The sequence below is a fragment of the Roseofilum sp. Guam genome (assembly GCF_017746735.1).
Taxonomy (GTDB): Bacteria; Cyanobacteriota; Cyanobacteriia; order Cyanobacteriales; family Desertifilaceae; genus Roseofilum; species Roseofilum reptotaenium.
This window is the reverse complement of record NZ_JAGHZN010000004.1, coordinates 57,672-153,130: the sequence shown is the minus strand read 5'-3', so window position 1 is coordinate 153,130 and position 95,459 is coordinate 57,672. Positions and strand designations below refer to the sequence as shown.

At 44.7% G+C, this 95,459-nt stretch carries 80 protein-coding genes, 2 tRNA genes and 1 pseudogene (1 of these 83 only partly in view); 44 read left to right on the top strand and 39 right to left on the bottom strand.

The genetic code is table 11. The annotated features are described in order from the left end of the window. Positions 1-512: 512 nt before the first annotated feature. The 3 genes from J7529_RS02350 to J7529_RS02340 all read left to right on the top strand — a co-directional run bounded on the left by J7529_RS02350 (position 513) and on the right by J7529_RS02340 (position 3,088). Positions 513-1,130 (top strand): GUN4 domain-containing protein, encoded by a 618-nt coding sequence (locus J7529_RS02350; protein ID WP_271943062.1) that lies wholly within the window; start codon positions 513-515, stop codon positions 1,128-1,130. 117 nt (positions 1,131-1,247) lie between these two features. Next, the gene (locus J7529_RS02345) at positions 1,248-1,499 is read left to right on the top strand and encodes a hypothetical protein (protein ID WP_318727661.1); all 252 of its coding nucleotides are present in this window, start codon (positions 1,248-1,250) and stop codon (positions 1,497-1,499) included. 59 nt (positions 1,500-1,558) lie between these two features. Then, on the top strand, positions 1,559-3,088 hold the full coding sequence (locus J7529_RS02340; protein ID WP_318727660.1) for a YifB family Mg chelatase-like AAA ATPase: 1,530 nt from the start codon (positions 1,559-1,561) through the stop codon (positions 3,086-3,088). A 12-nt stretch (positions 3,089-3,100) separates the two neighbouring features. On the opposite strand, the gene J7529_RS02335 is transcribed toward J7529_RS02340, so the two are convergent. Beyond that, a complete protein-coding gene (locus J7529_RS02335; protein ID WP_318727659.1) occupies positions 3,101-5,656 on the bottom strand; it encodes an ATP-binding protein in 2,556 nt (851 codons plus the stop codon). 106 nt (positions 5,657-5,762) lie between these two features. Further along, entirely contained in the window at positions 5,763-6,296 is a 534-nt protein-coding gene (locus J7529_RS02330; RefSeq protein WP_271943075.1) for a YHS domain-containing (seleno)protein, read from the bottom strand. A gap of 141 nt (positions 6,297-6,437) precedes the next feature. On the opposite strand from J7529_RS02330, the gene J7529_RS02325 reads away from it, so the two are divergent. Further along, on the top strand, positions 6,438-9,326 hold the full coding sequence (locus J7529_RS02325) for a glycerol-3-phosphate acyltransferase (RefSeq protein WP_318727658.1): 2,889 nt from the start codon (positions 6,438-6,440) through the stop codon (positions 9,324-9,326). A 179-nt stretch (positions 9,327-9,505) separates the two neighbouring features. Further along, positions 9,506-10,468, top strand: a complete 963-nt coding sequence (locus J7529_RS02320) for an Rpn family recombination-promoting nuclease/putative transposase (RefSeq protein ID WP_318727657.1) — start codon at positions 9,506-9,508, stop codon at positions 10,466-10,468. A gap of 90 nt (positions 10,469-10,558) precedes the next feature. Here the strand turns inward: J7529_RS02320 and J7529_RS02315 are convergent, their stop codons facing one another. The 5 genes from J7529_RS02315 to J7529_RS02295 all read right to left on the bottom strand — a co-directional run bounded on the left by J7529_RS02315 (position 10,559) and on the right by J7529_RS02295 (position 13,259). Next, positions 10,559-10,828 (bottom strand): hypothetical protein, encoded by a 270-nt coding sequence (locus tag J7529_RS02315; RefSeq protein ID WP_318727656.1) that lies wholly within the window; start codon positions 10,826-10,828, stop codon positions 10,559-10,561. A gap of 140 nt (positions 10,829-10,968) precedes the next feature. After that, positions 10,969-11,358 (bottom strand): hypothetical protein, encoded by a 390-nt coding sequence (locus J7529_RS02310; RefSeq protein ID WP_318727655.1) that lies wholly within the window; start codon positions 11,356-11,358, stop codon positions 10,969-10,971. 73 nt (positions 11,359-11,431) lie between these two features. After that, positions 11,432-12,043 (bottom strand): hypothetical protein, encoded by a 612-nt coding sequence (locus J7529_RS02305; RefSeq protein WP_318727654.1) that lies wholly within the window; start codon positions 12,041-12,043, stop codon positions 11,432-11,434. Between the two features lie 158 nt (positions 12,044-12,201). Beyond that, positions 12,202-12,777, bottom strand: coding sequence for a YkvA family protein (locus J7529_RS02300; RefSeq protein ID WP_318727653.1), 576 nt, complete (start codon positions 12,775-12,777; stop codon positions 12,202-12,204). A gap of 152 nt (positions 12,778-12,929) precedes the next feature. After that, positions 12,930-13,259, bottom strand: coding sequence for a hypothetical protein (locus J7529_RS02295; protein ID WP_318727652.1), 330 nt, complete (start codon positions 13,257-13,259; stop codon positions 12,930-12,932). Positions 13,260-13,666: 407 nt separating this feature from the next. Here J7529_RS02295 and J7529_RS02290 point away from each other — a divergent pair, with 407 nt between their 5' ends. Then, positions 13,667-14,425, top strand: a complete 759-nt coding sequence (locus tag J7529_RS02290; RefSeq protein ID WP_318727651.1) for a DUF1822 family protein — start codon at positions 13,667-13,669, stop codon at positions 14,423-14,425. A 114-nt stretch (positions 14,426-14,539) separates the two neighbouring features. Continuing rightward, entirely contained in the window at positions 14,540-18,271 is a 3,732-nt protein-coding gene (locus J7529_RS02285) for a CHAT domain-containing protein (protein WP_318727650.1), read from the top strand. A 65-nt stretch (positions 18,272-18,336) separates the two neighbouring features. On the opposite strand, the gene J7529_RS02280 is transcribed toward J7529_RS02285, so the two are convergent. The 9 genes from J7529_RS02280 to J7529_RS02240 all read right to left on the bottom strand — a co-directional run bounded on the left by J7529_RS02280 (position 18,337) and on the right by J7529_RS02240 (position 27,919). Next, positions 18,337-19,083 carry a hypothetical protein gene (locus J7529_RS02280; RefSeq protein WP_318727649.1) on the bottom strand — a complete coding sequence of 249 codons (747 nt, stop codon included), beginning with the start codon at positions 19,081-19,083 and terminating at the stop codon, positions 18,337-18,339. A 66-nt stretch (positions 19,084-19,149) separates the two neighbouring features. Beyond that, positions 19,150-19,689 carry a hypothetical protein gene (locus J7529_RS02275; RefSeq protein WP_318727648.1) on the bottom strand — a complete coding sequence of 180 codons (540 nt, stop codon included), beginning with the start codon at positions 19,687-19,689 and terminating at the stop codon, positions 19,150-19,152. Positions 19,690-19,973: 284 nt separating this feature from the next. Next, positions 19,974-20,546 carry a bifunctional adenosylcobinamide kinase/adenosylcobinamide-phosphate guanylyltransferase gene (gene cobU / locus J7529_RS02270; RefSeq protein ID WP_271943104.1) on the bottom strand — a complete coding sequence of 191 codons (573 nt, stop codon included), beginning with the start codon at positions 20,544-20,546 and terminating at the stop codon, positions 19,974-19,976. Positions 20,547-20,623: 77 nt separating this feature from the next. Beyond that, on the bottom strand, positions 20,624-21,226 hold the full coding sequence (locus J7529_RS02265; RefSeq protein WP_271943105.1) for a peroxiredoxin: 603 nt from the start codon (positions 21,224-21,226) through the stop codon (positions 20,624-20,626). 159 nt (positions 21,227-21,385) lie between these two features. Continuing rightward, positions 21,386-21,459: transfer RNA gene (locus tag J7529_RS02260), tRNA-Met, on the bottom strand. A gap of 95 nt (positions 21,460-21,554) precedes the next feature. Next, complete coding sequence (locus tag J7529_RS02255) at positions 21,555-24,083, bottom strand: peptidoglycan DD-metalloendopeptidase family protein (protein ID WP_318727647.1); 2,529 nt, start codon at positions 24,081-24,083, stop codon at positions 21,555-21,557. A 309-nt stretch (positions 24,084-24,392) separates the two neighbouring features. Then, positions 24,393-24,860, bottom strand: coding sequence for a tRNA (cytidine(34)-2'-O)-methyltransferase (locus J7529_RS02250; RefSeq protein ID WP_318727646.1), 468 nt, complete (start codon positions 24,858-24,860; stop codon positions 24,393-24,395). Between the two features lie 81 nt (positions 24,861-24,941). After that, positions 24,942-26,081, bottom strand: a complete 1,140-nt coding sequence (gene gshA / locus J7529_RS02245) for a glutamate--cysteine ligase (protein ID WP_318727645.1) — start codon at positions 26,079-26,081, stop codon at positions 24,942-24,944. Between the two features lie 125 nt (positions 26,082-26,206). Next, complete coding sequence (locus tag J7529_RS02240; RefSeq protein WP_271943114.1) at positions 26,207-27,919, bottom strand: potassium channel family protein; 1,713 nt, start codon at positions 27,917-27,919, stop codon at positions 26,207-26,209. 203 nt (positions 27,920-28,122) lie between these two features. On the opposite strand from J7529_RS02240, the gene mtnA reads away from it, so the two are divergent. Both mtnA and J7529_RS02230 read left to right on the top strand, forming a co-directional pair. Then, positions 28,123-29,181, top strand: a complete 1,059-nt coding sequence (gene mtnA / locus J7529_RS02235) for an S-methyl-5-thioribose-1-phosphate isomerase (RefSeq protein ID WP_318727644.1) — start codon at positions 28,123-28,125, stop codon at positions 29,179-29,181. 134 nt (positions 29,182-29,315) lie between these two features. Further along, positions 29,316-29,855: a hypothetical protein gene (locus J7529_RS02230; RefSeq protein ID WP_318727643.1), complete on the top strand. Its 540-nt coding sequence runs from the start codon at positions 29,316-29,318 to the stop codon at positions 29,853-29,855. A 105-nt stretch (positions 29,856-29,960) separates the two neighbouring features. Here the strand turns inward: J7529_RS02230 and J7529_RS02225 are convergent, their stop codons facing one another. Next, a complete protein-coding gene (locus J7529_RS02225; RefSeq protein ID WP_318727642.1) occupies positions 29,961-30,788 on the bottom strand; it encodes a class I SAM-dependent methyltransferase in 828 nt (275 codons plus the stop codon). Positions 30,789-30,873: 85 nt separating this feature from the next. Then, positions 30,874-32,025 (bottom strand): pyridoxal-phosphate-dependent aminotransferase family protein, encoded by a 1,152-nt coding sequence (locus J7529_RS02220; protein ID WP_271943124.1) that lies wholly within the window; start codon positions 32,023-32,025, stop codon positions 30,874-30,876. A 201-nt stretch (positions 32,026-32,226) separates the two neighbouring features. Between J7529_RS02220 and J7529_RS02215 the strand changes: the two genes are divergently transcribed. Both J7529_RS02215 and J7529_RS02210 read left to right on the top strand, forming a co-directional pair. After that, on the top strand, positions 32,227-33,387 hold the full coding sequence (locus tag J7529_RS02215; RefSeq protein WP_318727641.1) for a histidine kinase: 1,161 nt from the start codon (positions 32,227-32,229) through the stop codon (positions 33,385-33,387). An 86-nt stretch (positions 33,388-33,473) separates the two neighbouring features. Further along, positions 33,474-33,545 (top strand) — tRNA-Lys (locus J7529_RS02210). A gap of 118 nt (positions 33,546-33,663) precedes the next feature. Here J7529_RS02210 and J7529_RS02205 read toward each other — a convergent pair. After that, positions 33,664-36,204, bottom strand: coding sequence for a type II CAAX prenyl endopeptidase Rce1 family protein (locus J7529_RS02205; RefSeq protein ID WP_318727640.1), 2,541 nt, complete (start codon positions 36,202-36,204; stop codon positions 33,664-33,666). A gap of 49 nt (positions 36,205-36,253) precedes the next feature. Between J7529_RS02205 and J7529_RS02200 the strand changes: the two genes are divergently transcribed. Both J7529_RS02200 and J7529_RS02195 read left to right on the top strand, forming a co-directional pair. Continuing rightward, positions 36,254-36,520, top strand: a complete 267-nt coding sequence (locus tag J7529_RS02200) for an AbrB/MazE/SpoVT family DNA-binding domain-containing protein (RefSeq protein WP_271943133.1) — start codon at positions 36,254-36,256, stop codon at positions 36,518-36,520. Beyond that, positions 36,517-36,900 (top strand): PIN domain-containing protein, encoded by a 384-nt coding sequence (locus J7529_RS02195; RefSeq protein ID WP_271943136.1) that lies wholly within the window; start codon positions 36,517-36,519, stop codon positions 36,898-36,900. Before J7529_RS02200 ends, J7529_RS02195 begins: the two co-directional genes overlap by 4 nt. 152 nt (positions 36,901-37,052) lie before the next feature. On the opposite strand, the gene J7529_RS02190 is transcribed toward J7529_RS02195, so the two are convergent. The 4 genes from J7529_RS02190 to purL all read right to left on the bottom strand — a co-directional run bounded on the left by J7529_RS02190 (position 37,053) and on the right by purL (position 46,983). After that, positions 37,053-38,837, bottom strand: a complete 1,785-nt coding sequence (locus tag J7529_RS02190) for a glycosyltransferase family 39 protein (protein WP_318727639.1) — start codon at positions 38,835-38,837, stop codon at positions 37,053-37,055. Between the two features lie 63 nt (positions 38,838-38,900). Next, positions 38,901-42,695 carry an ATP-binding protein gene (locus J7529_RS02185; RefSeq protein WP_318727638.1) on the bottom strand — a complete coding sequence of 1,265 codons (3,795 nt, stop codon included), beginning with the start codon at positions 42,693-42,695 and terminating at the stop codon, positions 38,901-38,903. Positions 42,696-42,877: 182 nt separating this feature from the next. Beyond that, a complete protein-coding gene (gene purF, locus J7529_RS02180; protein WP_318727637.1) occupies positions 42,878-44,329 on the bottom strand; it encodes an amidophosphoribosyltransferase in 1,452 nt (483 codons plus the stop codon). A gap of 338 nt (positions 44,330-44,667) precedes the next feature. Then, positions 44,668-46,983, bottom strand: coding sequence for a phosphoribosylformylglycinamidine synthase subunit PurL (gene purL, locus J7529_RS02175; protein WP_318727636.1), 2,316 nt, complete (start codon positions 46,981-46,983; stop codon positions 44,668-44,670). 130 nt (positions 46,984-47,113) lie between these two features. Here purL and J7529_RS02170 point away from each other — a divergent pair, with 130 nt between their 5' ends. Together J7529_RS02170 and J7529_RS02165 are read left to right on the top strand one after the other, a co-directional pair. Next, positions 47,114-47,527, top strand: coding sequence for a DUF4279 domain-containing protein (locus J7529_RS02170; protein ID WP_318727635.1), 414 nt, complete (start codon positions 47,114-47,116; stop codon positions 47,525-47,527). A gap of 96 nt (positions 47,528-47,623) precedes the next feature. Beyond that, positions 47,624-47,779 (top strand): hypothetical protein, encoded by a 156-nt coding sequence (locus tag J7529_RS02165; protein WP_318727634.1) that lies wholly within the window; start codon positions 47,624-47,626, stop codon positions 47,777-47,779. Here J7529_RS02165 and pgsA read toward each other — a convergent pair. Then, positions 47,761-48,273 (bottom strand): CDP-diacylglycerol--glycerol-3-phosphate 3-phosphatidyltransferase, encoded by a 513-nt coding sequence (pgsA, locus tag J7529_RS02160; RefSeq protein ID WP_318727633.1) that lies wholly within the window; start codon positions 48,271-48,273, stop codon positions 47,761-47,763. The two genes, J7529_RS02165 and pgsA, sit on opposite strands and share 19 nt — an antisense overlap. Before the next feature lie 66 nt (positions 48,274-48,339). After that, positions 48,340-49,551, bottom strand: coding sequence for an RNA-guided endonuclease TnpB family protein (locus J7529_RS02155; protein WP_318727632.1), 1,212 nt, complete (start codon positions 49,549-49,551; stop codon positions 48,340-48,342). Positions 49,552-49,689: 138 nt separating this feature from the next. Here J7529_RS02155 and miaB point away from each other — a divergent pair, with 138 nt between their 5' ends. Next, entirely contained in the window at positions 49,690-51,057 is a 1,368-nt protein-coding gene (gene miaB, locus J7529_RS02150; RefSeq protein ID WP_318727631.1) for a tRNA (N6-isopentenyl adenosine(37)-C2)-methylthiotransferase MiaB, read from the top strand. Positions 51,058-51,136: 79 nt separating this feature from the next. Here miaB and bchB read toward each other — a convergent pair whose 3' ends face one another. From bchB to J7529_RS02135, 3 genes are all read right to left on the bottom strand, one after another. Beyond that, positions 51,137-52,663 (bottom strand): ferredoxin:protochlorophyllide reductase (ATP-dependent) subunit B, encoded by a 1,527-nt coding sequence (bchB, locus tag J7529_RS02145; protein ID WP_271943157.1) that lies wholly within the window; start codon positions 52,661-52,663, stop codon positions 51,137-51,139. A 396-nt stretch (positions 52,664-53,059) separates the two neighbouring features. Then, complete coding sequence (locus J7529_RS02140) at positions 53,060-54,031, bottom strand: Uma2 family endonuclease (RefSeq protein ID WP_318727630.1); 972 nt, start codon at positions 54,029-54,031, stop codon at positions 53,060-53,062. Positions 54,032-54,208: 177 nt separating this feature from the next. Next, positions 54,209-54,691, bottom strand: coding sequence for a hypothetical protein (locus J7529_RS02135; protein ID WP_318727629.1), 483 nt, complete (start codon positions 54,689-54,691; stop codon positions 54,209-54,211). Positions 54,692-55,003: 312 nt separating this feature from the next. Here J7529_RS02135 and J7529_RS02130 point away from each other — a divergent pair, with 312 nt between their 5' ends. The 3 genes from J7529_RS02130 to J7529_RS02120 are packed head-to-tail and all read left to right on the top strand — an operon-like array spanning position 55,004 to position 58,473. Beyond that, a complete protein-coding gene (locus J7529_RS02130) occupies positions 55,004-56,506 on the top strand; it encodes an efflux RND transporter periplasmic adaptor subunit (protein ID WP_318727628.1) in 1,503 nt (500 codons plus the stop codon). Between the two features lie 5 nt (positions 56,507-56,511). Beyond that, positions 56,512-57,729: an ABC transporter permease gene (locus J7529_RS02125; protein WP_271943169.1), complete on the top strand. Its 1,218-nt coding sequence runs from the start codon at positions 56,512-56,514 to the stop codon at positions 57,727-57,729. An 18-nt stretch (positions 57,730-57,747) separates the two neighbouring features. Continuing rightward, positions 57,748-58,473 (top strand): ABC transporter ATP-binding protein, encoded by a 726-nt coding sequence (locus tag J7529_RS02120; RefSeq protein WP_271943172.1) that lies wholly within the window; start codon positions 57,748-57,750, stop codon positions 58,471-58,473. Between the two features lie 171 nt (positions 58,474-58,644). On the opposite strand, the gene J7529_RS02115 is transcribed toward J7529_RS02120, so the two are convergent. After that, positions 58,645-58,785, bottom strand: coding sequence for a hypothetical protein (locus J7529_RS02115; protein WP_271943175.1), 141 nt, complete (start codon positions 58,783-58,785; stop codon positions 58,645-58,647). Positions 58,786-58,931: 146 nt separating this feature from the next. Between J7529_RS02115 and J7529_RS02110 the strand changes: the two genes are divergently transcribed. Both J7529_RS02110 and J7529_RS02105 read left to right on the top strand, forming a co-directional pair. After that, a complete protein-coding gene (locus J7529_RS02110; RefSeq protein ID WP_318727627.1) occupies positions 58,932-59,897 on the top strand; it encodes an SGNH/GDSL hydrolase family protein in 966 nt (321 codons plus the stop codon). Positions 59,898-60,175: 278 nt separating this feature from the next. Next, the gene (locus tag J7529_RS02105) at positions 60,176-63,952 is read left to right on the top strand and encodes an AAA family ATPase (RefSeq protein WP_318727626.1); all 3,777 of its coding nucleotides are present in this window, start codon (positions 60,176-60,178) and stop codon (positions 63,950-63,952) included. Between the two features lie 540 nt (positions 63,953-64,492). On the opposite strand, the gene J7529_RS02100 is transcribed toward J7529_RS02105, so the two are convergent. Then, positions 64,493-65,575: a Gfo/Idh/MocA family oxidoreductase gene (locus tag J7529_RS02100; RefSeq protein WP_318727625.1), complete on the bottom strand. Its 1,083-nt coding sequence runs from the start codon at positions 65,573-65,575 to the stop codon at positions 64,493-64,495. A gap of 157 nt (positions 65,576-65,732) precedes the next feature. After that, positions 65,733-66,035 carry a Mo-dependent nitrogenase C-terminal domain-containing protein gene (locus J7529_RS02095; protein ID WP_318727624.1) on the bottom strand — a complete coding sequence of 101 codons (303 nt, stop codon included), beginning with the start codon at positions 66,033-66,035 and terminating at the stop codon, positions 65,733-65,735. Positions 66,036-66,679: 644 nt separating this feature from the next. Between J7529_RS02095 and J7529_RS02090 the strand changes: the two genes are divergently transcribed. From J7529_RS02090 to rpe, 5 genes are all read left to right on the top strand, one after another. Further along, complete coding sequence (locus J7529_RS02090) at positions 66,680-68,959, top strand: putative PEP-binding protein (protein ID WP_318727623.1); 2,280 nt, start codon at positions 66,680-66,682, stop codon at positions 68,957-68,959. Between the two features lie 72 nt (positions 68,960-69,031). Continuing rightward, positions 69,032-70,147, top strand: a complete 1,116-nt coding sequence (gene hypD, locus J7529_RS02085) for a hydrogenase formation protein HypD (RefSeq protein WP_318727622.1) — start codon at positions 69,032-69,034, stop codon at positions 70,145-70,147. A 226-nt stretch (positions 70,148-70,373) separates the two neighbouring features. Continuing rightward, positions 70,374-70,922: a peptide deformylase gene (def, locus tag J7529_RS02080; protein ID WP_318727621.1), complete on the top strand. Its 549-nt coding sequence runs from the start codon at positions 70,374-70,376 to the stop codon at positions 70,920-70,922. Positions 70,923-70,939: 17 nt separating this feature from the next. Beyond that, complete coding sequence (locus J7529_RS02075; protein ID WP_271939128.1) at positions 70,940-71,476, top strand: SRPBCC family protein; 537 nt, start codon at positions 70,940-70,942, stop codon at positions 71,474-71,476. Between the two features lie 185 nt (positions 71,477-71,661). After that, positions 71,662-72,363 (top strand): ribulose-phosphate 3-epimerase, encoded by a 702-nt coding sequence (gene rpe, locus J7529_RS02070; protein WP_271939130.1) that lies wholly within the window; start codon positions 71,662-71,664, stop codon positions 72,361-72,363. Between the two features lie 448 nt (positions 72,364-72,811). Here rpe and J7529_RS02065 read toward each other — a convergent pair whose 3' ends face one another. Together J7529_RS02065 and J7529_RS02060 are read right to left on the bottom strand one after the other, a co-directional pair. After that, positions 72,812-73,744 (bottom strand): NAD-dependent epimerase/dehydratase family protein, encoded by a 933-nt coding sequence (locus J7529_RS02065; RefSeq protein WP_318727620.1) that lies wholly within the window; start codon positions 73,742-73,744, stop codon positions 72,812-72,814. Between the two features lie 85 nt (positions 73,745-73,829). Next, positions 73,830-74,720: an MBL fold metallo-hydrolase gene (locus J7529_RS02060; RefSeq protein ID WP_318727619.1), complete on the bottom strand. Its 891-nt coding sequence runs from the start codon at positions 74,718-74,720 to the stop codon at positions 73,830-73,832. Positions 74,721-75,055: 335 nt separating this feature from the next. Here J7529_RS02060 and J7529_RS02055 point away from each other — a divergent pair, with 335 nt between their 5' ends. Beyond that, positions 75,056-75,901: a thiazole synthase gene (locus tag J7529_RS02055; protein WP_271939196.1), complete on the top strand. Its 846-nt coding sequence runs from the start codon at positions 75,056-75,058 to the stop codon at positions 75,899-75,901. Positions 75,902-76,075: 174 nt separating this feature from the next. Here J7529_RS02055 and J7529_RS02050 read toward each other — a convergent pair whose 3' ends face one another. Both J7529_RS02050 and J7529_RS02045 read right to left on the bottom strand, forming a co-directional pair. Beyond that, positions 76,076-76,504, bottom strand: a complete 429-nt coding sequence (locus J7529_RS02050) for a hypothetical protein (protein ID WP_318727618.1) — start codon at positions 76,502-76,504, stop codon at positions 76,076-76,078. 79 nt (positions 76,505-76,583) lie between these two features. Further along, on the bottom strand, positions 76,584-78,014 hold the full coding sequence (locus J7529_RS02045; protein WP_318727617.1) for a pentapeptide repeat-containing protein: 1,431 nt from the start codon (positions 78,012-78,014) through the stop codon (positions 76,584-76,586). Between the two features lie 343 nt (positions 78,015-78,357). Between J7529_RS02045 and J7529_RS02040 the strand changes: the two genes are divergently transcribed. Further along, entirely contained in the window at positions 78,358-78,738 is a 381-nt protein-coding gene (locus J7529_RS02040) for a DUF6896 domain-containing protein (protein WP_318727616.1), read from the top strand. A 14-nt stretch (positions 78,739-78,752) separates the two neighbouring features. Here the strand turns inward: J7529_RS02040 and secF are convergent, their stop codons facing one another. From secF to J7529_RS02025, 3 genes are all read right to left on the bottom strand, one after another. After that, positions 78,753-79,739 carry a protein translocase subunit SecF gene (gene secF / locus J7529_RS02035; RefSeq protein WP_318727615.1) on the bottom strand — a complete coding sequence of 329 codons (987 nt, stop codon included), beginning with the start codon at positions 79,737-79,739 and terminating at the stop codon, positions 78,753-78,755. A gap of 4 nt (positions 79,740-79,743) precedes the next feature. Then, positions 79,744-81,150 (bottom strand): protein translocase subunit SecD, encoded by a 1,407-nt coding sequence (gene secD, locus J7529_RS02030; RefSeq protein WP_318727614.1) that lies wholly within the window; start codon positions 81,148-81,150, stop codon positions 79,744-79,746. 106 nt (positions 81,151-81,256) lie between these two features. Next, on the bottom strand, positions 81,257-82,240 hold the full coding sequence (locus J7529_RS02025) for an alpha-ketoacid dehydrogenase subunit beta (protein ID WP_318727613.1): 984 nt from the start codon (positions 82,238-82,240) through the stop codon (positions 81,257-81,259). Positions 82,241-82,540: 300 nt separating this feature from the next. On the opposite strand from J7529_RS02025, the gene J7529_RS02020 reads away from it, so the two are divergent. Then, positions 82,541-83,278: a hypothetical protein gene (locus tag J7529_RS02020; RefSeq protein ID WP_318727612.1), complete on the top strand. Its 738-nt coding sequence runs from the start codon at positions 82,541-82,543 to the stop codon at positions 83,276-83,278. A gap of 13 nt (positions 83,279-83,291) precedes the next feature. After that, positions 83,292-83,663, top strand: a complete 372-nt coding sequence (locus J7529_RS02015) for an SET domain-containing protein-lysine N-methyltransferase (protein WP_318727611.1) — start codon at positions 83,292-83,294, stop codon at positions 83,661-83,663. Between the two features lie 77 nt (positions 83,664-83,740). Here the strand turns inward: J7529_RS02015 and J7529_RS02010 are convergent, their stop codons facing one another. After that, positions 83,741-84,595 carry a tetratricopeptide repeat protein gene (locus J7529_RS02010; RefSeq protein WP_318727610.1) on the bottom strand — a complete coding sequence of 285 codons (855 nt, stop codon included), beginning with the start codon at positions 84,593-84,595 and terminating at the stop codon, positions 83,741-83,743. A 168-nt stretch (positions 84,596-84,763) separates the two neighbouring features. On the opposite strand from J7529_RS02010, the gene J7529_RS02005 reads away from it, so the two are divergent. From J7529_RS02005 to J7529_RS01945, 14 genes and pseudogenes are all read left to right on the top strand, one after another. Next, positions 84,764-86,080 carry a hypothetical protein gene (locus tag J7529_RS02005; protein ID WP_318727609.1) on the top strand — a complete coding sequence of 439 codons (1,317 nt, stop codon included), beginning with the start codon at positions 84,764-84,766 and terminating at the stop codon, positions 86,078-86,080. A gap of 2 nt (positions 86,081-86,082) precedes the next feature. Further along, positions 86,083-86,652, top strand: a complete 570-nt coding sequence (locus tag J7529_RS02000; RefSeq protein ID WP_271939157.1) for an HD domain-containing protein — start codon at positions 86,083-86,085, stop codon at positions 86,650-86,652. A gap of 18 nt (positions 86,653-86,670) precedes the next feature. Then, positions 86,671-87,942 (top strand): ATP-grasp domain-containing protein, encoded by a 1,272-nt coding sequence (locus J7529_RS01995; protein WP_318727608.1) that lies wholly within the window; start codon positions 86,671-86,673, stop codon positions 87,940-87,942. A 31-nt stretch (positions 87,943-87,973) separates the two neighbouring features. Beyond that, positions 87,974-89,062 carry a TauD/TfdA family dioxygenase gene (locus J7529_RS01990; RefSeq protein WP_318727607.1) on the top strand — a complete coding sequence of 363 codons (1,089 nt, stop codon included), beginning with the start codon at positions 87,974-87,976 and terminating at the stop codon, positions 89,060-89,062. Positions 89,063-89,079: 17 nt separating this feature from the next. Then, positions 89,080-90,021: a hypothetical protein gene (locus J7529_RS01985; protein WP_318727606.1), complete on the top strand. Its 942-nt coding sequence runs from the start codon at positions 89,080-89,082 to the stop codon at positions 90,019-90,021. Positions 90,022-90,048: 27 nt separating this feature from the next. Beyond that, on the top strand, positions 90,049-90,807 hold the full coding sequence (locus J7529_RS01980; RefSeq protein WP_318727605.1) for a class I SAM-dependent DNA methyltransferase: 759 nt from the start codon (positions 90,049-90,051) through the stop codon (positions 90,805-90,807). Between the two features lie 8 nt (positions 90,808-90,815). Beyond that, a complete protein-coding gene (locus J7529_RS01975) occupies positions 90,816-91,748 on the top strand; it encodes a DUF2785 domain-containing protein (RefSeq protein ID WP_318727604.1) in 933 nt (310 codons plus the stop codon). Between the two features lie 12 nt (positions 91,749-91,760). Continuing rightward, positions 91,761-92,450 carry an SDR family oxidoreductase gene (locus J7529_RS01970; protein WP_271939175.1) on the top strand — a complete coding sequence of 230 codons (690 nt, stop codon included), beginning with the start codon at positions 91,761-91,763 and terminating at the stop codon, positions 92,448-92,450. A 102-nt stretch (positions 92,451-92,552) separates the two neighbouring features. Further along, positions 92,553-92,714, top strand: a pseudogene (locus tag J7529_RS24610) (element excision factor XisH family protein); the annotation flags it as partial. After that, a complete protein-coding gene (locus J7529_RS01965; RefSeq protein ID WP_318727603.1) occupies positions 92,702-93,037 on the top strand; it encodes a XisI protein in 336 nt (111 codons plus the stop codon). The pseudogene J7529_RS24610 and the gene J7529_RS01965, both read left to right, overlap by 13 nt. A 32-nt stretch (positions 93,038-93,069) precedes the next feature. Continuing rightward, positions 93,070-93,489: an element excision factor XisH family protein gene (locus tag J7529_RS01960; protein ID WP_318727602.1), complete on the top strand. Its 420-nt coding sequence runs from the start codon at positions 93,070-93,072 to the stop codon at positions 93,487-93,489. Beyond that, positions 93,477-93,812: a XisI protein gene (locus J7529_RS01955; protein WP_318727601.1), complete on the top strand. Its 336-nt coding sequence runs from the start codon at positions 93,477-93,479 to the stop codon at positions 93,810-93,812. The genes J7529_RS01960 and J7529_RS01955 overlap by 13 nt, the downstream gene beginning before the upstream one ends. Positions 93,813-93,825: 13 nt before the next feature. Further along, complete coding sequence (locus tag J7529_RS01950; protein WP_318727600.1) at positions 93,826-94,722, top strand: PfkB family carbohydrate kinase; 897 nt, start codon at positions 93,826-93,828, stop codon at positions 94,720-94,722. An 85-nt stretch (positions 94,723-94,807) separates the two neighbouring features. Next, positions 94,808-95,459, top strand: partial view of a cupin-like domain-containing protein gene (locus J7529_RS01945; protein WP_318727599.1) — the 5' portion only. Its footprint extends 473 nt past the window's final position; the window shows 652 of its 1,125 coding nt (coding positions 1-652); it begins with the start codon at positions 94,808-94,810; the stop codon falls past the right edge of the window.

Here is a 95,459-nt window from a genome sequence, read left to right as displayed (position 1 = left end):
ATGGCTACTGTTCCGCTTGCATAAAGTTCTAGTTCTCCAGGGTTGCTACTCTCCAGGAAGCCCCCTGTGTAAAGTTCAGGTGGAACTGACAGGCAAGTACCGTAATCTCCTGCATCAGAGTCGAAATAAAGCAATGAAGCTCCATGGATCGAAGTATTCCATTGAATGATGATTTCTACTAGATCATCACCTATTCGATGCTTTAAATTCTTTACAAATTGAAACCGTTCCGACTCAATCCTTTCTTGTCTTTTTTTATCTCCCTCTTCTTAATCTCATCCGAGAATATTAAGTGGGGTTCATTAAAAGAGTCCATCTCTTTCCTCTTAATTCTTAAAAATACAAAGATTTGCCTTGGGAAGAATTTGAAATTGCAATAAATCTCCATAAAGTACTTGACACTGCTCATAGGCAATAGGTAATTGCTTGGTCTATCCGTGTCTCCCTCCTCCCCATCTGTCCCAGAATTTGCCACAATGAACAGCAGAAGAATCTGTATTGATCTAAACCTCATGTCTAACGAACGCTCCAATGAAACCCAAACACCTGATTTAGAAACTCGTGTTTCTGAACTGGAGGCGCAAATAGCTCAATTGAGTGTAATGACATCCTTACCCGAAAAAGTCAATAAACTACAAGAACAAGTTGAATACTTACTCAATGTCGTCACTGATGTAGAGCGCTATGGTAAGTTGGGTGAATGTTTAAGTGCTGGTCAGTGGAAGGAAGCAGACGACATTACTACTGCCTTAATGTTAGAAGCGATGGGCCAAAGCCGTCATGATAAATTAACGCCGGATGATGTGCTGATGTGTCCCTGTAGTATTATTCGCGTGATCGATCGCCTGTGGCTCAAATATAGTAATGGCAAGTTCGGTTTTAGCGTCCAGAAACAATTCTATGTGGAGGAGGGGGGTAGTGATGATATTTCTAAAGTGGATATGAAGATTTTAGAGAAAACAGCAGCTAAGATGGGTTGGTTTAAAGATGGCAAATTTTTGGAGCTAGAGAACCTGGATTTTAGCTTAGATGCGCCTGCGGGGTCTCATCCTTCGGGATGGTGGCGATCGCCCTATGGTGGAAAAATGGCGACCTATTTCTTTGCCCGGATGATTCGGTGTGGTATGTAACAGAACTATAACTGAAGTTCCTCACTATTGTGTTAAGACCTATTGAGAACAGGGGTGAAAAATGCCCCTGTTTTGCTATAAACAAGGTAGGGTATTGACAAGCGTGGAGGAATACTCATGAATCTGAAGTTAATTTTTTTTTCTGGGGTCGTTACAGCTTTGATTGGTATTGTCTTTGGATTGTCGGTGTCGAAAATGTCGCAACGACAATTTCAATGTTGCGATCTCACCCACCGACCCGAATTTATCGATGGATTTAGTACATCACGAGCGCCTCGTACCTATGCCATAATTGGAGCGTCTGCGGGTTTTGTGATCGGTTCTTTGATCGAAACTGTGCGACAAAATAAACCGGCTGAAGTAGATTAATGGGGGAGTGGGGGAATGGGAAGACGCGGAGATTACCATTACCTTATGATCCATTACTTATGTTAGCTAGAGTCTGGAGTGCATCCCTAGTCGGAATCAACGCCATTAAGGTGGGAGTTGAAGTTGATGTATCTGGGGGACTACCGGCGATCGTGGTGGTTGGATTGCCGGATACAGCGGTGCAAGAGTCGCGGGAAAGGGTGAAGGCGACCTTGAGAAATTCGGGATATGCGTTTCCCATGCGAAGAATCGTGATTAACTTGACTCCCGCAGATTTGCGTAAGGAGGGGCCAAGTTTTGATTTGCCCATTGGTATTGGAATTTTGGCGGCTTCGGAACAGGTCAATCCTCAGTTACTCGGAGATTATTTGTTTTTGGGGGAAGTCTCCCTAGATGGGAGTTTGCGCCCGGTGGCTGGAGTGTTACCGATCGCCGCTGCTGCGGAAAAATTAGACATTACAGGATTAGTCGTTCCGGAAGATAATGTGCAAGAAGCTGCCCTCGTCAGTGGATTGAAGGTGTATGGATTTAAGCAACTTTCTGAAGTCGGGGATTTCCTCAGTCAGCCCGATCGCTACGAACCTGTAGTATTTAATGGCGTGAAACGTTGGCAAAATTCATCTGCGAAGCGTTTAGACCTTGAGGATGTTAAGGGACAAGTCCATGGTCGCCGTGCCTTGGAAATTGCGGCGGCGGGCGGTCACAATTTATGCTTTATTGGTCCGCCAGGTAGTGGGAAAACAATGTTAGCACGGCGTTTACCCGGAATTTTGCCACCCTTGAGCTTTGACGAGGCTTTAGAAGTGACTCAAATTCATTCGGTCGCTGGTTTATTGAAGAATAAAGGCTCTTTAGTGTGCGATCGCCCCTTTCGCAGTCCGCACCATTCCGCTTCAGGTGCTTCTTTAGTAGGTGGTGGCAGCTATCCCAGACCCGGTGAAATTTCCCTCGCCCATGAAGGTATACTTTTTCTCGATGAATTGAGCGAGTTTAAACGCAATGTTCTCGAATTCCTGCGCCAACCCCTCGAAGATGGGGAAGTCACCATTTCCCGTGCTCGTCAAACGGTTACGTTTCCCGCCCAGTTTACCCTCGTCGCTTCGACAAATCCCTGTCCCTGTGGCTATTACGGGGATTCCATTCAATCCTGCACCTGCTCCCCACGCCAACGAATTAATTACTGGGCCAAATTATCTGGTCCATTACTCGATCGCATCGATCTACAAGTTACCGTCAACCGTCTCAAACCCGAAGAAATTACCCAACAGAGTACCGGGGAACCTTCAGCCACTGTACTCGAACGGGTTAAAATGGGACGAGATCGCGCTCGATTCAGATTCCAAAACGATCCCAATCTCCATTGCAACGCTCATATGCAAACTTCGCATCTGCGCCAGTGGTGTCAACTCGATCAAACTTGTCAGCAAATATTAGAAGGAGCCATTCGCAAGTTAGGATTATCCGCTCGGGGAACCGATCGCATCCTCAAAGTTGCTCGCACGATCGCCGATTTAGCTGGTCAGGAAACCCTGCAATCTGCCCATATTGCCGAAGCCATCCAATATCGGATGATCGATCGAATGCAATGAATCAATTAAAACTTAAAATTCCTGCTGATTTAAAATTACTTCTGTCATGTGAGTCAGTTGTTCAAACTGAAAATTCTCAATTAAATAGGTTAATGAATCCACCACCCTGGGACAAGCATCACGAATCTCATCAATCAGCTCTAAAGCCTTATCCCCATCTGCTTCCATACAGGATTGATGTAAAGAATAAATCCAATCTATGGATAGGGTTTTAAGTTGCTGGCTTACATCCGAAAGATCCTGTGATGGCTCAGTGGTTACTCTATCCAAGTCTTTAGGTTCTTCGTAAATATAGCGTACTCCCAAATATTTCTCGATCTTCTCAAAGATCTCCGTTTCTTGAAACGGTTTACTGACGAATTCATCACACCCAGCTTCAAATATAGCTGCTCTTTCATGTTCCAGAACACTAGCTGTTAGAGCAATAATCGTTACTGGAGGAGGGGGTTGAGGTAGAAGGGTTAATTTTTGTTTCTCCAGATGACGAATACACCGAGTTGCTTCATAACCATCCATTTCTGGCATCTGAATATCCATCCAGATTAAGTGAGGATTCCATTGTTCCCAGAGGGCGATCGCTTCTTGCCCATTATAAGCTTCTGCCACTTCAAATCCTACTGAGACCAAAAGTTCATTTAAAACCAAGCGATTTTCCAGTTTATCTTCTACAATGGCAATTCTATATTTCGCTTGATTAGGTTGCAGTGCAATCACTCGTTTTCTCTGAACCTCAGTTTCTAGTTTTCCTAAGTCTAGACATTCGACCTGAATATCAAAACTAAAAATAGATCCTTTTTCTATCACACTTTCAACCCTAAGTTCTCCACCCATTAGTTCAACAAATTTTTGTGAAATTGGCAGCCCCAAACCAGTTCCTTCACCAGATTTTCGCCCTGTTTCTGTTTGTACAAAAGCTTCAAACAACCGGCTCATTTCTTCCGGAGCAATTCCAGGACCTGTATCTTCTACTTCAAAGCTGATTTTGCCAATGGGTATTGCTGGATATTTCAGCCATGAGACTCGTAAAATTACCTGGCCTTTTTCTGTGAATTTGATAGCATTACCTAATAAATTAATCAAGATTTGACGCAATTTCACTTCATCTGTTTTAATCCATCTGGGGATTTCTGAATCGCATTCAATTAAAAAGTCAATTTTTTTGGTATTAGCTTTGACTTTTAACATGACTTCTAAAGTTTCAATTAACTTATATAAATCAAAGCTTTTTATCGTTAATGTGATGCGTCCAGATTCAATTTTTGACAAATCCAAAACATCATTAATGAGAGCCAGTAAATGTTCGCCGCTTTGCAGAATAATGTTGAGCTTTTTTTGATGATCTTGATTCAAACTTAGGTCGCGGTTCATTAATTGTGTGAAGCCTAATATTGCATTGAGTGGAGTTCGTAATTCATGACTCATACTCGCTAAAAATTTAGATTTTGACTGATTGGCATCTTCCGCTTTTTTTTGTTCCTGTTTTATGGTTTTGATTTGCGTTTTAATTTGTAAAGACATATTCAAAAATCTCTGAGTAAGAAACCCAATTTCATCATCACCCTGGGGTAAACTGTGAGTATTTAGAAAATTACCTACTGCAATTTCTTCCATCCCCTGTGCCAGATTTCGTAATCGAATTACTAACTGTTGTGAACTCCGAATTTTTAAAAATGTGAAGAGACTAAGCACCAGCAAAGCGCTTGTGAAAATGATTAACATTTGATATAAAGATTGGTGTCGTTGTTCTCGTAGGTCTTCCGCAGCTTGATTTAACAAAGTATCAATTTCTTGATCAATTTTGATCAGTTCTGGAGCAATGAGCTGGTATTGCAATGTACTTTCAGCTATGAGCAATTCTAGTTCTAGAATATTAGCCGTTAATTGAGATACAAGAACTCGGTAGTGATTAAGTTCATTTTCTAAACCAATCTTGAGCTGTGGTGATAAGTTGAGTGTCTCCACATCCTGACTTAATTGTTTTGCTCTTTTAAGTAATCCATCCGCAATCCTCATGTCCAAAGAATTACTAAATTCTTTTTCATCAAGCTGCATATGAATAAATTCAACTATTAATGAATCTTGATTTGTTTTCTCTAAGTAATTTTCAATTTCTCTTTTAGCCTCTGTTGTCTCTAATAAAACCCCTTCTTGTCCAACTAAACCCATATGAGTTTGGGCTTTTAAAATATTATTGACTGAAATTCTATATCGATCTAGGATTCGCGTTGTATTGCTTAACAGTATCAAGATTTCTCGATCATTTTGACACTGTTCCTTTAAATTTTCAGATAACTCTAAAATATATTTTATGCGTTCTTCAAAGCTTTCAAAAAAAATCAACTTTCGTGACGAAGTCAACTGAGATTCATCCAGCCGTGCTAAAGTCAGTTCTAGCTGAATAGCTTTAACGTTCTTTTTCAAACTCCAAAATCTTTCTTGCTCTTGTAAAATGAAATTGGTTTTTGAACGATCGCGGAAATCCAAAATGGCCCAAGTCACGATCAGAAACAAGGCAACACCGGCCACTAAAGAGAATTGAGGTAAAATAGTGTTTTTTCGTTTCCTCATTCGCGATCGCGTGAAATACGCCTAATATTTCGTGTATAAAGACACGCCTTACTATCCCTTAAGCTCCTTTAGAATACTTAGACGGAGTGCTACAGTAGATCAAAGTTTATAGCTCTTCAGGTGCTTTTGGTGCAATTTCTGGCCAATTCTTCGACACTTTCTTAAAGTTACCCACTGTATCCTGAAAAAATTTGGTCTTCACCTCTTCATTGAGGAAAACATACAGTCTATTTTCATGCAATGACCAGACTTTTGGATCTCCATCAAATTTCTTGGCAAGAACTACACCAAAGGTGCAATAACCCCCATTAGCTGGTGCAAATTGATCAGGGTTAGCTGCAAATCGCTCTCGATGTTCTGCACTGCTAAAATACCACGTCGCTCCATTCCAATCAAGACTAAATTCGGCTTTCCCTTGTACTGGCTTACCTTCCGTAAAATAAGTGACTGGATCATAGCCTTTCAATGCACGTCCCTGTTCGTCTAAATTTAAGCTAAAATCTTCTTGGCGATCGCTTGGGGATTCAGTGACGCTAATTGTCTGATTCTCGGTCTGATGCTGGTTAGAATTAGAAGTACAACCTACGAAGACCAAGACAGGTAAACTGAGAGTCGCCATCAGTAAATACTTAGGGAACATAAAAAATACTCTTCTTTACACAGCACAGGTAAAAAGTAGTTTCTTACCCTTACTATTCCATTTTAGCCACTCCAGATAGAGCGATGTCGTATTAAAATCACCATCATCAGTGATTGTGGATTGCATGAACCCCTGATCATCATGTCTATCGAACTACTCAAAGGTCTGACTATTTTAATCTTCTGTCCATTGCTCGGCGGTACGCCCCTGATCCAATGGCTTACCCTAGCGTTAACGGGCAAAGACTTAGCCCGACTGGGTACAGGAAATATTTCCGTTTCGGCTGCCTTTTATCATGGGGGTAAACTGGCAGGGATTGGTGCCGTTTTATCGGAAGCAGGAAAAGGGATCGGTGCAGTTCTCTTGGCGCGATCGCTCTTTCCCCAAACTCCCGTTTGGGAAATCATCGCCCTGATCGCCCTCGTTTTGGGACGCTACTTCATCAGTCAAGCCGCAGGAACCACCAATGCTACCTGGGGATTAGTAGTGCATAATTGGCAAATTTCCCTCCTCGTGGGACTGATCGCTCTGATAGGTCTCACAGTTGTCCGGGAGCGCAAATCTCGTCAATATGGCATCTTAATCCTGTTTCCCCTGCTTCAGATTCTCATGCATCCGAGTGACAAAGGATTGGCGATCGCCACCATATCCCTCAACACCAGCCTCGCGCTCATCTACCAACACATCCCCGACGACCTCGAACTTCCCTCTAATTCCTCCACTCGAAACCCAAATATGCCCTCACTCTTTCCTGGAAATAAGGGAATTCTCTCCCTCGATCGCCCCCTCAAAGCTCAAGAAGTGGGTGCAAAAGCGGCTAATCTCGCTTACCTGAAAAAACTCGGTTATCCCGTTCCTCCGGGTTGGATTTTACTCCCTGGAGATGACCCCCAACCGGTAATTAGCCTCCTGAACCCCTCTCCTCAGAACCCTCTGATTGTTCGCTCCTCAGCCTTCGGAGAAGATACGCTACACTCCTCTGGAGCCGGTCAATATACCAGTATTCCCCAGATTACTAACGCCCAAGGCTTACACCAAGCCATCCTCACTTGTATGCGATCGGCCGATAATCCCCAGGCGATCGCCTATCGTCAAAGCCGACAACTCCCCGATACCCAAGTCGCCGTTTTAATTCAACAACAAATCGCCGGAGTCTTTTCCGGTGTTGCCTTTAGCCGTGACCCCATTGCCCGCAGTGGTGAAGATGTCATCATTGAAGCGCTTCCCGGAGATCCGAGCCGTGTCGTTTCCGGTCAAGTTACGCCAGAATCCTATCGCGTCCTAGTGATAGAAACGGATGGAGAACCGACTACCCAAATTTTAGAAGGGGATGGAGATATTCCTCCCGCCTTAATTCACCAAGTGGCTCAAATAACCCGTCAAATTGAAGGCAACTATCACGGAATCCCCCAAGATATTGAATGGACGCATGATGGTCAGCAACTGTGGATTTTACAAACTCGCCCCATTACTACCCTGAGTCCAATTTGGACGAGAAAAATCGCTGCCGAAGTCATTCCCGGATTTATTCATCCCCTGACCTGGTCAATTAATCAACCCCTGACTTGTGGCGTTTGGCGCGATATTTTTGTCCTGGTTTTAGGCAAAAAAATTGCTAATTTAGACTTAAATCAATTAGCTACGCTACACCATTCCGTCGCTTATTTTAATGCTTCTCTATTAGGAGAAATTTTTCGCCAGATGGGACTACCGCCCGAAAGTTTAGAGTTTCTCACCAGAGGAGCAAAGTTTACGCGCCCCCCCCTATCGTCTACCGTCAAACAAATTCCCGGATTATGGCGACTTCTGCAACGGGAATGGTCTTTAGAAGAGGATTTTGAGCGAGATAACCGCAAGTGGTTTTCCCCTACATTAGAGCAATTGAAAAACCAAGTTCCTCAAACCCCTTCAGAGTGCTTAGACCGTGTAGATTTAATTTTAGAAACCCTAAAGCGTGCCACCTATTACAGTATTTTAGCCCCCTTGAGTTTTGCCTTGAGGCAGGCGGTATTTCAGGTTTCTGAACAGGATTTAGATTATCAAGAAATGCCAGAAGTTGCTGCTCTGGAAGCATTGCAAGAGTTGGCCACCTGTGCCCATCATTTACTGCCCCATTTGGAGACAGAGACCCCAGAAACCTTATTTGGTTGTTTGTCTGAATTGCCCGATGGTCAGAGTATTATCGATCAGCTCTGCCAATTTATGGAGGATTATGGATATCTGAGTGAGGTGGCAACGGATATTTCCGTTCCTCGATGGCGGGATAATCCGAGGATGGTGCGCGATATGTTTTTACAACAGTTACATCAGATGAAAGGCGATCGCCCCAAAACCCTACCGAAACGCCTTAAAATTCAAATGGTACAAGTGCGCTTAAATCTCAAGGGTCAAGTTACTCAAGTCTACAGCCAATTGTTAGCTCAGTTGCGTTGGAGTTTCTTAGCCCTAGAAAACTTCTGGATCGAATCCGGTATTTTACAGACTCAAGAAGATATCTTTTTCCTCACCTTACCCGAAGTGCAAGCCGTGTTATCTGACTCTACCGATACATTTTTATCGACGGACCGCATACCAGAAATTATTGCGACTCGCAGAGCCACATTTGCCCAAAATAAATTGGTGAAATCTATTCCTTACGTTGCCTACGGTAATCAACCTATCAAAAGAATTACTACCTCTACTCAGTCTAGATTAAAGGAAGGGCAAACGTTATCAGGCATTGGCGCAAGTCCAGGACAGGCGGAAGGTCGGGTAAAAATTATGCGTCAGTTGCAAAATATGGAAGCTGTAGATACCGATACAATTTTAGTTGTTCCTTATACGGATTCGGGTTGGTCTTTGGTATTGGCAAAAGCAGGCGGATTGATTTCCGAAGTTGGGGGAAGGCTATCCCATGGGGCGATCGTGGCGCGAGAGTACGGAATTCCAGCAGTGATGGATATTCCCAATATTATGGAACGCTTGCATGATGGGCAATGGGTACGCATTGATGGGGAAACCGGAATGGTGGAAGTAATGAATAATGAATAATTAATGTAGCGATCGCTCTCCAGATTTAGCTTGGGACTTTAATGGTAGACACGGTGGTAGTTGCTCTGCATATTTTTCGCCCCTACACATGGTTCTGGTTAAGCTAAGATCGGAGCGATCGCCTATAGCCTGTTGATTATGGCTCCAGTCTCCACCAAGCGAGGAAACCCTCAAACACTATGCAATTTATCAGCCCCAAAACCGATTTCGCCTTTAAGCGCATCTTTGGCTCCCAAGAAAGTAACGATATCCTCATCAGCTTCTTAAACGCTCTCATTTATGCCGGTGAGCCAAAAATCAAAGACCTAGAAATTATCGATCCCTATAATCAAGGTGAGAGTAGTGGTCTAAAAGATAGCTATCTCGATGTCAAAGCCGTCCTAGGCAACGGCACAATTGTCCTGATTGAAATGCAAGTGCTAAATGTACCTGCTTTCAAAAAGCGAGTGTTGTATAACTGGGCAAAAACCTATAGCAATCAACTCAGCAGAGGAAAACCCTATGTGGGATTGCAACCCGTCATTGCTCTAACCATAGCTGACTTGCCCCTATTTCCGGAGGTAAAACCGATTATTACCCATTTTGGTTTAAAGGAGAAAAACCTACCCTCATTGGAGTATCCTGACGAACAAATTGAACTGATCTTTGTGGAGTTGCGAAAATTCAATAAATCCTTGGAAGAATTGGAAACTCTAACGGAAAAATGGATTTACTTTATGAAGGAAGCACCCAATTTAGAGATGATTCCCAGTTCTCTAGAAGAAGTACCAGAAATCGGCAAAGCCTTGGAAATAGCCAATCGAGCCAATTTGAGTGCCAAGGAACTCGAAGAGTTAGAGCGAAAGGAGAGGTGGCTCCTTGACCAGGAAGGTTATGTGGTGCAAGCAAGGATAGAAGGGCTAGAACAAGGGCTAGAACAAGGGCTAGAACAAGGGCTAGAACAAGGTCGTGAGGAAGGTCGGGTTGAAGCAGCATTAGGATTAATTTTGCGTCAACTTCAGCGACGGTTTGGAGAGGTTCCTGAAGCGACTCTAGCCCAAATGCAACGGTTGTCTCTGGATGATTTAGATGAGCTGGGGATTATAATCCTCGATTGGACGAGTTTACAGGATTTCGACCGTTGGTTGAGGGAGGGGGGGTGAAGGGAGTCGGGAGGCTCAGATGAAGAAACGGCGATCGCCAGTTGGGAGAGTTCGGCGATCGCCATATACGGTTCAGTAGTTCATCTGCGATCAAGCAGGACGAATACTGATTCCTCCAGATCCCCCATCTCCGCCAAAGCCAAAGCCACTATCTACTGCATAACCCTTATTAATAGCCCATCGAAAAATTAGAACTACAGCTACCGCTATAATGAGAATTATGATTACTTGTGGGTTCGCCATTGCAAAGTTATAAGCTAAAGTAGCCAGTGGAATGATCACTTTTTCGACAAGAAAAAGGAACAGTTTTGTTGCGAAGGCTATCAACTCTGGGTTGATTACAGGGAAAGAATTTATCATGATTCACTTCCTTACACAAATGGGTGAACAAACTCAATCTAGCACGGTGAATTGGTAGTAGCTACCACAAATGTGGTGATTTGATCGCACAAAAGCCAGAGGCAGTTTTTTGAGGTACTTCCTCTGGCCCGATCGATGCGCTATTGGACTAAATTGGCATTCAATCGAGCTAGATTCGTCACAAGATTACCAGGAAAAAGATTGGGGCGTGGAGGAGTTTTTAATCCACACCACTGAGCAGCATCAACCGAGAAGTTAACACAATCTGGCCCCGTACCAACGGAGTAAGTTAAGCCTTCATATTTGGTCAACAGTTGGGCAATAACTTGTGCTAGTTTCGCGTCAGCGATCGCAAACTTGACTGAATCCTTGATGTGAGGACTCCTATCAGTGCGATCGACATAGCCAGCACCACGGGGAGCTTTCGGAACTTTTGGCTTAAATCCATACCATTCTGCTTTGCCGTTGTACTCAAACAAGCAAGCAGAATGAGGAAAACCGGTTTCACTAATAACGGTCAAGTATCCCATTAACATATCCTAAAACTAACACTATCAATCTATCGTTGCAGACTGCTATCCGACTACCACGTCTGTGGTTAACTTAAGTCAGATGGATAGCATAATAATTTTTCGACAAATACTTAGCACTAACTGCACTCAGATGTCGAAACTGCTCAATTGTCCATGCTTTCAGGGAATTATTGGTGTCTAAAATAGCTACTTCTTTGCTATGCGAGTTGTAGCCGACAACATTGACATAGTGGAGTTTAAATGTGCTGAACTGCACGAGAACAAGAGACGGGTGTTTCCCTAGATTTCCCCGGATAGCAGGCCAGAATGAATCCCACTTGACGCAACTACATTCGTTAACACTCGAACTAGTGTGGCTGTTGATATAATTGGCGAGTTTGCTGGGAGTCGGGCCGATTATCCTCTTGTCAGAGACTCTTAATGATGTAGGACAATTCTCGATAAAAGATTGTAATCCTTTGGCGGAGGTATGTTGACCATTGAGACAGAGAGCGCGATAAGCAGAATTTGGCCCGCAAGACCAATTTTCGTGTTGCGAATTTTCGTGTTGCGCAGGAAGTTGCTGCGCTTTGCGAATTAGAGCTGGAGATAGAGATTGCCATCCTGACTCATTCTTGAGAGTTTGAGAATCGATATCTCGCATAGCATTATCGTCTTCAGTTTTATTCTTGTTGAAAATCATGTATTTCCTCAGTTGATTTTGACTTATTGACTAGGCTTAGTAGACATAGGCGATTGTTGAGTGTAGATGCTAACTCGAACAAAAGACATACTGCTTAACAGAAGATTCAGATGCAAGGGACTTAATGCCCCTTGCATGGCATAACTTTGCAAGAGATACTACAACACAATAATCGCTGTAAGAACTGAACACACAACAGTCGTGAATCCAATAAGAAGAGCTACTGTCGTAAATTTATGTCGCTCTAATTCTGTGGTACTGTTGACTTCATTTTGCCGTTCTTGAAACTCTAAATCGCGTTTATGTCGTTCCAATTCTTTCATCGCATCGATCTTGTCTTGTCGTTCTCGAAACTCGAAATCTAGAGACTTTCCCATAATTTGGGCCATCGAGCTAAGTTGACTTAGCTTGTAAATAGCATAGACAATAACGGAAACATCATCAGTCAATCCGACAATTGGAATGACATCAGGAATCGCATCAAAAGGAGAGATCAGATACAGCAGTGCAGCGATTGCAATACCTTTTGCTGTAAATCCTGCATCGGGATTTTGAATCGTGCTCATCAGAGTCTGAACCTTATCCCAAACTTCTTTGACAGGCCCTCTATTTTTCTGCGCCACTTTGTCCACATCTACTTTTGCTGCATCTCCGGGTTTTGTCTGATTGCGAATGCGTTCAAAATCTTTGATTGGACGATCCTTATTTGGACGATCCTTATTAGGATTTGGCATTTTGTTCTCCTCACTTACTAGGTAATCGCAGAATGATTTCAAGACAGGGAATGAGTATGTACCTCATCTATTCGAGAAAAACTATGCAGCTCAACAATAGAAGTCGGTTACTGGATTAACTCTGATCAATCTCAGAGTTAATCCAATCTGGTTTAGCGGTCTGTTGCCTTTTTCAGTGCCAAACCCAAACCAGCAATAACAGCCACACCTCCTGCTACAGGAAGAACAACTGGAGCAAGTGGAGCAATCACAAGGCCAAAAGTTCCACCCACAGCAGTTGCACCAGCTCCTGATGCCAAAGCTACCGTACCTGTAGCTGTAGCATTAGAGCCAATGGCGATCGCTAACATCGTGCTTCCAGCGGTTCCTGCTGCTGTACCTGCACCTACCGAAACAGCAACTGTACCGCTACTTACAGCGGCAGTCCCTGCCGCAGCTCCTGCCGCTGTGATTGCGGAGGTAGCTTTTACCAGGTTACTCATAGGTCCTGATTACCTCTGCTCGAACCAACACAATCAATCTATCGTTGAAGATTGCTGTCTTGCTACCACATTTGTGGCTTATTTAATTGAACCGGATAGCAAGCATATCTTGATAGAGAATCCGTAGCTCAAATGTGGTAAGTTAAAGGGGCAATCCCAAAAAAGTCTTGAAATCTGCAATCATGTCGGACGAGAAAAGTTTTTGTGACTCACAATATGACACTCTTAACGAAACAGAAAGGAGAGTTTTAGATCTTTTTTTATCTGGTAGAACAGATCGAGAAATTTCTGAAATCGTGCCCCTTGAACGCACTAATGTTAGAGGTTGTATCAGTAAGATTTGTACTGCTTTTCTGGGCGCTCGAAAGAGTGGAACAACTGACCAAAATAGCCCGAGGCGAAACGAGTTGTTTAATTACATTGCTCGCTACAAACCCGATCTGATCAAGCCTAATTTAAAAATCGAAGTATTGAAGAAATATACTGGTTTTGAAGTCGTCTTGCATGGAGATCTAAAAAATCTAACACTAGATCAAAGACGGGCATTAGAACAGGAAGTACAGAAAATAGCTAAGGAGCTGGACTTAATTGTGGTTAAGATCAAATCTGGATCAATTATCATTGAATTTGAAGGATCTCCTGAAGGATTTGAGCGCATCAAAGCCCTGTTTGACTCAGGGGAACTCACCGAAATTGCGGGCTTTGCCATACAAGAGATTAGCGCTCTACCCGAACAACAAACCCAACGGACTCAACTGAGTCAATGGTTGCAGGATGTTTTTACTCCCCTGTGGGAATCCGTCGATGGGTTGTTCACCACTGATCAACCGAGCTTTGCCTTTCGTCAGCGCAGTGAGGGGGTTTCGCGGAGAAAGACAATTGTCTTTAACGAGCTTGAAAATAGCCAAGTCGAAATGGTGTCTACAATTATACCTCTAGAGAGACCTAAAGTCAAGGTGATTGTACAGATTCTTCCCAGTCCCGGAGCGAGCCATCTACCGGAAGACCTGCGTATCCAGTTACTCGATGAAAGCGATGCAGACAATCCGGAGGGCGAAGTCTTTGATGCCAAGGAGAATCTGGAATTTAATGTGGAAGAGGGCGATGCTTTTAGTATAATTGTAGAGCAGGGTAGATATAGGGTTGTCGAACGATTTATGGTGTAAATTACAGAATTTTTACGGAAAGCGACTCCAACCCAATAACCCACCCTCAATAGCAAGTTACCTAGTCTTCTCTAGGCGGCTTGTTATCTTGTTCCTTACCCCTCATGTTGAACAATGCTTCAAAGATTTATTGACTTAACGATACATGGCTCTCTTTCTGAAGGAGTCCACCTTTCTGTACAAATTCGAGGCCCCCAAAACCAAATCTTGGCTAATGCGCGTGGAAAACTGCCCCCGAATCTCGAACTGCAAGAAGATTATAAACGTTGGAATGAAAAATATCTCAGTCTTGGTCATTTCAGACAAATGAGAAGAACGAGGAAACTCGATCATGATAGCGTTCAGGCTGATACTCTCAAGAGAAACTTTGCAGAATTGAGCCAATTGTGCAGGGAGAACTCTAAACAGTTGAAGGAGAGATTCAATAAATGGTTCAAATCTCCAGAATGTATGGAGTTGCGGGAATATTGGCGTAAAGAGTTGTCGTTGTCTGACATTGACAAAGAAGACAAAGAAGAAATTAAGATTAAGATTTCTATCCATACGTCAGAGCTAGAATTGCTAAATTTGCCCTGCTGGTCTCAACTAGATTTAATCGACGATTACCCCCATGCTCAAGTCATTTTTACCTCCCATTATTCTAGCGCTCCTCAGATTAGTTTAGATGAAAAACCGGGCAAAGATCGAGTTAAGCTTTTAGCTATCTTCGGTAATGATGAAAATATAGACTTAACTGAAGACCGGAAATTTCTCGAATCGATTCCTTCCTTAGAACCCACGATTCTGGACAAGCCGAGTCGTCAAGAACTATCGAGTTTTTTATATGATAATACTTATGATATTGTGTTTTTTGCCGGTCATAGTGAAAGCCAGGAAACTGACGGTCGTATTTATATCAATGACGAAGATTACTTGACCATTGATGATGTAAAATATGGATTGCGAAAAGCACTGGGACGGGGCTTAAAAATTGCTATTTTCAACTCTTGCGATGGTTTGGGATTAGCTCGCAAACTCCAAGATCTGCATATTCCGCAAGTTGTGGTGATGCGCGAACCCGTTCCCGATTTCATTGCCCAAGAATTTTTGAAAACATTTCTGTCCTCTTTTTCCCAGAATAAATCGTTTTATTTATCTTTCCGTGAAGCACGAGAGCGCTTGCAAGGATTTGAATCTGATTTTCCCAATGCTTCTTGGTTACCCGTCATCTTTCAGAATTCTACGACTGAAGCTTTGAGTTGGCTGGAATTACGGGGACTACCGGGGGGTATTGATTGGCGCAAGGTTTGTGAAGAAAAAATTAACCCCCAACTCGATTGTACGTCTTCAAGCTGCAACACTAACCGCGATATTTCTGCCTGTGAGAGAATTTATGTGCCCCTCTCATTAGAAAGACTAGACGATCGGGAGTTTCTGAAAGGTTCTCTGCGTAGCGATGATGACTTTTTGGGAACAGTGTTAGGCAGTGAAAAATCTCTTAAACGGATTGCTCTGATTGGCGAAACCGGAAGTGGTAAAAAAGCGATCTTGCAAAAAATGGTAGAGTGGATATTAAAGCATCAACCCAATGCTTATCCCATTTGGATCTCTTTAGCTGATTTACACGATCGCCGTTGGGATACCCTAGAAGAATTTTTCGAGAAAAAATGGCTACCCGATGCTTTAAAAAAAGAGAAAGCGACATCAAATGATTTAGAATACCTGAGACAGTTATTTCAAAGTGGGCGAGTATTTCTCTTCCTGGAAGGATTGGATGAACTGCCTATCTTACGGAACAAAGAGTCTCCCTTGAGTCTATTAGCCGATCAACTCACCGATTGGATTGCACCAGCTCAAGTGATTCTCACTTGTCGCTCGAATTTGTGGGAATATCACCCAAATATTCTAGAGGATTTTGATGTTTATAGAGTAGCGGGTTTGACTCACCCCGAGCAAATTAATGAATTTGTTGATAAATGGTTTGAATATTGTCAAAACCAGTCATCGGATCAAGATTTAGCCTCAGCGCTCCAATTTCAACTGAGAACTCCGAGAAAAGCAAAGTTTAGAACCATTCTCAAAAACCCCCTGTGCTTAAATATATTTTGTGAGCTTTGGCAACAGAATCAAGGAAACTTGCCGGACACTAAAACAGCTTTATACAAGAAATTCACCCATGGATTTTACGATCGCCGATGCTCGTCCGAATCCGATCCTTTAGAACCCAGCGAGATCAATTCAGCCTTGGGAGCGCTTGCCCTCGAAACCCTCGAAAATAAAAGCTATCAATTCCAGCTTCGGCAAATGGAGAGCTATAACACCAGAAAACCGGAACTCTTTGAGCAAGCCATTGAAGTCGGTTTTCTCAGTTTAGTGGAAAAGAAAGATCGCGACAATAGTCAATGGTCGTATGGTTTCTTGCATCCGAATTTACAAGAATATTTTGCGGCTCTGGCGATTGAAGATTGGCTCTTTTTCTTTAATCCCTCTGAAGGAGTTTACCGTATTTTTGACCGCCATTGGAAAGAAGTGATTCTCCTGTGGTTAGGACGGGAGGATATTGATAGCGCTCAGAAAGAACAATTTCTCGATGCTTTAGTGCAATTTCTGGCTGAGATTAAACCCTACTCCGATCGCGCTTATTTTTTAGCCGCCGCTGGACTGGCGGAATTTCCAGACTATCCACAGGCAGAAACCATTGTCCGGGGACTGGTGAAATGGTGTTTTGGCGAGCAAGTAGAAGGGGGAAAAATCAAGCGCTTTCCGGCAACCCTTGAACTGAGAGCCAATGCAGCCCTGCAAGAGAGCGATCGCCCCCTAGTCCTTCAGATTCTCAGAGAACTATTAGACACCTACTCTGATGACACAACCCTGAGTCGCGTTGCTTACACCCTCGGTAAACTGGCACCAGAGCAGTCAGAAGACCAGGAAAAATCCTTAGAAGTCCTGAAAAATTTGTTGCGTAAGAGTCAAGAGGATGAGCAGCGTTTGGCGATCGCCTCCAGTTTAGCAGAACTCGATCCAGACCATACTTTAGCTCTCGATACTCTACAAAACCGCTCGGATACTTCTTCATCTGATGGTGGCGATCGCAAATTCCATGGACTCGCAGGCAATTATCTAGATCAAATCGATCCGGGTGACCAAGCATTCGAGACTCTGCTCGAACTCGCCAAGAGTCCAGAGGAAGACATGCGCTTATCAGCCCTCGAAAACCTGAAAGTGATTTTTGAGGAAAAATATGCTCGCCAAATTGTTGATTTATTAAGCGATCGACAGGCGATCTCTAACACCGAGAAGAATTCAGAGCTAAATCGGGTTTACAACGAATTATTGTGGCTCTGTGCCGATCTCCTCAATTATGTAGACTTTTACCAAGCCCTTCATCATTCCCCATTACCTAGGGTTGCTCAACCCTGCGATGACACGAGTCTAAAAAATACCCATCGGCTATGGATTAACGCAGCCTCTTTGCAAGCAGAAACAGACCGCGAGGCGATCGCCCAAGCTCTGTGCAATACAATTTATGCCGAAGCCTTACCAGATCAGTCCATCCCTACAGTCGCCACTGACGTTGAATTAGGACTTCAGATCGTTCGAGCTAGACAACACTTGCAAAAGCAAAAGTTAGTCCTTATTTTCGACCCATGCAACCCCACTCAAGAATTACTCGACTGCTGCCGTGCAATTGCCTCTCCTAATCTGGGAGTGTATATCGCCTGGATTACTGAGCGACCCTTAGAACCCCCTTTGCATCAATTCCTTCCCCAAGACCCGAATCTAGAACGTTCCATCCGAGAGTGGATACAACACTTGAATGATGCTTCTGGGGTCAATTCCATAACCGATCTTGATTTCAATAGCTAGACTCGGTTGTAGGGGCTTGCATATTTTTCGCCCCTACAGATACCTCTGATGATTATTGGATAATATTATGCCTGTTCTTCCTCCAGGGAGACTGGTGTCTCCTCGATCGCCAGAGGAGGACGCAGCAAGAAATAGACAACCAAACCAAAAAAGGGAATCAAGCGGGTAACCCACAGCAGCGTGGAATTGTGCCATTGGCGACGAGCCATATCATCATTCACTAGCCAAGATTGAAAGAGGGAAAAGAAGAGCAAATCGATCGCAAAGGAATACGCCAGGCGATCGCGACTAATAATCTGCATCAATTCTTGCCACCGCTGCCCAATATCACCAAATTCCGGTCTCGCAAACAGCGCCCAACTGATGGAAATTAGGACAATTACACTTAAGAAAATACCCCAACCGCGACTCTCTGTGACTTGTTCTAATCGCGATAGGGGGCGATCGCCTAATTCTGGATTGCTGCGTCTAATTCCTAACCAAGGCAAATAAAACACATTTGTCAAAAAGGCAATACCCACTAAAAATGGAAACATCGGCCAGCGTTGACCTCGACCATCCACTAGAAAGCCCCATAATAATAAAGCCCAAGCCACCACGATATTAAATAACCCTTCTAAGGCAGGATGTAAAACCGGCGCTTGTTCAGGTAAAACCAGGGGAGTAATAAACCAAAAGTTTAAGCTTAAATCCCAGACTTCTTGCAGTAATTCTGAATTAATATGCAGCAAAGAGGGACCAGGGGGCAAGTCCGAAAACAAGAGATAAACTACATAAATCAACCATATTGTCCAAATAAAAATTTTCCCCATCACCATTGCTCATCCTTGAAACTTTGATTTTTAAAGTCTATCTAGTCCCTAGCGTGTAACGCTATATTAAGCCACCTGATGAGAGCATTGACATTTCGGCAACTGATTGAGCAATTCACTGTCAACATTACCGACTGGGGGAAGGGTTTCACCGGGTTCTAAAACTGCCTGATCCGCAGGAATTTGTTTTTCATTCGCTTGGAGTAGCTTTTGTTTAATGGTATTCAAGGCAGCTTGATTATTCACAGGTGATCGTGGTAGAGGTAAGTCTAAATTGGGCCAACTTGATAAACGAATACAAGGACAATTTTTAGTCTCCATGCTACCAATCGTCATGGGAATAGGCATCACGCATCGACAGCAGAGAATTATGTCCCATTTGGGCGTGAGTAATTCGGCAATAGTCTGATCTGTATCTTCTAAATAACAGTCACCAGATTGATCAGAAAGTAGGGTTTGCCAACAGTCTTCAAAGGCTTTACTATAGCGATTTCTTTCAATGACGGGATGGGGAGAAAGAGTGCAATCGCCATTATGAATATAAATTTTACGTCCTAACTGAAGCCAGTGGGCTAAATATTGTTTAACTTGGTCTGCGGATGCCATAAATAATCTAACCTAAATACAGCTTATGAGTTTTGAAAACAGAGATCATAGGTTGAGAGATTGACTGATCATGCCTAGTGCTAGTTGGTTTACGATCGGGGGGGCTGGAGAAATTGGCGCTCGGCTCTGTCTAAAGATCTTGGTGGTAAGGACAGCAGAAAGGGAAATCGCTTGAGTGCGCTAGTGCTTATTCCCGATCTTCTCCTCTTCCTATCTTAACCTCCATCCCCTGTATCTTATCTCCATCAAACACAAGAAATTAAGCGATTAAAGCTTATGAAACTCTAAAGATTGGTGATTGAATTTAAAGGAGTACCTAACTCAGTTAAATTGAGGATATAGCCTCCCGTCACTAAGTACACTTGGTTTGCGATCGCTCCTAAATGACGAACCAAGTTCCCCAGGCGATCGCGAAAGGTTCGTCCCAAAGGATAGGCTGGAACCACCCCCCATCCGGTTTCTTCCGCTACCAAAATCAGATCCGCTTGTGTTTGTTCTACCGCCAATAACAACTCTTGCTCTATCAACTCCCATACTTCTTGATCGTACTCTAGACAGTTCGCTAACCAAGTTCCTAAAGAATCAATTAATAAACACTCCCCTTCCTGTCCTCCATCCAGACATTGGCTCAACTCCTTCGGAACCTCTCTCATTTGCCATTGTGGAGGTCTACGCTGTTGATGTCGTTCAATACGCTGTTGCCATTCCACATCGCTTGGATCGAGTTGGGCTGTAGCAACGTAAACCACCGCCTTTCCTGTCTTTTGGGCTAACCTTTCTGCCCACTCACTTTTTCCCGATCGCGCTGGTCCCGTCACTAATATAACGCTTCCTGGACGAGAAGCATCCGTTCCCATACTCAATTGTTCAATTCCCTATAAAAAAACCAGGTACGTTTAGTGTACCTGGTTAATAGACTTCTGAGCTGTATCTTTTATACGGCCGCGAAGTAAACTTTTGATTTTACAGGATCGGGGTTCATGGTTTTTTCACCGGGTTGCCAACCCGCAGGACAAACTTCGTCGGGGTGAGATTGAACATATTGAATGGCTTGCAGTACGCGCAGAGTTTCATCAACGTTGCGACCAAAGGCTAGGTTGTTGATCGTGGCATGTTGAATGATGCCTTCTTTATCAATGATGAATAGACCCCTCAGAGCAACTCCAGCATCGGGATCGAGGACATTGTAAGCAGCACTGATTTCTTTTTTGATATCGGAGACCAGAGGATAGTTCAGATCGCCAACACCACCAGATTTACGGTCGGTTTGAATCCAAGCTAAGTGAGAAAATTCACTATCTACAGAAATGCCTAGGACTTCAGTTCCTAACTTTTTGAATTCTTCAAAGCGATCGCTAAAGGCAGTAATTTCAGTCGGACAAACAAAAGTGAAGTCTAAGGGATAAAAGAAGATCACCACATACTTACCTTGGTAGTCCGATAGTTTAATGGTCTTAAACTCTTGATCGACCACCGCAGTTGCCGTAAAGTCAGGGGCCGCCTGTCCAACGCGGATACATCCTTCAGATTGAGTCATGTCTGCTTTCTCCGTTACATATTGTTACGAATCATATCATACTCATAGTCGTTATGACTCCTTTTTTTCCAACTTCCCCTAATCTTCAGTGATCAATGGAATAAAAATCGCCTATATCCAGGAGATACAGACGGTTTCGGAAACTCTTAAATATTTAGATGGCTCGGGGCAGATTTGAACTGCCGACCTTGGGCTTATGAGTCCCCTGCTCTAACCAACTGAGCTACCGAGCCAAACTTGCAACTTTACCACTATAACCTAATTTCGATCTAGAAAGCAAGGGAGATCGGAAAGCATTTTTCCGATCTCCCTTATTAACCATCCAAATTTAGCGGTTAGGTAAATAAGCCATAGGGTTAACTGCGCCCTGTCCAGCCGGGTGAATCTCAAAATGCAGGTGAGGGCCGGTACTGTAACCGGTACTGCCCATTTCAGCAATTTGCTGACCTTGGCGGACTTTTTGTCCCTTGCGGACTAATAGGCGATTATTGTGGGCATAGCGGGTCAGACTTCCATCGGGATGACGGATATCCACTAAATAGCCATAACCCCCCGAATTCCAATCCGAATAATCCACGACACCGGGAGCAGCCGCAAAAATTGGTGTACCAATGGGCCCAGCAATATCAATACCTCGGTGCATTCTGCCCCAGCGCCAACCATATCCAGAGGTGAAAACTCCTTGTGCTGGCCAGATATAGCCATTCATGCGATCGCCAGGAAGATAGCGTTCACTCGGAGCCAATGGCGGTACTTCCGGCGACACCATTTCTCCAATAGGCAACTTACTGGGGTCGTAAGCATCTGGTCCGAGAGGAGCAACCGCTACATTTTGCCCTACTCCAGAAGCAGGAGTCTGTGGAGTCGAAGGACTCGAAGAGCGGTATTTTTCCTGTAAACGCCGCAAGTCTTCTTCTAAGTTGCCTGTAGAGCTAGAAGTAGAAAACTCAGAATTTACCCGCTCTACAGGTCGAGCGACTGAAGTCACTGGCTGTTGTACTGGGGTTGAGGGTTGAGTCAGGGGTAAAGTCACGCTTGCCGGCTGATTTTGATACTGTTGGCGAAGCTGATTCAGTTCTGTCGTTAACCCTTCCACATAGGTACTATAAGCACTCTCTTCGGTAGGATTAGGGGTAGACTGCTTCTGGGATGACGAGTCATTATTGAAGCTGACTAAGGGAACCGGCTGCTGAGAATCAATAGCAGCAGAACTAATCTCGGTGGTATTGATCCCTGGAATTGCCGAAGTTGCCGTTATCGAGTCTAGGTTTTGGCTCTTAGGAATCTTTAAATTTTGATTGACTTGAATCAAATTGGGATTGGTGATGTGATTCACTCGGATTAACTCAGATCGTGTTACGCCATAGCGACGGGCAATCGAATCTAAGGTTTCCCCTCTTCTAACTTGATGCAGTAAGGGTTGAGGAAACACCGAGTCTCTCGGAGAGAACCGAGACGCTACAGAAGTAGAATTCAAGGAAGGCGTGAGCGTCAAGCTCGGTAACTCTGGCTCACTCTCACTCATTTCCTTAAGTTGCTCTTTCGGTTGCCCTGAGAACGCTTCAACTTCTGTATGAGTAGGTTCGACTATAGGAGTAGCTTCTTGTAATTCTGGAGCAGCTCCCGTTTCAGTTTCAGCTTTCAGAGTTGGGCTGGCTAGAGTCTCTGTTGAGGCAATCTCTGGAGATGGGGTAAATAGTTTCGGAGTGCCATCAAACTCTGGCAAAGCCTGTAAGTCTCCCTCTACTTTCCAGGGTAAAGACGGTGCTACCGCAGCAGAAGATACCCCTGATGTGGGATTTTCAAACCGAGGCACTGCCAAGGACTGATCCACTTCCAGTTGATCTGGATTACTCAGTTGATTGGCTTCAATGAGTGCTGATGAGTCAACACCATGGGTTTTGGCAATGGTGTTGACCGTATCTCCGGACTGAACTTGATAAACCTCTAGGGTGATTTTCTTGGGGGTCACATCCACTTGAGGTTCAGTGATTGGCTTAACTGTCCAAGTGGAATTAACCGGTGCTACTCCCCCTGTTTCACTTTGCATTTGCTGCCAAGAGGGTTTAACTGCCCCAACTTCTTCTGCTTTGGCTTCTTTTGGTAGAGTCACAATCACCGATTCTGATTTCACAGGTGATTCCTCTACAGGTGCAGGCAGACTTTGGAACTTGGGGGCAGTTTTTCCAGAGGGCAGAACAGTTAAGGTTCGAGATGCCTCTGGGTTGACGGATTCTAATACCGTTACATAGCTAACGGCCTCATCTAAGGCTGCTTGCTCTTGTTCTTTCTGCTGTTGAGCCAACGGTTGGTTTTCACTTGATGCATCAGATGCATCTATTAACTCTGGAGTCAGAATAACTGGGACTTCTGGTTTTACTCCTGGAGTTGAGAGTTCAGAGGTTGAGAGGCTCTTTTCCTCTAAGGATGTTTTAGCCAGCGGAGGCTGCGATGTCAAGAATGGGGATTCTGGGCTTAAGGTTTCCGCCCTGGAAAATCCTTCACTTTCTAGCATCACAGGCGCATTTCCCAGAGAAGCAGTTGCTGCATTGAACCCTGAAGAAACTACGGTGGTTGATATTCCCCGACCCGTTAAATTCGGTTGGGAGGCTCGATTGGTAGTTTGAGTGGGGTCAAGCGTTGCTGGTTCTGCCGCTCTAGCCGCTTGCTGACCTTCTGGGAATAATAGGTTTGGTAAACCCATGGAAATCGCAGCCAAGCCAATCATGGCTGCTGATGTACACACCCTACGGTTGCTATCGGGGGAAACCTGCTTCGAGTGACCTACTTCTGCATGGAATACAGCGGTGGGAAGCAGAACCGATTGATTATCTTTCTGGGAATTTGCTCGTTTCAAAGAACGACCTCCTAATAGACGAGCGCTTAACAGTGTCTGAGTTAATATAACCTAACTTTCGTGATTGGAAACACTGAAGTTCAGAGATCAAGATCACAGACTGTTAATAGGCTTAGGCAAGACTACCTTGCTTTTCCAATTCTGACAAGCGTTAATTTTTGTTTCAATGATTTTAGCTCTGACTCTTCAAATTGTCATCATCTTCTTCTACCTAGATTATCTGGGGGTTTCAGGAGGTTTGATGGGTATCAATCCACTTCTGATAGAAATTTCTTATTTTTGATCGCGACAAAGACTATCGATTTGGGTTTAAATCTCATTGAGTTTCCCCAGTTGCCGACGGGCTTCAAAGAGACCCAAGGCTGTACTGACTGATAGATTCAGGCTACGGACTCCGGGTTGAGCCATGGGAATTTTGACCACACAATCACAGTAATCGAGTGATTCCGAGGGCAGTCCTTGGGTTTCACTACCAAATAGGAGCCAGTCTTTGTGACCGAAGGCAAAATCGATATAGTTGGTTGTGCCAGAGGTACTAAAGCCGATGCATCGCCCCCCTTGATTTTGTTGGTGGGTGGTAAAGGTTTCCCAATCTAGATGATAAGTCAGATCGACAAATGGCCAGTAATCCAGCCCAGCCCGTTTCAGATAGCGATCGCTAATTTCAAAGCCTAGGGGCCCTACCAAATGTAGGGGAGTAGAGCTTGCTGCACAGGTTCGAGCAATATTTCCGGTATTTGGAGGAATTTGGGGATGAACCAGAACCACCCTAACCATAAACTTTAGTGATATCAGAAATTTTAATCAAATTTAGCCCTCGGATTGCTTCAACTGAGATAATTATCTGTTGAGCGAAGATTAAGCGACTAAGGGATGACAGAGGTTCTCGGCCATCTCTCGTTCTTCTTGTTCAGTGTCAGCGATCGCCTTTTGCATCACCTGTTCTAGATTACCATGGACTTGATAATCCTTTAACCATCGTAAACTTTCATTTCCCTGGCGCAAAATCTTTTTCACGGGGGAGAGGAAACAACTAAAGCCTTTTTCTTTCGCTATAGGCAAAACCTGATCGTAGAGTTCTTCTATCCACTCCCTTGCCGAAATAGAGCGTCCATCTTGCCAATGGGTTAATCGAGCCTCCAAACTCGACTGAGCTGCGGCTTGTTCATTTTCAGCCGTTAAATGCACCAATTTTTGAGGATCGCCCCTATATATATGTAGGGGGTCTAACCCTCGATCGCTAATCAATTGCCATAAACGAGCCTCTAACAGCGCTGTGATTGCTAAAAGGGAGATCGCATCAGTGACGAGATCGCAGATTCTCAATTCTAAACGATTCAGGCTATAGGGACGGCGATCGCCATTGGGACGCACAGATGTCCACAAATGACGCACATTTTGCATGGTTCCTTGGGCCAACTGTTCCTGAGTCCAATCAATATAATGGCGATGACTTTCAAACAAGGGGACAAACTCAGGCGTTTGGGGAAACACCTGCCAGCGAGTCGAGTGGGAACCCGTTACCTGACCATTAAAAAAGGGAGAAGAAGCGCTTAACGCTAGATATAAGGGGGCTTCCAGGCGAACCAAACGACAAGCCTGCATTAACACTTCTGGATCGGCAATGCCGATATTAATATGAATACTGGCAGTAACTACCTTCGTGCCATAAGTTTTTTCGATATATCCATGGTAAGGATTCTTGGGGTCAGAGCGATAAAAGCGATCTCCTCCTCCCAACGATAAGGTACTGCCAGGAATCAGGGTATAATCACCTAGCTCCTTGAGATATTGGCGCAACCGTTGTCGAGGCTGAAGCAGTTCGCACAACAAACTCTCGTAACGACAAAAAGGAGCAGTGGTATACTCCACATTACGGCTATCGGGTTCGCGGACAAAACCATTGAGATCGGCCACAATGCGATCGGAAAGCCCGACAATCTCACCTTGGGGAGTGCCGGTATACATTTCAATTTCAAAGCCTTTGGAGAGGAGCATAGCTATTCCTCAAGTATTCTAGTTCTAGCTTATAGCGCTTGAGATCCCTAGGCAAAAGTGGGGAGAAAAGATAGTGAGGATTCATGAAGATTCATATAGAATAAAACCCGGTTTTCTGGTATTTCCTATTCCCTATTCCCTTGATTCCCCCGAACTGCTCCAGAAGAGGGTTTCACCCGCCATAACTGATCGAGTTGGCTGGCTGGCATCGTCAAATACAAAACGTCTCCAGGGGTTAACGTCGCCTCTAGTAACTCCCAGCTATGCATCACGTGATGATAAGTCGTCTCTAAATATAGGGGCACAAAATCTGCTTGCATGGCCGCATCTTCAACCCGTTGACCACAAAAGGGATGACTGGGCGTAATCAAAGCGGCTAGAGCTACCCATAAACTTCCACCTGTCATACCATTGCCCAAGATTCTACCTCCTAGGGCAGCGGCGGCAAAGGAAGGAGCCGCTAAATCAATGGGACTGAGAACTGAGTCAAGATCAAAGACCTGTTGGAATAACTTGGCAAAATGGGGGTCTTGGTTGCGGACAATAACCCGTAATTTCGGGACTAACCCCTTGCTGCTGAGGGCAATTTCCAGGTTAATCGTATCATTGCTGGTCACGGCAAATAGGCTCTCTGCCTGTTGGATATTAGCGCTCTCTAGGGTGGTGGCTAAACAGGCATCACTAATAATAACGGGGACTTTGAGAGCATAGGCGGTATTCAAGAATCGACACTTAGGATCGGATTCAATAATCACCACATCATAGCCTTTGGCATGGAGTTGACGGACCGTTTCCATACCGATACCGCCTAAACCACAAACAATATAGTGATGGCGTTGGGGAATGGGAGCAGTTTCTAGGAGTTTGCGGAAACGAGTCCCCAACACCCAATCATTGAGCAATGCGTAGCCAATACCAACAATGCCTGCACCGATGAGCATCATAAAGGCGGTAAAGAGTTTAATGGCAGCAGGAGCTTTTTCAGCAACTTCTTCTTGTCCTCCTGCACCGGTAATCATACCCACGGAAAAATAGAGGGCATCAACAATGGGAATTTCCCAGTTAATGGTGGTATAGGTAAAGGTAGCAATCAGAATGGTCAGACAAAGGAAAAGAGTGACCAGCACTGAGGATTGGAAATGTTGTTGAAATTGGCGCAAATAAGTAACGAACTTACCTATTTTAGCGATCGCAGAGGTTTGGAATTTTTTAGGACTCGGTTCTGTGGCTAGAATAAGGCGATCGCCAATTTGTAACTCTCGCTCCTGCAATACCCCAGAAACTAAATCGGTTTTGCCATGGTGAGGCAGATAGTAAATCAGCATTCGATGGGGATTTTCCCATAAAGCCGTCAGACTCATGCCTAGCCAAGGATGATTCGCATCAATATATTCTTCATAAATTGGCCAAGTTTGATTGTAGAGTTTCAGTTGGCCAATGGCATGATTGCCAAATGCAGCAAACATGAATACTGGTGCAGCGAGGGAAGAGACGCTCATGGTGGTGTGCTGGGGTAGCGTTCGGTCTAAGCGATCGCCTAAGTTAGTATTAAACAAGCGATTAATCACCTGAATTTGAGGATTCAAGATCCGTGCTTGCACTAAAATGGCTAAATTCTCAGCATCATCATTACTGGCAATCACTAAGGTATGGGCTTCGACTATTCCAGCTTTCATCAGAGTAGAGGCTGAACGCAAGTCCCCCACCACAACATTGGTCTGTTCGCCAGCAAGCGGTTCAGTAGAGATGCCAATCACCGTAGCTCCCTGTTGTCTGAGAAGGGAATAAATAGTATATCCAGTGCGTCCAAGACCACAAACGATAATTCGAGGTTTCATAGAAAGGAAGGGTATCACCGTCTTGAGCTGAATGAGTCGGGTTGAGATCAGTCTAATGTTCCATTGTTGATGAGTAGGGTGACCCAGATTGTAACTCAATACACCATCAGACTAGGCAATAGGGAGTAGGCCGTAAACCGAGGCGAACTTTTGCCGATTCCCCAGTATGATGGAGGGGTCAATGGATTGGGAATAATATTGTCATGCTCTCCAATACTGCCGTCTATCCTGTCCGTTGGGATCGGGAAAATCAATGCGTGATTCTCATCGATCAAACTCGTTTACCTGGAGAATATACGACAGTCTCGATTAATGATTCTACCCAGATGGCGCGGGCGATTAAAACCATGATTGTTCGGGGAGCGCCTGCTATCGGCGTTTCGGCAGCTTATGGCATGGCATTGGGAGCCAGAGAAATTGAAACCAGAGATTCTACGGAGTTTCTGAAGCAACTCGAATCGATCGCCGAAATGCTACGACAAACTCGCCCTACGGCAGTCAATTTGTTTTGGGCAATTGAACGGATGTTAGAGACAGCAAGAAGTACATCCAGTTCTGTGGGAGAGATTCAGGCTAAATTATTAGAAACGGCTCAACAGATCCAAGCCGACGATCTACAGACTTGTCAGGAAATAGGAAAACATGGGGTTACTGTATTACCAGAAACTCCAGAGCGGTTAAATCTCCTCACTCATTGTAACGCGGGCGCTTTGGCGACAGCCGGATATGGAACAGCTTTAGGTGTCGTCAGGAGTGCCTGGGACAATGGGCGTTTAAATCGGGTGTATGCCGATGAAACCCGTCCTCGGTTACAAGGGGCAAAACTGACTGCTTGGGAATGCGTACAAGAAGGAATCCCAGTTACGGTAATTACAGATAATATGGCAGCCCATTGTATGCAACAAGGAATGATTCACGCGGTAGTTGTGGGGGCAGATCGCATTAGTGCCAATGGCGATACAGCGAATAAAATTGGAACCTATAGTGTGGCTTTGGCGGCTAAAGTCCATAATATCCCCTTTTATGTGGCGGCTCCCCTATCTACAGTGGATTTTAAGTTAGCCGATGGGGGAGAAATTCCCATTGAGGAACGTGATAGTCAAGAAGTGGCTCAAGTGGGCAAAACACGCATTACCCCTGAAGGGGTGGACTATTATAACCCGGCTTTTGATGTCACCCCAGCGGAGTTGATCTCGGCTATTATTACGGAAAAAGGTGCGGTTGCTCCCCAGGAGTTATATCAATTAAAAACTCAAACTTAAAAAAAAGATTTAATAGTATATCAAATCCGAATAATCCGTTACAATCAATACAATTACTGACTGCAATCCTTCCATAGCATCCCCTTAATGCTGTGGCAGAATTTAGCATCCTAATCTTAATATCAGCAATGAAAATGAAACTCACTAAAAGTTTAACTTTGGCGATCGCTGCTGTTTTCCTGGTATTATTGTTGAGCGGCAACAATCGTGTATTTTCCCAAGAACACACCGGCTGTTTTATGGTCGATAGCAAAGGAGAGTTAACCAGTTTATCGACCATGTGCTCAGGAAGCGAGCAAGTTTTAGGTACGGGAGATGTACAAGTAACCTTAAAATGGGCCACAACTGATGATTTGGATTTATCAGTTATTGACCCTAGCGGCGAAGAAGTACTATATAGCACTCCCCGCATAGCATCAGGAGGCGAATTAGATGTTGACTCAAATGCAAACTGTGAGGAAACCACTGTAAATCCTGTGGAAAATGTGTTTTGGCCCACAGGGGGAGCGCCGACAGGAGATTATGTCGCTAAAGTGACTTTCTATGCGCGCTGTCAACAATCTGTCCAAGAGATTCCATTTAACGTTAGTTTGCTAGTCAAAGGCAACAGAACAGAGAATACTGGTCAGGTAAATAGGGAAAATGAGACCGTAACCTTTCCATTTTCCCTATAATAACCTCTTGGAAAACTATTTTTTTGCCTTGGCAAATGTCTCTGTCTATAGAGGATACAGCGATCGCAACCGAAAGTGAAAGAAAAGGGATAAATAGAGTCTCCCTTAATTTCTAATTGTTACAGTTTGAATGACCGAGAGGTAGGAGGTTGAAAACTCTTGTATTCCTTGATCGTGTAAAGCCTTTTGTATGTCTTGGAAGAGCCGATCGCGCTTTTGAGCCTCTAACATGAGATAGGGCGATAAGGTGCTTAACAAACCCAGATAGCTGTCAATGGTATATTGGCGATCGCACATCACGCGATCGGAGCGGAGATGATCGAACACCTGAGAACGACTTAAGGTTTCTTCTAACTGAGCTAAACGCTGTTTATGATCGTCTAAACGATCGAAATGACCCAGGGAGGGATCGTAATGCTCATAGACCCGATCCAGAATAGCGCACACTTGCGGTTCGGGTCTAGGTGGCGTATTCCAGAGTAAAATCAGAGACCCATTGGGTTGCAAACATTCGACGATCTGGCGATCGCGCTCTTCTGGGGAAATCCAATGAAAAGAGCAGGCGGCAACCACTGCATCAAAGGTTTCTCCCTGCCGATCCCACTCTTCAAACGAGGAATTCACCAACCGCACATGAGCAAACGCCTCACTTTTTTTCCGAGCCAAGTCATACGCAGCAAAACCAGGCTCGAGGGCTACAATTGAATCCGTGATTTCTGCCAAATCAAACGTCAGAGTTCCGGGTCCACATCCAATTTCCAACACCCGTGACTGAGCAGATAAAACACCCCAGTCTAGGGCGCGATCGAGTAAAATTTTTGGATACCGAGGTCGAGTGCGATCGTAAACTTCAGCAACTGATGAATACCAATCCTTTCTTACTTCTAAACTTTGGGATGAAACCCACTCTAAATACTCTTTTAAATCAGCCATTGATCGCAAAAACGACAAACGCGATGTTTCGTTCGGGGCGAAATACCCTTCGCCCCTAGAAAAAGCTTTCAGCAATTAACCCTGATTAATTCTTCGGCAACAACTCACCCAAAGCACTGAACAGCCGTTCAATACTCTCCGGACGACTATTATGGCCCATTAAACCAATACGCCAAACCTTGCCCGCCAAATCACCCAAACCGCCACTAATCTCAATATTATAGTTATTCAGTAATTGGTGACGAATTTCGGCTTCTTGCACTCCATCCGGAACCCGAACCGTCGTCAGTGTCGGTAACCGCAACTCCTTGGGCACATGACAGACCAATCCCAAATCAGCCAACCCATCCCAGAGCATTTGGGCATTCTTCTGATGGCGTTCCCATCGGGACTCTAACCCTTCTTCTGCCACCAAACACAGAGCCTCATAGAGAGCATAATTCATATTAATTGGAGCGGTATGGTGATAGGTACGTTCCTTACCCCAATACTTGCTCACCAAGGAAACATCCAAATACCAATTGGCCACTTTGGTGTGCCGATTATGGATCTTATCCAACGCCCGTTGATTCATGGTCAGGGGAGATGCTCCAGGAGGGCAACTTAAACCTTTTTGGCTACAGCTATAGGCTAAATCAATTTTCCAATCGTCAATAAATAAGGGGAAACAACCCAAGCTAGTCACTGTATCTACAACCAGCAAACAGCCAAACTCACGGCACAAATCTCCAACACCTTCCAAGGGTTGACGAACACCTGTTGAAGTTTCTGCATGGACAATACCCAAAATTGCAGGACGGTGAGTAGCAAGAGCAGACCGCAATTCTTCGAGCGAAAATGCTTCTCCCCAAGGCTTGTCAATTTGCCGTACATCCGCTCCATACCGGCCAGCCATATCCACCATACGCCGACCAAAATAGCCCTTAACAGCGACCAAAACCACATCATTGGGTTCTATCGTATTGGCAAATGTCGTTTCCATGGCCGCGCTACCGGTTCCACTGACGGGAATCGTTAAGCTATTATCCGTCTGAAAGGTATAGCGCAATAACTCTTGGATCTCCCCCATCAACTTGAGGAAAGAAGGATCTAAGTGACCGACTTGGGGACGACTCATGGCCTCAATCACCCTTGGGTCAGCATTGGACGGCCCCGCACCCAATAGCAGACGGGGAGGCATCTCTAAACGAGGCGAAGAGAGTTTATGGGAATTATTAATTGCGAGGACAGCGGTCATGGAACTTGTGTGTACTAACTATACGTTGATTGAGCCTAAGAAATCCATCATACCGAACCGCTGTCTTTTATGATATTGCGTGTTGTTAAGTTAGGTTATCTTGCCCCCATGCTCTAAAATCAAGCCAATTTACCGCATTTAGTAGATATATCGATTAGACTCTTAAGTAAATCTAAAGGTTGGTCATTTTTGTCCCTCACTATGCAGGCCGCTCCCGAACAGCCCCTCAAACCCGATCCCCCTCTTCAACTGCTCTTATTTGTTGATAAGCGTCCCTATGCAGGAGAGCAAATTCGACAAATTCGTTGTCATATTCGCAATCTTGCTCAAGATCTAGATTTTGAGCTAATGGTGGTAGATGTGAGCGAACAACCTCAACTGGCGGAAAACTTTAAGGTGGTGGCGACTCCGGCCTTAATTAAAATTCATCCCCAACCGAAGCAAACCTTAGCCGGGGGCAATTTGATTAATCTGATTGATAATTGGTGGCCGCGCTGGGTACAGTCGGTTGAAGAATATGTAGAGCAGAAAGAATTGCTCGATTCAGATTCTTGCAAGCTGAGTTCTTCCATTGCCCATTCTGCTGAACTGATTCGCTTATCGGATGAAATTTTTCGCCTGCGTCAAGAGACGGTGGAGCTAAAGGAGCAATTACAGTTTAAAGACCGGATTATCGCTATGTTAGCCCACGATCTGCGCAATCCTTTAACAGCGGCTGCTTTAGCTGTTGAAACCTTGGAAATTGGCTATCGTGCAGACGATGGCCGCGCTTCCCGGTTTACGGCCACGTTAACGACTCAATTGCTGAAACATGCTCGTACCCAAATTAAAGCAATTGACCGGATGATTACGGATATTCTGCAAGTGGCTAAAGGCAGTAATACGCAAATCCAGGTTCACCCAGAAAAAATAGACCTGAAACCTTTGTTTATGAGAGTTTTAAAGAATTTTGATGAGCGATTGCAGTACAAGTCCCTGAATCTAGAAACGGATGTGCCTCAAGATTTACCTTTGGTCTATGCGGATTCGGAGCGGATTCACCAAGTGATGACTAATTTATTGGATAATGCAATTAAATATACACCACCCAAGGGTTCAATCAAACTCTCTATTCTGCACCGCACGACTCAAAAAATTCAGGTGAGTCTTTGTGATACGGGGCCGGGAATTCCGCCTGAAAAACAGGAAAAGATTTTTGAAGATCGGTTTCGCTTAGAGCGCGATCGCACTAAAGAAGGCTATGGTATTGGTCTGTCCCTCTGTCAGCGCATTATTCTCGCCCATTACGGGCAAATTTGGGTCGAATCTCTGGACAATCAGGGCAGTTGCTTTCACTTTACTCTACCGGTCTACCGTCCTTGAGCCTAACTGTGAAAAAAATTTGCTCTAGGGATTGACTTCTACCAAAATCTTGTGCTACCTTAATTAAGGTTTGGTTTCATTACGACGGGTCGCTAACTCAACGGTAGAGTACTCGGCTTTTAACCGATTAGTTCCGGGTTCGAATCCCGGGCGACCCATAAATTTCTGAAGTAGGGTTGGAAGGTTTTTGGACCCTACAGTTTTTTAAATAAAGCATTATAGCAGCGAAAAGGAGAGTTAGGACATTTTCTATTGCCTATTGCCTCAAACCCTAACCTAAATGTCGTAACTAACTCTTTCTCTGCTATGAATACGCTCTAAAGGATTCAATTCAATCAATCCATGCAGCACCCAAATGACCCAAAATGAACCCGTCAGACCATAGGTGAGAATACAAACCGATCCCAATGTGCCACTCAAGAGTAAGACAACCGGCACAAGTTTTAAGGGAATTTTAGAGCCGAAACAAACCGTAATCACCTTATAGAACAGATAAATAATTAAACTGACTAAGGCTAATAACCACCATTCTTGTTTTGAAATCCAGTCGGTGGGATGGGGAACTAATAACACGCGGAAAATGAATTCTTCTAGGGCTACTGGAATGATTAAAAGGGTCAATCCTCTCCAGAAGCTTGGTACAGAATTGCCCCGAACTAGGGAAGATGACCAAACCTGATGCCAGGATTGCTGAAAAGACTCTCCATTGACCCATTGCCAAAAACTATAACTCCAGGCTAAAACTAGGGCGATCAATGCATATAAACCTAACATTAAAATTAAGATACTCCAATCTCGCCATTCTGGCCGCCCTAACGAGAGCAAAATCCGACCCGCAAGGGTGGAAAGAATGGGGAATTGACCTAAAATCCCGGTAGGGGCAATGGGTTCTATGCTACTATCCCATCCCCCCACTTGATTGGTGCGTAAAAACCAAAGCTGCCCTCCTTGGTCGAGAAAAATTTTGGCCATTCGGTCATAAGCAGGGCGTGGAAGTAAGGTTTGCCAACTTAACAGAGCATTTAATAAATCTTGATCGGTCACAAATCCATTGCGAGCGTTTATTCCAGATAAAAACTGGGCATTTTGTTTCCAATCTTCCCGAACAACGCCTTGAGGAGCAAGGGTCTGGGCTATGTTTTCTCCTAATTCAACTAATTGGGATAAACGTTGGGTTTGGGGGTCATTGGGATGAGCGCGTAACCAAGTGACAATTTTGGGATTGTTGAGGATTTGTTGTTTAATTTGTTCGATGGTAATGTAGAGGGCTTGACTGGAATCTTGGACACAGGAGGTTGCTGGAGTGACTTCTGCTACTCCGGTTCCATCCCCTGTGCGATACCGGGCCATCATGACTTGGAGTTGTATCCAAAATTCGCGGATGGGTGAGATGATTTCACCGTCAAAATTATAGTCCTGGGTTAAGGCATCAAGTTTAATGACTACATCGGAAACGGGGCGAGTTCCTAACCATCCGCGTTGCAGATTTCCCATGTAGTTTGTCCAATTATGGTTTCCGGAAATAATACCATTTGGATTATGGGCGTAAACTTGCTGATAGAGAATGTCAAATTGTAGTTCTTGAGTGAAGGGGTCACGGACAATTTGGGCAATTCCGTAAGCAAAATGACCGGTTACGGTTCCGGCACTAATGGGTTCTCCGTTTTCGCCTCCAATGCCGCCAAAGAGATGCATAACGATCGCATACTCTCCTTCGTTCCAGTATTGCACGGCTTGTTCTGGACGGGTAGCTGTGGGAGAGAGGAGGAGACTTTGGGTTGTTCCTTTGCGCTCTTCGGTGTCTTTCCAGTTGTAGTGTTGAATATAGTCGAGACCGGTTTGGCTGCCCAACAAGATATGATCGGGGTAGAGTTCAAAGAGCGATCGCGGCCTAATCCCTTGTACGATTAATTGTCCCTGTTCGTCCCTAGATCCGTAAATATACCATCCCCGATCGCCCGCAGGAGACTTCTCGATGCCTTCAGGAGTGGATAACCAGCGGCCATTATTATCTAGAGGCTGTTGGGGAATACGGACGGTTCCTTCTGGGCCGTTAAATTCTCCAGTTTCTGAATTGTAGTGTTGAACTCTATACCACTGCGTCCGACAAGGTTTATTCTCTGCACAGGTTGAGGGAAGGGGTTCTAGAATTTTTACTAACCCGTAAAAGCGTCCCGTGACTTGGATGGGTTCTAGAGCTGTTTGTAAAATTGCCGAGTTGGAACTGTTGGGAATGAACTTAACTTCATTTAAACGGACAATTAGATCGTCTTGGGGACGCGCTCCAGCAAGGGACTGGAGGGGCCCAACTTGGGTGCGACCCTGAAGACGGGTGGGGATAACATTGCCTTGATTATAGTTTTCTAGGGCGCGATCGCTCAAGTTAACATCTGTAGTCACGATGTTGACATACTCAGCAATCCGGGGAGTATCCTGCCATTCTAAGCGCACGGTTTTTCCTTGCCAAGCTTTCGCCTCTGGTGGCGTATGATACAGCTCTATCCAAGCCCAATCCGCAATAGACGAATCGGGAATAACGGTTTCCAATTCTTCAGTAGAGGGTAAAATCAACCGCCCTAACCATTCTCCCGTGCTGCGATAGTAGGGAGCAGTAATGGGTTGCACTGTAGGATAGAACCCAACCTGATTAAACGGTGCTTCGAGACTGAGGGAATAACTGGAGCGTTGCGTTGTTTGAGAGGAGGCAGTAAGAGCAACTAGAGCCACTGCTATTATACTCAAAAGTGCCCGACCCATCCATCGTCTTATGTGTGTTGTTTTGCGCTGACCCATTGGCGATCGCCTACCTTTCCACATCGTTGTCCCTTATCATAGGCAATATAGGAGTTCTAAAACCAGAGCGTTTATGAGTGAAGTATCTCCATCCATAGAACTATATATGGGCGATCAAGGCCAGTTAGTCATTCCTGCACCCTTGCAACAAAAGTTAGGAGTTGAGAGTGGCGATCGCTTGCTTGTTCGTATGGAAGGGGGAAAGTTGGTACTCGAAAAACCAGAAGCGATCAAGCAACGGTTGAAAGCTCGATTTGCCAATGTCCCCCAAAATCGTAGCTTAGTTGATGAGTTGTTAGCAGAGCGGCGTAATGAAACACAAAAGGACGTAATTGAATGACGGTGGTAGTTTTAGATGCTTCAGCTTTATTAGCTTATCTGAAAGGAGAGCCAGGAGAGGATATTGTTGATCGGGTATTAGCAGAATCGGTTATATCCACTGTAAATTGGGCTGAAGTAGTACAAAAGTCGATTGCCGCAGGTGCAGATATAGAGGGGATGCTGTCTGATTTACAGGCTTTAGGATTGAGGATAGAACCGTTTACGGTAGAAGACGCTGACAGAGCAGCAAGATTATGGCAACAAACCAGACAAGTGGGATTATCTCTAGGAGATCGAGCCTGTTTAAGTTTAGGATGGCGTTTGGGAGTTCCTATTTTCACGAGCGATCGCGCTTGGGCTAATCTCAATCTTCCTCTGGATGTGCGAGTCATTCGTTGATATTTGCGCTATTACCATAACATCATGCCACATGTCCCGCCGAGAAAGCTCATCGTTTGGCTAGAAGATAGAACTGCACCATCTTTAACGCCAATTCCAAGCTTGTCGGTCTACTCCTACCAATTATCTCAATTCCAATTCACCTCAATGATTCATTCGCTGGCTTTTTGGATATTCTTGTTGAGTGTATTAATCACTTCCCCTTTACTGATTCGCACCAGTTGATAGACCCCTTGTTGGCCTAAAATTTCATACTGTTGGGGTTCAAATTCCATGCTGGTGAAGTTTTTTAGTTCTCCTAAAATGAGCAAAGTTTCAGGAGTTTCTGGATCTTGGATCAGGTTGCCGAGGGTAACAAGAGATTGTTGAGAATGATGGCCGTAGATGACGGTGTTTTCAGTATAGAAGGTAAGGCTAGGTTTCCAAAAACCGATCATCACCAGGGGTTCGCTCGGTTGTTGGGTTTGGGTGACCGTTTGGGCGAGTTCGCGCAGAGGCAGTTGTCGCTGTTGATCCATGATCTCGGTCATGGGGGTAACGATAAAGATCATAAAGGCTGCAAAAGCGATCGCATTAACCGTCCATAATCCGCGCCACCATTTGCCCAGTAGAACAATAAATAAGACGATCGCCAGAATCGTATAATGCCATGTAAATTGTAAGAGAAAACCCAATTCCTGTAAGATTGTCCCCAAGTTAGGCATGGCGGGGTCGTTGCCTAAGGCAGGAGCAGCGAAAGGGGCAAGGGTTGCTAGGGCTAAACAGAGGATAATATTGGCAATACCGCTCCAGAAAAGTCCAAGGTTGAAGCGTTTCGAGTTGCCAGCTTCCGGTGCGCTCCAAACCAGAGCAACGAGAATACCGCAGGCTGGCATCAGAGGGAGGACGTAGCTGGGCAGTTTGGTAACGGCAATGGTGAAGAAGCCAAAAATGCAGATAAACCAGAAGAAGGCAAAGATGCGTAAATGCTGGCTGCGGGGTTGCCGCAACCAGGAGCGACGCTGCCAAAAGCGGGTTTTGAAGAGGGCGACGGGAAGATAAACGGACCAGGGGAAAAAGCCGACGAAAATGGTGGGAATGTAGAAATAAAACGGTGCGGAGTGGTTATTAACGACGCTGGTAAAGCGCTCGATGTTGTGATAACCAAAAAAGGAGTTGATATAGTCCCAACCATTCGCCCAAGTGACGAGGATATACCAGGGCAGAGTGAGGGCAAAAAACAGAAGAACGCCCCCTTTCAGGTTCATTTCCCCTAAGACCAGCTTCAGGTTGCCCATGTAGGCTAAAAAGCAGACAATGATTAAGCTGGGCAGGACTATACCCACGGGGCCTTTCGTGAGGACAGCGAGGGCACAGAAGGCATAAAAGGCTTGATACCAGCGTTGTTTAGCTTGCCGTTCTGGAGTCGCGTAGGCAAAGAAGAAGGCCAAGAGGGCAGAACCAATGCCGGCACTCAGGAGCATGTCCGAGACTCCCATCCTCGCCCAGGCAATGGTTTGCACATTCATCACGATCGCCGTTCCACCAATGCAACCGGCGATCGCAAAGGGTTGGGTTTGTCCTGGGGAGCCTCCAAAGCGGCGCAGGGTGTAAAATCCAAACCAACCCAGGAATATCGCAGCTAGAGCCGAAGGTAGGCGCACTGCCCAAGAGTTCACGCCAATCGCCTGATAACAGAGGGCGATCGCCCAATAGATCAGGGGCGGCTTATCAAACCGAGTTTCGCCATTAAAATAGGGGGTAATCCAATCTCCCGTCACCGTCATTTGCCGGGCTGCTTCGGCAAACAGAGGTTCAGTTTCATCCACCAAACCGATCTCGCCCAAGTTCCAAATCGTGGCAATGATGCCCATAGTCATGAGCCAAACTAAGCAGATCGTTGAGGCGATCGCCAGTTGAGGGGGTTTTGCTTTCTTCGTGGGTAACGACTCACCCATAACGGCTGCTCCCAAGTCCGTAAGTTATGCGATCTGACATTATACAACTCCCCCCAAGCATCTTTATTCACTCAATTTTTCCGGAATCTCAATCATAAACACAGTTCCTTTCCCCAATTCTGATTCACAAGACAATTGACCACCATGTTGATCCACAATAATGGAATAACTGGTGGATAAACCCAAACCCGTCCCCGATCCGACCTCTTTAGTTGTAAAAAATGGATCAAATATTCGCTTCATGTTCTCCGGAGCAATCCCCAGCCCATTATCAGCAATCCGAATTCGGATTTTACCCTGAGCTAAACCTTGAGTTTCAATTGTAATTCGGGGAACTTCACCATAACCTTCTAACGCATCAAGAGCATTATTAAGTAAATTTAGGAAGACTTGGTTTAACAAACCGGGATAACACTCAACAAAAGGCAATTTAGCGTATTTTTTAATCACCTGAATTCCATTCAATCTATTTTCAACCATAACCAACGTGCTATCCAGCCCTTCATGGATATCAACCTGTTTTTGGTTTGACTGATCCAAGTGAGAAAAATCCTTCAAAGACTTGACAATATTACCAATTCGATTAATTCCATACTTCATGGACTTAATCACATCTGGGAAATCTTTTTTCATGAAATCCAGATCGATCTCCTCCGATCGCTGTAAGATTTCTGGACTGGAATTCCGACAGTTATCCTGATATAAACCAATCAAATCCATCAAGTCATCCACATATTCTTGAGTGCAATTGAGATTCCCCATAATAAAATTAGCTGGATTGTTAATTTCATGAGCAATCCCAGCAACCAACTTTCCTAAGCTCGACATCTTTTCGGTTTGAATCAGTTGAGCCTGTGTTTGCCTCAATTCTTGGAGTGTATCTTCTAATTCTTCTGCTTTTTTTCTATATTCATCAGATAAGACGCGCAGGGTTTCGAGTTGGCATAACTGAATTTGAGTTCTAATCCTAGCCAAAAGTTCTTTTTGGTGTATGGGCTTAGTTAAATAATCATTTGCCCCAGCTTCCAAACCGGTAACAACATCCGTGATTTGATTTTTAGCTGTTAGCAGCAAAATAGGCAACTCATCCAAACCATAGGTTTCCCTCAGTTTTTCACAAACTTCATATCCGGTCATCCGAGGCATCATCACATCCAGTAACATCAAATCAGGTTTATTCTCTGAGTTGATCAGATCGAGAGCTTGTTGTCCATTATTTGCTTGAATCACGCGATAACTATACGGGCTAAGATAATTCACCAGAACCTGCAAATTTACCGGTTCATCATCCACCACTAAAATCGTCCAGTTATTTCCCCGAGCTGAAAGTTCTAAGTCCGGTTGATCTTGATCGGTGGCTAAGGATATCTTTGGATTGACTACAGCTAAAGAGCTGACTGCCTGTATCTGAGATCGCTCGGAACTCTCTTGTTGTGCAGAAATCGGCAAAGTAAACTTAAATTGAGAGCCTACCCCCACTTCTGATTGAACCCTAATCTCACCTCCATGTAACTCTACTAATTTCTTAGTAATAGCTAGTCCTAAACCTGTACCGCTATATTGTCTATCGGTTGAGCTATCTGCTTGCTCAAAAGATTCAAAAATTCGGTCTAATTTATCTGCTGGAATACCGATACCCGTATCACTAACCGTTACCACGACCTGGGCGCGATCGATGGAATTTTGATCGACTTCTGCTGAGACTTTAATTTCACCTGTATCCGTAAACTTGATCGCATTACCAATCAGATTATGCATGATTTGTTGCAATCGATTTTCATCCGCATCTACCAGAGGAAGATCCCAAGAAATTTCATTAATTAGCTTTATATCTTTGTGAATAATTAAGGTTTGACTAATAGCAAGTATGACTTCAGTGATTACACCCAAACTCACTGGCTTAACTTGTAACTTTATCTCTTTGTACCTGAGCTTTGAAAAATCCAAAATATCATTAATCAAGTTCGCCAGTCGTCTGCCACTCGCTACAATTAAAGATAAATTTTCATGGGTTGTTGTGGACAGGGAATTATTGGGATTCCCCATTAAAGATTCCGCAATTCCAATAATTCCATTGAGAGGAGTTCGCAATTCATGAGACGTATTAGCTAAGAAATCATTTTTAATTTGGTCAAGTCGATGTAATTCTTTATTTTTAATCTCTAACTCTTGAATAAAACGCTTCCGTTCTAATTCTGCTTGTTTTCGATCCCTAATATCCTGGAATGCTGTAATTGCATAAATTATCTGTCCTTCTTCATCAAAAATGGGAGTCGCCCAAACCTCAATGGGAATCACTTGATCGCTCTGATGTAGTTCGAGATCGTCGATATAAACAGTTTCTCCTTGCAAAGCTAACATAGCTGGCAGTTTTTCCTGTGGACAGGGGAGATCCGTTCCGGCTAGATAAATCTGATTTTCTTCAGAACGTTCTGTGGTCTCTGCACTCAAGTCCTCATCTTGATTTAGGATTTGTTTTCCTCTGCGATTAAAATAGGAGACTTGACCACTCACTTCATGCAGTGCAATACCAACTGGAACCGCTTCTAAAATTTGTTTAACCCGCTTTTCAGAAGCTTCTAAATTGGCATAAGATGCTTTCAATTGAGCTGCCATATTATTAAACGCTCGTCCCAAAACTCCCAATTCATCTTTCCGGTCAATATTAACGGGTTCATTAAATTTTCCTTCGGACAAAGCTTGGGCTGCCTCTTTGAGAGATAAAATGGGTTCAGTGACCCAACGAGCCGTAATTAAACCCGTCAGTAAGCTCGCCAATAGAGCGGCAATACTCAGTCCCAATGTATAGAGGTTATTTTTCTTAATTTGTTCTATAAAATCTGCTTCTGGGATGGTCACTACAATCAGCCAATCTAAACCTTGCTCATCCTGAAGACGACTGACCTTCACAAAGTGCCGTTCATTCTCAAACTGGAATTCCAGTTGTTGGGACATATTAATGGTATTTGTTGTCAGATATTCTTCCAAGTATGCAGCAGTTGCTTGAACCAATGCATTCTGACTTTCAGTTCCCGAAATTCTAGTTTGCTCTCCATCAACTAACTTAAAGGGTTTTTCGGTTGTAGAGCTGGACACTAACATACCATCAGCTTCAATGATGAATGTTTCTCCCGTTTTACCCACTTCTAATTCTTGGAGGAAATCGTTGACTTGTCTGAGGACCGTGTTAACCGATAAAACTCCTAACAATTGGTTCTGCTGATCGTAGATGGGAACACTATTGGCAATGACCAACTCTGCATCATGTTTGGTAATGTAAATTTGACTCCAAATGGATTGTCCTGCGGCTACGGCATCTTGGTACCAAGGTCTGGCTCGAGGGTCGTAACCTAGGTTGTTGAGACCTTCTAGTTCAAGTTGATTGGTATCGGGATTGAGAATATAGCGTTTAACATGAGGATCGATCGCTGGATCTAAGATATCTATTTTAACTAAACCATCTTTATCTAAAATGGCTCCAGCATAGCGTCCTCCCAATTCTATTCCCATGCAAATATTACTGGCTGTGCTTACCCATTTATGTTCTTGCCAAAAAAAACGAGCCATCGATTCTACGTCATCTAAGCTCAATTTTCCCAGTTTTATTGCATCTTCATTTATTGTATTGATTAGAATAGGAGTCTCTCTATAATGCTCTAAATGCTGTTCAATTCGATTTGTAATTTCACTTTGTAACTGTGTGGCAAGATTGTTGACTGCTTTCTGACCATTGCGATAGGAAAGATAACCTATTAGACCAACAGTAGTACAAAGTTGAATCACAAAAGGAAGCACTAAAACCGTCTGTAGTGGAATTTGGGCTAGGTTTTTACTCACAAATTTCGGTAAAGCCTTCATGGTGGTTAATGAATCGATTAACACTTTGATGTGCCTTCTATCTTATTCAATTTTTTAGGTTTAGCAAGAGTTGCAGTGTAAAACTTTGTAAAATCGTTTTCATGAATTATGGGGGATGATATCCGTGAATTTCCCCGTAAAATTAGGGTGCATTATTTGTGAAAATAACGCACCCTAGCCCATTAGGAAGGACTGGTTTCGAGCATGAGTTTGGAGCGTTTCAGAGGTTCAGGGATGGCGATGGGATAATTGCCAGTGAAACAAGCAGAACAGAAGTTACTTTGATGATCTCCTGTGGCGTGATGCATGGCTTCCCAACTCAGGTAAGCTAAAGAATCTACACCAATTTGTTGGCAAATGTCATCTACAGATTTAGTTGCGGCAATGAGTTGATCTTGATTGTCGGTGTCAATGCCATAGAAACAGGGATGAGTGACGGGAGGGGAGGAAATTCGCATATGAACTTCTGTCGCTCCTGCATCGCGGATAGCTTTGACCAGTTTCTTACTGGTGGTTCCCCGCACAATAGAGTCATCGACTAAAATAATCCGTTTTCCAGAGAGGACATCTTTGAGGGGGTTAAGTTTCATGCGAATCCCAGATTCGCGCATCGCTTGGGTGGGTTGAATAAATGTGCGACCCACATACCGGTTTTTAATTAACCCTTCGGCAAAGGGAATACCGGAAACTTCCGAAAATCCGATCGCCGCTGGAATTCCTGAATCGGGTACACCAATTACTAAATCGGCATCTGTAAAGGACTCTTTGGCTAAATAATGACCCAACCGTTTGCGATAGGTATAGATGGTCTCTTCCTCGACTACACTATCGGGACGAGAGAAGTAAATCATCTCGAAGATACAGAGTTTGGGTTGGGGTTTTTGGGCCCAATGGAAGGAGGCTAACCCTTCTTCGGTGATCCAAACCAGTTCACCAGGTTCGACATCCCGCAAATATTCCGCGCCAATAATATCTAGGGCACAAGTTTCTGAGGCCAATACATACCGACAGGGATTTTGTCCCAATGTGCCAATCACCAGGGGCCGGATACCATGGGGGTCGCGGACTCCCATAATGCCGTCTGGCGTGCCAATGACTAAACTATAAGCCCCTTGGCAATAGTTAAACGCCGAGATCGCCCCATCTAACCAATCTTTACCTCGATCTACTTCTGTGGCCATGGCCAAGGCAATCATTTCTGAGTCTGTTGTGGTCAAAAACGTATGATCGTTTTGGGTCAGTTTTTCCCGCAGTTCCACAACATTGACAATATTTCCATTGTGTGCTAGAGCTAGAGACCCTAGCCGAGTCTCGACGATCGCCGGTTGGGCATTAGCCGCCCGTGAGGAGCCAGTTGTGGAATAGCGGACATGACCTACCGCGCTTTCCCCCACTAAACGATTGAGGATTGATTCATTAAAGACTTGGGAGACTAAACCCATATCTTTATGGTGATTCACTTGTCTATTGCTAAAGGTAGCAATGCCTGCGGATTCTTGTCCCCGATGTTGGAGGGCATAAAGACCAAAATAGGTGAGTTTGGCCACCTCTTCTGAGGGGGCGTATACGCCAAACACACCACAAGCTTCCTGGGGTTTATCAGCATGATTGGGATTCAAAACATCAAGCTCCATAGGTTCGATGGGGGTAGTATGCGGTATCACGTTGTTAGTTTTGTTTGTCTGAATTTAGGGTAGCTTAGATTGAAAAGGCAAGAGGGAATGGGGAAAGGCAATGGGCAATAGGCAATGGGCAATAGGCAATGGGCAATAGGCAACAGGGAATAAGTGCTTGGTTTGACACAATATGTAGGGGCGAAAAATTTTTCGCCCCTACATCAGGATTTAACCCTGGCCTAGCTAATTTTATTTTAAGGTTTTCTTAACAAATTGCCATAAAGCATTTAATCTGATTTCCTGATGGAAGAGATTGGACGATGAGGGGGTACACAGACTCCCTATTTCCCATTCCCTCAAACGTGCAGACGACGGGGGATAGCTTGTTGGTGGCGATCTCCCATTTCGGAGACCGTAGCCGTTAAAATGCTCTTAATCTCTAGGCTCTCTGCTTGCACTGTTCCCAGACTCTGCCATTGATGGGGCAGTTGTTCTTGAAGATAGGCTTCCCAAGTCTCCATATACTCTGGCGCAACGGATACCACAATTCGAGCTAATCCTTCCCCAAACCAACTCAGATCCAGGCGTTGCTCACCTGAGTGAAACTCAATCTGCGCTCCTAAGCCTCCCGCAATACACGATTCTGCCAGGGCAACCGCTAACCCCCCTTCGGCGCAATCATGGGCTGAGTTTACCCATCCCTGACGAATGCCATGGCGACAGGCAGCTTGGACTCGGCGTTCCAAGTCAAAATCCACGGTTGGCGGTTGTCCAGCGACAGTGTGGTGCAAACTAGCGAGATATTCGGAGCCGCCCAAGGTCGGATTGACACCTGAACCTAATAAGTAGATGCGATCGCCGTCTTGTTGCCATCCTTGACCGCAAATGCTCGATAAATCAGGCACTAACCCCACCATTCCCACTACAGGTGTGGGATAAATCGGTTGTGGATTTCCGTCGCTATCGAGAGTCTCGTTATACAGGGACACATTCCCCCCAGTTACTGGAGTCGAGAATTCCCCACAGGCTTCCGAGAGTCCTCGACAGGCTTCAGCCAGTTGCCAATAACCGATGGGTTTTTCGGGAGAGCCAAAATTCAGATTATCGGTGACGGCAATGGGTTCTGCCCCCACACAGCTTAGATTTCGTGCCGCTTCTGCAACAGTCGCTTTTGCTCCTTCGTAGGGGTTGAGATAGACGTAGCGCGAGTTACAATCGACGGTAGCAGCAACACCAGACTGCACAGGGGGCAACGGTTGAGGTTCAGCGCTGTCATTCACGGGACGCAGCCGAACAATCGAGGCATCTGCACCTCCCGGAAAAACCACCGTGTTATTCTGTACCTGATGGTCATATTGGCGATAGACCCATTGCTTAGAGGCGATCGTCGGTGTATCCAAAAGCTCCAGCAGGCAATCTTTCCAGGACTTGAACTCGCCCCCGATTTCAATCCCTTCCGCCCCACACTCCGGCAGTTGAGCCTCCGTCCATTGCCAGGCAGTCTGGGCATATTCCGGCGGCTCGCTCATCAATTCATGGTGGTAAATGGGCGTATTATCCGACAAAGCCGTAGCCGTAATTTCCGCCGCCGTTTGCCCTTCAAACAGAATCCGCACAATCGGTTCATCAATCACTTCTCCCGCAACCACAGCTTGCAGTCCCCAACGGTGGAAAATGTCGATCAACTCCTGCTCCCGCCCCTTGTATGCCACAAATAACATCCGCTCCTGGGATTCCGACAGTAAATACTCGTAGGGAACCATGCCGGTTTCGCGCACCGGAATTTTGTCCAGATCCAGCTCAATTCCAACACCGCCTTTCGCCGCCATTTCTGAGGTGGAACAGGTAATTCCGGCGGCTCCCATATCCTGAGCGGCAACCACTGCACCGGTTTTGAAGGCTTCCAGACAGGCTTCAATTAGGGATTTTTCTAGGAATGGATCGCCCACTTGTACTGCGGGGCGATCGTCCATGGAGCTTTCACTGAGTTCAGCACTGGCAAAACTTGCCCCTCCCATGCCATCGCGCCCCGTGGTGGAACCCACGTAGAGAACTGGGTTCCCCGTACCAGAAGCTCCTGATTTAACAATTTCTGGGGTTTCCATCAAGCCCAGTGCCATGACATTCACCAAGGGATTCCCGGTATAAGCAGGGTCAAAATAGACTTCACCACCCACAGTCGGTACGCCTACGCTGTTCCCATAATGGGCAATACCATCGACAACACCCGTAAAAATACGGCGATTTCGGGTATCTTCTAGGGAACCAAACCGCAGGGAGTTGAGGACAGCAATGGGGCGAGCGCCCATGGTAAAGATGTCGCGGAGGATACCCCCAACTCCAGTGGCTGCCCCTTGAAAGGGTTCGATCGCCGAGGGATGATTATGGGACTCAATTTTAAACGCTAATCGCAGTCCATCACCGAGATCGACGACTCCAGCGTTTTCTCCAGGACCGACGAGGATGCGATCGCCTTTTGTCGGAAACTGACTCAGCAGCGGCCGGGAGTTTTTGTAGCAACAATGCTCCGACCACATCACCCCAAACATCCCCAATTCCGCCTTGTTGGGGTGTCTACCGAGGCGTTGGACAATTTCCTCATATTCCGAGGGTTTCAGCCCCTCAGAGGCAATATCTTGGGGGGAAAACGGACAGTCAGAAGGTGCAGCCATGATCGTTCGCAGCAGAGAGTGCGTCTCTGATTTTAGGGCAAAAGTGAGAAATCCTATCACTAGAGTTTGTGAAGGTTCGTTTGAATCAATATAATTAAGGATGAACAATAATTGTTATCAAAACTTGATTATGGATGAGAATGAGCATTATGCGTACTTCACGATTACAGGATCGTTTAACCCAGATGAAATAACCAGGCGTGTAGGCATTGCACCAACGCGTTGCTGGTCTAAGGGAGATATTAACCCTAAAACTCATCTTGAGCGTAAGTTCAGTCGTTGGTCACTCTATTCTAGGTTAGATCGTAAAGAAGAATTAGAGACTCATGTTAGTGATGTATTGATACAATTAGAGCAGAATTCTGAAGCCTTTCAAAATATCTCTCAAGAATTCGAGGCTTGTATGGAGCTAGTGGGTTACTTTAGAGTCAGCTATCCTGATCTTTATTTTGAAAGAGATATGATTGAAAAACTGGCAAAGTATTCACTAGAAGTAAGTTTTGATTTTTATTACCTTTACTCAGATCGAAGAGAAGATACCTAGTTGGCAGAAGCGTTATTTTTTTTAGATAATACCTCATATTTTATCCAGTAAAACTATTGATATAAGATCGGACCTGCAATCAACAGTGATAACTTATTGGTATTTTTAAATAACAGAAGCACTTCAAGTTACCAAACGATCGCCGTTCGAGACACTTTTAGGGCAAAACAAGAAACCCAAGAGAGCGATCGCCAATTCGCCGAACAAGTTTTTTCACAGGTGACCGATCTTTTTCACTCATTTGAAGGTTGAGGCCAAATATAAATCAATCCTGAAATCCAGGTTAAGGCAACAGCACTCCAAAAGAGGATTAAGATGGGCAGAGTCCAAGAAACTGGAGTTGGGGCAATTAAGAAAGCAATAGCAGCAATTTGCACTACCGTTTTCAGCTTGCCCCAGATATTCGCACCAGAAACAGTGGTTTGATTGACTCGCCATCCGGCGATCGCCAATTCCCGCGCTAAAACTAGAAATACTCCCCAAGCTGGGACTTCCCCCAACTCCACCAAAGATAACAACGGCGCTAACACCAACAGCTTATCCACCAAAGGGTCTAAAAACTTACCCATCTCGCTGACTTGATTTAAGCGCCTGGCCAAATAGCCATCTAACCAGTCCGTTCCCGCAGCTACCAAAAACACCGCCAAACAAAACCAGCGATACTCTACCGTCGGTTCGAGCAACCCATAGAGCAGAAACGGAACCCCCAGCAAGCGAGAAAACGTAATCCAATTCGGAAGAGTCATATCAATTAAAAATTTAAAACTTTGACATCCTCTCCCCCCTCCGCTCCGCTAAAGGGGGGAGATTCCCTAGAATAGCGATAACTGCTCATATCTAGGAGCGGTTGACGCTTCACGCGATAGTGCTGTCTTAGAGACAGTCTTACCCTTTCCTCCACGTCCGTTTACAGTCTCGGGGTGTCCCCCCGCGACTTTGATATTTTTCGCCGCATTCACGTCCCGATCGTGGGTTTCGCCACACCAAAGACAAGTCCATTCGCGGATAGAAAGCTCTTTCTTACCTCCCTTCTCACCACAACACGAACAGGTTTGACTTGTAGGTTCCCATCGGTCGATAACGCGAAATTCGCGACCGTATTTATCGGCTTTATTATCCAGCATGGTTCTGAATTCTCGCCATCCCAAGTCACTGATAGCGCGGGATAGTTTGCGATTTTTGACCATACCAGAAACGTTCAAATCTTCCAGTGCAACGGATTGGTTTTCTCGTATTATTCTGGTTGATAGTTTGTGCAAGAAGTCTGTACGAACGTCTTTTATTTTGGCGTGCAGTTTGGCAACCTTCCTGCGAGCGGCTTCACGCCGTTTGCTGCCTTTTTGCTTCCTTGAAAGTTGGCGTTGCAGCTTTCTCAGACGCTTTAAATTCTTCTTTAACGGCTTCGGTGCTTTGACCTTTTCGCCATTATCGAAAGTTGCAAAATCGGTGATACCCAAGTCAATGCCGCAACTCTTCTCGGTCTTGGGTAGGGGGTCGGGTACGATCTCCACCACGAAACTGAGGAAATACCTGTCAGGACTATCTTTAACCATTGTCACTGATGAAGGCTCTGAGGGTAATTCTTGACTCCAAACAATTTTTACCTTGCCGATTTTCGCGAGATAAACATTATGTTGGTGAACCTTAAATCCCCCACGAGTGAACCGTGCTGACTGCTTCGATTTTCGCTTTTTGAATCGTGGAGGTCTGATTTTTTGACCTTTACGTTCTCCTTGGCAGGACTTGAAAAAGTTGCTGTAGGCTTGATTCAAATCATTAAGAGACTGTTGCAGGGGAATTGCAGATACTTCTCCTAGCCATTCTTTTTCTTCGGTCTTCTTAGCCTGAGTGATGAACTGTTTCTGAAGTTCTCCGTTCTTGGGCTTCTTCTCTCCTTTTTTATGTTGTTCTATACAGAAAGCCAGTGCATCATTCCACACGACTCTGACACAGCCAAATAGTTGAGAAAAGGCTGTTTTTTGTGGCTGATTTGGGTAGATTCGATATTTATAACGAGCTTTCATGAGATGATTTTATCACAACTTTTTGGTTTTTCTCTCAATATTCAAAAAGTCGCCCTCCGCTCCGCTAAAGGGCGAGGCTTTAAACCCAATTTTTTGGTAAAATTAAAAATGGTACTTGACTATCAACGCTAAAACCTTATGACCCACCGTCGTTATCACATTACTACCTTTGGATGCCAAATGAACAAAGCCGACTCGGAGCGGATGGCTGGCATTCTAGACGATATCGGCTTTGAATCCGTGGAAGACCCTTATCAAGCAGATTTAATTCTCTACAATACCTGTACCATTCGTGATAACGCCGAGCAAAAAGTCTATTCGTATCTAGGAAGACAAGCCAAACGCAAACAGGAAAACCCAAATTTAACCTTGATTGTGGCTGGATGTGTGGCCCAGCAGGAAGGGGAAGCACTCTTGCGTCGGGTTCCGGAACTCGATTTGGTCATGGGGCCCCAACATGCGAACCGCTTGGGGGATTTGTTGGAGCAAGTCCTAGAAGGGAACCAAGTGGTGGCGACGGAACCGGTTCACATTATGGAAGATATCACTAAACCCCGGCGTGATAGTAAGATTACGGCTTGGGTGAATGTGATTTATGGCTGTAATGAACGCTGTTCCTATTGCGTGGTTCCGGGAGTGAGAGGAGTGGAACAATCTCGGACTCCCCAGGCTATTCGGGAAGAAATGGAACAGTTGGGCCAACAGGGATATCAGGAAGTGACTCTATTGGGTCAGAATATTGACGCTTATGGTCGCGATTTGCCCGGAATCACCCTCGAAGGCCGACGGGAGAATACATTTACAGATTTGCTCTATTTTGTCCATGATGTGGAAGGGATTGAGCGTCTTCGGTTTGCTACCAGTCACCCCCGCTATTTTACGGAGCGGTTAATTCGTGCTTGTGCAGAATTGCCGAAGGTCTGTAAGCATTTTCACATTCCCTTTCAGTCTGGGGATAATGATGTTCTCAAGGCAATGCGGCGCGGGTATACCCATCAGCGCTATCGGCGTATTATTAATAAGATTCGCGACTATATGCCGGATGCGTCGATTAGTGCGGATGCCATTGTGGGATTTCCAGGAGAAACAGAGGAGCAATTTGAGCATACCCTAGAGTTGGTTGATGATATTGCTTTCGACCAATTAAATACAGCAGCCTATTCTCCCAGACCGGGTACGGAGGCAGCAGTATGGGAAGATCAGTTAAGCGAAGAAGTGAAGAGCGATCGCCTACAACGACTGAATCATCTAGTTGCCATTAAAGCACAGGAGCGATCGCAGCGCTATCTCGGCCGCATGGAAACCGTCCTAGTTGAAGACCAAAATCCCAAGGATCAAACCCAAGTCATGGGACGCACCGATGGCAACCGTTTAACGTTCTTTCCCGGAGATATTGACCAACTCAAAGGTCAATTGGTACAGGTGAAAATTACAGAAACTCGCGCCTTTAGTTTAACTGGAGAGCAGATGATACCGGTGGGCACTGGTCATACCATTTCTGTTTAATAATCCATCCTTGATAGGCAAGGGACTATCGAGGGATAATCTTAGGAGGGGAATAATCCATTTTCCCCCTAATCTTTTATTATGCGCCCACTGCTTCTTTGGCAGCGTACATCACTTCAATCGTAATTTGATCTAAACCGCGATCGCGGGCAAATTTCTCCGTATTCCGTTTCACCTTACCGCGCACAAAGCCCGGAACCTTGTTCAGTTCAGCTTTTGCCTCTTTTGTCCAGTTGAGATCGGAATCGGCAGAAATCCCCTTGTGAATCACTTCTTTCGTATCATGACCGCCAAAGATTTCCAGCAAGTGGTCTTCCATCCCCAGCGTAAAGGAATTGTAGACCAAATCGGCAATTTGATTCGTTCCTTCATAGCCCATAAACGGTTTATAGCCAATGGGGAAATTTTGAATATGAATCGGAGCCGCAATAACGCCACAGGGAATATTTAAGCGTTTACCCACATGCCGCTCCATCTGTGTGCCAAAAATAGCCGCAGGTTCCACCCGCGCGATCGCATCCCCAATCTCCCCATTATCCTCGCTGATAATCACTTCATCACAATATTCACTCACCTGTTCCCGGAACCAATCTTGGTCATATTTGCAATAGGTTCCCGCCCAAACCACATGCACGCCCATTTCCCGTGCTAAAATTTTGGTCATCGCCGCAGCATGGGTATTATCGCCAAAGACGACCACTTTTTTACCGGTTAAATTCTGACAGTCGATGGAGCGAGAAAACCAAGCCGCTTGGGAAACATACAGGGTCTGATGTTCAATAAACTCTTCATAGTCCACATCAGCCCCTTGCTCGTTCAGAATTTGCTGGATTTTACGGATACAGCGAGCCGTTTCCACGACTCCCATGGGCGTAATATCCACATAAGGCATTCCAAACTCAGATTGCAGATACTCAGCCGTCATTAACCCCACTTCCCGATAGGGGGCTAAATTAAACCAAGCGCGAGTTAGATTCTTGAGGTTATGAACCGATGCACCTTCAGGAATTACTTCATTAACTTCAATTCCCAAGTCGGCCATCAAGCGCTTTAACTCCGTACAATCATGTTGGTTATGGAACCCAAGAGTCGTTAGCCCCAGGATATTCACTGAAGGCTTCTCCGTTTTGCCTTCCGGCAGCGTTCCCTGTTTTTTGGCTTTGTTGAGGTAAAATTGGACAACCTGCTGGAGAGTGCGATCGCTCGCTTGCAACTCATTTACCCGATAATGGTTCACATCCGCCAGCATCACATCCGCTTGTGCATCTAGCGTGGCGCGCTCTACAAAGTTCTCTAAATCTTCTTGCAGAATGCTAGAGGTGCAAGTCGGAGTCAGAACAATCAAGTCTGGGCGCTCTTCCTTATCCTTACGAACAATATTATTAACCACTTTTTCCTGAGAGCCTCTGGCCAACACATGGCGATCGACTACACTAGCTGTGACTGGAGTATAGTCCCGCTCTCGCTCTAACATTGATCGCATCACGTTAAAATAGTCATCGCCAAGGGGAGCGTGCATAATGGCATGGACATTCTTAAACGAACTGGCAATACGAAGGGTGCCAATATGAGCCGGGCCAGCATACATCCAGTAAGCAAGCTTCATAGGTTATCTCCGTTGGGGTAGGATTTCGACTAAGATTAAGCGTAAAACTGAAGCGGTTAGGTTTAACGCTAATGCAATAATTCTTCAAGAACAATCGTAATTCTTGAATCTTCATTAAATCAGAGAACTTCAATAAGTAATTGTCGCTATTTCTTCACAAAACTTTATCTTGTCCCCTTCTCAATAAAGTTCGTACCATTGTATCTCGAAAGATATAGCACTTTGCGCTAGGGAATAGGGAATAGGATTGTGGTACATGGCTTTAGGGATTGAATAGCGTACTCCATAACAGCACCAAGTGCTGTATAGCAAGCCTAAACCCGCTTTAGAGTCAATCAAACGGTGTAATCAGTATTATAGGGGTCAACAGCCGTTGACCCCTACAGGTACAAGATATTAGTTTTGAATTGACTGCACTTGTTCTACACTCAAATTAAGTGCTTCAGCCACTTGCTCTGCACTCAGTCCCATCGCTAATAAACGAGAAATCGCTCCCTGTTGAGCTTGTTCAGCTTGCTCGGCGCGAGACTCCGCTTCTTGCGCGCGTTCTCGCTCAGTTTGAGCAACCGATTCAGCTTCCTGGGCGCGAGACTCCGCTTCCTGAGCACGTTCCCGCTCAGTTTGGGCAACTGATTCGGCTTGCTCGGCGCGAGAATTTGCTTGTTCAGTCCGCATCTGTTCTAGGGCACTTTGTTCCCATCCCGTCAGTAACAAATTCCCTTCACTATCCCACCATCTCAACCAGAGTTGGTGCTGATTCTGATAGTTTCCTTGCCATAAGCCCAACTCTACTCCCAATCGCTCAATCGGATAATGTCCTCTCTCATTCGGACTCATGCGCTCGTAAGAGCCACGAATAAGGTTATACACCTCTAATTCTCCCGTTTGAATCACATAAATCCCATAATAGGGAATCCGGATAATATTCTCATACACCCAAAATTTTCCCGGTCGTTTTTTCTCCTCTAAATTCTGTTGGGATAAAGCCGTTGTGTCTCTTTCCTCGTTCCCATTACCACTGGCTAATTCCAGAGCAATAAGTGGGGCGATTAATTCCCGCCAGAGGACATAAGAACGACGATATTCTCCATCGATATCTGGAGGGACATTGGGCACATAAAACCAATCTGGCGCTTCTGCACCATCTTGGGGCGGTTGCGTTTCTCGCCAATAAATGCCACTATCTTGACCGATCGCATATTGCCCATCTGGATGTTGCTGTTCTAAAATCGGCCCAATAGAGTCAGTCAGTAGAATACTCTGGGGATGCTCCTGAAAGTTTTTCACAAATGTACCATCCTCCTCTGGCAGTTGCGTATGGTCCGGGAAAGGAGGCGGTAAGATAATTTTTTCCGTACTTTGAGTCATGAAACAATCTTCCTTTGCACTTCGGCTGGGTCGCTTCTCTTTATTCTAGGCCGTAGGCTTCTTGAGAAAACTTTAATTTTCAAAAATCGCCCAGAAAGATGTTGCGTCGAAAATCTCTTTCTAACTCGCTCTGTGCATTCTCAGGTTCAACGGTTGTTGCACTCTACAAGTACAGAATTAATGATTAATCATTTCTGTGTCCTGGATCAATTGGCCTTGAAAGACAAAATCGTCATGATTGTTGCTACTCAAAACCACAGTCACTTCATGATTGCCGGGGGGGAGTTCCTTTAGATAGTACCACGATCCGTAAATTCGGGTTATTTTTTCTCCATTAATGAATAAATGGGCGTGACCTACTCCGGGTTGGTGAGGTTGATTAACATGATGGGGAGCAAATTGGAAATTCTCCACTTGAATTTCTAGATTCCAACCCGCTTTTGGATCTGGATGAACAATTAAATTTACCTGGGGAATGGGTTGTCCTGGAGTGATTTCGATCCGTCCATGGGAATGACCTCCTTGATGGTGATGTTCATCCTCTGATCGATGATGATGTTCACCCTCTGAACCTTGAGCGAAAGATTGAGTAATCCCAATTGTAAATATAGATAAAGCGGCGGTTAGAGATACTCCCTGAAACAGTAGATTTCGGTTCATCTGGACGATCAAAAAAACAACATAAACTTGATAGCGTTCGGATTATACCATATACAACGATTCTCTCTTCTGTGGCATACCGCTTCAAGCCTTAGACCTTAACTCCTACAAGCTCTAGGTTAGAAAAATGGGTGAATTCTCCATCACGGAGTTGGGAAATCCCCCACGATCCAGTTCGGAAAATGTCTGACTCATTTGCCCACAAGAGGGGAAACCAGTCTACCCTAAAAGTATGGGTTAATGCCTATTCAACCCGAACCTAATTCAATTGACAGAACTCACTTGTCCTGATTCTTAAGGAATATTCAAATCATGCAATTGCCACTTATCCACCCCAAACTCGAAAAGCCTCTCCCTTGGCTGTTGGGACTGGTGGCTGTTTCGGTAGTTAGCGCAACTGGGATTGTCTATCTCAGCACTGGTCGTTCTACGACTCAAGCGGAGGCGATCGCCTCCTTAACCATTCCTGCTGAAGCAGCTACGCTCACCATTCGCATTAATGCCAGTGGTGTAGTGCAACCGATTCGGCGCGTTAATGTCAGTCCCAAAGTGCAAGGGAGATTAGCCGAACTCTATGTGGAACAAGGCGATCGCGTGGAACAAGGACAACCCATCGCCCGCATGGAAAGAGCGGAACTCGAAGCCCAACTGCGGCAAGCTCAAGCGAGATTAACCCGCACCCAAGCAGAACTCGATAAGGCGATCGCTGGAAACCGTTCGGAAGATATTGCTGAAGCTCAAGCCAGACTCAGACGCACCCAAGCCACGTTAGCGGAACTGCAAGCAGGGAGCCGTTCGGAAGACATTGCCGAAGCTCAAGCCTCCCTCAACCGTGCCCAAGCTCTAGTCGCTGAAGCCGAATCTCGTTTAGACTTAGCTCAAGAACGAGCAGACCGAAATCAACGCCTTGCTGATGAGGGAGCCATTTCTAGGGATGAACTGGATCAACGACTGGACGATCGCCGTCGCGCCCAAGCTTATCTAGAACAAACCCAAGCCGGGGCGATCGAAGCCCAGCGCCGTCTGGAGCGCCTGCAAAATGGTTCTAGAGTTGAAGACATTGCTGAAGCCAAAGCCACCGTCGCCGAATCCCAAGCTGCCCTAGACCGCCTAATCAATGGTACTCGCCCTGAAGATATTGCCCAAGCCCAGGCACAACTGGCTGAAGGAAAAGCCAATCTGCAATACTATCAAGTACAACTTGAAGATACGGAAGTTAAAGCACCATTTTCTGGGTTAATTGTGCAGAAATATGCCGAACCGGGAGCCTTTGTTACTCCAGTCACCGCAGCATCTTCAGCGGACTCAGCGACCTCAACCTCTATTGTTGCTTTAGCTCAAGGGTTGGAAGTTTTAGCCAAAGTACCAGAAGCTGACATTAGTCAAATCTACCCCAATCAAAAAGTAGAAATTATTGCCGATGCCTATCCCGATCGCACCTTTGAAGGTCGCGTTCATCTGATTGCCCCGGAAGCTATTAAAGAACGGGATGTCACCCTATTTCAAGTGCGCGTAGAAATTGAAACGGGATTAGAGTTGCTCCAGTCGGGGATGAATGTGGATTTATCTTTTGTCGGCGATGAACTCACCAATGCCTTAGTCGTTCCCACCGTGGCTATTATTACGAATCAGGGAGAAACTGGGGTGTTAGTACCTGGGGATGGCGATCTTCCCCAATTTCAACCCGTAACTATTGGCCCCTTGTTAGGCAATCAGATCCAAATTTTAGAGGGTATTGAACCCGGTCAACCCGTGTTTGTGGAATTACCCGATGGCAAAACCCTGAATGAAATTATTAATCGAGAGATCAAGTAGAGATTATGGATATCCTAGAGAGCATCAAAATTGCGGGTAAAACCCTCCTCGGGAATAAAATGCGAAGCACCCTAACCATGCTGGGCATTATTATTGGTAACTCGTCTGTTATTGCCATGATTGGCATTGGTGAAGGAACCCAAAACTATGTCACCAACCAAGTCGGTTCTTTAGGCCCCAATGTTTTATTTGTCATACCTGGAAATCCCAATGCTCAGAGACAGAGTATTGTAGCGCCGCAAACCTTAGTCCTAGAGGATGCGGAGGCGATCGCCGAACAAGTCCCCTCAGTCGAAGCAGTTGCTCCCAGGTTAAGCGTGAGGGAAACGATTAGTTACCAAGGAAATAATGTGGCCATTTCCATTACCGGAACGACCCCAGAATTCCTTACGGTACGCAGCTTAGAGATAGCCAACGGTCGCTTTTTGAATGAATTAGATATCAAGCGTCGAGAAACGGTGGTTGCCATTGGCTCAGAGTTAGCGACCAGCTTATTTGGAAATCGCAATCCAGTTGGAGAAACCATACGCTTAAAATCGATTAGTTTTCGCATTATTGGCGTGATGCAACCCAAGGGTTCATCCTTTGGCGATAACATGGATATGGCAGCCTATATTCCCCTCTCAACCCTGACGAACCGCATTAGCGGGAATACTTCCCCCTATGGGACGCAGGTGGGTTCAATTTCTATTTCCATTGAGACCGAAGATCGCATGAATGCGGCCAAGTTCCAGATTGAAAACTTGCTCAGGTTCCGGCATAACATTACCGATGAAGATGATTTTACGGTGCGCTCCCAGAAGGAATTAATGAATATTTTAGGCAGTATTACCGGAGCTTTAACTATCCTACTGGCGGCAATTTCTGGTATCTCCTTGCTGGTGGGTGGCATTGGCATTATGAATATTATGCTGGTGTCTGTGACCGAACGAACTCAAGAAATCGGGTTAAGAAAGGCGATTGGAGCATCAGAGCAAGATATTTTAATTCAGTTTATGATCGAAGCTATTATTTTATCGGTTATGGGCGGATTAATTGGCACGGGATTGGGGATTAGTGGCATTTGGGTCATTAGTAGCTTAACTGCTTTAGACGCAGAAGTTTCCCTACTTGCTATTGCCACAGCCGTGGGTGTTTCCGGAACCATTGGCTTGTTTTTTGGTGTGTTTCCCGCCCGACAAGCGGCTAAACTTGATCCTATTGTTGCCTTGCGTAGTGCTTAAATAGAGAAAATAAAATCCATGAATCAGGAATTAGAAAAAAAAGATATTATTCGCTTAGAACAGATCTCAAAAGTCTATAAAATGGGCGATGTGGAAGTTCAGGCGATCGCTGATGTGAGTTTGACGATTAAATCGGGGGAATATTGCTCGATTATGGGGCCTTCCGGCTCTGGAAAATCCACCGCCATGAATATTATTGGCTGTTTAGACCGTCCCACTACAGGACACTATTATCTAGATGGTACAGATGTGGCTCAGTTGCCCAAACAGGAACTAGCTAGCATTCGCAATCAAAAACTGGGGTTTGTATTTCAGCAATTTCATTTATTAGCCCAATTAACAGCCCTAGAAAATGTGATGTTGCCCATGGTTTATGCTGGAATTAAAGGGCGCGAACGTCAAGAACGAGCAGCAGAAGCCTTAAAGCAAGTGGGTTTAGAAAATCGGATGAAAAATAAACCCAATCAACTCTCTGGGGGACAACAGCAACGGGTGGCGATCGCTAGAGCTATTGTCAATCGTCCCGTTGTCTTGCTTGCAGACGAACCAACGGGTGCATTAGACACTAAAACGACTGAAGAAGTGATGAATATTTTTACCCAACTTAACCGCAATGGCATGACGGTTGTGATGGTTACCCACGAACCGGATGTGGCTCGACTCACCAACCGCGTTATTTGGTTTAGGGATGGTGAAGTGGTTCAGTCTAATTTTAATTTAGAAGAGCTGCACGCAAACATTTAAGCCTTTGATCGGTTAACTGGAATTGTTTGAGAACAGAACTGAGGCTAAAGTTACTGTACGGCATAAAAGAAGCCCTATAAGATAAATTAAAACCCGCCTCTAGTCCTTGTTGAGAACGATCGCGGCGGGTTCAGAGATACTCAGATACAACGTCTAGGGTGCACAGTTCAATTAGCCCAAAGCATAGGCTGATTGTAGTCCCCACCAAATTAAAAGGGCAATCCCACCTAACACAACAATAGACGAGAGGGCGATCGCCGCAGGGCTATCAGCTCCTTTGAATTTCATGATGCCGCGATTTAAGTCAGACATGACGATTAGCCTCCATCAGAACAAGGGTAAACGGTTTAACAAACTGACCCAGCCCTAGGGTAACGGTTCCTAGCTTGAGTGTCCATCACCCAATAGGGCGATCGAGTAGGATAGAAAAAGTCAAATCAGGCAGAGACTCCGAATTCATGGGCCAGATTAAAATTCTATTATTGATTGGCGCGATCGCTCTAGGCCTTTTTACTTTCTTAGAAGTTGCCCTACGCGCTCTCTTCGGTTTGGGGAAACCCTTAATTTACAAAGTCGATCCAGAGATTGGCTATTTACTCGCTCCTTCCCAAACTACGCGCCGGTTTGGAAATCGGATTACCATTAATCAATATTCGATGCGCAGTCCTGAGATTAGCAAGCAACCAGAACCGGGTACTCAACGGATATTACTGCTGGGAGATTCCATCGCCAATGGCGGATGGTGGACAGATCAAGAGCAAATTCTCTCGAACCTGATTGGTAATAAACTCAAGGAAGAGAACGGGAAACCGGTGGAAGTGCTGAATATTTCTGCCAATTCCTGGTGTCCGCGCAATGAGATTGCCTATTTACGGCAATATGGAACATTTGGGGCAGAAGCGATTATTCTGTTAATTAATACTGACGATCTATTTGGCACTGCACCGACTTCCATCCCCGTAGGGCGCGATCGCTTTTATCCTAATCAATATCCTCCCCTCGGTATCGTCGAAGCCTTTACCCGCTTCGTTTTGCCCTATGAGTCTCCCTCAGAAATGGCACAAGTTCGAGCCGAAAAAGGCGATCGCGTGGGCTTTAATTTACAAGCCATTCAGGACATTCACAGCTACGCCCAAGAAAATCAGGCCCAAGTCCTTCTAGCCATGACTCCCCTCAAGCGCGAACTCGGAGAACCCGGTCCCAGAGACTATGAATGGAAAGCCAGAAAGCGGCTGTTGGCGCTCACAGAAGAGCTACAAATCCCTTATGTTGACTTTTTACCTATTTTTAACGCTCAAGAGAACCTAGATAGCCTTTATCGAGACCACATCCACCTCAATTACCTTAGCAACCAATTAGTTACACAAAGCCTATCGGATCGATTAAAAAGTATGGGGGTAATGGGTAATATCAAGTCTGCTTAATCAACCCTAATTAAGAAGAGAGCAAATCATCCGTAGTGGACTGTTTCACCTAAAATAGGGCTTTGTTTGTAGTAAGCACGAAGAGTGCTTAAAAGCCTAGCTAGAGATTGCTCAAGCCCTCACTACAAACAAAATCTATTGCACCATTTTAGATGAAACGATCCCGTAGGGTGCGTTAGTGGAAGCCTAACGTACCGAGCAATCTAGCAGTAACTTTGCAGTAACATAGACGTGGAGATAGAAGCCGGGTTTCTTAGAACATCGCGGGGGCAAGCCATATGACGATAACTTGGGAAGAATTTATCAAAGAGATCTCTGGCAAGCGTGGGTTATCTCCCGATCAAGAAAAGACTTTACTGGCACGACTTCCAAGCGAAGATCAATGTTTAGCTGAGGAAATAGTTGCTGATGAGCTAAACATTACTCTGAAAACAGTTAAGAAGAGAATGAGTAAAGTTCATAAGAAATTCAAAGATATCTTGGACGATTATGATTGTTTCATCTCTTCAAGTTTAAAGAAAACTATCGTATTGCATGATTTTCTGAAAAAAGAATATCGTCAAAGATGCAGTTCTGTCATTCCAGATCGTTCCACCATTCCGTATTCAGACGAATTTGAAGGACTGATTCAAGAGAAAATTAAAGATTTTTGCGGTCGTGAATTTGTGTTTCAGGAATTCGATCGGTTTATTCAAGATAATCCTGAAGGATATTTCACCGTCGTTGGGAATCAAGGTATGGGAAAAACAGCCCTGGCAGCCAAGTTAGTCTCCGAGCGTCAATATCCCCATTATTTTAATATTTTAAATGACAACAGAAACACTCCAGAATCCTTTCGGAAAAGTATGACAAAGGATTTGATTGAGCGTTATAAACTGATCGATGCATGGGGATACGATTTACAAGGATTGCTAGAAGAAAAAGTCAGGCAAAAACTGCACCCAGGAGAGAAACTCATTTTAGTTATTGATGCCTTGGATGAAGTTAATCAAGAACTAGGTAACAACCTTTTATCTTTACCCATGAGGCTACCAAAGCAGGTTTATATTTTCTTGACTAGGGGACCCTATAATCGAAAAACTAAGCGATTGAATATTGATCCTAGTGTTCCCTATTTTGAGTTGGACTTGAGGGAAGAGGAGTATATGCAGCTCAGTGAGAGGGATATTAAAGCCTATATTCATTTATGGTTGCAAGACCCACAGTATCAGGAGGGTTTGCAGCATTGGATAGAGGAGCGTAACCTTACAACAGAAGATTTTGTGGTGCAGATAGCAGAGAAAAGTGAAAATAATTTTATGTATCTGCACTATCTGTTACCAGCTCTTGCCAACGGCCAATATAAAGATTTGCAGTTAGCCCAGTTACCCAATGGCTTAGAGGACTATTATCAAACCCATTGGGTGTGGATGGGGATGGAGTCGGAAGTAAAGCAGTTGATGGCGATTATTCTCTTTATTTTGAAGGAAGTGGGGACTCCCATTTCCAGTGAAATGATTGCCGAAATTGCCGAGCAAGATCGGGCAGAAGTGGACAGGGTTTTGAGCTGTTGGATGGAATATTTAAAGATGGCTCATCTAGATGGGGAATGTTGCTATCGTATCGATCGTGCCAGTTTCTTGAATTTTTTGCAGAAGAAGACAGCGTTAAAACAAAATCGCCAGCTTTTTCAGGATGTGAATCGACGCATTATTGATTACCTGGAAGAGGGAACTGTACCACAAATGACGATCACCGAGAAACTGGCCGCCAAATCCCCTTCGTTTCAACGGGGGTATCTGGGGAGGCTGCCCTATCGATATGCCAAGACTGAGCAGTGGGAAAAGTATCGCCAACTGCTAACCAACTTTGAGTTTATCGAAGCGAAGATTAACCATCCAGAATTTGGAGTGCAGGCGCTGATTGAGGATTATGACTTAATCGATGCAGAGGCAGAAAACGCCAAAGTGCTGAAATTGGTGCAAGGAGCGCTGCGGCTGTCTGCCCATGCGTTGCAGGAGGATCGCAGCCAACTGGTGGGGCAACTCCTGGGACGGATGCTGGGATTCAAGCATCCAGAGATTCAACAGTTGCTGGCCCAGGCTAACCAGAGTCAAATCCCTGGTCTGCGTCCCTTGACTCCTAGTTTAAAGCCTCCAGGGGGAGCGCTCGTCTGCATCTTGGAAGGTCATAGCGACTCGGTTTATGCTGTAGCACTAACTCCGGATGGGCAGCAAGCAATTTCAGGTTCAGAAGACAAGACTCTGAAAGTGTGGAATCTAAAGACTAGGGAGTTAGAGCAGACTCTCACAGGTCATCAAGGCTCAGTTATTGCTGTAGCTGTAACCCCGGATGGGGAGCAGGCGATTTCAGGTTCAGATGACAAGACTCTGAAAGTATGGAACCTAAAGACAGGCAAGTTAGAGCAGACTCTCACAGGTCATCAAGGCTGGGTTAGTGCTGTAGCCGTAACTCTAGATGGGGAACGAGCGATTTCTGGTTCAGGGTGCACCATAAAGGTATGGAATCTGAAGACGGGGGAGTTAGAGCAGACCCTTACAGGTCATCAAGACTCGGTTATTGCTGTAGCTGTAACTCCGGATGGGCAGCGAGTAATCTCCGGTTCAGCAGACGAAACCCTAAAAGTGTGGAATCTGAAGACGGGGGAGCTAGAGCAGACTTTCACCGGCTATAACCACTGGGTTAGTTCCGTAGCTGTAACTCCAGATGGGAAGCAAGCAGTCTCAGGTTCATTTAACAAAACTGTGAAAGTGTGGAATTTGCACACCGGGGAGCTAGAGCATACCTTCTGCGACCATTGGGAATGGGTTAGAGCTGTAGCTGTAACTGAGGATGGGGAACGAGCGATCGCCGCTTCACACTTAGAGACTCTGGAAGTGTGGAATCTGAAGACGGGAGAGTTAGAGTTACAACACACTCTTTGGAGTCTTAGATCTCCAGTTGAAGACATCGCGATCGCCCCAGATGGGAAGTGGGTTATTTCCGCCTCAAGAGACCATACCCTAAAAGTGTGGCATCTGTATCCTGGAGAGTTAGAGCAGGCTTTCCCCAGGTCTAGACGCTCGGTTTATGCGATCGCCATAACCCCGGATGGGAAGTCGGTAATTTCCGCATCAGGACACGACGAAATCCTAAAAGTCTGGCATCTGCAAACTGGGGGGTTAGAGAAGACTTTCACAGGTGATAGCAACCGGGTTGATACCGTAGCCATAAGTCCGGATGAGGCGAGAGCAATTTTTGTTTCAGATGACGAGATTCTGAAAGTATGGAATCTATATACAGGGGAGTTAGAGCATACTCTCACAGGTCATAGCGACTGGGTTAATGCTGTCACCATAACGCCGGATGGGAAGCGAGCGATTTCTGCTTCAGAGGACAAGACCTTGAAAGTATGGAATCTGTATACAGGGGAGTTAGAGCATACTCTCACCGATCATAGCGACTCGGTTATGGCTGTAGCCATAACTCCGGATGGGGCACGAGCAATTTCTAGTTCAGGGGACAGAACCGTAAAAGTATGGAATCTACACGCTGGAGAGTTAGAGAGAACCTTCTATGGTCATCGCGCTCCAGTTGGAGCGATCGCCGTCACTCCCGATGGAAAGCGGGTCATTTCTGGTTCATTCGACTACACCGTGAAAGTATGGAATCTGCACACTGGGGAATTAGAACATACTTTCTCCGGTCATAGAGCTTGGGTGAGTACCGTAGCAGTCAGCCCAAATGGCGAACGGGTCATTTCTGCTTCAGATGACGAGACTTTGAAAGTGTGGAATCTGCACACTGGGCAATTAGAGCATACCTTCTCTGTTTATATCGACTGGATGCATGTTGTCGAACTCAGTCCTAGTGAAGAGCTGGTCATTTCTGTTTCACATTCACACGGGACTTCCCTGAAAATCTGGGATTTGCAGACGGGAGATGCGATCGCCCGTTTTTGGGGAGATGGTTCTATTGCTTGCTACGCCATATCCCCCGATCTCCAGATGCTTGCTGTTGGAGAACACTCTGGCGAGGTACATTTCCTGCGCCTGGTGGGACTGCTGCAGCCATAGGCAAAACTATACAGCGCTTCTGTCACTTTCCGGTTTTTCCTATTATTAGAAATTTCTGGAGCCAAGGTACAATGGATGATATAGAGTTTTGCGATCGCATTTTGGCCGATTTCACACTCTCAATAATTTCTACTCAGAAAAAACGGCGCGATCGCTTGCCTTGTCTACACTCTACGATTCCGAAAAGCTAAAGCTTTTCGGAGAGTGACAGAAGAGGGATAAAAATTAAAAATGGTTTAGGGTATTGCCCACCCTACCAATTGACTATATTCATTAATTTTGTAGGGGCGGGTTATACCCAAATTTAGGAAAAAAACGATCGATTTCCTAAACCCGCCCTCACTCAACCGATAACCCACGCGATATAATATCAAATCCTTAAATGGTTGCTACAAATGCGTACTGTAGAGACATAGTGAGGGAGGGCGGGTTTACTTGCAATAGTTGTCAGTCTACAAGATTTGGGTATAACCCGCCCCTACTTTAATCATTATGGAATTAGAAGCCGGGCTTCTTCAACAAACCTGGCTTCTCAGCGATCTAAACGGTAACAATAGAAGAATTCAGAGCATGGGAAGATGGGGACTCTAAACTATGCCAAGATTGACCATCTAGCGCCATATGCTCAATCGAACTGGCTAACCGCAAGGCTCTCAGTGCTTGCTCACCGCCTACCGAGGGTTGATCTCCACCGCGTACACAGGTGACAAAATGTTCTAATTCAGCATGAAGGGGTTCAATATTGCTGGTATACACCTTTTCAATTAAGCCATCCTGACGATAGAGAACCTGCCCATATTCGGTGCGATAGTTGGCTGTAGTTTGGCGATGGATCAAAATTTCATTATTGAGAAAATCAGCTTCTGTGAGTGAATTCTTGCAATGGGCGGCGATGCGGCGAATTTTGCAATGAGTGACTTTACTGGCGGTTAGAGTCGCAATAATGCCATTCTCAAAGCCCAAAGTTGCGGTTACATAATCTAAATATCCAGAATCTGAGGCTCTATTCCCACTTGCGGTGAGCTTTTTGACGGGGGCAGACGCTAATTCTAAGAGTAAATCGATATCATGGATCATCAAGTCCAAAACCACCGACACATCATTGGCGCGGTTAGAATAGGGACTCATGCGATGAGCTTCTAAGGCAAGAATTTCTTCGGTTTTCAGGACTTTGCTCAGTTCCTGGAAAGCGGGGTTAAAGCGTTCAATATGTCCGACTTGGAGAATACAGTTACATTCTGCGGCTAGATTGACTAGATTTTCGGCTTCCTCGATACTGGCAGCGATGGGTTTTTCAATCAGGACATGGACTCCTGCTTCTAAACAGGCTGTTCCTACTTCATGGTGAAGACGGGTGGGAACAGCAATACAGACAGCATCGATATGGGGCAAAAGGTCGTGATAATTCTCGAAGAATCGTACTCGGTATTTTCCGGCTGTATCTAATCCCCGTTCGATGTCAACGTCAGATATGCCAATCAGGTGTACGTCTTTGAGCAAACTTAAAACACGAGTATGATGTTGACCCATATGGCCGACACCAATGACTCCAATGCGGATAGGCTTAAGGGAATTATGGGGTTCTTTGACCTCTGCCCTCACATCTTCGTTTCCCGATGACATGGTCTATTACACTCCTGTCTACTCCACCACTGACGGCGATCGCAGTTTTTGGTTAGCTCGATCGAACCACTCAGATAGTAACATAGCTCCTGAACTCTGAAGAGGAGTTACAGAAACTTGTCTGTACTCTTCTTCAGAAGGGGATCGGCAGGAGAGTTTAGATATAAGCTTCGATATCTTCACCACACTCGTCGGCGAGAAAGCACAGACAACGGAAGCGTAGATTCATGAGTTCATCGTATAGGGGATTGAGCTTGCACATGGGGGGAATGCGGATGATGGTGCGTCCAAACAGTTTGATATCTCGGGCAAAGGGACATTGAGCGGGGATAAGCTTGACAATCAATCTAGCGATTTCTGGACGCTTGATCTCTAAGGAGTTTAACCGTTGACGAATCGGATAGAACAGATCCCAGTGTATGGGAGAGCTGAACGTGATGTGACTGATTTTGATTAACATAAATCCTCACTCCTTGGGGTGAGATAGATCGATTTTTTGGGGTTAGAAGGCGGTAGTTTCCCCCTTTTTTCGGTCATCCAACTAGAAGATTTCAGAGTTGGTTTTAGAGGTTTTGATGGCTTCTAGTTGTGGATAGTTCCTTCTGGATCAAAAAAATTAAGGGGGAACTATTGAGGAGTTTAATTGGAGGTTAACGAAATTGGGTTTTGATGAGGACAATTGTTCACTTGTCACATGAATCGGGTGCTGGAATAGGTTGCTCATGGGTGAGGCTACTCCGATCAAAAACTACCTTCTCTAAGCTTTAATCTTAAATTGAGGGAGCAGAACGATAATGTCACAATTATTTAATGATTGCAATATTAGGTCATGTTTGGTAACTTTTCTTTGAGGAAAACTCGTCTGTAGAATAAATCGCCAACAACAAGATAAAATGGATGCTTTCGGTGTAGATTTGTCTCTAAAAAACAGGGGGATCAAGAAAGTTAAGCATAGGGAGGTGTTGAGAGTAAATTCAACTGTTCATCAGGAACTAATTTAGGAGCGATCGATCGGTGGGTTTAACCCCACGGAAACTAGAACAGCGGAAAGACCCATTAGAGTGATTACAATTAGATGAAGATATTTGGCGATCGCCTGCACCCATGAATCCGATTTACTGGCTCACTGAGATTCAAGATCAACACCGCTCATCCGTGGGCGATCGCATCTGGGATTTAAGCCAACTCCTGCGGCAGGGTTATCCCGTATTACCGGGTGTGGCAATCCCGAATGAGATCAGACAACAATTTTTACAGTCCTTGCACCCATCTCATCCTCTGTTGACTCAACAAATGAGCGTAAAGGTTTCCCGATCTGCCCAGAAAACGCCCACCAATCTCATGAATGAAGACTGGGAGATTCAATTACACCAAATGACTCAAGGGATTCGGGAGCAAATCCTCAGTAGTCCTCTGGATTGGCCAGAGTATGGTAAGGTGCTGGAGGCGATCGCCACTTGGGATGGGGATTTTGTTCTCTGTCGTCCCTCTCTCAGCTTACCCAAACCGCTAACCCCTGATCGCCAAAACAGCTTTTCTCGCTTGTGGAGAACTTGGGCAAGTCCCAAAGATTCTGACGCTTTAGCCCATACGATTAAACAAATTTGGGCCGAAGTATTTCGCAATAAGTACTTGCTCTACTGGCAATATCAAGGCATTGCCTTAAATCAGATTAGGATGGGTATTCTCATTCAACCCCTACAGAATGAACCCATGAGTGGGGCGATTTCCACTCAAGATCGGGAAGCGATCATTGAAGCGACGTGGGGACTGGGATATCTCGTGAGTGAACCTCAAGTCAGTGGCGATCGCTATCACATTCACCTTCAGCCTTACCAACTTAAAGAGCAACAGTTGGGTAACAAACGTATTGCTCACCAACTCTGTGGTGAATTGTCCACCTTATCCCTGCATACTCCCCTATTAAACACCAAGGACTGCCTCCTCTGTGCCTATACTCTTGATTCCTCCTTGGTGGATCAACCCTGTTTAGGAGAAGCGCAAATCCAATGTTTAGGCGATCGCACCCTCGCCCTAAAACAACAGTGGTACGATCGCTTCAGCCTCAAGTGGATCGGCAATCCTGACTTAAATTGGTGGATTACAGACGTTATCCCGCTAAATGACAAAACAAACTCTTCAGGTTCTTACCAGGGCGTAGGGGCCGCACCAGGGGTCGCTATGGCTCCAGTTGTGGTCTTACCGGAGAAACTCGAACCGATGACCTTAACTCCAGGACAAATTATTGTTAAACGGGCGATCGCCCCCCAAGAAACCTGGATCTTAAGCGGGGCAGCAGGTTTGATTACAGAAACAGGTGGAATGACTAGCCATGGAGCGATCGTGGCTCGGGAGTTAGGCATTCCTGCCCTCGTGGGAGTTGAACAAGCCACCTGCCACTTCATAACTGGAGATCAGATTAAAATTAATGGTGAAACGGGAGAAATTATTACCGGGGCGAACCCTGATTCACCTAACCGGATTGAACTTCAGGATGAAAGCAAACCAATAACGGTAGGGGCGAAAACTGTTTCGCCCCTACACGCAACCCAGCTTTGGATTAATCTCTCTCAACCCCCTTCTGGGGATCTTTCCGGCTTAGACGTGGATGGAGTGGGATTATTGCGATCGGAATTATGGGCAGCTAAACTCTTTCCAGGTCTTCAATGGTGGAAAGATGGCGATCGCTTCATGTCCGAATGGTTGAACAATCTACAAAAGTTAGCCCGGAGTTTTTACCCTCGTCCTATTTATTATCGTTCCTTTGACTCCTTTGAGCCTTCTCCTATACGAGGAACCTTAGCCTGTGATGTAAATGATTCTAGATCCACCCTATTGGATTGGGAGTTAACGGTGCTAGAAAACTTGCATCGCCAAGGTTATCAGAATATTCATTTAATGTTGCCCTTTGTGCGGACAGTGGAGGAAGTGGTTGCCATCCGTAGGCGGCTAGATCAACGGCAATTATCCCAGATGGAATTATGGATTATGGTGGAGGTTCCTGGAGTATTGTTGCAAATTTCAGAGTATATCAAGCTGGGGATTGATGGCTTAAGTGTGGGAACCAATGATTTGATTCCCTTGTTATTGGGTTTGGAGCGCCAGCAGTGGGAACAACATCGACAGAGTTTGAATGCTCTCCATCCAGTTGTGTTAAGCGCTTTGGAGCAGTGTATTACCCAAGCACGGACTGGGGGAATTAAAAGTAGTATTTGTGGTCAAGCTGTGGTGAACTATCCCCAGTTGATTAACCCTTTAGTGCGCTGGGGAGTTACATCGATTTCTGTAGAAATGCCTGCTGTAGAGCGAGTGCAACGGGAGATTGCTCGTGTAGAGCAGGAGTTGATTTTGGAAGCAGTGCGGAAAGAGCAGATGAAAGCGTAAGTAAAAGTTAAAAATTAAAAATGAGAGGGGGTTTTCCTTTTTAATGGTGGGGAAGAGTGGGGAGTAATGGTTATGAAATTTGTCGATGAATATCGGGATGCTCAATTGGCGCAACGGATGGCAGCGGCGATCGCCGAAATTACGACCCAACCTTGGACAATTATGGAGATTTGTGGCGGTCAAACCCACTCGATTATTAAGTATGGCATCGATCAATTGTTGCCAGAAGAGATTACTCTGATTCACGGGCCGGGATGTCCGGTTTGTGTGACTCCAGTGACGCTTATCGATCGGGCGATCGCGATCGCCTCCCATCCCCAAGTCATTCTCTGTTCCTTTGGCGACATGCTCCGAGTTCCCGGAACCGACCAAGACCTACTGAGCGTAAAAGCCGCAGGTGCAGATGTACGGATTGTTTATTCTCCCCTAGATTGTCTCAAAATTGCCCAAGCTAATCCAGAATCTGAAGTCGTCTTTTTCGGGGTCGGCTTTGAAACCACCGCCCCCGCAACTGCCATGGCAGTGTATCAAGCCAAACAACAACAAATTCACAACTTTTCCCTCCTCGCCTCCCATGTCCGCGTTCCTCCAGCCATGGAAGCCATTCTCTCATCCCCCCAATCTCAAGTACAGGGATTTCTCGCAGCCGGTCATGTTTGCACAGTAATGGGATATACTGAGTATGAACCCTTAGTGGAAAAATACCAGATTCCCATCGTCGTCACGGGGTTTGAACCCGTAGACATTTTTCAGGGATTGTATCGCTGCATCCAACAGTTAGAAAGGAAAACAGAAGCGGTTGCCCTTGATAATCAATATAGCCGTTCCGTCCGTCGCAAGGGCAATCAACCCGCCAAAAATCTGATTGATCGAGTCTTTGAAGTTGTCTCTCGCACCTGGCGCGGCATTGGGGAAATCCCCGACAGTGGCTTAGGACTGCGGGCAGAATATTGTCCTTGGGATGCCGAAAAGCGCTTTACCGACTGGCTCGATCCGAATCCCCCGGTACTGACAACCGAATGTATCAGTGGTGAAATCATGCAAGGGGTAAAGAAACCCCATGATTGTCCTGCTTTTGGCACGCGCTGCACCCCAGAACATCCCCTCGGTGCGCCCATGGTTTCCTCCGAAGGCGCTTGTGCTGCCTACTATCGCTATCGAGGGAATGGAATCCCTCATAGAGAATGAAATAAATACAGCGTTTTACCATGTTATGAGGTACAGTAAGAAAAATCCCCCTAAATCCTCCTTAGAAAGCAGGGGGATTGGAGGGATAAATGATGTACTACATAAAGTGCGAAAACTGCTGTAAGTGGGTAGACAATCAATCGTAATGCAGTAATCATATATTCTTAATGGCTATTACCTTTTGCCTATTGCCTTTTGCCTGACTTCTGCAAGAAGTCCAATCCTGATGACAGAGCCTTCAGAAATCTACCAACTAGGTCATCCCCTGCTGCGAACTATAGCTCGACCCATCGCCAACCCAGAAGATACGCGTATTCAAACCTTAATTGAAGACTTAATTGAAACAGCAAAATCCAGTCATGGTGTTGGCATTGCAGCCCCTCAAATTGGACAACCTTACCGTTTACTCATTGTCGCCTCTCGTCCCAATCTGCGCTATCCCAACGCTCCCAAGATGGAACCCACCCCACTGATCAATCCCCAGATTATCAGTCATTCGGATACTCAAATCAAAGGATGGGAAGGATGTTTAAGTGTTCCCGGAATTCGAGGATTAGTGCCTCGATTTACCGAAATTGAAGTTGAATATATCGATCAAAAAGGCAAAAATCAGTGCCAGATATTCACCGATTTTGTAGCTCGAATTATCCAACATGAATTCGATCATTTGGAAGGCAAACTCTTTATTGATCGAGTGGAAAGCACCCAAGAGTTAATGAGTGAATCGGAATATCACCGACAAATTGTTGGCCATCCCATGCCTTCCCATACTTAACGTTTTATTTCTTCACCATGAATCAAGCAACTGCATGGATCGATCGCATTGCCAAAGCTTGCAATACTGAACCATCTGCATCTTTAGGTGATGGTCATATTTCAGTGAAAACGGAACCTTGGGGATTGGGAGGCGGCAGCGCGATCGCTCAACTCTATCTTCCCCTGACTCGTCAACAATGCTGGCAAAAAGTCAGCAACTACTCCCAATGGGTCAATTATTTTCCTGACATTACCTACAGTCAAGTTTTGCCCAAAAGCCAGCACCTCTATCAGAAAGGAATCAAAGACTTTATTCTGCTTCGTGTGGAAGTAGAAATTTATCTCCAAGTCCGGGAAACTTGCAACCAAGCTATAGAATTTGAACTCCTTAAAGGGTCTTTCTCGGAATTTCTAGCCTATCTTCATCTTCAAGATTACCAACAAGGAACCCTCTTAAGCTATGCAGTTCAAGCCACGCCCAATTTCCCTATTCCCGCACCCTTCATTGAACAAGCTTTGAAGCTCGAATTACCAGCTAATATGCGACACATGCGCCAAGTCCTTTGTCCTTAGCCTTTTGCGCTTTGGGTGGGTAATGGGTATTGGTAACAAGTTAAGGCGATAAGCTAGGGGAGGCAAGAGGCAAGAGGCAAAAACCAATGCAAGAAAACCGGGTTTATTGACCAAACGCTAGGGTAATGCTAAAGATTTTGTTAAAATAATAGAAATTCAGAACGCCTTGGAGAATACCAATCGTCATGCCCCAAAGCCAAAAACCCATTGTTATTGCCCCTTCTATCTTGTCCGCCGATTTTAGCCGTCTGGGAGAAGAGATTAAAGCTGTGGATGAAGCCGGTGCAGACTGGATTCATGTGGATGTCATGGATGGCCGGTTTGTTCCCAACATTACCATTGGCCCGTTAATCGTGGATGCTATTCGTCCCGTGACTCAAAAACCTCTGGATGTTCACTTGATGATTGTGGAACCCGAAAAGTATGTTGAGGGCTTTGCGAAAGCGGGTGCGGATATTATTTCGGTTCATGCCGAACATAATGCTTCCCCCCACTTACACCGGACTCTAGGACAAATCAGAGAGTTGGGCAAGCAAGCAGGAGTCGTACTGAATCCTTCTACACCTTTAGAGTTGATTGAGTATGTTCTAGAATTGTGCGATTTGATTCTAATCATGAGTGTTAACCCTGGGTTTGGGGGACAGAGCTTTATTCCCGCAGTGGTTCCCAAAATTCGCAAGTTACGCCAAATGTGTGATGAGCGTGGACTCGATCCTTGGATTGAAGTTGATGGTGGCTTGAAGGTTAATAATACTTGGCAAGTCTTGGAAGCGGGAGCCAATGCTATTGTTGCTGGTTCTGCGGTATTTAAAGCTCCGGACTATGCTGAGGCAATTTCTGGAATTCGCAATAGTAAGCGTCCAGAACGGGAGCTAGTAACTGCTTAAAAGTTATGGGGTGAAAGATTTTTGCTCCTACATAGCAAAACCCAACCCATCTGTTGGGTTTTGCTTTTTTTAACCCAACCTACAGGAAAATTAGGCGATCGCATAGCCAGTAAGCACTCTTCGTGCTTACTACAAACAAAGCCCTATTTTAGATGAAACAATCCAGTAGTAGACTGTTTCATCTAATTTGATGCATTAGATTTCATTCGTAGTGAGGGCTTTAGCCCTCTCCAGCTAGGCTTTTAAGCACTCTTCGTGCTTACTACAAACAAAGCCCTATTTTAGGTGAAACAATCCAGTAGACTGTTTCATCTAATGTGATTCATTAGATTTCCTCCGTTGTTGCGCTTTAGCGCTCCGAACATTTTAGGGCTAAAGCCCTACAACGAATTGCAGCTAATGCACTATTTTAGCTGAAACAGTCCACTCCTTTTTTATGTCATTATTTTTAACTCTTCAAGATTTGATCATCTAGGGAAAAATCTACCTCTAGTTTATCTTTCCCTTGAGCTAGATAATCGGTTTCAAAGGAATCTTTTAGTCCAGACACAAGGTCATATTTCGGTTGCCAATTGAGTTCGTTTTTGGCTTTGTGAATATCGGCGAAGAAATGCTGAACACGCATGGGGAAGGCTTTGCGTTTGCCAAAATCAAATTGTTTGGGGTCATAATGGACAATCTGGATATCTTCTGCTGATTTTCCGGCGGCGATCGCGCAAGCTTGAGCTAATCCATCAAACGTAACATAGCGTTCCCCAGAAATATTGTAAACTTGACCGATCGCCTGGGAATTGCCCAAAACTGCCCTCATCGCTTGCGCTAAATCCCCACAATGTCCCAACTGGGTAATGGCGTTACCTGTACCCGGTATGGGAAGGGGGCGATCGCGCACAATACGGTCAAAAAACCATGCTTCTAAAGGATTATAATTCAACGGGCCGTAAATATACGTGGGGCGAATTGAGGTAAACGGCAGTTGCTTTTCACTGAGATATTTTTCTGTTTCAAACTTTCCTTTATGGCGGCTTTTGGGATCTACCGGATCGCTTTCAATGTGGGGCATTTGCTCGGATTTCAAGTAAACTCCCGCAGAACTCATATAAACAAAATGTTTCACCTTACCCGCGAATAAATCCGCTAGGGGTTGAGTATCGCTGAGTTCCCGACCATTGTTATCGAAAATAGCATCAAATGCTTCACCTGCAAGCTTATCTTGGATTTCGTTGGCATCCGTACGATCGCCATGAATTTCCCTCACCCCTTCCACTGGTGCGGGTTTATTGCCTCGATTAAATAAGACCACTTCATGACCTTGTGCCACTAACAATTTGGTTAAATAAACGCCAATAAACCGCGTGCCACCCATTACCAAAACTCGCATAGCGTTTCCTTGTTTTTACAGATAATTTTTCCAGAGTCTAAGCTCTAGTTTATCATCCCAGTAGTTATTGCCTTTTGCCTTTTACCTATACCATCCATTGCAAACACTTCTGAAGTTCAGCTTGCATGACCTCGACAGGAGCGTGATAGCGACGACCATGGCCGGGTAAAACCCACTCAAAGCAGTAAGCGGTTAATTTTTTCATGGATTGGAGTAATTCATCCCAGGAATACCAACAATGGCGACGGAAGGCAATCAATTGTTGTAAAGAATCTGACCAAGCTAGATGATCGCCGGTAAACAGAAACTGATTTTGGTACAGAAGAACCGTGTGACCTTTGGTGTGACCGGGAACCGGGATAATCAGGAGATCGGGAGCGAGTTCGATCGCCTCTGTCCCCGTTAAGCGTTGTTCAATTCCTTGGGTATCATCAGCGATCTCATCCTCGTGCAACAGCCGATCGCAGCCAAAGTGATCGTGGAATTTCTGATGATCTGCCACATCATCCCGATGGGTTAAATACAGCCAGCGTATTCCTCCCATGGCTTCGATCCGTTTCACCAGGGGAGGGGTAAACCGGGGAGAGTCCACCAGAATATTCCCTTCTGGATGCTCGATGAAATAACTCGCTGCACCGAATGAGGATGCAGAATGATAGCCACAATGATACACATTATCGGCGATGAGCAAGGGAAAAGTATCTTGAGCCGTTTTGATATCTTGCGGTTTCTCTACTGTCCCAATAGAAGCCGTGGGACAAGCGAGCAGAGCTTGTAAGGCTTGTTGGCGATCGCGCCAGCGATGCGGAGCATTATCGCCAGAATTTTCCGGTTGATGGTAAACTGCCGATTGTCCATTATCGTGGTGGAAAACCTGCGGAGCCATCCAACGACAGGTATCACAGTCAATACAAGTGCGATCGACAAAGAAATCTCCAGCTACATTTTCGTCTCGTCGTTTGGTTGCGGTTGCCATAACATTTATAGGGAATAGGGAATAGGGAGTAGGGAATAGAATCGCCCCTGGCTATAACTTTAATCTCGAACAAGCTATCCATGCCGTTTTCCAATACTTGTAAACACTATAATACCCAGCGCTATAAGCTTCTCTGTGGTTTTTGCCAGCTATCTCTATTCTGGCGAAAAATCAGGTTTTCGACCGGCTTCCGATCAACTCTACAAAAAAGGTGGATAATAGTTCTTTGAAGAGTCGATCATCGTCTAGTCGTTCGCTCAACATTCAAACTTATCCCCCTCAATAACGGGAGAACAAACGTTAAGCTAGACCATTGTCCAATGTCATACCCAACTATGCAAACCCTCGATCGCAGTATTCCTCAACAACAACCTGATGCTGATATCCCAGGTGATTCTCCCTTAGAAATCGCCGGTAAAACCTTTAACTCGCGCCTGATGACGGGTACAGGTAAATATCGCTCCTTTACCGAAATGCAACAGAGCATTGTTTCCAGCGGTTGCCAGATTGTCACGGTAGCGGTGCGTCGCGTACAAACGAAAGCACCCGGCCATGAAGGATTAGCCGAAGCCATTGATTGGCAAAAGATTTGGATGTTACCCAATACTGCCGGATGTCAAACCGCAGAAGATGCCGTGCGGGTAGCTCGACTGGGGCGCGAAATGGCAAAATTACTGGGTCAGGAAGATAATAATTTTATCAAGTTAGAAGTGATTCCCGATCCCAAATATTTGCTTCCCGATCCCATCGGCACTTTGGAAGCGGCCGAGCAATTGGTCAAAGAAGGATTCGCGGTTTTACCCTATATTAATGCCGATCCCTTGCTGGCCAAGCGTCTCGAAGAAGTCGGTTGTGTCACCGTGATGCCTTTGGGGTCTCCGATTGGTTCCGGACAAGGGATTAAAAATGGGGCTAATATTGGCATTATTATCGAGAATTCTAAGATACCCGTTGTTGTCGATGCGGGTATTGGTACGCCTTCAGAAGCAGCAACAGCAATGGAAATGGGAGCAGATGCTTTATTGATTAACACGGCGATCGCCCAATCCCAAAATCCTGCCGCCATGGCCAGTGCTTTCCGCTTGGCTACTGAAGCTGGACGCATCGCTGCCGTTTCGGGTAGAATTCCCGTCAAAGCCTATGCCAGTGCCAGCTCTCCCCTAACCGGTACAATCAATTAAACCGGAATTGTCCTCACTGCATCCCCTGGCTTGACTCCAGGGGCTTGAGTTACTCGTTAAAAAGTCTTAAAAATGGGAACTATGGTGTGAAAAACGGTTGACCCATTTACTCATTACTCTTCTGCCGCGCGAAGCAATATGTTATCGCAGAGAAAGGGGGAGTTAGGAGATCTTCTATTGGCTATTGCCTATTCCTTTCCCATTCCCCTGACCTTCAACCACCCAGCTCCAGAGGGGATGACTTTTTCCCTGTTGATGAATGCGATAGACTTTACGCTCTAGGCCTTTGCGATAAGGGAGCGCAAAGCCTACGAGAATATTGCGACTTTGCCAGACTAAAACAGCAGTTGTTAAACCAATACTACTGGAAAAGCCGATCGCCGCTAGGGGGTGGAAATAGAAACTATAGTACAATCCAGACCAGGTAAAATGCTCAAACAGGAGTGATAGGGGCGATCGCATTATCCACAGACTCGGAAGTCCCAAAACCAGCCACCATAACATCACTACCAACCAGCGTCCCCCAACCAGCAATTGATGATAACGCATCACTTGCGCCTGAAACTGGGGATCGAGATCAATCTGGGAATCAGGGGAAACCAAGTTAATTCCAAATGAGAAATTACGTCTGATTTAGATTATACATCGCTTCGCACGATAATGGCTAATCAGTCACTTTCTTCTAATTCGCTAAACCTAATTCCTGTTTTAATTGATCTGGAATATTAATTGCTGTTTTCAGTCCCCGCAAGCCTTCCCATTGTGTTCTTTCATCCCAGCATATATCTCCCCATATTTCATCGTTGAGGATTGTGCGATTGAGGATTGCACCATTGAGGTTAGCACCCCTGAGGTTTGCGCCACTCAGATTTGTGCGATTGAGGATTGCACCATTGAGATTAGCACCACTGAGATTTGTACCCTTGAGGTTGGCATCACTCAAATTTGTGCCACTCAGGTTAGCACGACTGAGATTTACACAACTGAGATTTGTGCCACTCAGGTTAGCACGACTGAGATTAGCACCACTCAGACATGCTTCTATGAGTTCTACATCTACAAGGTTAACGCGACTGAAATTAGCACGACTGAGATTAGCACCACTCAGGTTTGTACAATCGAGATTGGCACGACTGAGATTAGCACCACTCAGGTTTGTGCAACCGAGATTAGCGCCCTTGAGATTAGCACCACTCAGGTTGGCACCCTTGAGTTCTGCCCCTCTCAAGTCTGTGTCCTTGAGGTCTGTGTCCTTAAGTCCTGCATCACTGAGATTGACACAACTGAGGTCTGCCCCTATAAGGTTAGCGTGCTTGAAGTTAGCGCGCTTGAGGTTAGCACCACTGAGGTTGACACCACTAAGGTTGGCAGCACTAAGGTTGACACCTGCAAGAAAGGTACCAACTATATTGAGAAAACCTAATACGCCAACACAGGAACTATAACCAATGATTCTTAAAAGTTTAGTACTATCCTCTAATTTCCCGTCATTATTGAGTTGTCCGCAAGGATAAAACTTGATTTTATCTCTTAGTTCCGCTTTGTCTTGTCCATAACGGTGCAGCTCTAGGAGCAAGATCGTTACATTTAATCCTGTATAAACATCAATCTGCCGTAATCCTAAAGCTAGTTGACTATCTGCCATTCTCTCTTGCAGAGCCAGCATTTTTTTCAGGGGATAGTTTTTATTGGGAGGAGCATCAATATAGTCCCCTGCACACCAGGAATAATAAACTTCCTGCAACCGTTGAAACAACGCCAAATAATCAAATGTCTCAATTTCCATCAATAATCTCAGCACATACTCTACAATTTTTGGCGTTAATCTTCCTACACCAAAGAGATCGTAGACTTGCCCTGCTACATCCTCATTACTGAGCTGATATTCTCCCTGCTTCTGTTGTTGTTTTAATTCCGTCCAATTCTGTATACTTGCTACTATTCGTTTCGGATCATAATCTTCAATGCTGACAAGATTATCTTCATTTTTTTTATCGACCATTTCTTCCCAGTTTTCCAATCTCTTGTATTGACTACTGTCCCTAACTAAAAAAATATCTCCATCATGGTTAAATGCAATGATAGTTTTCATGTCTAAAGAGTAGATGGTCATATCTAATCCCATACCTTCTTCAGGTAGAATCTCCTCTTTTATAAATCCAGTAACTTCATTTCGACTAGCTTTAAATAATTTATTTTTAAATTCGTGTACGGGATGCTCGTAAAAGACATAAAATTCATCCTGTAAATCAGACAATTTTGAACAACAGAATTCAAGACTGATTTCTGTCCATTTACAGGATAAATTATCACTTTTTAGACTTGAAGAACTCTTTATTTTTTTTAAGTTATGTACCAATCTATTTCGTTGTTTGATTTCATAACCTGGAAACATTTTTGTTTGTATTCTAGACCTTTAATTAAATTTCTCAAAAGCGATCGCTGGCAAAGTAACTATGGAAGTGCCCAATGATATAGAATTAGTTTTAGCAATTGTCGATCTATGGTATGAACATAGAAATTGGGCAATGCAATTCCTAAAAGAGAACTTAAGTTTAGATCGACCTGAAGATATACTCTCCAAGCCATACAGAGGATATCATTCCATTGCAGGGACAGAATGGTTTTATAGAACGCATGGTCTGGGGGTTGATATACATAAACCTCACAATAAGGGAGGAATTGACTTTGATTTTTTCTGCCCCGATCCAAATGATTGGCAGTTACGTGATTTTTTAGTAAAACAGTACAATGATGGACAACTAGTTAAGCGTTTTTACAGACCCTTAATCCAAGATAATGATCGTTGGGAAAATGCTGTGGCCAAAGTTGTATAGCACTTCCCCCTATATCAATCAGTAGTTGGGGTAGAGTCTAGCATGTCTCCCTCTCCCTCCGTAACTGTTGCGAGGATAGCGCGGCCGGTTTTCTCGCGCCACCAGGCTAACAGGGTACTGGCGATAAAGATACTGGAATAGGCTCCAGAAATAAAGCCAACAATCAACGCCAGAGCAAAGAATTTTAAGGTTTCGCCACCGAGGAAGAAGATGGCAACGAGGGGCAAAATGGTGGTAATGCTAGTATTGAGCGATCGCATCAACGTCTGATTCACCGCCTCATCAACCACATCATTAATATGCTTTTCGGGATAAAACTGGAGGGTCTCGCGCACCCGGTCATAAATGACCACCGTATCATTGACAGAAAATCCAATAATCGTCAGCAGCGAGACAATAAACAGGCTATCAATTTCCACTCCAGCGATCAAACCCAAGATCGAAAAGACTCCCATGGTGACGAAGACATCATGGAAGAGAGCGACAAAGGCAAAAAAGGCATAATCGAGCTGGAAACGGAAATTTAAGTAGAGGGTAATTCCCGCAAACGCTACTAAAAGTGCCAGTAAACCCGATGTAAACAACTGTCTCCCCAAGGTCGGGCCAACGGTATCAATTTGTGTTTGGGTCACATCAAATGTACCGATCGCCTCGGCTAAACTATTTTGCAGTTCTGTGCGCTCTTCCACATCCAAATCTTTGGTGCGGATACTCACTCCAGTGCCGTCTTCACCGGTAATCTGGATGTTGGGATTAGCAATACCGAGGCGATCCGTAACTTCCCGTACTTTACCAATCTCAATCGGTTGGTCACAATTTCCCACTTCCGTGCAGTCAAGATCCAGTTGAAGACGGGTTCCGCCCACAAAATCCAGACCCGGACGTAGGGGGGCCCCAATTCCTGGACTCCCCCAAGAAATTGCCATGGCCAAAAATCCCACTAGAATCACACCAGCAGAAATCGACCACCAGAGATTACGTTGTTTAATAATGCTAATCATGGATTTACCGTTTGGGGAGCGGAGCAAGATTGGGACAAAATAGGTTGGGTTTACGCAGTCCGGGAAACTGAAGCACGTATAACATCAGGGTACGACTGCATGTAACGGCGGTAAACATACTAATGACGACCCCAATACCGAGAGTCAGAGCAAACCCTCGGACTAAACCCGTGCCTAACCAGAATAGGGCAATACAGGAAATCAGGGTAGTCAGGTTACCATCGAGGATACTGGTAAATGCCCGATAAAAGCCCGATTCTACGGAACGATAGAGGGTTTTACCCCCACGCAGTTCTTCCCGGGTGCGCTCAAAGATTAACACATTAGCATCGACGGCCATGCCGATACTGAGGATAAAACCAGCAATCCCGGGTAAGGTGAGGGTGACTTGGAATAGCTTAAATGCTGCAAACGTGAGCAGAGCATAGACGAGGAGGGCAATATTAGCGATCGCCCCGGGCAGGCGATAATAGATCACCATATACACCAGCACGAGGAATAATCCACCCAACCCTGCATAGATACTGCGACGAATACTATCTTGTCCCAATGTCGCCCCAACCGTGCGGTTTTCCACAATTTCCACAGGCACGGGGAGAGCGCCCCCTCGCAGTTGGATCGACAAGTCATTAGCGGTTTCAGCCGTAAAATTCCCCGTAATTTCCGCACGACCTCCCACAATCCCGGTTTCCGCAAATTCTACGCCGACGGTTGGGGTACTGACGAGTTCATTATCCAGGAAAATACCAATAGTACGACCCGTTCCAGCTAAATTTTTCGTTAGTTCAGCAAACTTATCTCCCCCTTCACCATTAAACTCTAGTATCACAGCCCAGTTTGCTCCTCCTTGGGGAGGACGGGGTAAAGAGTCTTGCAGTTGCTCCCCAGTTAAGCCAACTTTGTCAAAGAGGGGAGCAATGTCCTCATTGAGTTTAGCGATCTGCTCCTGATTTTCGGCGAGTGCCTCTTCCGCCACTTCCGGGTCTTCCTGTCGCAGTAAAGCTTGCTCAAACTGCAATTGTCTCCAAATCTGAAATTGGGCGGCAAATTCATCCTCTGTTCCTTGCCGTTGCTGGCGAAACTCTAACTGAGCTGTGCCCCCTAATACTCGTTCCGCCTGAGCTGGATCGTTAACCCCCGGCAGTTGGATCGAGAGCTGATCCTCTCCCACCGTCTGGATCGCTGCCTCTGAGACCCCCAGACCATTGACCCGATTTTCCATCACTCGTTGCACCGCTTCCAATTTACGAGGTGTAATTTCCGGGACTTCTGGTGTGGTTTTTACTTGAATGGTCAATTGTGCCCCCCCTCGCAGGTCTAAACCTAGGCGGGTTTCGACTTTCGCCAATACCGCGATCGCGGCGATCGCCAGCACAATAATTAAAGCTAAAATTGTCCGTTGTTTCCCCATCGTTTAATCTGTGATAGTGAATGATATAGGGAGTAGGCTAGGCAATAGGGAGTAATGGGCGATCCCCGTGTCTCTCCATCCCCCCATCCCCCTATCCTTGCATCTCCTAAACCTGTAGTGCCATCATTTTTTTAACAGCTTCTACAATTTTACCCGGCTGAACAATCGTCAAGTTTTCCAGAATGCCATTATAGGGAGTCGGAATATCCTGAGAAGAAAGGCGCACCACTGGAGCATCGAGTTCATCAAACAATTGTTCAGTAATCGAAGCCGTTAATTCTGCACCAATCCCCCCGGTTTTCATACATTCTTCCACAATCACCACCCGATGGGTTTTGCGAATCGATGCGCTAATCGTGGCAAAATCCAGGGGTTTGAGGGAAATTAAATCAATAATTTCTGGATCGAATCCTTCTTGCTCCAGGGTTTTGGCCGCTTGCATGGCATGATGACGCATCCGGGAATAGGTCAAAATCGTCACATCTTTACCTCGACGGACAATTTCTGCCCGGTCTAAGGGCACTAAATATTCAGTTTCGGGTAAGTTTTCCTTTAGGTTATATAGCAAGACATGCTCGAAAAATAAGACCGGGTTGCCATCGCGAATAGCCGATTTCATCAGTCCTTTGGCATTGTAGGGGGTGGAACAGGCAACAATTTTCAGTCCCGGAACTGCTTGGAAATAGGCTTCTAGACGTTGGGAGTGTTCTGCACCCAGTTGTTTACCCACTCCGCCTGGCCCCCGGATCACCAGGGGAATCGTAAAGTTGCCCCCAGAGGTATAGCGCAGCATTCCCGCATTATTGGAGATTTGGTTAAAGGCTAAGAGCAAAAAGCCCATATTCATCCCTTCAATGATCGGTCGCAGTCCAGTCATCGCAGCACCAACCGCTAATCCGGTGAAGCTGTTTTCCGCAATGGGAGTATCGAGTACCCGCAGTTCTCCATATTTTTCATAGAGTCCTTTGGTGACTTTGTAGGAACCGCCATATTGGCCAACATCTTCGCCTAGGACGAAGACGGAGGGATCGCGGGCCATTTCTTCGTCGATCGCTTCCCGGAGGGCATTGAAGAATAGTGTTTCTGCCATTTGCTACGATAAATAGAGTGTGGGGTTAGGTCAAAGTAGCAGTTTAACAAAAAATGGGGTCTTCACAGTCATGGCGATCGAATCTGCACTCGATTGGTTGGCGGTAGCTGGGTATTTGGCATTTGCATCGTTTATTATCTGGCAGGTGCTAACTCGTTCTTAATCTCCACTGTTGAATATCCCATCTGACCTTCAAGATTTTTTCTTCTGTGTACTCTGAACTGCTCCAGTTTTCGAGTAATATTTTCATTGTTCTTCAAAATTTCTGCTCTCCGAGTTATAGAGAGGGAGGTTAATTAAGTGGCTATCCCAGTCAAGCGTATTGGTATGTGGGCCAGTCCACGCTGTCTTTCAACTGTTTTACTGCGTTCTTGGAGTAATCGTCCAGACACTTTTGTCCAAGATGAACCCCTTTATCCCCATTATCTTCTAGTTTCTGGCCGCCAAGACCCCGGAAGAGAGGCCGTCCTCAACCATTACGAAACAGATTGGGTGAAGATAGTAGAGCAATTAATTCATGGAGAAATTCCGAATTCTAAGTTAATTTATTACCAAAAGTTTATGGTGTATCGTCTCCTACCCCATATCGATATGGACTGGATTTCTGGGTTAACCAACTGCTTTCTTATTCGGGAACCGCGTCAGATGCTTTTGTCCTATCTTAAACTCTGGCCAAATCCGACCGTAGAAACGCTCGGGATCTTACGACTTCACCAATTGTTTTATACCGTCCGTGACCGTTTAGGAACGATTCCCCCCGTGATTGATGCTCACGATCTACAGAACAACCCACGCCACACTTTATCCTTGCTTTGTGAAGCTATAGGGGTTGAATTTACAGAAGAGATGTTGCACTGGCCCAAACGTAACCCAACCGATGATATTTGGTCTCAATATCAGTGGTATGACACCGTAAGAAACTCAACCGAATTTAAGCCTTATATCCCTAAGACCGATCGAATTCCAGAGCAATTTTCAGATCTGTTGGTTCAATGCAATGAAGTCTATCAAGACTTATACCAATATCGTTTGACATGAAAAGAGATTGAACATGATTGAAATTCAATTATTTCCAGAAAAAGGACGTGGAGTGGTCGCCACTCAATTGATTCCCCAAGGAACATTGATTGAAAAAGCGCCAGTGGTAGATTTTCCAGCAGAAGAACGATCTATTTTGGATAGTACCCAAGTCTTTAAATATTACTTTGTGATTCCTTCAGAATACGATCAACGTAAAGAGGTGAGGGCTTATCTCGTTTTTGGATTAGCGTCTTTCTGTAATCATTCAGAAACTCCGAATACTCATATCAATTGGGTGGAAGATGAGACGGGTTTATGGGCCCATTTAATCGCTTCTGAGGAGATTCAACCGAGAGAAGAATGTTTGCTCTTCTATACAAATATCGATCAATATTCTTTCTGATGATGTCTTGAGTTGACATCAAAAAGTTGTCAACTCAGGTATTCCTGAAGAAACCCAGTTGTCTTTCTTTTCCTGAATCAAGACAGGTTGAGGAATCTTTCTAATGCTTCTGTAATAGTTGGAGGCCAACGGCGGATATTTGTCACCCACTCGATATCTTTATAGCGACTATCTAAACCCACAGCAGCAACCCAATTACTTTCGGCTTCTCCTTGTTTTCCTTCTACCCATAAAGCAGCACTTAAGGCGGCTCGCATATCGGCAAATTGGGGATATTTGCGGTTCAGATTTCGCATCATTTTAATGGCTTTTTCAGTTTCGCCGATTTCATAGGTGGCGAGGGCTTGACTGGCTAGGGCAAAAGCAAAGTTAGGGGCAAGTTCGTTACAGGTTTGATAATCGGCGATCGCCCCTTGCCAGTCTTTTAAGCCCATTTTGGCATTGCCGCGATTGTTATACGCTTGGGCATCATCAGGGTTAATGTCCAGGATCTGATTGTAGTCTTCAATGGCTTCTGCATAGCGTCCTAACCCTTCTAAGGCGGCTCCCCGATTAAGATAGGGGTCGGTAACCAAAGGCGCAAGTTCAATCGCTTCATTATAATCGGCGATCGCCTGCTCAAATTTCCCCTGGCTCGCACGGGTAATTCCTCGATTGCTCCAACCGGCTGCACTTTCCGGATATCTCTCTAAAATTTGCGTCCAATAGGCTTCTGCTGCGGCAAAATCGCCCTGATTTGATGCCGTAAATGCCTGTTGTGCCAAGTCTTCTAAGGTGCTAGCGTCATCCACCGCACTGATTAACCGAGGGGTTGCACTGCTCCGATCCCAAATCTGATGGGGAAATTCCCGTATCGAAATCGCCTGGGCAGGTAAAATAATACTGGCTACAAGGATGGCGACGATTAACAGTCCTTTCCAAAATAGATTCATAAGTGCTCTTGCAATAAGGGATAATTGACTTCATTTTAAACTGAATGGGAGCATCTCAAAAACGTTTTTCTCAAATTTGATGACTTAAAACCGACGAGTAAACTTGACAAAACCTCGAAGTTTCACTTAAGATGAGTCAAAAATTATATTTTAGAGGGAAAATCAATAGTGAATAAAGGTTTGCTTTCTCCTTTAGAAATTAAGGCAGTACTTGAAGATTATGGAACGCCTTTATATTTGTATGATTTTAATAAAATAGAACACCAATACAGTAAACTCATATCAGGTCTGCCTGCAAACTTTACCGTTCTCTATACCCTGAAAGCCAATAGTAATTTAAGCATTTGCCACCAATTTGCCCAGTTAGGAGCAGGGGTAGATATCAGTTCGATTGGAGAGTTAAATGCAGCCCTTAAAGCCGGGTTTTCTCCAGAACAGATTACGTTTACAGGGCCAGGAAAAACGAACTCAGAACTAAGAGCGGCAGTAGAAGCGGGGATTGACACGATTGTGCTAGAGTCCGTTAACGAAGCTCGTCGATTAAATAATTTTGCAGAGGAAGAAGGAAGAAAACAAGATGTTTTGATTCGGATTAATCCCTTATATCGAACCAGTCAGAGTTGCGAAATACGTGAAAAAGGGACGAGTTGTGGGGAGAATGATAGTAAGAATTTGCCACAAAATTTGAAAATTCAAACCATCGCCACTAGCGCCAGTAAATTTGGGGTGGATGAAGCTCAAGCTCCAGAAGCAATGATGGCGATCGCGGATTATCCCCATTTGAACTTAAAAGGGATTCATATTTTTACGGAAAGTAACGTTCTCGACTATACGCAATTACTGGCTTCTTGGAAGAATACGATCGCGATCGCAAACCGCCTCAACGACCAAGGCCATGCCATTTCAGTTATTGATTTTGGTGGAGGCATTGGCATACCCTACAATTGGGTCGATCCTGAATTTGATATGCCCTCTTTTGGTCAAGAATTACAACAAATTTTTGACAATAATTCCTATCCATACCAATGTGTGGTAGAAATGGGACGTTACCTAGTCGGAGAAGCAGGGTGTTATATCACTGAAGTCGTTGATCTCAAAGAATCTCAAGGTCAAAAATTCATCATTCTCGATGGTGGAGTCCACCAACTGTTAAGACTCTCTATGAAGCCAGCAAGCAAATATATGCAAGTGGTAGGAAAGCATAACAGTAAGACTCTGAAAGCCACCTTGGGAGGGAAACTGCCGACCCCGTTAGATATTATGGTTGAGGATGTTGAGGTTCCAGAAGATATAGGAATCGGCGATCGCCTGGTCATCTATAACTGTGGAGCCTATGGCTTTAATCATAGCCTGACCAACTTTGCCCTCCACAACTATCCAGCAGAAGTCGCTTATAGTCACGGAGCAATGCACCTTATTCGCGAAAAAGGAAAAATAGAAGATTTTTTCTGCAATCAAAAATTGCCCTTATTGAACTCCAATTAACCATGAAACACGTTAAATTTACCGCGATGGAACATGGCGATGGAGAAGATTACGATTTATTATGTGAAAGTTTTGAAGAATATACCTCCAACTTACCCCAACGCATTTTAGATAGCTTAAGAGAATTGAATACTGCTTATGAAGGTTATCAAATTTCCCGGTACGAACATTCTTTGCAAACGGCGACTAGAGCCTATCGCAATAACGAAAATGAAGAAACGATAGTTGCAGCATTAATTCATGATATAGGGGGAACTTTAGCCCCTTACAACCATGCTGTACTAGCGGCTGCTATTCTTCAACCTTATGTTTCTGAAAAAACGTGTTGGATAGTAGAACATCATGATATATTTGTCAAATATTACTGGGGACATCATCGAGGTTTAGACCGTTATACTAGGGAAAAATATCGCCAACATCCCTACTATCAAGCTACGATCGATTTTTGTCATAACTACGACCAAAATAGTTTTGATCCCAATTATGATACACTCCCTTTAGAGTTCTTTGAACCCATCGTTTACAAAATTTTCGCCCAACCTCGCCATCACAGTCCTTATCTTGAAGAGTAGAAAACCGATAACAATATTATGGAACCTATTCCCATCTTAGTTATCTGTCCTAGACCCATAGATTACTTCAACTGTAAAACCATACCCGAAGCAGAAAAGTATGAATTTCATTTTCTGGATGCGCCCTTAGAATTAAGCGGTTTTAGTCAAAACTTTGATGCCATACAATACTTAGAAAAGTGCCGTCAATATATTCAACAGCACAATATTAAAGTCCTATTAGCGACTCGTGATATTCCCAGTTTATTCCAAGCACAACTGAGCCAGGAATTTGAACACTTGCGCGGCCCGAGTGTCGAATCCTCTTTTTTATGCTTGCACAAATATTACACCCATAAAACAATTAATTCCCCATCTAGTCAATATACAATTTGTTTATTAGAAAAAGAAAAAAATATCTCTGAATATATTCGAGAAATAGAACTACCATTTCCTTGGATCGTCAAACCTTGCACCGGGGCTTGCTCATCAGCAATCCTCAAAGCTTCTAATATTCAAGAAGCTAAAACTGCCATTGGATTTTACCAGGATTATGTAGTAGAAAGAATCCATGACTTACAAAAGTTTTTAGCCCTTTATTTAGATTCAGATCAATATCCACTCATTAATAGAAATCCAATCTTAGTTGAAGAATATGTTGACTATCCCTATAAATGTTGCGTCGATGGATGCGTGAGCAATGGAGAACTATTAATTTGGGGAATTTCTGACAGTCATTACTATTCAAGACAACCCGAATGTTTTGCCGATTATACCTTTTCTTCTAGTTTACCTCTGACGATTCAAGATAATCTATTTCGAGAGTATCGGAACATTGTACAACAATTAATCGAGTATGGCTTTGACAATCAATTTATTGACGTAGAATTTTTCGTCAGCGATCGAGGAACAATAAAACTCATGGAAATTAATGGACGAATGATACCGATATCTGCCGCTCTATATCGTCAGTGTTTAAATCAAGGTGATCCTTATACTGCGCTCATTTCAATTGCCATGGGTTCTAGACCCAAAACGCCGACTCTCAACGGATTAGTGGGAGGGATATTTTATATAACTACGTTTGCTAAAGGCATTGCTAAAGATATATTTGATTTTGAATTAGCCCATCAATTTTCTGACCTAGAAGTTAGGTTAAATCCCGAAGAGGAAATAACTGAAACAAGTTCTAGTGGTTTAACTATAGCAGCCCTCAATTTAGTCGGAAACAGTTATGCAGAAATACATGAACAAGCCGATCGAGTAAGACGACAACTTTTGAAACAACCCGAATTTTCCCCTTGGAATTAATCCAGATTAACCTGAGCTGAAGTGAATTTTTATGACTGCCATTCAAACCCAATCTTTTATTACCGTCAAAAATAAACGTTTTCACTATATCTGGCTGCGAGAAAATTGCCCCAGTTGTCGCTATGCTGCTCCTTATCAACAACTCTACGACCCTAATATTAGCGATCGCCCAGAAAACCCGCAACCTCTATCCGTAGATTTAAACGAGGATACCTTAATCATTGACTGGGATGAAACCCCTGCCCATCGTAGCGTATTTTCTGTAGAGTGGTTGCTCGACCATAGTTACGATCCTCAACCGGAAGTCGATTCAGATAACACCATTTTATGGGATCGAGCCAAACTAGAATTACAATCGCCGCAAACCTATGATGCGCTGAAGATCAATAATGAGAGTTGGATGGAGCCGTTATTTCGCTTAGGATTCGTCATTCTCGAAAATATTGCCCCTGACGAATTGGAATCCTTTCTATCATCTATCGGTCCCATTTACAATGCCGATTATGGCAAAATCATGCCCCTGGAAACCAGAGATAGAGCTAAAAATTCCTTACCTTTGAGCGATGGATGTGCTTTACCCCCTCATAACGATCTGAGTTACTGGGGAGGGCATCACTTGGCTCAATTTCTCTATTGTGTAGACCATCAAAATCCAGGTGGTTACTCTATATTAGTAGACGGTTTTCGGGTTGCTGAAGACTTTCGCCAAGATCATCCCCAATATTTTCAAATTTTGGTGGAAACTCCGGTACAATTTTGGTTACTAGACAAAATGCATCAATATCAGTTTTGCAATACTGCAACAATCTTGGAATGCGATAGAGAAGGAAAATTGACTACTGTACGTTTTAGCAAAAGGAACTGTAGACCTCATTTACTCTTTGAGGAATTAGAACATTTCTATCAAGCATATCATACTTTTTTTCGCTATCTGAAAAAACCGGATTATCAATATCAGTTTCAGTTGCAACCCCATAACTGTCTGCTCTTCCAAAATTTTAGAGTCCTGCATGGAAGAACTGCTTTTGATCCCGCTCTTGGAAATCGCAAGCTCAGTTCAGGTTATCTGGATTGGCACTTCTTTGTGGGCAGGAAGATGTTTCAGAATTACAAAATTTAATTATTGGAGAATAACTGATGAAAATCGCCTATATTAAACCCAGCTTTTTGAATGAGAAAAGAGTCGGTTTGTTACCACAACATCTCTATCATTGCAGTCGAGAAGATGAACGCAGATTTGAGAGAGACTACGGGAAAAGTTTAGGCATTTCTGATGAAGCTTATGGAGAAGGTGCGGGTTATTCTCGTGAAAGTCTCTTTGCTTGGGCAGATGTCATTTACTGTATTAAAGTTCCCCAACCCCAAGATTATCAATATTTTAGACAGAATCAAACTCTGGTCGGTTGGATTCATCCCTTTGGTGCATCAGGAAGACATTTTAGGGAACATTGCGCTGAACCGAAAAATATCCAACTGTTTGATGTGACAAACTGCATTTCAACTCGGGTAACTCAACGACAAATAGAAACACTAAATATTCCTAGGGATATTACTCATAAGAATAGTGTAATAGCAGGTTACGCTTCCATGATGCAAGCGACGGTGTTGCGTGGGGGGATTACTCAAAACGATCGAGTTGCTGTATTCGGTGGAGGCAATGTGGCTTATGGTGTTTTGAAATTTTTAGCCAGTCAAGGAATCGATCCTTTATTGCGTCGCCGAAGTACTATCGATCTAGTACAGCAAGAATTTCAAGATTATGATATTTTTATCAATACAGTGGAAATTAGTCAGGGAGATGCACCTATTGTCACTTTGGAGATGCTAGATTCGATGAGATCTACGGGTTGGATTATTGATGCGGCAGCCGATACAGGTAGAGCCATTCAAGGGACTCGTGCGACTAAAATTGAAGATCCAATCTATCAAGATGAGCAAGGACATACATTTTACGTTGTTGATAATTCTCCATCTCTGCTGTATCGAGAAAGTAGTGAAGCTGTTAGTGAAGGTTATGCCAAGAATTTTTGGTTTAAGCCCATGAGCTATTGGTATAGTGATTTCTGTATTGCCCCTTAAACCAATATCATATTAAAAAACAGAAAAATGTCAACTAATTTTCAAGTTCGCTTACCGGATAATATCAAAGATTTACCCATTAATGAGGAATATTTTTTTATTACAGAAAATGGTCAAGAGCGGCGCTTAAAGCTGCATGATTATGCAGAAGTTTATCGGATTCCTGGGCTTTATAACTATTTGGCGTTAGAGAAACTTGCCTATCGCTCTCCTGAAGTGATGACTACTTTATTAACGGAAAATGTACAAGAGAGCGGTGAGTCGATTCAGGAATTAAAACTATTAGAACTCGGTGCTGGTAGTGGATTATTTGGTCAAGCGGTTACTAAGCTTGGAGTGACATCTATTATTGGGATTGATATTGTGCCTGAAGCGGCTGAAGCTTGTCGAAGAGATTATCCGGGAGTCTATGAAGAGTACTTTGTGGAAGATATGACTGAATTATCGCAGTCAACTCGCAAGCTTCTAGGGGAGAAAAAGTTAAATGGTTTTGTGTGTTGTTCGGCATTAAGTGATGGCCATATTCCGGTCAAAGCTTTTATTATGGGGATGAACTTAATCAAGAATCAAGGCTGGGTATTGTTTAATGTGGCAAAATCGAGTTACGAATGCAAGGATGATTGTCCTGAGTTTGTCAAGTTTTACCGTCAGTCAGTGGAAAAAGGTTACTTAAACGTGCAGGCGACTCAAACCTATATTCATCGCTGTTTTTTTAACGGTAAATCTCTGGAATATGTGGCGATTTTAGCAAAAAAACAACAAAATTATCCCACTGAGTTAAGCTAGAAAGTTAGATGGATGCAGAGTTTTTAAAATCAATTATCGAGAACCGATTTGCTATCCCCGATCGCCATCAGGTTGCTGAACTAACCCCTAAGCTGATGGCGAATTTGGGGGAAGTAACCTGGGAATTGCGCGATCGCAGCTATATGACGTTGAGCGCCTGGATATGGGGATGGTACGATGGCACGTACTATAGTGATGCAGAGCTGCTGGAGCTTGCCGAACAAGCGAAACGTAATATTAAAATTGGTCTGGGTGAAGCCGAAAGCGATCGCGTATTTTTGCGAACTTATTCAATTTTGCTCTTAAATGACTTAACCGACTTCGATCGCCAGCATCCTTACTTAGACGAGCCAGAAATCCGCGATCGCATGGCACTCTATTTAGAGTATTTGCAACAAGAGCAAGATTTAAGAGGCTATGTTGATGCTGAAAAAGGATGGGCCCATGGAATTGCCCATGTAGCTGATTCTTTGGTCGTTCTGGGTCGAAATCCTTATCTTAACGAATCCGATCTCATCCAGCTTTTAGACAGTATAAGTAGCAAATTGCGACACCCCATGCCATCGGTTTACCTCCATTCCGAAGAAGAGAGGCTCGCTAGAGCTGCCGTCAGCATTTGCCAACGGAATCAATTGACAATAGCGCAAATTAATGATTGGCTCAGGAGATCCATTGAACCCGATCTTCGTCGTCCATCCGGTCGTTTTGTTTGGGATCACTTTGAGAGGTATCCTTGGCGAAAAATCCTCACCGATCCGATCGAAAAACTCTGTGCTTATCGAAATCTGCAAAACTTCCTTCGTGCCTTCTATTTCCAGTGGCAAAACCAAGAAATGGCGACCGAAAGACAGCAAACGGTGCAACACCAAATCGGCCGTGCTTTGGAATTTATTGATGCTGGTTTTTATGATACCACTCAAGGATTCTTTGTTAATCCCTAACTATAGTATTTTATGTCTAAAATCATTCTAATTACTGGAGTGAGTCGAGGTCTCGGTCGAGCTATGGCCGAGCAATTTATCCAGTTAGGACATACGGTTATGGGTTGCGCTCGCAATCAGAAGATCGTTGAGGAACTTAATCAGAATTTTAGCAAACCCCATAATTTTATGGCGGTGGATGTAACGGACGATCTGGGAATTAACACCTGGAGTCAAAGGATTTTATCTGAATACGAGCCACCAGATTTACTGATTAACAGTGCTGCGGTTCCCCACCCGCGCATTCCGCTCTGGGAGATTTCCACAGAAGAATTCGATCGCACGATCGATGTTAATATAAAAGGTGTTGCTAACATCATTCGCCATTTCGTCCCGGCAATGGTCGCTCAAAAACGGGGTGTAATTGTTAACTTTAGCGCTGGTTGGGGTCGCTACACGGCAGCCAATGCTGCTCCCTATTGTGCCAGTAAATGGGCGATCGAAGGATTGACTGGAGCATTAGCCCAAGAATTACCTTCAGGAATGGCAGCCGTTTCCCTGTGGCCGGGAACTATCCATACCGATACCTTAGAATATATTTATGGAGCAGAAAAAGCGGCTGGTTATATTTCTCCTCAAACATGGGCGCAGATCGCTGTACCGTTCTTGCTACAAATTGGAGCGAGTGATAATGGCAAGCCCTTATCTATTCCAACGGGATAATATAGCGCTGCGCGCTAGGGAATAGGGAATGGGGAATAGGGCATAGGTTATGGTTCCTAGGTTTCAGTATTAAACCATGTCCTAACCGACTCTTTCGTTTTACAAAAGCTGGAACTTAATCGGAAATTGTATATCGCTATTCCTCAAAAAGTGTTTTCTGATTTCTTTACTGAAGAACTACCACAGTTAATCATAGAACTCAATAACCTTAAAATCTTAACATTTAATCCTGAAAGAGAGGAGGTTGTCCAATGGATAAACTAGAATTTTATCGGGAAACCATTGAAAAAATCCTCAGAAGACATGCTGACATGCCTTACTCCTATGGAGAAATCGATGAGCATGTGATTATCGATCGAGATCGCAATCACTTTTTATTATTTGATGTCGGTTGGCAGCAAAAACGCCGCGTCCATGGTTGTATTACCCATGTTCAGATTATTGATAGTAAAATCTGGATTCAGCGCGATGGTATTGAAGATGGGGTAACGGAAGAGTTATTAGAAGCAGGTGTACCGAAATCGGATATTGTTTTAGGTTTTCAACCCCCAGAAGTTCGCCCGTATACGGGTTATGGGATATCTTGATTAAGAGTTGATGTTATATCATTAAAATAGAAATGGCAAAAGACATCTATCACGAAACGGTGAAAACTGCTTTAATCAAAGATGGCTGGAAAATTACCAACGATCCGCTCTCCTTAGCTGTCGGAGGGCGAACAGTTTATGTCGATCTGGGGGCAGAGAAGCTGTTAGCTGCCGAAAAAGATAACCAACGAATTGCTGTAGAGGTCAAAAGTTTTGTGCGTCCATCTCCTGTACAAGATTTAGAAAATGCTTTGGGTCAATATGTGCTTTACAGAGGATTAATGCAAGAATCACCTCTTCATCAAGATCGTAAGTTGTATTTAGCAGTTTCTGATTTGGTTTATTTTGATTTTTTTGATGAAAAAATAGCTCAAATTGCCATTCGTACCAATCAAGTTAAAGTGTTGAGATTTGATGAAATATCACAGGAAATAAGCCAATGGATAGAGTAAATGAATATGGTCAACTGATCCAAGAAGTTCTAGACTACTATGCCCAAATTCCCTATAGTCATGGTGACATTAAAAGCCATGTGATTGCTGATTTAATTAATCATCATTATATGCTGGTGATTATCGGTTGGGATGGAAAACATCGCGTTCATGGTATGATTACTCATGCCCAGATTATTGAGGGTAAAATATGGATTCACCGGGATGGGATTGAAGATGGAATTACGGAGAAATTGTTGGAAGCGGGTGTGCCGAAATCGGATATTGTTTTAGGTTTTCACCCGCCACACATTCGCCCCCATACTGGATTTGCGATCGCCTAATCAAACCCTAACTATGGAAAAATCTGCTCTCTTTGTAGGATTAGCAACGTTAGACTTCCTCTATCTAACGCCCCAAATTCCCCAGGTGAATGAGAAACGGGTTGCTGTGGATTATACCGTGGCAGCGGGTGGTCCAGCGACAAATGCGGCGATCGCCTTCGAGTATTTGCGGCGCTTACACAAAAATAGCGGCTCAACCCAGCTCCTCACCAGTGTGGGGAATCATCCCCTCAGTCGTCTCATTCGGACAGATTTAGAGGTTTATGGGGTTCACTGCATCGATCTTGACCCGAAACGGATCGATCCTCCACCCGTTTCTTCGATTTTAGTGACTCAACCGGGAGGCGATTGCGCCGTCATTTCGATTAATGCAACTCATGCACAAGGAGTCTGGAATCCAGAGTTTAGCGCTCTGTTAGACAATATACAGGTTCTGTTAATCGATGGTCATCAAATGGCGATCGGTCAAGAATTGGCTCAGATAGCTAAGGCTCGGAAAATTCCCATTATTATCGATGGAGGCAGTTGGAAAACTGGATTTGAAGGAGTTTTGGCGTTAGCCGATACGGTTATCACCTCAGCGAATTTCTATCCCCCTGGATGTGACACCCACGAACAAGTGATGGCTTATTTAGTCGATTTAGGCATTCCTCAAATTGCCATTACCCAGGGAGAAGGGGTGATCGCCTACTATACTCAAGGGAAACAGAGCCATATTGCGGTTCCTCAAGTTTGGGCAGTCGATACATTAGGCGCTGGTGATATTCTCCATGGTGCATTTTGTTATTATTTTCTAGAATTGGACTTTGCAGAAGCCTTGGCTCAATCGGCTCAGATTGCCTCTGCTTCAGTTCAACAGTTCGGAACACGAGCTTGGATGAAAGGTGAGGGTGGGGAGATGGGGGGATAGGGAAAAGGCTTTTAGCTTTGCTCCTTTGTAATGCTATCACTGGATATTTTGGTGATTAATAGTTGTTTGTAACCTAAGAAAAATAATGACAGAACCTCAACCCATGACCATTACCTTACCGCCCTTGCGGATTACGGTGAATAATCAACAACAGGTGAACCTAGAATGGATGCCTCAAGCTCAAGAACAGCTCCCTCCCAGTCAACCCCAAATCCCAGAGAACTGGAAACGGTGGATCGCCTTAAATAAACTGCATAATAAGGCCGAACAGTCCATGATCGAGGCGATGAAACAACAGGGAATCGATCCGGCGATCGCCCGCATTGCCATTAATCAAGTCATGGCGGAACCATCGTATCAAGTTGGGAACAATATGGCCCAACTGCTGCGAAAATTAGAGTCAACCCTCGCCATTCAACAGCAACTCGCGGCACTTTCGTCTCAGGCGAATCGGATTGAGCGGCGATCGGGCCTTTCCAGACAAGAATTTCTCGACTGCTATTATGCCACCAATACCCCAGTGATCTTAACCGATTTAATGCAAGATTGGCCGGCGATGAAAACTTGGTCACCGGAATACTTAAAAGAAAAATATGGCCAGGTTGAGGTGCAAATCCAAGCCAACCGTAACCGTAACCGTGAATATGAAATTGAATGTGAAAAACATCGCAAAACTATCTTGCTGGGAGACTATACCGATCAAGTCTTGAATGGGGGCGAAAATAATGATTATTATA

Bases quoted from the DNA above. Each gene is read 5' to 3' on its own strand.
- cobU (WP_271943104.1), bottom strand. From the start codon at position 20,546: ATGGGAACGGATGCTTCTCGTCCAGGAAGCGTTATATTAGTGACGGGA.
- J7529_RS01985 (WP_318727606.1), top strand. From the start codon at position 89,080: ATGAAAATCGCCTATATTAAACCCAGCTTTTTGAATGAGAAAAGAGTC.
- J7529_RS01990 (WP_318727607.1), top strand. From the start codon at position 87,974: ATGACTGCCATTCAAACCCAATCTTTTATTACCGTCAAAAATAAACGT.
- J7529_RS02115 (WP_271943175.1), bottom strand. From the start codon at position 58,785: ATGTCTGACTTAAATCGCGGCATCATGAAATTCAAAGGAGCTGATAGC.
- J7529_RS02275 (WP_318727648.1), bottom strand. From the start codon at position 19,689: ATGGCATCCGCAGACCAAGTTAAACAATATTTAGCCCACTGGCTTCAG.
- rpe (WP_271939130.1), top strand. From the start codon at position 71,662: ATGCCCCAAAGCCAAAAACCCATTGTTATTGCCCCTTCTATCTTGTCC.
- J7529_RS02000 (WP_271939157.1), top strand. From the start codon at position 86,083: ATGAAACACGTTAAATTTACCGCGATGGAACATGGCGATGGAGAAGAT.
- J7529_RS02065 (WP_318727620.1), bottom strand. From the start codon at position 73,744: ATGCGAGTTTTGGTAATGGGTGGCACGCGGTTTATTGGCGTTTATTTA.
- J7529_RS02320 (WP_318727657.1), top strand. From the start codon at position 9,506: ATGCAATTTATCAGCCCCAAAACCGATTTCGCCTTTAAGCGCATCTTT.
- J7529_RS02185 (WP_318727638.1), bottom strand. From the start codon at position 42,695: ATGAAGGCTTTACCGAAATTTGTGAGTAAAAACCTAGCCCAAATTCCA.
- J7529_RS01995 (WP_318727608.1), top strand. From the start codon at position 86,671: ATGGAACCTATTCCCATCTTAGTTATCTGTCCTAGACCCATAGATTAC.
- J7529_RS02135 (WP_318727629.1), bottom strand. From the start codon at position 54,691: ATGAACCGAAATCTACTGTTTCAGGGAGTATCTCTAACCGCCGCTTTA.
- J7529_RS02095 (WP_318727624.1), bottom strand. From the start codon at position 66,035: ATGTTAATCAAAATCAGTCACATCACGTTCAGCTCTCCCATACACTGG.
- miaB (WP_318727631.1), top strand. From the start codon at position 49,690: ATGACCCACCGTCGTTATCACATTACTACCTTTGGATGCCAAATGAAC.
- J7529_RS02220 (WP_271943124.1), bottom strand. From the start codon at position 32,025: ATGACCGCTGTCCTCGCAATTAATAATTCCCATAAACTCTCTTCGCCT.
- J7529_RS02190 (WP_318727639.1), bottom strand. From the start codon at position 38,837: ATGGGTGAGTCGTTACCCACGAAGAAAGCAAAACCCCCTCAACTGGCG.
- hypD (WP_318727622.1), top strand. From the start codon at position 69,032: ATGAAATTTGTCGATGAATATCGGGATGCTCAATTGGCGCAACGGATG.
- J7529_RS02055 (WP_271939196.1), top strand. From the start codon at position 75,056: ATGCAAACCCTCGATCGCAGTATTCCTCAACAACAACCTGATGCTGAT.
- J7529_RS02310 (WP_318727655.1), bottom strand. From the start codon at position 11,358: ATGGGATACTTGACCGTTATTAGTGAAACCGGTTTTCCTCATTCTGCT.
- J7529_RS02200 (WP_271943133.1), top strand. From the start codon at position 36,254: ATGAGTGAAGTATCTCCATCCATAGAACTATATATGGGCGATCAAGGC.
- J7529_RS02305 (WP_318727654.1), bottom strand. From the start codon at position 12,043: ATGATTTTCAACAAGAATAAAACTGAAGACGATAATGCTATGCGAGAT.
- J7529_RS02240 (WP_271943114.1), bottom strand. From the start codon at position 27,919: ATGAAACCTCGAATTATCGTTTGTGGTCTTGGACGCACTGGATATACT.
- J7529_RS02335 (WP_318727659.1), bottom strand. From the start codon at position 5,656: ATGAGGAAACGAAAAAACACTATTTTACCTCAATTCTCTTTAGTGGCC.
- J7529_RS01955 (WP_318727601.1), top strand. From the start codon at position 93,477: ATGGATAGAGTAAATGAATATGGTCAACTGATCCAAGAAGTTCTAGAC.
- J7529_RS02330 (WP_271943075.1), bottom strand. From the start codon at position 6,296: ATGTTCCCTAAGTATTTACTGATGGCGACTCTCAGTTTACCTGTCTTG.
- J7529_RS02120 (WP_271943172.1), top strand. From the start codon at position 57,748: ATGAATCAGGAATTAGAAAAAAAAGATATTATTCGCTTAGAACAGATC.
- J7529_RS02170 (WP_318727635.1), top strand. From the start codon at position 47,114: ATGGATGAGAATGAGCATTATGCGTACTTCACGATTACAGGATCGTTT.
- J7529_RS01970 (WP_271939175.1), top strand. From the start codon at position 91,761: ATGTCTAAAATCATTCTAATTACTGGAGTGAGTCGAGGTCTCGGTCGA.
- J7529_RS02280 (WP_318727649.1), bottom strand. From the start codon at position 19,083: ATGGGGAAAATTTTTATTTGGACAATATGGTTGATTTATGTAGTTTAT.
- J7529_RS01960 (WP_318727602.1), top strand. From the start codon at position 93,070: ATGGCAAAAGACATCTATCACGAAACGGTGAAAACTGCTTTAATCAAA.
- J7529_RS02250 (WP_318727646.1), bottom strand. From the start codon at position 24,860: ATGGTTAGGGTGGTTCTGGTTCATCCCCAAATTCCTCCAAATACCGGA.
- purF (WP_318727637.1), bottom strand. From the start codon at position 44,329: ATGGAGCTTGATGTTTTGAATCCCAATCATGCTGATAAACCCCAGGAA.
- purL (WP_318727636.1), bottom strand. From the start codon at position 46,983: ATGGCTGCACCTTCTGACTGTCCGTTTTCCCCCCAAGATATTGCCTCT.
- gshA (WP_318727645.1), bottom strand. From the start codon at position 26,081: ATGCTCCTCTCCAAAGGCTTTGAAATTGAAATGTATACCGGCACTCCC.
- secF (WP_318727615.1), bottom strand. From the start codon at position 79,739: ATGATTAGCATTATTAAACAACGTAATCTCTGGTGGTCGATTTCTGCT.
- J7529_RS01965 (WP_318727603.1), top strand. From the start codon at position 92,702: ATGGATAAACTAGAATTTTATCGGGAAACCATTGAAAAAATCCTCAGA.
- J7529_RS02205 (WP_318727640.1), bottom strand. From the start codon at position 36,204: ATGTGGAAAGGTAGGCGATCGCCAATGGGTCAGCGCAAAACAACACAC.
- J7529_RS02225 (WP_318727642.1), bottom strand. From the start codon at position 30,788: ATGGCTGATTTAAAAGAGTATTTAGAGTGGGTTTCATCCCAAAGTTTA.
- J7529_RS02195 (WP_271943136.1), top strand. From the start codon at position 36,517: ATGACGGTGGTAGTTTTAGATGCTTCAGCTTTATTAGCTTATCTGAAA.
- J7529_RS02230 (WP_318727643.1), top strand. From the start codon at position 29,316: ATGAAACTCACTAAAAGTTTAACTTTGGCGATCGCTGCTGTTTTCCTG.
- J7529_RS02090 (WP_318727623.1), top strand. From the start codon at position 66,680: ATGAATCCGATTTACTGGCTCACTGAGATTCAAGATCAACACCGCTCA.
- J7529_RS01950 (WP_318727600.1), top strand. From the start codon at position 93,826: ATGGAAAAATCTGCTCTCTTTGTAGGATTAGCAACGTTAGACTTCCTC.
- def (WP_318727621.1), top strand. From the start codon at position 70,374: ATGACAGAGCCTTCAGAAATCTACCAACTAGGTCATCCCCTGCTGCGA.
- J7529_RS02300 (WP_318727653.1), bottom strand. From the start codon at position 12,777: ATGCCAAATCCTAATAAGGATCGTCCAAATAAGGATCGTCCAATCAAA.
- J7529_RS02285 (WP_318727650.1), top strand. From the start codon at position 14,540: ATGCTTCAAAGATTTATTGACTTAACGATACATGGCTCTCTTTCTGAA.
- J7529_RS01980 (WP_318727605.1), top strand. From the start codon at position 90,049: ATGTCAACTAATTTTCAAGTTCGCTTACCGGATAATATCAAAGATTTA.
- J7529_RS02295 (WP_318727652.1), bottom strand. From the start codon at position 13,259: ATGAGTAACCTGGTAAAAGCTACCTCCGCAATCACAGCGGCAGGAGCT.
- J7529_RS01975 (WP_318727604.1), top strand. From the start codon at position 90,816: ATGGATGCAGAGTTTTTAAAATCAATTATCGAGAACCGATTTGCTATC.
- J7529_RS02045 (WP_318727617.1), bottom strand. From the start codon at position 78,014: ATGACCATCTACTCTTTAGACATGAAAACTATCATTGCATTTAACCAT.
- bchB (WP_271943157.1), bottom strand. From the start codon at position 52,663: ATGAAGCTTGCTTACTGGATGTATGCTGGCCCGGCTCATATTGGCACC.
- J7529_RS02040 (WP_318727616.1), top strand. From the start codon at position 78,358: ATGGAAGTGCCCAATGATATAGAATTAGTTTTAGCAATTGTCGATCTA.
- J7529_RS02130 (WP_318727628.1), top strand. From the start codon at position 55,004: ATGCAATTGCCACTTATCCACCCCAAACTCGAAAAGCCTCTCCCTTGG.
- J7529_RS02315 (WP_318727656.1), bottom strand. From the start codon at position 10,828: ATGATAAATTCTTTCCCTGTAATCAACCCAGAGTTGATAGCCTTCGCA.
- pgsA (WP_318727633.1), bottom strand. From the start codon at position 48,273: ATGACTCTTCCGAATTGGATTACGTTTTCTCGCTTGCTGGGGGTTCCG.
- J7529_RS02265 (WP_271943105.1), bottom strand. From the start codon at position 21,226: ATGACTCAATCTGAAGGATGTATCCGCGTTGGACAGGCGGCCCCTGAC.
- J7529_RS02025 (WP_318727613.1), bottom strand. From the start codon at position 82,240: ATGGCAGAAACACTATTCTTCAATGCCCTCCGGGAAGCGATCGACGAA.
- J7529_RS02010 (WP_318727610.1), bottom strand. From the start codon at position 84,595: ATGAATCTATTTTGGAAAGGACTGTTAATCGTCGCCATCCTTGTAGCC.
- J7529_RS02060 (WP_318727619.1), bottom strand. From the start codon at position 74,720: ATGGCAACCGCAACCAAACGACGAGACGAAAATGTAGCTGGAGATTTC.
- J7529_RS02340 (WP_318727660.1), top strand. From the start codon at position 1,559: ATGTTAGCTAGAGTCTGGAGTGCATCCCTAGTCGGAATCAACGCCATT.
- J7529_RS02215 (WP_318727641.1), top strand. From the start codon at position 32,227: ATGCAGGCCGCTCCCGAACAGCCCCTCAAACCCGATCCCCCTCTTCAA.
- J7529_RS02350 (WP_271943062.1), top strand. From the start codon at position 513: ATGTCTAACGAACGCTCCAATGAAACCCAAACACCTGATTTAGAAACT.
- J7529_RS02345 (WP_318727661.1), top strand. From the start codon at position 1,248: ATGAATCTGAAGTTAATTTTTTTTTCTGGGGTCGTTACAGCTTTGATT.
- J7529_RS02105 (WP_318727626.1), top strand. From the start codon at position 60,176: ATGACGATAACTTGGGAAGAATTTATCAAAGAGATCTCTGGCAAGCGT.
- secD (WP_318727614.1), bottom strand. From the start codon at position 81,150: ATGGGGAAACAACGGACAATTTTAGCTTTAATTATTGTGCTGGCGATC.
- J7529_RS02325 (WP_318727658.1), top strand. From the start codon at position 6,438: ATGTCTATCGAACTACTCAAAGGTCTGACTATTTTAATCTTCTGTCCA.
- J7529_RS02155 (WP_318727632.1), bottom strand. From the start codon at position 49,551: ATGAAAGCTCGTTATAAATATCGAATCTACCCAAATCAGCCACAAAAA.
- mtnA (WP_318727644.1), top strand. From the start codon at position 28,123: ATGCTCTCCAATACTGCCGTCTATCCTGTCCGTTGGGATCGGGAAAAT.
- J7529_RS02015 (WP_318727611.1), top strand. From the start codon at position 83,292: ATGATTGAAATTCAATTATTTCCAGAAAAAGGACGTGGAGTGGTCGCC.
- J7529_RS02100 (WP_318727625.1), bottom strand. From the start codon at position 65,575: ATGTCATCGGGAAACGAAGATGTGAGGGCAGAGGTCAAAGAACCCCAT.
- J7529_RS02075 (WP_271939128.1), top strand. From the start codon at position 70,940: ATGAATCAAGCAACTGCATGGATCGATCGCATTGCCAAAGCTTGCAAT.
- J7529_RS02140 (WP_318727630.1), bottom strand. From the start codon at position 54,031: ATGACTCAAAGTACGGAAAAAATTATCTTACCGCCTCCTTTCCCGGAC.
- J7529_RS02125 (WP_271943169.1), top strand. From the start codon at position 56,512: ATGGATATCCTAGAGAGCATCAAAATTGCGGGTAAAACCCTCCTCGGG.
- J7529_RS02110 (WP_318727627.1), top strand. From the start codon at position 58,932: ATGGGCCAGATTAAAATTCTATTATTGATTGGCGCGATCGCTCTAGGC.